This window comes from Janthinobacterium sp. UMAB-56 (assembly GCF_900095265.1).
GTDB lineage: Bacteria > Pseudomonadota > Gammaproteobacteria > Burkholderiales > Burkholderiaceae_D > Janthinobacterium.
In genome coordinates, this window is record NZ_LT607653.1 from 230,687 (window position 1) to 344,552 (window position 113,866).

The window sequence follows — 113,866 nt, forward strand, 5'->3', positions numbered from 1 at the left end:
GCGCACCAACGCGGCCCGCCATGACGCCGCGCGCCTCGAACGCGAACAGCGCGTGTGGGTGTGGTGGGACGGCGCCGATATCGTCGTGCTGACGAGCTGAGGCCCGCATGACATCCATTCTGCAATCGCTGCGTAAGCTTGTTACCTTGCGCTGGGCAAGGGGGAGCAATGCGGGCCGCAACGCCGTCATCGCCGTGCCTGCACTATTCCTCGCGGCCGCCTTCCTGCTGCCCTTCCTGATCGTGCTGCGCATCAGCCTATCCGACATGGACACGGCGGGCAGCCCCTTCGGCGGCCTGCTGTCGTATGTCGACGGCATCGTCGTGCTGAAGGTCAAAATCGCCAACTACCTGTTCATCGCGGCCGATGAACTGTATCTGCTCACCTATCTCAGCTCCCTGAAATATGCGGCCATCACCACCGCCATCTGCCTGTTTATCGGCTATCCCTTCGCCTACTTCATGGCGCGCGCCAGGCCATCCATCCGGCCCGTGCTGATGATGCTGGTGATGCTGCCGTTCTGGACCTCCTTCCTGCTGCGCGTGTATGCGTGGAAGGGCATCCTGGCCAACCACGGCTTGCTCAACGACCTGCTGATCGCGCTGGGCATCGTGCAAGAACCGCTGCACATGATGAACACTTCGTTTTCGCTGGTGGTCGGCATGGTGTACGCCTATCTGCCCTTCATGATTTTGCCCCTGTATGCGAATCTGGTGAAAATGGACATGCGCTTTCTGGAAGCGGCGGCCGACCTGGGCGCCACGCCTATGCAAGCGTTCTGGCGCATCACCGTGCCCCTGTCGAGGTCGGGCATCATCGCCGGCGCCATGCTGGTGTTCATTCCTTCCGTGGGCGAATACGTGATTCCCGAGTTGCTGGGCGGCCCGGAAACGTTGATGATCGGCCGTGTGCTGTGGGATGAATATTTCACCAATAACGACTGGGCCATGGCGTCGTCGGTGACGGTGCTGGTGGTCTTGCTGATCCTCGTGCCGATGGCGATTTTTAACAAGTACAAGACGGATCAAGGCGCGGAGAAACAGGCATGAACGGACGCACCTTTTTACAGCGCTGGTTTGGCCGCGGCTGGCTCTCGCTCGGTTATTTGTTCCTCTACCTGCCCATCATCGTGCTGATCGTCTTCTCGTTCAACAGCTCGCGCCAGGACATGGTGTGGAGCGGTTTTTCGCTGCGTTGGTATAGCGAGTTGATGAGCGATACGGAAATCATCTCGGGCTTCGGCCTGTCCTTGAAGATCGCCTTCCTGTCGGCCACCTCGTCCGTTATCCTCGGCACCTTCGCCGCCTTTGCCTTGAGCAGCTACCAGCGCTTCCGTGGCCGCACCGTGTTTTCCGCCATGGTCAGCGCGCCGCTCGTGATGCCGGAGGTGATCATCGGCCTGTCCCTGCTGCTGATGCTGGTGTCCATGCAAAAAGTCTTCGGCTTCCCCGAGCGGGGCGTGCTGACCATCTGGCTCGGCCACACCCTGCTGGGCATGGCGTATGCGGCCGTGGTGGTGCAATCGCGCCTGCAGGAAATGAGTAAATCGTTGGCTGAGGCGGCCATGGATCTGGGCTGCCGCGCACACCAGGTCTTCTTCCTCGTGACCTTGCCGAACATCACGCAGGCCCTGGCATCGAGCTGGCTGCTGACATTCACCCTGTCGCTGGACGACGTGGTGCTGTCGGCTTTCCTGTCCGGTCCCGGTTCGACGACGATGCCGCTGGTGATCTTTTCGCGCGCGCGCCTGGGACTCGATCCGCGCGTGAATGCGATTGCGGCGCTGACTATCCTGGTGGTGACGCTCGCCGTGATCGCGTATGCCGTGATGCTGGCGCGCGCCGACCGGAAACGCCGCAGGCAGTTGTCTGCGACCTATTCTTCAGACTAGGAGTAAGCTGGCGTTTTCACCTTGCAGGAGACGACCATGACGGAAAACACCAGCTGGCATGCACGGGCAGCAGCGCTCACGATCGATGGCCGCGCCTTCATCAACGGCGAGCGCGCCTGGGCCAGGTCCGGCCAGACCTTCGATAATCTGTCTCCCATCGATGGGCGCATGCTGGGGCAGGTAGCCCGCTGCGATGGCGCGGACGTGGATGCGGCCGTGCAGGCCGCCCGCGCCGCTTTTGAGGACCGCCGCTGGGCAGGGAAATCACCCGCGCAGCGCAAGCGCGTGCTGATCAAGTTCGCCGACCTGGTGCAACAGAATGGCCCCGAGCTGGCCTTGCTGGAAACCCTGGACATGGGTAAGCCGATCAAGTACAGCCAGAGCGTGGACGTGGGCGCCACGGCCAACTGCCTGCGCTGGTATGGCGAAGCGATCGACAAGGTCTACGACGAAATCGCACCGACTCCCGCCAACAGCCTGGCCCTGATCACGCGTGAACCGGTGGGTGTCGTTGCCGCCATCGTGCCGTGGAACTACCCGATGATCATGGCCGCCTGGAAGATCGCGCCGGCCCTTGCGGCCGGTAACAGCGTGATCTTGAAACCGTCCGAAAAGTCGCCGCTGACGGCGCTGCGTCTGGCCGACATCGCGCTGGAAGCGGGCGTGCCGGCCGGCGTGCTGAACGTGTTGCCAGGTTACGGCAACGAGGCCGGCGCCGCGCTGGCGCTGCACATGGATGTCGATTGCATCGGCTTTACGGGTTCCACGCGTACGGGCAAACTGATCGTGCAGATGGCGGGCCAGTCGAATTTGAAACGGGCCTGGACGGAACTGGGCGGCAAGTCCGCCAACATCGTTTGCGCCGATTGCCCTGACCTGGACAAGGCCGTGGCGGCCGCCATCGGTTCCATCTTTTTCAACCAGGGTGAAAGCTGCAACGCGCCTTCGCGTTTGTTCGTGGAAGCCTCGATCAAGGAAGAATTCCTGGCCAAGGCATTGGCCATGCTGCCCCGTTTCCAGCCAGGCGATCCGCTCGACGAAGCCACCGTCATGGGCGCCATCGTCGACGCCACACAGATGCAAACGGTGATGGGCTATATCGCGGCCGGCAAGAACGAAGGCGCGCAGTTGCTGGGCGGCGGCGAGGCCGTGCGCGCGGAGACGGGCGGTTACTACGTGCAGCCGACCATCTTCGGCGTGGACGCCGGCATGACGATCGCGCGCGAAGAGATCTTCGGGCCCGTGCTGTCCGTGCTGGGCTTTACGGATATCGCCGAGGCGGTGAAGCAGGCCAATGCCACGCCATACGGCTTGCAGGCAGCCGTGTGGACGTCCGACATCAGCAAGGCGATCCAGACGGCGCGCGCCCTGCGTGCGGGCACCGTGCACGTCAACCAGTACGACGGCGACGACATCACCGTGCCGTTCGGCGGTTACAAGCAGTCGGGCAATGGGCGCGACAAGTCGCTGCACGCGCTGGACAAGTACACGGAGCTGAAGACGACGTGGATACAGGTGGGATAATTTCTATAATGGTACTTAAAGGGGCTAATTAATGGTGTTGATGGCTTAAAATAGTTCTTTTAGGGGCCATTATATTTTCCATGGCGAGGTATTTGTGAGAATTTGGATCGTATAAGTGCTAATTTAAGGATAAATTGATCACAATTAGCTACTATAAGATCCAGTGGAGCCGCCATGCAGTGCCATTTTCAAATTTTTCATGATGATGCGTGGCACGATTGCGCATCGCTGACTTTGCTTGAGCCGGCAGGCGGCAATCCACGCACCGGTGCCCTGTTCGAGTATGACCTCGATTATGCTTTCTTCACGCTTGAGAGTGGACCTGTCTCGCTGCGTTTCCCTGTCACGGCAGAAATGCAGAAGCTGGCGCAATGGCCAGCCTTTCTCTTTGACCTGATTCCCCAGGGAAGCGGACGGACATATCTGCTTGGGCAGCTTCAACTGGCCGATGGTCCGGCTGCCGATTTTCCGCTGGCGTGTGCCGGTGCATTCAATCCCGTCGGGCGCGTGCGCATCGCCGAGGCCGTGCAGTACTACGCACGACATATGAATCGTCACGACAAGGGCAAGCCGCTGTCAGGCTTTTCACTGGATGAGATCATAGGTCGCGGCGATGCCTTCAATGAGCGCATGCTGAGGCATGGCATGCTGGCCGCCGGCAGCCTGGGGGTGCAAGGAGCGGCACCGAAATATCTGCTGACCACAGACCATGCTGGTCTCTGGCATGCCGACGGCGCCCTGGCGGACCAGTACGCGGCTGCCCATTTCATCGTCAAGCGTCCGCGCGGAAAGACCGCCAGCGACGCCAAGGTATTGAGAAATGAAGCCGCGTACATGACTGTGGCGCGCGCAGTGGGCTTGCGCACCGAAGGCCAACTGCGCTATCAGGACGATACCTTGTTCATTCCCCGTTTTGATCGCCGCATCCGGGATGGAAAAGTGCTGCGACTGCATCAGGAGAGCGCCGCTTCGCTGGCAGGTGTCGTTGGCTTTGATGCCACGCCCAGCCAGTTCGACCTATTGCAGGCGCTGCGCGCCGTCGTCAGCGACAAGACGGCGGAAACCATTGAATTTCTCAAACGCGACATCTTGAACCTGGCCATGCGCAATACCGACAATCACGCACGCAATACGGCGGTACAGCAAGTCGGTGCCGAGGTGCGCCTCACGCCGCTGTTCGATTTTGCGCCGATGTACCTGGACCCGGATGGCATTCCACGCGCGGTGCGCTGGTATCACCCCGATACCAGGAACGAGCTGCATGACTGGACGACGATACTGGCCACGATCGGCATGCCGGACGTGGAGCGCCAGCAGGTCCGTCTCGCGCTATACGGATTTGCCCAGCAACTGGCTGCGTTGGAGCAGCATATGCAGGAGGCAGGCGTGGATGATGACATCATTGCTTTCCTCCGGCCACATATCGCCGGGCAGATCGAACAGCTCAAGGCATTGGGAGAGCACTGACATGGCGCGTACAAAAAAGACCGTTGACAAGGAAGCGTTGCGGCAGCGCCGGGCGGTACTTTACGCAGCCATTGAAGCAGGCGCCGTCACGCTACAGCACGCCGTCAGGGAAATGCGCGCCATCTCGCGCCTGACGCAGGCCCAATTTGCGGAACACCGAGGGGTCAGCCTGAAAACCATCAAGGAGATCGAGAGCGGCAAAGGCAATCCGACCATCCAGACGCTGAACCGACTCGGGCAGTTCTTTGGACTGGAGGTGGCGTTTGTACGCACCGAAACGCTGCGCGAAAAAAAAGTCGCCCCGGTGAGTGCCGGGGCGATATCGCCTCAATAGGCTAGATCAGAAGATCAGAAGCAGTGTTCCAGCGCCGGGAAGCTGCCATCCTTGACGGCTTTCACATAGACGGTGACGGCGTCGTCGATGCTGGCAGCGCCTTCCATGAAGTTGCGCACGAAGCGCGCCTTGCGGCCTGGGAACACGCCCAGCATGTCGTGCATGACGAGCACCTGGCCCGAGCAGTCGGGACCGGCGCCGATGCCGATGGTGGGGATCGTCAGCATGTCGGTCACTTCCTTGCCCAGCTGCGATGGCATGGCTTCCATCAGCACGATGGCGGCGCCCGCGTTTTGCAGCACCAGCGCGTCGTTCTTCAGTTCCGCAGCGCTTTCCGTGCTCTTGCCCTGCACTTTATAGCCGCCCAGTTGGTGCACCGATTGCGGCGTCAGGCCGATGTGGGCGCAGATGGGGATGCCGCGCTCGGTGAGGAAGCGGACGGTCTCGGCCAGCCAGGCGCCGCCTTCGATCTTGACCATGTGCGCGCCCGCCTGCATCAGGATGACGGCGTTGGCGTAGGCTGTTTCAGGCGTGCCGTATGCGCCGAACGGCAGGTCGGACATGATCATGGCCGACTTGGCGCCGCGCGCCACGGACGCCGTGTGGTAAGCCAGTTCGGCCATGGTGACAGGCAGGGTGGAGTTGTGGCCATTGCAGACCATGCCGAGCGAATCGCCGATCAGCAGGATCTCCACGCCGCAGCGGTCCATCAGGGACGCGAAGCTGGCGTCATAGCAGGTCAGCATGGAGATCTTTTCACCGGCGGCGCGCAACGTGGCCAGGGTGTGGATGGTCACGGCCTTGTTGGCGACAGGCTTGGATGGCGCCGGCACCGGTGTGGTGGCCTTGTCTTTTGCGGCCAGATCTGTTCCTTGCAAATAAGCGGACATAGGTATTCTCTAGAGTGAAAGGAGGGTGATGCGATTGCGACGCCGCTAGTGTAGTACTTTATGCGGCGTGCTGCAGGAGCGGCATTGTAGAGGATGGGAGCACAACGGTTCAGAGCTGGCTGATGACCTGGTCAGCGACGCTTGCCAGGTAGCCTTGCGCCGGGCCGAGTCCCGGCACGACGATAGCCGGCGCCAGGGCCAGCAGCGGCACCAGCACGAAGGCGCGCTCGGTGATGCGCGGATGCGGCACCGTCAGCGTGGCGCTGGCGATGTGTTCGTCGCCGTACAGCAGCAAGTCCAGGTCCAGCGTGCGCGGGGCGTTGCGATAGGGCCGCTCGCGTCCGTGTGCCGCCTCGATGGCGTGCAGTGCCAGCAGCAGTTCCTCTGCCGGCAGGGTGGTCGTGATGCGCGCCACGGCGTTGATGTAGTCGTCACCGCTCGAAGCGATGGGCGCCGTGCGGTAGCTGGCCGATGCGTCGATCAGCGAGGCGCCGGGCAGGCGCGCCAGGCGCGCGATCGCATCTTGCACATTCGCGCGCGCATCGCCCAGGTTGGCGCCGATGCCGATGTAGGCGGTTACCGCTGGCAGTGCGTCCATTATTCGTCGCCGGTGCTGCCCGTGGTGTTGCCACCGCCCGTGCCGGTCTTGCTGCGCGTGCTGCGGCGTGGCGGACGCTTCTTCTTGGTTGCGCCCGGCGCGGCATTGGCGCTGACGAGCAGCGCTTCGCGCGTTTCCTCGTCGCCTTCATAGAACGCCGTCCACCATTCGCCGATGTCCATGTCGATCTCGCCCGAGGCGCAGCGCAGCAGCAGGAAGTCGTAGCCGGCGCGGAAGCGCAGGTGTTCCAGCAATTTGTACGGTGCCTTGCCAACCCGGCGCTCGAAGCGCGGCTGCATCGACCAGATGTCGCGCATGTCGGAACCGATCTTGCGTTGCAAGGCGAGTTTTTCCGTTTGCGAATCGAGCACGTCGTCGGCCGCCAGGTGCAGCGCGGGGATGGTCGATTCGCCGGCGGCGCGGTAGGCCGTCCATTTTTCCAGCACCTGGTGCCACAGCAGCGAGGCAAACAAAAAGCCTGGCGAGACGGTCTTGCCGGCGGCGATGCGCTGGTCCGTGGCATCCAGCGCCAGGGTGACGAATTTCGCGCCCAGCGGCTGTTCCAGCACCACGTCGAGCAGCGGCAGCAGGCCGTGATGCAAGCCTTCCTTGCGCAGCTGCTGCAAACAGGCCAGCGCGTGGCCGCTCATCAGCAGTTTCAGCATTTCGTCGAACACGCGCGGCGCCGGCACATTGTTGATCAGCGGCGCCATGATGGGAATCGGTGCGGCCGTGTGCGGCTCGATGGTGAATTTCAGCTTGGCGGCGAAGCGCACCACGCGCAGCATGCGCACGGGGTCTTCGCGGTAGCGCTCTTCCGGCTTGCCGATCATGCGCAGGGTCTGGGCGCGGATATCTTCCACGCCGCCATGGTAATCCAGCACTTCCTGCGTGGCCGGGTTGTAGTACATGGCGTTGATGGTGAAGTCGCGGCGCAGCGCATCTTCGTGCTGCAGACCGAAGGTGTTGTCGCGCAGGACGCGGCCATGTTCATCCTTGGGCGCTGAATCGGCGCCGGCGCCGCGGAAGGTCGTCACTTCCAGCAAATCCTGGCCGAACATCACGTGCACGATCTGGAAGCGCTTGCCGATGATGAAGGCGCGGCGGAACAATCGCTTGACCTGTTCCGGCGTGGCGTTGGTGGCGATGTCGAAGTCTTTCGGTTTGACGCCCAGCAGCAGGTCGCGCACGGCACCGCCGACGACGAAGGCTGCGAAGCCCGCTTCCTGCAGGCTGCTGGTGACGCGGATGGCATTCGACGACACCAGTTTCGGGTCGATTCCGTGTTGCGCAGAACCTAGCACGATGGGTGCCGTGGTGTCGCGCGCTGCCTCTTTTTTAACGCCGAGGATCTTGCGGATGAATTTTTTAATCATTGAATAAATGGAGTGATGGCCAGCCGTGGAGGGATGCGTGTGCGCTCAAAGCGGTGTTGGGATTGGTTGCGACCGGGTGGGTCACGACCGACAGCAGGGGAATGTCGTTGTGCGAATCGCTGTAAAAGTAGCTGCGCTCGAACTGCCCCAGTTCCTTGCCCAACTTTTCCAGCCAGGCATGGGTGTGGGTCAGTTTGCCCGCGCCCAGGGTCGGCGTGCCTACCAGCTTGCCCGTGACATTGCCTTCGTCGTCATATTCGGGCATGGCCGCCAGCAGATGCTCGACGCCCAGCGCATCGGCGATGGGCTTGGTGATGAAATGGTTGGTGGCCGTGACGATGGCCAGCAGGTCGCCCGCGTCCTGGTGCTGTTTCAGCAGTGCCACGACTTCCGGGCGGATCGCCGGCAAGACCACTTCGGCCATGAATTGCCGGTGCAGCGTTTCCAGGCGTTCGCGCGGGAATTGCGCCAGGGTGCCGAGGGAGAATTCCAGATATTCCACCGGATCGAGCGTGCCGGCCTGGTATTGCGCGAAAAATTCGTCGTTGCGGCGGGTGAATTCGGCGGCGTCCACGGCACCGATGCGTACCAGGAATTCGCCCCACTCGTGATCCGAGTCGATGGGCAGCAGGGTGTGGTCGAGGTCAAACAGGGCCAGATTCATCATTCTTTCGCTTCCGCCTGCAGCAACTCGCGCAACAATGGCAAGGTGATCGGGCGTTGGGTTTCAAGGGAGTAGAGGTCGAGAGAGTCCAGCATCGTCGACAGCGAACGCATGTCGCGCCGGAAATGGGACAGCAGATAGGGTAACACGCCCGGCGACAAGGTCAAACCGCGGGTGGTGGCAGCCTGGGTCAGGGCGGCGATTTTTTCATCGTCGGTCAAGCCGTGGATTTGATAGATCAGGCCCCAGCCCATGCGCGTGCGCAAGTCTTCGCGCACCGGCAGCACGGCCGGCGGCACGGCGCCGCTGCATACCATGAACGCCTTATTGGCGCGGATTTCATTGAACAGGGCAAAGGCATCGATCTGCGCCAGCGGCGACAGCTTTTCGCAGTCGTCGAGCAGGTACAAATCCACGTCAGGCGAATACACGAATTCGGACTCGATCGAGAACGGCGAAATATAGCGCGCGCGCTCGGTGCTGGCCAGGGCCTTGAGCAGATGGCTCTTGCCGGCGGCCAGTTCGCCCCACAGGTAGGCAAAATGTTCGCGCGAGGTGCGCGCGGCGAACTGGCGCATCAGCTGCGCCACTTCGGCATTTTGTCCCACCTCGAAGGTATCGAGGCTGTGCGCCTGGTCTGTGCCTAAATCGAGCACCAGTTGTTTCATGGCGTACGCCTTGTCCTGTTTTTCATTACTGCGTATGCGTCGTCGTCGCTGTTGTTAGTTTCATATTGTAGCCGTATCGGGTACCTTGTCATGCATTATAGAAGCTGCTGGAGAGGTAGTGGCGTCTTAGATGCTTAAAAGCGACCATCAGGATGGCAGAAGCGGGTAAAGCGAGCAAAACGCCGACGAAACCGAATAGTTGTCCGAAGGCCAGTAAGGCGAAGATCACGGCCAGCGGGTTCAGGCCGATGCGTTCGCCCACCAGGCGCGGCGTGAGGAAAAAGCCTTCGATGAGCTGGCCGCAGCCGTAGATGACGGCGACGGCGATCACGCCGCTCCAGTCGGCAAATTGCAGCAGGGCGGCGATCAGCGCCAGCATCAGCCCCAGGCCGAAGCCCAGGTAGGGGATGAACACCAGCAAGCCCGTGATGATGCCCACCGGCAATGCCACTTCAAAACCGGCGATGGCCAGCGTCGCCGAGTAATACGTGGCCAGCACCAGCATGACGAGCAACTGGCCGCGCAGGTATTGCGCCAGCAGGGTGTCGACTTCCTGCGCCATGCCCACCGTGCGGCCGACCCAGCGGCGCGGCACGGCGCCGGCGATGCGCGCCAGCATCGGGTGCCAGTCCAGCAACAGGTAGAACAGCACCACGGGAATCAGCACCACGGTGGCCAGCCAGCCCAGCACGGCTGTGCCGCCGATGCGCGCCGACGCCAGCACGGTGCTCCAGATTTCATCGCCACTGGTGGCCATCTGCTGGCTCAGCATGCGTTTGATGCCCGTGCCGTCGAGGCGCACGCGTATGCCCAGGTCGCGCAGTTTCGGCGCCAGGAAGTCGTTCGCCTTGTTCAGAAATTGCGGGATTTGCGCCTGCAGCAAGGGAATTTCCTTTTGCAATACCGGCACGACGATCAGCACCAGCGCTGTCATGGCGAGGAAAAACAACACTACGACGACCAGCACCGCCAGCGGACGGGGCACGTAAAAACGCCGGTAGTGCAGGCGTTGCAATCGGTCCACGCCGGGATTGAGCACGTAGGCGAGGATGGCGGCGGCCAGGAAGGGCGTCAGTATGGGCCCCAGGCTGACGAGCAGCAGCAAGAATGCCAGCCAGACCGCGATCCAAAATGCTGTTTGCTTCTGTTCGGCGGTGAGGGCGAATGGCATGTAGTTTGTGCTGTTGCGTTAAAAAAAGGCAGTTAATTACGAAACTGCGGGGCAGTTTGATAAAATAGCGTCTTGATCGACCGAATTCACCCGCTGGCGCCCTGCCGCACGATGTTGAAAAACATGTTCGCGCGCGTGCCGGCGGGTATCCGCCTTCTATTTTACCGCCTCCGCTGCCACCACACCATGAACCAGACTTCTAATGTTTCCCTTTCCTACCGTGACGCTGGCGTCGATATCGACGCAGGCGACGCTTTAGTCGAAGCAATCAAGCCGTTTGCCAAGCGCACCCTGCGCGAAGGCGTGATGGGCGGCCTGGGCGGTTTTGGCGCCATGTTTGAAATCAGCAAGAAGTACAAGGAACCGGTGCTGGTCTCGGGCACCGACGGCGTGGGCACGAAATTGCGCCTGGCGTTCGAACTGAACCGCCACGACACGGTCGGCATCGACCTGGTCGCCATGAGCGTCAACGACATCCTGGTGCAAGGTGCCGAGCCCCTGTTCTTCCTCGACTACTTCGCTTGCGGCAAGCTGGACGTGGCGATCGCCACCGACGTCATCAAGGGCATCGCCCAGGGTTGCGAGCAAGCGGGTTGCGCGCTGATCGGCGGCGAAACGGCGGAAATGCCGAGCATGTACCCGGCCGGCGAATACGACCTGGCAGGTTTTGCCGTCGGCGCCGTGGAAAAATCGAAAATCATCGACGGCAGCAAGATCGCCCCGGGCGACGTGGTGCTGGGCCTGGCCTCGTCGGGCGTGCACTCGAACGGTTACTCGCTGGTGCGCAAGATCATCGAAGTGGCCAAGCCTGACCTGGAAGGCGACTTCCACGGCCGCAAACTGGCCGACGTGCTGATGCAGCCGACGCGCATCTACGTCAAGCCGCTGCTGGCGCTGATGGATGCTATGGAAGTGAAGGGCATGGTGCACATCACCGGTGGCGGCCTGGTGGAAAATATTCCGCGCGTGCTGCAGCCTGGCCTGGTGGCCGAGCTGGACTCGAAGGCATGGACCATGCCACCGCTGTTCACGTGGCTGCAGCAGCACGGCGGCGTGGCTGACGCCGAAATGCACCGCGTCTTCAACTGCGGCATCGGCATGACCGTCATCGTCTCGCAGGAAAACGCGGACGCCGCCATCGCCCAATTGCAAGCGGCCGGCGAAAGCGTCTCGCGCATCGGCACCATCCGCGCGCGTAACGGTGACGAGCACCAGACCATCGTTATCTAAGTTTTAGCACGCACAGAAAAGGCAGGCACTCGCGAGAGGCCTGCCTTTTTTTATGTCCAGATATCTTACCTTGCATGCACCGGCTTCCTGCTGCCTTCCTGCTGCGAGCCGCCCTTGCCGATCATGGCCACGCTGACGGCCGAGACGAGGGAGGCGAACAGGATGTAGCCGACGATGTGCCATGGTTCGCCATTCCCCGTTTTCAACAGGTAGGTGGCGATGATGGGCGTCAGGCCGCTGGCGAAGATGCCGGAGAACTGGTAGACGAAGGAGATGCCCGTGTAGCGCACCTTGGCATCGAACAGGTCGCAGAACAGGGCCGCTTCCGGGCCATACACGGCCGAATACAGCACGCCCAGCGGGATGATCACGGAACACCACAGCAGCAGCGGATTGTCGGCGTGATTGAGCATGATCCAGAAGGCGGGTATCGATGACAAGCCGGTGATCAATGCACCCCAGAAAAACACCTTGCTGCGGCCGATGCGGTCCGACAGTCGGCCAAAGAAGGGGATGCAGAAGCACATCACGACAGCCGACGCCATCACGCCCATCAGCGCTTCCGTGCGGGCGATCTTGATGGTGTTGGTCAGATAAGTGATGGAAAACACGCCGAAGATATTGAAGAACACGCCGTCGATATAGCGCGCGCCCATGCCTTTTAATACATTGCCCGGATAGCGCTTCAACAGGTCGAAAAACGGGATCTGCGTTTCCGCATTCTTTTCCTTGACGGCCTGGAATTCCGGCGTTTCCATGACGTTCAGGCGTATCCACATGCCGATGAAGACGAGGGCTGCCGACAGGATGAAGGCGACGCGCCAGCCCCAGGACAGGAACTGCGCATCGCTCAAGCTGTACGACAGGATGGCCACCACGCCGGAGGCGAGGCACAGGCCGATGGCCAGGCCGATCTGCGGCAGGCTGGCATAGAAGCCGCGCTCCTTGGACGGCGCATATTCATACGCCATCAGCACGGCACCACCCCATTCGCCACCGAGGCCGATGCCCTGCAGCACGCGCAGGAACAGCAACAGGCCCGGCGCCCAGTAGCCGATGTGCTCATACGTCGGCAGCACGCCGATCAGGAAGGTAGAGATTCCCATGATCATCAGGGTCATCACCAGCATGCTCTTGCGGCCGATCTTGTCGCCGAAGTGGCCGAAGATCACGCCGCCGATGGGGCGCGACAAAAAGCCCACGGCGAAGGTGCCGTAGGCCAGCATGGTCGAGACGAGCGGATCGCCGCCCGGGAAATACAGTTTGCTGAATACGATGCCGGCCACGACGCCGTACAGGAAAAAATCATACCACTCGATGGTGGCGCCGATCACGCTGGCCATCACGACTCTCCGTAGCTCTTTGGCCTTTTTCGGGTTGTTGGGATTGTTGTCCATATCTAGTCTCCAATCGATATCGATTATGTGTGTTTTTTTGATGCTCGGCTTGTCGCCGAGTCATTGGGGGCGGGCCCGTCTGCCCGCCGTTGGCATCCTCCTTGCTGAGGTGAAATGGGGCGCGGACTAGGCGGCCTGTGGCAGGCGCAGGGCGTCTGCCAGGATCATGTCGGCCGCTTTTTCGGCGATCATGATGGTGGGCGCATTCGTATTGCCCGAGACGATTTCCGGCATGATCGATGCATCGACCACGCGCAGGTTCCGCATGCCGTGCACGCGCAGGCGCTCGTCGACGACGGCCATGGCGTCGTGGCCCATCTTGCAGGTGCCGCTGGGGTGGTAAATCGACTGGCTGAAACGGCGCGCCGCGTCCAGCAGTTCCGCGTCCGTCTCGAATTGGGGGCCGGGCACGAACTCGGAAATGATGTGCGGCGCCAGCGACGGGGCGGCGGCGATTTTGCGCGCCACGCGCAGGGCGGCAATTGCCGTCTGCTGGTCGCGCGGGTCGGACAGGTAGTTCGGGTAGATGCCCGGGTAGATGATGGGATCGGCCGACTTGATCGATACGTGACCACGGCTGTGCGGGCGCAGTTGGCACACGGACGATGTAAAGGCGGAAAACGGATGCGCGCCTTCGCCCGGCTTGTCGGCGCTCAGCGGTTGCATGTGAAACTGGATGTCGGGCCGCTCTATCTCGGGCGAAGACTTGGTAAACACCGTCACCTGGCTGGCTGCCAAGGTCAAGGGGCCGGAGCGGGAAAACACATATTGCATGCCTACCCACAGCTTGCCCCACAGGCTGTTGACTTCATCGTTCAGGGTTTTCAGCCGGGTCTTGAAGACCAGGCGGATTTGCAAATGGTCTTGCAGATTCTGTCCCACGCCGGGCAAGTCGTGCACCAGCGGCACGCCCACTTCCCCGAGCAGGGCGCGTGGCCCCACGCCCGAGCATTGCAGGATGTGCGGCGAGCCGATGGCGCCCGCGCATAAAATCACTTCGCCGCTGGCGCGCGCCTGGCGCAGCTGCCCATCCTGCCGGTACTCGACGCCGACGGCGCGCTTGCCTTCGAACAGCACGCGCATGATGTGCGCGCGCACTTCCACGTGCAGGTTGGCGCGCTTGCGGGCCGGTCGCAAAAAGGCTTTGGCTGTGCTCCAGCGCAAGCCCTTGCTGGCCGTCTGCTGGAAGTAGCCGACCCCTTCCTGCGTGGCGCCGTTGTAATCGGTATTGAAGGGGATGCCGCTTTCCGTGGCGCCGGCAATGAAGTGCTCCGCGATGGGGCGGCGCAGGCGCAGGTCCGACACTTTTAACGGGCCGCCCACGCCGTGGTAATCGCTGGCGCCGCGTTCCTGGTCTTCCGATTTCTTGAAATAGGGCAGCACCTCGGCATAGCTCCAGCCTGCATTGCCCAGCGCAGCCCAGCGGTCGTAGTCCTCCTTCTGGCCGCGCACATACAGCAAGCCGTTGAGCGAGCTGGAGCCGCCCAGCACCTTGCCGCGGGGCCATTGCAGCTGGCGCCCGGCGATACCGGCATCGGCCTCCGTGCGGTAGCACCAGTCCAGTTTGGGGTCGTGCATGGTCTTGAAATAGCCGACCGGCACGTGTATCCAGGGATTGTTGTCCCTGCCGCCCGCTTCCAGCAGCAATACCTGCTTATTGCTGTCGTGCGACAGGCGGTTGGCCAGCACGCAGCCGGCCGAACCGGCGCCGACGACGATGTAGTCGTAGTGTTTTTGCAACATTTCTCTTGTCTCCTGCGTTGCGGTATCGAGCCGCCTCGGCGGGCGTTTTTTGCGATACACTGGTCTTTATTGATTATTTATGGAACATCTGGTTCCATTTATAAAAGACATGCAGCACCGGGACAAGCGGAAACAGCCGCATACGCGAGAGGTGAAACAGAACATGCATGATGCGTTTCAAAAACGGCAGGCCGAGGCCGAAGAAGACAGCTCGGCGGGTGGCGTGGTGGCAGCCCATGCGGCGGCCAGCCATGGCGACGAGGCGCGTGGCTTGCGCGTGCTGCGCCTGATCGAGCACCTGGCCAGCGCCAGCCAGCCGCTGACCTTGTCGCAGCTGGCTGCGCGCATGCAGGTGCCCAAGGCCAGCATGATGCGCCTGCTCGATACCCTGGAGCAACATGGCTATGTGCTGCGCACGCCCGTGGGGCGGGCCTACGTGCCCGGTGCGGCGTCCACCAACCTGGCCTTGGCGACCCTGCGCAACAATGCCTTGATCCGCGTGAGCCGCAGCATCCTGGGCAGCCTGGTGGCAGCCACGGGCGAGACCTGCAATCTCGCCATTCCCGAGGGTAATGCGATCGTGTATGTGGACCGGGTGGAAACGCAGGAAGCGCTGCGCCTGCACCTGGTGCTGGGCACGCGTGCGCCTCTGCATTGCACGGCCAGTGGCAAGCTGTTTTTGGCGCACATGTCGTTGCTGGAGCGGCGCGCATTGCTGCTCACGCTGACCTTGCAGGCGCGCACGCCGAAAAGCATGATCGATTCCGTGCTGCTGGAACGCGAGATCGTGCGCATCGCCCGGCTGGGCATCGGTATCGACGATGAGGAATTCGTGCACGGTATGGTGGCCGTAGCCGTGCCCATCTGCGCGGCCGACGGACGCATCGTGGCGGCCGTGGCCTGTCACGCGCCCGTGGCGAGAAAGTCTGTGGAGCAACTGCTGCAGCACGTGCCGCAGCTCAAGGAGGCGGCCGTCAAGCTGCGGCCGCTGCTACTGGCGGAGTCCAGCTAGGGCTTGAGTACTTTCGCCACCTTGGCCGCCCGCAGGCGGAAGGCGTCTGGCATGCTAGATCCCAGCAGCGGGCGCAGATAGAGCCGGAAAGCATCGGTCACGTCCGTGCCGCTGGCGCTGATGAATTCGTCTTCCATGGTACGCGTCTTGCCCGCCACGTCGGACAGGGGCAGCAGCTCGTAGTCGACGGAATAGAAGCCCGTGCGCTTGATGGCCACAGAGCCGTCACGGTCGCCCCACATGGCAAACTGCACCGCCTTCTCGCCCACTTCGCGCGCTTCGCGTTGATCTACATCAGAGACGCAGCCGATGAAGGAGCGCTGCAGATAGCCGAAGGTATCGCCGCGCACGCGCTTGATGCCCAGCCTGGCCTTGATTTCGTCGCACAGCAGGTCGGCCAGCGCGCCCGTGCCTGATAATTGCACATTGCCGTGCGCGTCGCGCTCTACCTCATTTCCCAACTGCCTGGTCAGCAGGCTGGCGATCGGCTCGCCCGAGGCGTCGTGGATGCCTTCCGAGACGGCGATCACGCAGCGGCCATATTTGGCATACGTTGCCTTCACGTCGGCGAGGAATTGTTCCAGCACGAAGACGCGCTCGGGCACGTAGATCAGGTGCGGGCCATCGTCGGGGAACTTCTTGCCCAGCGCCGAGGCGGCCGTCAAGAAGCCGGCGTGGCGACCCATCACCACGCCCACGTAGACGCCGGGCAAGGCCGCGTTGTCGAGGTTGGCGCCGGCGAACGCTTGCGCGACGAAACGCGCTGCCGATGGAAAGCCGGGCGTGTGGTCGCTGCCGACCAGGTCGTTGTCGATGGTTTTCGGGATGTGGATGCAGCGCAGCGGATAGCCGGCCTTGTGCGCTTCTTCGCTGACGATGCGCACCGTGTCGGACGAGTCATTGCCGCCGATATAGAAGAAGTGCTCGATCTCGTGCGCGCGCAGCACTTCGAAGATTTGCTGGCAGTAGGCAATATCGGGCTTGTCGCGCGTGGAGCCGAGGGCCGACGATGGCGTGGCGGCCACCAGTTCCAGGTTATGGCTGGTTTCCTGCGTCAGATCAACAAACTCTTCATTGACGATGCCGCGCACGCCATGCAGCGCGCCATACACGCGCGTGACGTGCTGGAAGCGCCGCGATTCGAGCACCACGCCCACCAGCGACTGGTTGATGACGGCGGTGGGGCCGCCTCCCTGGGCAACAAGAATTTTTCCAGATGGCATGGGATTTCCTCGTAATGGAACGGCCCTCCAGCCTACTCCTTTTTTACCGGGGCACGATGTTTTCCGATAGTTCTGTCGTGGAATGACTGCATGTCACCCCAGTCCTGGATGCGCTGCTATTCGGGCGCCCGGATATGCTCGATCAACCCCGTGCTGCGGCGCCCTGGCGCCGGTGTCAGCCAGCTGACCAGCACGGCTGCTGCCAGACCGGCCGGCACGCCGAAGATGCCGGCGGAGATGGGTGCGATATGGAACCATTGACCGCTGGCATTGCCGCCCAGCATGGTGCTCGTGTGCAACATGTAATACAGGCACACGCCAAAGCCCGTCAGCATGCCGGCCAGCGCCCCTTGGTAATTGCCGCGTTGCCAGAAGACGCCCAGCACCAGCGGCGGGAACAGGGTCGAGGCGGCCAGTGAAAACGCCACGCCCACCAGCGACAGGATATCGGCCGGTTTTTGCGAGGCCGCATAGGCGGCGATGAAGGCCACGGCCAGCAGCAGCAACTTTGAAATCGTCACGCGCTTTTGCGTCGAGGCGCTGGGATCGACCACCTTGTAATAGATATCGTGCGACAGGGCGTTGGAAATGGCCAGCAGCAAGCCATCGGCCGTCGACAGGGCTGCGGCCAGGCCGCCGGCCGCCACCAGGCCGGAAATCACGTAGGGCAGGCCGGCGATCTCGGGCGTGGCCAGCACCAGCACGTCGGCGTCGATGGAAATTTCCGCCAGTTGCACGATGCCGTCGCGGTTGACGTCGACGATGCTGATCAGAGGGCTGAGCTTATCCACATTGGCCCAGTACGATACCCAGGTGGGCAGGTTCGCATATTGCGTGCCCACCAGCGCCGAGTAAATATCGTACTTGACCAGTACAGCCAGCGCAGGAATCGTGAGGTAGATCAACAAGATGAAGAACAGGGTCCAGAAGACGGAGACGCGCGTTTCGTGCACGGAGGGCGTGGTGTACGATCGCATGAGGATATGCGGCAGGGCGGCCGTGCCCAGCATCATGCAAAACACGAGGGCCAGAAAATTGTTACGCTTGATGTCGGACTGCTCTCGGTCGGCAGCGGGAAACGGTTGCGCGTGCGGAATGATCGGCTCGGCGCGTTTCTGGTTCTGTGCCTGCGCGGCCTGCCACAGCTCGCGTGCCTCGTCGGGACTTTTCGGATACGCAATCAGGGAGCGTTCCGCGTTGCGGATGTCGAACAGCGAGGCATTGCGTTGGCGCAAACTATCGAGCTGGCGCTGGGCTGCCAGATGGCCTTGTTCCCACGACGCGGGCAAGCCGGCGATGCGTGCCTCGTAGCTTTGCGCGCGTTGGCGGAAAATGGCGCGCACCTGGTTTTCTTTCGGATCCGTTTCCAGCACGTGTTCGCGCGCGCTCAGTTGCGGCAGCACCTTGCCGTAGGCGATCTGCGGCACGGGATTGTCCGCATGCTTGACCGACAGCCATATGGCGGGAATCAGAAAAGCAACCAGGATGATGATGTACTGCGCCACCTGGGTCCAGGTGATGGCGCGCATGCCGCCAAGAAAGGAGCAGACGAGGATGCTGGCCAGGCCGAGGAAGATGCCGACGGAAAAATCCACGCCCGTGAAGCGCGAGGCGATCAGGCCGACGGCGTAGATCTGCGCCACCACATAGGTAAACGATACGATGATGGTGGCGGCCACGGCCACCACGCGCACGCTGGCGCCCCGTTTGTCGGTGCCGCTGCCGTAGCGCGCGGCGAGGAAATCGGGAATCGTGTACTGGCTGAACTTGCGCAGGTAGGGCGCGATCAATAGTGCAACCAGGCAATAGCCGCCCGTCCAGCCCATGATGAAGGCCAGGCCGTCGAAGCCGTTCAGGTACAGGCCGCCGGCCAGGCTGATGAAGCTGGCGGCCGAGATCCAGTCGGCGGCCGTGGCCATGCCGTTGAACATGGCAGGTACCCGACGCCCTGCCACATAGTATTCCGTGACGTTCGAGGTGCGGCTGATGACGCCGATGGTGGCGTACAGCGTGATGGTGACGAGCATGAACAGGTAGCCGATCCACGCGCGCGGCATGCCTTCCTGTTCCAGCACCGACAGGGCCAGCAGGAAGGCGGCGAAACCGGCGGTAAACAGCAGGTAGTAGCGGCACAGGCGCGCAAAGAAGCTGCGCTGGCTACTCATACTTGCTCCTCGGCATGAAACGCCCGGTCGAGGCGGCGCATGCGCCAGGCATAGAAGGCGATGATGGCCAGGTAGACCAGCGAGGCGCCCTGGGCCGCCATATAAAAGGGCAGCGGCCAGCCGAACAGGTTCAGATGCAATAGCTCGCGCGCATAAAACACGGTCAGGAAGCCCGTCAGCAGCCAGATCAGCAGCAAGATGGCCGTCAGGCGCCGCGTCTTGTGCCAGTGCACATCGAGGCGCGCCTGCAGTTCGGGGCTGGGCGTGCGGGCCGGGCGCAGCGGCGCCGCAGGCAGGCTGGGCTTATCCATACGTGATGTCATCCTCTTCTGGCGCGTCCGGCAACAGCAGGGCGATGCTCAGGCGCAGCAGGGTGCCCGGCAGTTTCGGCGAGTGCGCGCGCGGATTGTTAAAAATATCGACTTCGGCGCCATGCTGCTGGGCAATTTCGCGCACGATGGCCAGGCCCAGGCCGCTACCATCGACGTTGCTGCCAAGAATGCGGTAAAAGCGTTCGAACACGTGCGTCCGCTCGGCTTGCGGTATGCCGGGGCCCGTATCTTCCACTTCCAGGATGGCCAGCTCCAGGGTGCTGCGCACGCGCACCGTGACGCTGCCGCCGGCCGGCGTGTAGCGCAGGGCATTGTCGATCAGATTACTCAGCAGTTCGCGCAGCATCATGGCATTGCCGGAAATCATGATCGAATACGCGGGCTGTTCGAAGCCCAGATCGATATGCTGGGCAAACGAAGCTTGCACCCAATCCTGCACCACGCCGCGCGCCAGTTCGCTCAGCTCGATCGGTTCGAACGCCGTGCCGGCCTGCGGCTGGTTTTCCGCGCGCGCCAGGGCCAGCAGCTGGTTGACCAGGCGCGTGGCCGCCTCCGAACTTTTCGCCAGTTGCAAGAGCGAGCGGTGAATTTCGTCGTGGTCGGTCTGGCGCAGGGCCAGCTCGGATTGCATGCGCATGCCGGCCAGCGGCGTTTTCATCTGGTGCGCGGCATCGGCGATGAAACGTTTCTGCATGTCGATCGACAGCGACAGGCGTGCCAGCATCTCGTTGAGCGAACCGACCAGTGGCGTGATTTCCTCGGGCACCTGGCCCGATTCGATGGGGCTCAAATCGTCGGGCGGCCGGGCGCGTATGCGCTCCTGCAATTGCGCCAGCGGCGACAGGCCGCGCGCCAGGGCAAACCAGACCAGGGCCAGGATCACGGGCAGGATGATGAACTGCGGCAAAATCACGCCCTTGATGATTTCATTGGCCAGCTGGGCGCGTTTTTCCAGCGTCTCGGCCACCTGCACCAGCGCGCGACTCTGCTCATCGTCATTGCCGGACGGAATGTCGAGATAGCTGAACGCCACGCGCACGGGAGTGCCGTGGATGGTGTCATTGCGAAACAGCACCATGCCGCTGCGGTATTTGTCGGGGTCCTGCGGCGGCGGCAAATCGCGATCGCCGTCGAGGTACTCGCCGCGTGGCCCCACCACCAGGTAATACAGTGTGTCGACATCGTCGCCGCGCAGGAAATCGCGTCCCTTGTTGCCGCTGTTCTTGTTCGGCGCGCGGCGCGGCATGGCGCCGTCGGCCTGTTTGACCTGCTGCGTGAGCATCGTCACGCTGTCTTCCAGCGCATGATCGAACGGCTGATTGGCGATGCCCTTGGCCACCAGATAGGTGATGGCGATGCTCATCGGCCACAGCAGCAGCAAGGGCGCCAGCATCCAGTCGAGGATTTCGCCGAACAGCGAATGCTCGATGGTGTCATCCTGCTCCGTGGTGGGCGGCTCGAACCAGTCGTCGTCGTCCGCCTCGTCCGCTGGCGCCTCGCGCGCCTTCACTTGCTGGCGGGTCCGCTGGCCGGGCTTGCCGACTCGCCCGCTTCGGCGTTCAGGCGCGCCGCTTCCGAGTATTTTTCCAGGCAATAGCCGAGGCCGCGCACGGTGGCGATGCGCACGCCGCCCACTTCGATCTTCTTGCGCAAGCGGTGGACATACACTTCGATGGCGTTGTTCGACACTTCTTCGCCCCATTCGCACAAGTGGTCGACCAGCTGCTCTTTCGAAACGAGGCGGCCGGTGCGGCCCAGGAGGATTTCCAACAAGCCCAGTTCGCGCGCCGACAGGTCGAGCATCTGGTCGTTGATGTAGGCGCTGCGCCCCACCTGGTCGTAGCTGAGGGGGCCGTGCTTGATGATGGTAGCGCCGCCGCCGGCGCCGCGCCGCGTCAGGGCGCGCACTCTTGCCTCCAGTTCCGACAGGGCGAACGGCTTGGCCATATAATCATCGGCACCGAGGTCGAGGCCATTCACGCGTTGTTCGATGGAATCGGCGGCCGTCAGGATCAGCACGGGCAGCAGCGAGGCGCGCGCGCGCAGGCGGCGCAGCACTTCCAGGCCGGACATCTTGGGCAGGCCCAGGTCGAGGATCAGCAGGTCGAATTCCTGTGTGGACAGGGCCGTGTCGGCTTCCTGGCCGGTCTTGACGTAGTCGATCGCATAACCGGACTGGCGCAGCGAGCGGGTCAGGCCATCGGCCAGCACGCTGTCATCTTCGGCAAGTAAAATACGCATGGTGCACTTCCTATGCTTGCGGCGGTAGAAGCTTGTATTGTGTTTCATTTTCCGCAAGGTGGATAGTTTTTGTGAAAATCCAGGCTTGTATTGATCTGTTTCAAAACAAATCCACGTTCCGCTTGCATTGATCACTGTTTTTTTATACAGTACTGTCTGTGTAAAGAATTTAACCCACTGGCGCTATCGCAGGCTGCACGATTCACGTGAATCCGCAACTGTAGAACGGCTGAAAGAACATATGGACGATAAAAAAGCTGTAGTACCCGCATCGGAAAAAGCCAAGGCGCTCGCCGCCGCACTGGCGCAGATCGAGAAGCAGTTTGGCAAAGGTTCGGTCATGCGCATGGATGCCAGCGCGGCGATCGAAGAAGTGCAAGTCGTGTCGACCGGTTCGCTCGGCCTCGATATCGCGCTGGGCGTGGGCGGCTTGCCGCGCGGCCGCGTGGTGGAAATCTACGGTCCGGAATCGTCAGGTAAAACCACCCTGACCCTGCAAACCATTGCTGAAATGCAAAAACTGGGCGGCACCTGCGCCTTTATCGATGCCGAGCACGCGCTCGATGTCGGCTACGCTCAAAAGCTGGGCGTGAACCTGCACGAATTGCTGATCTCGCAACCGGACACGGGCGAGCAGGCGCTGGAAATCTGCGACGCCCTCGTGCGTTCGGGCAGCGTCGACCTGGTCGTCATCGACTCCGTGGCCGCGTTGACGCCACGCGCCGAGATCGAAGGCGATATGGGCGATTCCCTGCCGGGTTTGCAAGCGCGTTTGATGTCGCAAGCCCTGCGCAAGCTGACCGGTTCCATCAACCGCACGAATACCCTGGTCATCTTCATCAACCAGATCCGCATGAAGATCGGCGTGATGTTCGGCAGCCCTGAAACGACTACCGGCGGCAATGCGCTGAAATTCTACGCCTCCGTGCGCCTGGACATCCGCCGCACCGGTTCGATCAAGTCCGGCGACGAAGTGATCGGCAACGAAACCAAGGTCAAGGTCGTCAAGAACAAGATCGCGCCACCATTCAAGGAAGCGCACTTCGACATCCTGTACGGCGCCGGCACCTCACGCGAAGGCGAAATCCTGGACCTGGGCTCGGATGCCAAGATCGTGGAAAAATCCGGTTCGTGGTACAGCTACAACGGCGAACGCATCGGCCAGGGCAAGGACAATGCCCGTGCCTTCCTGCAAGAGCGTCCGGCGCTGGCCCGCGAAATCGAAAACAAGGTGCGCGCTTCGCTGGGCGTGCGCGAACTGCCGCCGCTGGCTGCTGAAAAACCGGAAAAAGCCGATAAGGCCGCCGACAAGGCTGCCAAGGCGGAAGCCAAGGCTGCCGAGTAAGCTGCCATCAGCCATCATTCGCGCTTGCGGATGATGGCTGGCAAGGTGTGACCATGATCGCCGTCCCGCGCTGTTGCGCCGGGCGGCGATTGTGTTTGGGTGGTGTGATCGTGGAATGAAAGACAAGGTGGGTGTATGGCAGCAGTACAACTAAGCCTGAAGGGCAGGGCGCTACGTTTTTTGTCGATGCGCGAGCATAGCCGCATGGAATTGCGGCGCAAGCTGCAGCGGCATGCGCAGGAAGGTGACGACGTGGAAGCCTTGCTCGACAGCCTGGAGCAGGCCAACTGGCTGTCGCAGGAGCGCTTTTCCGAATCGCTGATCCACCGCCGCTCGGCCCGTTTCGGCAATAGCCGCATCATGGCGGAATTGCAAAGCCATGGCATAGGCGGTGAAGCGCTGCAGGAACTCAAGGCGGGCCTGGCCGAAGGCGAGACCGCGCGCGCCTGCGAAGTGTGGCGGCGCAAATTCGGTGAAGTGGCGCAGGATGCCGAACAGCGCAACAAGCAGGTGCGCTTCCTGATGCAGCGCGGCTTTTCGCAGCGCGCCGTGCAGGTGGCCTTGAAAGGCCTGGCGCCCGAAGACGAGTAATATTTTTTAACTTGACAGCAAGGATCAGTTATTCTGCGCAATTGCTGCTGCGCATGTTGCGTCCCAGCTTTTTTACCTGATATACGGGACACCTGATGAGCAATTGGCATGCTGGCTACACGGCGGAAACCGCATACACCTACGGCTATTACACGGAATTGAACCCCTTGCGCATACAGTTGTTGCTGCTGAGCTGGGGAATACAGCCGCCGAAGGTCAGCACCGCATGCGAACTCGGGTTTGGCCAGGGCGTGACCGTCAATATCCATGCCGCAGCGTCCTGCACACGCTGGTATGGCACCGATTTCAATCCTGCCCAGACCGCCTTTGCGCAGGAACTGGCCGAGGTCTCCGGCAATGGTGCCTTGCTGTCGGAGCAATCGTTTCAGGATTTTTGCGCCCGCACCGACCTGCCTGACTTCGATTTCATCGCCCTGCACGGTATCTGGAGCTGGATCTCGCCGGAAAACCAGGCGCATATCGCCGATTTCCTGGCGCGCAAGCTCAAGCCTGGTGGCGTGCTGTACATCAGTTACAACACGCAGGCGGGCTGGGCGGCGATGGCGCCGATCCGCGACCTGATGGAGCAGCACAGCCGCGTGCTGAGCGCGCCGGGGCAGGATTCCCTGACGCGCGTGGGCAGCGCGCTATCCTTCGTCAAGCGCATGATGGAGACCAAGCCGCGCTACCTGCTGGCCAATCCCGCCATCGCCCTGCGGCTGCAACAGCTTAGCGAGCAGGATCCGAATTACCTGTCCCACGAATACTTCAACCATTACTGGCAACCGGTATCGTTTTCGGCCATCAAGCCGGTGCTGGCAGCAGTCAAGCTCGAGTTTGCCGGTTCGGCCGCCTACCCCGATCATGTTGCCCCTCTCAATTTCTCGCCCGAACACATGGCTTTCCTGGCGCAGATTCCGGATGCCACTTTCCGCGAGAACACTGCCGATTTCCTGCTTAACCGGCAGTTTCGCCAGGATTACTGGGTCAAGGGCAGCCGCAAACTGACCGCCCATGAACAGGCTACCGCACTGCGCGCCGTACGCATCCTGCTGGTGGCGCCGGTCGAGCAGATCGCCATGAAGGTGACGGGTGCCTTGGGCGAGGCCGACCTGGATCCGGCCATGTATGGCCCCTTGCTGGAACTGCTCGGTGACTGCAAGCCCCATACCATAGCCGAACTGCAACAGGGTTTGCCCGCCAACCTGGCCGACCTGGGCAGCCTGCTGCAGATGCTGCTGGTGCTGGCACATAAAGCCTGCATATCGCCGGTGCAGGAGGACGCCGCGATCGCGCTGGCGCGGCCAGCCACGGCCAGGCTGAATCGGCATTTGCTGGAAAAGGCCCTGGGGCGTACCGACCTGGCCGCATTGGCCAGCCCGGTGACGGGCGGGGGCGTCGGTGTGTTGCATTTGCAACAGTTGTTTCTGCTGGCCAGGCTGGAAGGGCACCAGGAGGCCGACACCTGGGCGGCATTTGCCTGGCAGGCTTTACGCGCACTGCAGCAAACCATGGTGCGCAATGGCACAGTGCTGACGACGGAAGAGGACAACCTGGCCGAACTGGCCGTGCAGGCGGAAAGCTTCCGCGTCACCGTACTGCCCATCCTGCAGGCGCTGGGCGTGGCCGATTGATGCTGATGCCGAAGCACCTCGCCGCGTGGCATTGGCAGTGATTCTTATGATATCAATCATTCGTTTTGTGAATGACTTCATGAAAGCCACTGTTTTCTATTTATAAATTGAAATGTTTTTATCGAAGCAATGAAAAATTATGTTGCGGCGCAACCTGCGCCCAATGTGCTACACTTTTAGGGTTTTTGCGGCGCCGCAGGTGCGGTTGCTGTTCGTAGAAGCTGCGAACAGAGTGCTTTAGGCACATGGCTGCTTACTAAATTTTGGCCGCGCAAGCGGCATCGGTCTTATGCCCCTGTCAACTCCCGTATCCCGGCGCGCCCTCCGGCACTCCCGCGTTATCGACGTCCAAGCGTATATGCGCGACGACGGCCTGTGGGATATTGACGCCCGTATCACCGATATCAAAAGCTATGACGCGACCCTGGCCTCCGGCCCGCGTCCCGCCGGCACCCCTCTGCATGACCTCCATTTACGCATTACCGTCGATCGCGAACTGACCATTGTCGAGGCCGAAGCTGCCTCCGATGCCGTGCCCTATCCCGGTTTTTGCGATACCATCGGCCCCGCTTACAGGGCGCTGATCGGTTTGAATTTATTGAAGAATTTCCGCCGCGACTTGAAACAGCGCCTGGCGGGAATCGCCGGCTGTACCCATTTGACCGAACTGGCGCAAGTCTTGCCGACTGCGACGGTTCAGGCATTTGCCGGCGATGTCTGGTCGACCCGCGACGGCGAGAATGCTGATTTGCCGCATGAAAAGCCGTTTCAACTCGACAAATGCCACGCCCTGCGCACCGATGGCGGGGCGGTTGCACAGTATTACCCGCGCTGGGTAGCCAAGGCGTGACCCCGGCGCTGTTTTTCCTGTTTTTTTGCACCACTAACCGTATTTTTACACATCAGTATCAGAAGGGAAGCCAGCATGAAAATCCATGAGTATCAAGCCAAAGAAATCCTCCGGCAGCACGGAGTGACGGTACCACGCGGTATTCCGTGCATGTCCGTCGACGAAGCCGTCAAGGCTGCGGAAACCCTGGGCGGCCCGGTATGGGTCGTCAAGGCGCAGATTCACGCAGGTGGCCGCGGCAAGGGCGGCGGCGTGAAAGTGGCAAAATCGATCGAACAGGTCAAAGAATACGCTGACCAGATCATGGGCATGCAGCTGATCACGCACCAGACCAGCGCCGAAGGCCAGAAAGTCAATCGCCTGCTGGTAGAAGAAGGCGCCGACATCAAACAAGAACTGTACGTTTCGCTGGTCACCGACCGCGTTACCCAGAAAATCGTCCTGATGGCTTCGTCCGAAGGCGGCATGGACATCGAAGAAGTGGCCGAGAGCCACCCAGAGAAGATCCACCACGTCACCATCGATCCGGGCGTTGGCCTGACCGATGCCCAGGCAGACGACATCGCCGCCAAAATCGGCGTGCCTGCCGCTTCCATCGTCGACGCCCGCGTCAACCTGCAAGGCCTGTACAAAGCGTACTGGGAAACCGATTGCTCGCTGGCCGAGATCAATCCGCTGATCGTCACCGGCAGCGGCAAAGTCATCGCCCTGGACGCCAAGTTCAACTTTGACCCGAACGCCCTGTTCCGTCATCCGGAAATCGTCGCCCTGCGCGATCTGGACGAAGAAGATCCAGCTGAAATCGAAGCGTCGAAATTCGACCTGGCCTACATCTCGCTCGACGGCAACATCGGTTGCCTGGTGAATGGCGCCGGCCTGGCCATGGCCACCATGGACACCATCAAGCTGTTCGGCGGCGAGCCAGCCAACTTCCTGGACGTCGGCGGCGGCGCCACGGCAGAAAAAGTGACCGAAGCGTTCAAGATCATGCTGAAAAACCCAGGCCTGAAAGCTATCCTGGTGAACATTTTCGGCGGCATCATGCGTTGCGACGTGATCGCCGAAGGCGTCATCGCTGCGGTCAAGGCCGTCTCGCTGAACGTGCCACTGGTCGTGCGCATGAAGGGCACCAACGAAGACCTGGGCAAGAAGATGCTGGCCGATTCCGGTCTGCCTATCATCGCAGCCGACACCATGGAAGATGCAGCCAAGAGCGTCGTTGCCGCTGCTGCCGGTCAAGCTTAATTAAGGAATCAACATGTCCATTCTGATCAATAAAGATACCAAAGTCGTAACCCAAGGGATCACCGGCAAGACCGGCCAGTTCCACACCCGCGGTTGCCGCGACTACGCGAACGGCAAAGCTGCCTTCGTGGCAGGCGTGAACCCGAAGAAAGCCGGCGAAGACTTCGAAGGCATTCCCATTTTCGCTAACGTCACCGAAGCGAAAAAAGAAACCGGCGCCAACGTTTCCGTGATCTACGTGCCGCCAGCAGGCGCGGCAGCGGCGATCTGGGAAGCTGTCGAAGCTGAAATGGATCTGGCCATTTGCATTACCGAAGGCATTCCTGTGCGTGACATGATGGTCCTGAAAGACCGCATGGCTAAAGCCAACAGCAAAACCTTGCTGCTGGGCCCTAACTGCCCAGGCCTGATCACGCCAGACGAAATCAAGATCGGCATCATGCCAGGTCACATCCACAAGAAGGGCCGTATCGGCGTGGTTTCCCGTTCGGGCACCCTGACCTATGAAGCAGTAGGTCAGCTGACCGCACTGGGCCTGGGTCAATCGTCGGCAGTCGGCATCGGCGGCGATCCGATCAACGGTCTGAAGCACATCGACATCATGAAGATGTTCAACGACGATCCTGATACCGACGCGGTCATCATGATCGGCGAAATCGGTGGTCCGGACGAAGCCAACGCGGCTTATTGGATCAAAGACAACATGAAAAAACCGGTCGTTGGCTTCATCGCTGGCGTGACCGCTCCTCCAGGCAAGCGCATGGGCCACGCCGGCGCGCTGATCTCGGGCGGTGCCGATACGGCACAAGCCAAGCTGGAAATCATGGAAGCTTGCGGCATCACCGTGACCAAAAACCCGTCGGAAATGGCGCGTCTGCTGAAAGCCATGCTGTAATTTCAGCCCGGTTCACGCAGTACAAAAAAGGAGCTTCGGCTCCTTTTTTTTGTCCGCAACACAGGCCGATTCCCGCCCAGGGCCGACGGCGCTGGTCCGAAGCCGCCCAAATGTGTCGCTTTTCTTTCCACGTGTGCCGCCCTTGCCCCGGTGCGCCGCTGGCATGGTGCTTGCGTCGTAGATGGCGTGAGCAACGTCACCATGGGAGGATACGATGCGCGCACAAAGCGGATTTACCCTGATAGAACTGATGATCGTGGTGGCCATCGCCGGCATCCTGGCGGCCGTGGCCATTCCTCAATATGGCGACTATACGATGCGAGCCAAAGTCAGCAATGTGCTGGCGGCCGCTGCCCCGTTGAAAACGGCCGTGGCCCTGTGCGTGCAGGAAAACGGCGGGCTGGCGACCGCCTGCAGCACCCCCACCGAGGCCGGGTCCGGCGCCATTCCCGTGTTCAGCCCGACGCGTGAAGTGGCCGCCGCCAAGGTCGACAAGGGCGATATCGTGCTGACCCTGGCCGACGACCTGGGCAGCGGCATGGGCGGCCAGACGGTGAGCATGGAGCTGCAGCTCGGCACCAGCAGCCTGAACTGGTTCAATAGCACCAGCGTGACGAATCTGGCGGCCAGGGACGCCCTTACCAGGAACAATGTTCCCAAGGTGGTGGCGACGCAGTGAGCGGCGCCTGCCGCGCCCGTGTCAGACGATTTTTTGCCGGTCCGCGATCAGCGCTTCATAGGTGAGATTTTGCAGCAGGGTGTAGTGGGTCGGTTCCAGGTCGATGAATTGCACGCCATACGTATAGATTTCAGCGACGTCGGCGGCATTGCCGTTCGACGGCTTGCCCACGCTGACGTTCTGGATGCGCGCGCGCGTATTGACGCGCATCTGATGCTTGTTCGGCGGCACCAGCAGGGTAAAACTGAGCGCCACGCCTTCGTCATCGGGCGTGAGCATGCTGGGCGCCTCGATCAGCGCGCCCGAGACGCTGAGGTTGACGATGAACACGGGCACGGCCGCCACGTTGCTGTAGCTCAGCTGCGCTGGAATGTCCACTTTTACGCGCATGGCCGTGCGCAGGCTGGTGCCCTGGATGGCGTCGGGAAAGCTCAGGTGCACATAATTGAGCGGGCGGCCGAAGATGCGCAGCACGCTGCAGGAAAACGAACACACGGTAACGCCGGAAAACACGCGGATGGTCAGCTTGTCTCCCTCGTTGAGTACGATGGACGCGCCGTTTTCCATGGGAATCTTGACGATCATGTACTCGTCTTTCACATAGCCGATCAGGGTCGAGAAATGCTGGATGGGCTTGATGGTGCGGTGCGTGATGAACTGGATGCGTCCCCCCACTTGCAGATTCATGGCCTCGAATTCGAAGTCCTGGAGCTTGGTCTCGGCGGCGGGCTTGTTGCTTGTCATGCGATGCTCATCTGGATATTGTCGACTCGCAGTATGCATGATTTCTTGATGAAAAAGCATTTATATCAAAGAAATTCATATTCGCATCGACGGTGCCATGTGCATGGGCCATTGCGCAGTGCAGGCTTTACAATTGCATCCATATTGACGAATGTAAATCTTATGCCACGCAGCTACTTCTGGACCATGTTGTTTCTGATCCTGCATCAAATCGACGCTGCCTATTGGAAAGAGTGGGAGATGTTTGATGTGCCGGGCGGCGTGCAGGGTTTTCTGGTGTTTAATGGCGCGGCCATTGCACTGCTGCTGGTGGGCTACAAGCATGTGTTGCTGGCCAGCGCGCGGGCGCCCTTGTATGCGGCAGTTTGCGCGGCACTGGGCGTGGCCACGTTCCTGATACACGCCGGTTTCGCGCTGGCAGGGCAGGAACAATTCCACTTGCCCCTGTCCGTGGCCATCATCGCGCTATGCCTGTGCGGCGGCGTCTGGCTCTTGTACGATGTGCGCCGCATTCGGGGCGCGCTTGCGCGCCAGGCACAATAACTACACCTCGGCGTGCCAATCGCCGGACTTGCCGCCATGCTTTTCCAGTACGCGCACATTCGTCATGACCATGCCCCGGTCGACGGCCTTGCACATGTCGTAGATCGTCAACAAGCCGATTTGTACGGAAGTAAGCGCTTCCATTTCAACGCCCGTCTTGCCGGTGGTGTCGACCTGGGCGCGGCAGTGCACGCTATTGGCCGCTGCATCCACCTCAAAATCGACGGTGACGCGCGTGAGGGCCAGCGGGTGGCACAGGGGAATCAGGTCGCTGGTGCGCTTGGCGCCCATGATGGCGGCGATGCGGGCGATGCCCAGCACGTCGCCTTTCTTGGCGTTGCCCGACATAATCAATGCCAGGGTGGCGGGTTGCATGCGGATGGTGCCGGCGGCCACGGCGCTGCGGCGCGTGTCTTGCTTGCTGCCCACGTCCACCATATGGGCCTGGCCCGTGGCGTCGAAATGGCTCAGTTCCCCGGCGGGGGCTTGCTTGTCTGCTGTTGTCATGGCGTCAAAATAGGTGAGGAGTGGGGCGCGGCACGCGTGGGAATGGGCGCCGCTAACAAGGTATGATAGCACCCGTGAATTCAAAAACTCCCCTTCCGATCGTCCTTGAAAACGCCGCTGCGGCATGGCTGCGCAGCTCCCGGCGCGCGGCGCTGCTGGCCGCCCTCTGCCTCGCTGCGCCATATGTGCTGGCGCAAACCTATACGTCCGCGCCAGCGGCGCCGACCGCCAGCGTGGCGGCCAAGCCTGCCGCCAGCTGGACGCCCCTGGCCGTGCCGCCGGCGCCGAACCTGCCGAACCTCGGCGATACGTCGCGCGAAGACCTGTCGCCGGCGATGGAACGCAAGATTGGCGAGGAAATCATGCGCGGCATCCGCGGCGACCGCGACTACCTCGATGACGCCCCGCTGCTGGAATACCTGAATACCTTCGGCAACGCCCTCGTGGCGGCGCGCCCCAGCGTGCGCGGCGAAACGAATTACGACTATTTCTTCTTTGCCGTGCGCGATCCCCAGTTGAACGCGTTTGCCTTGCCCGGCGGCTTCATCGGCGTGCACTCGGCCCTGGTGCTGGCGGCGCAAACGGAGGCGGAACTGGCTTCCGTGCTGTCGCACGAGATCGGCCACGTGGCGCAGCGCCATATCGCACGCATGCTGGGCCAGCAGCGCCAGGATGCCCTGATGCCGCTGGCGGCCATGTTGCTGGCGGCGCTCGCTTCGCGCGCGGGCGGCGATGTGGCCATGGGCGTGTTTGCCGCCGGCCAGGGCCTGGCCATCCAGCGCCAGCTCAACTTCGGCCGCGACGCCGAACGCGAGGCCGACCGCATCGGTTTCCAGATCATGGGCGAGGCCGGTTTCGATACCACTGGCATGGTAGCCTTCTTCGGTCGCATGCAGGCCGCCAGCCGTTCGTACAGCGACCTGATGCCCGCCTACCTGCAGACCCACCCGCTGACCACCGAACGCATCGCCGACATCCAGGCGCGCATCCGCGAACAGCCCTACAAGCAGCGCGCGGACAGCCTGAGTTTCCACCTGGCCCGGGCGCGCGCCCGCGTGCTGCAGGATGACAGCGTGCAAGGCCTGTTGAATGCCAAGGCGGTCTTCAAGACGCAGCTGGAACAGCAAAGCCGTTTCCAGGTGACGGCCGCCCACTATGGCTTGTCCTTTGTCGCCGTCAAGCAGGGCAAGCCGGCGGAGGCCCAGGAGGAACTCGATGCGGCCAATGCCGCCCTGCACCAGCCGGCCGGGCCGAATGTGTTGACCTCGGGCGGCACGCAGGCCCCCAATTCCCTGCTGGCGGCGATGGGGCTGGAAGTGCTCTTGATGCCGGCGCAAAAGAAGGAAGTGGCGCAACAGGCTTTGAAGGCGGCCGATGCGGCGCGCCAGCAGTTTCCCCTCTCGCGCGGCATTGCCCACCAGTATGCGCAAGCGCTGATGGCGGCCGGCAAGCTGGAACAATCGACCTTGTATCTGCGCGAACAGGTGCAGCTCTACAAGGAAGAGCCGGAACTGTACGATTTACTGGCGAAAGCCTATGCGGACCAGGGCAAGATGACCTTGCAGCACATGGCGCTGGCCGAATCCTACGTGCTGCAGGGCGCCACCATGGCCGCGCTGGACCAGCTGACGATCGCCCGCAAGTCGACGGACGCGACTTTTTATGACCAGGCCGTGATCGATGCGCGCGAGCGCGAGCTACAGGAAAAACGCCGCGAACAGATCAAGGACCAGAAGGGCTAGTTTTTATTCGGCTCGTGGCGCGCGCTGGAAACCAAAGCGCTGCGCTACGTTGGCATAGGCCAGCGGCTGCACGGCAATCTCCTTGCCTTCATGCACTAACATCAAGTTGCCTTGAGGCTGTTCCAGCCAGGCCAGCAGGGCCTCGTCGCTCAATACCAGCCCGTCCAGGCGCAGCGCAGGCAGCACCTGGGCCATGTCGCGGTCGTCGACCTGTGCCACGATGTCGCCATGGCGCAAGATCAGCGCGCCGTTGTCGCACAGGTAAGCCTGCTCGATTTGTGTCAGCGGTGCGCCTGTCTGCAAGATAAATCCGTGCTGCGGATCACTGCGGGCGATATACGGTGTCGCTTCCAGATTCAAATAAACGCGCTGCGGGCCATTCTGGAAAAACCAGCAACCGCGTTCGTCATGGTCGTAATTGCGGTGGATAAAGTTCAACAGGGCCACATGGGCGATCTTGTCGCCGGGCAGTTGTTGCTGTTGCGCATGCTGGTCGCGCATGCGCCAGTGGCCGCGCGCGTCCAGGCCCAGCCAGCCGTAGCAGTGGGGTACGTTGGGCCATTTGGCCAGGGCCTGTTTGACGAGTTCATCCATGTGTAGCGTTTCCTGTGTGAGTGCGCGCAGCGTCAGCGTGACAGGTTTGCGGTGCGGCCGGCGCCGGGTTGCCGCTTTCAAAAAAATGCATCAGCCGTTGCGGCAGCCAGCGTGTGCTTCCCGGCAACTTGCCTGCGGCAAAGCCGACGTGGCCGCCGTGGCGCGGATATTCGAGCGCGACCTTGGGCGCGGCATGGCGCGGCAAGAAGCGCCCGGGCAGGAAAGGATCATTTTGCGCATTCAGCACCAGGGTCGGCACGGTGATGTCCTGCAAGACGTGCTTGGCGCTGGCGCGGTGCCAGTAATCGTCGGCGTCGCGGTAGCCGTGCAGGGGCGCCGTGACGACATTGTCGAAGGCGTGCAAGTCGCGCGCGGCCAACATGGCGTCGCGCGCAAACAGGCCGGGAAACTGTTCCAGCTTGGCCAGGCATTTCGGTTTGAGCGTGTTCAGGAACATGCGTGTGTAGAGCCGGTTGGCGCCGGAGGACAGGGCCTTGCCCCCTTGCGCCAGGTCCAGCGGCGCGGACACGGCCGCCGCCGCATCGATGAAATCGGCCTGGTGCTGCGACTGGCCCAGCCAGCACAGCAAGGCGTTGCCGCCCAGCGAGACGCCGGCCGCGTAAAATTTTCCCGTGGCGCGCGGACGCAATCGCTGCACGATCCAGTCCACTTCCTGCGCATCGCCCGAATGGTAAAAGCGCGGCGCCAGGTTGGCTTCGCCCGAGCAGCCGCGAAAATGCGGCACGGCGCCCGACCAGCCGCGCGCGGCCACTTCGCTCATCAGGGCGCGCGCGTAATGGCTGTTCGATGAGCCCTCCAGCCCGTGGAACAGTACCACGAAGGGCTGGCCTGGCTGGCCGTCGACCAGGTCGACGTCGACGAAGTCGCCATCGGGCGCTTGCCAGCGTTCGCGGCGGAAGGCCACGGCCGGCTTGGCGAGGCACACGGCCGGATAAATCGTCTGCGCGTGGCCGCCAGGCAGCCAGAGCGGGGCGGTATAGGGCACGTTGTATTTAGGAGGCAAAGACATCAGTGCAGGATCTGCGCCCCCGTGCTGTCGGCCGGCGCGCCACCGGGAGCGATGGAGGCGTGGTGCAGCACGATGCGCCAGCCGCGCGGCGTTTTCACATACACATTTGTGGCCAGCAGGTGCGCCGGGCCGCCTTCTTCCTGAGTGACGCCTTCGATCACCGTGTGCACCGAGCTCATCAAATTGTGTGTCTCATGCAACTGTGCCGGCACGATGTGCAGGCCGCCACCCGCCAGTATGCTTTCCCACGAGGCGCGGATGGCGGCATGGCCGATCAGGCGCGCGCCGCCCGGGTGGATGCAGACGATCTCTTCATCGTCGGCCCACAGCGCCATCAGCGCTTCGAGGTCGGCGCGGTGCAAGGCATCGTAGAACGCCGCTTCGACTTCCGCGGCGCTGCCATTGAGTTCTTTCAGACGTTTCATGACGACTCCGGCTTGAGCGGTACAGCTAGTGTGTAAATGAAAACGGCGCGCTGGGGGCGCGCCGCTGGGCAGTTTAATGATGGCCGGCGCTGGCGCCTTCCTTCAGGGTGTAGGCCGTGCCGCAGTAAGGGCACTTGGCGATACCGTCCTTGTTGAATTCCAGGAACACGCGCGGATGCGACGACCACAGCGGCATGGCCGGGTTAGGGCAGTGGGCTGGCAAGTCTTTACTGTCGAGTTCGACCGCTGGCTGGGTGGATTTTGTCATCTTGTCATGCTCCGTGAGGCTGTATGGAAGGGAGTCGGCTGCTGCCAAAACCACGATTTTAACGGATTCAGGCAGACAGCAAAAATCATGGCTAAAATGGCGGCTTGATCATCTGCGGCTGCGGCGCTTTTTTTTGTGGAAATTTGGCAGCTGCAGCGCCACACTGACTGGATTTGCCTTGCCGGTATTACCGTTGCGACCATGCGCTGCGCGCACCATTGTTGTGCAGTTACCACAGTGCGCCTGTCGGGGCGCCGCTTGAACGCGGTCCCGGCCGCCAGCGACGATGCCCTGCTGAAAGACGCCTGGCGCGCCGGCCTGAACCTGGGCGCGCCCACCCTGCTGGGCATCGCCGCCTGGGGTATGGTGGTGGGCGTGGCCATGGTGAAAAGCGGCCTGACGCTGGCGCAGGCAGGGGCCATGACCCTGTTCGTCTTTGCCGGCTCGGCCCAGCTCGCGTCCTTGCCCCTGCTGGCCGCGCACGCGCCCGTGTGGGTCATCTTTGCCACGGCCCTCGTCGTCAATTTGCGTTTTGTCATCTTTTCCGTGCTACTGGCCCCCCATTTCGCCAATTTGCCGTGGCGCCAGCGCTTTGCGCTCGGCTATGTGGCCGGCGACATCACGGTGGGCCTGTTCCTGCAGCGCTACCCCCATGAAACGCCGGACCCGGCCAAGCTGCCTTTCCTGAAAGGCTTGATCTACCCCAACTGGCTGGCCTGGCAAATCGGTTCCTTCATCGGTATCGTGCTGGGCGCCGTCGTGCCGGCCGAGTGGGGACTGGGTTTTGCCGGCACCCTGGCAATCCTGTGCGTGACGGTGCCGCTGATTCTCAGCCGCGCAGCCCTGTGCGGCGTGCTGGTGGCGGGCACGGTGGCCGTGCTGGCGTTCAGCCTGCCGTACAAGCTGGGCCTGCTCGTGGCCGTGCTGGTGGGCATGCTGAGCGCCATGGCCGTGGAAGAATGGACAGAAAAATGGAAAAAACGCCATGTTTGACGGCATAGACTGGGGCAGGTCCGACGTGTGGATCGCCATCGCCGTGCTGGTGGTGGCGACGGCTGCCACGCGCAGCACGTTCTGGCTGATCGGTCATCACATCAGCATTCCGCGCCGCGTGGGCGAGATGCTGCGCTATGCGCCGGCTTGCGCGCTGGCGGCCATCATCGCGCCCGACATGCTGATGAACGGGCAGCAAGTGCACTTGGATTTGTCTAATTTGAAACTCTTGTCGGGTATTGCCGCCACGCTCTTTTTTGTGATTCGCCGCAATATGCTGCAAACCATTGTGTTTGGCATGCTGGTTTTCACGGGATTGCGACTGTTGCATGTTTTTCAGTAAAGCAGGACAAATCGGGGATGTGGGCTGGTCATTGCGGTAAAATAGCGCACTTCCTTCCACTCGTCATCTGGATCGCCATGTCAGCTGTTCTCAACTTCATCCGTCTGCAAGATTTGATCGCCCAAAATGCACTGCAAGGCAAGCGCGTGTTTATCCGCGCCGACCTGAATGTCCCGCAAGATGACAGTGGCAAGATCACCGAAGATACGCGCATCCGCGCCTCGGTGCCGGCCATTCGCGCCGCCCTCGACGCTGGCGCCGCCGTCATGGTGACGTCGCACCTGGGCCGTCCGACGGAAGGCGAGTTCAAGCCTGCCGACAGTCTGGCGCCCGTGGCTGCCCGCTTGTCCGAGCTGCTGGGCCAGGAAGTTGCGCTGAAGCAAAACTGGGTCGATGGCGCAGGCCTGGAAAACCTGGCTGCCGGCCAGGTGGTCTTGCTGGAAAACGTGCGCGTGAACAAGGGCGAAAAGAAAAACAGCGATGAGCTGGCGCAAAAAATGGCGAAGTTGTGCGATATCTACGTCAATGACGCGTTCGGCACCGCCCACCGCGCCGAGGCGTCCACCTATGGCATCGCCAAGTTCGCGCCCGTCGCCTGCGCCGGCCCGCTGCTGGCCGCCGAACTCGATGCACTGGGGAAAGCTTTGCACGCGCCAGCCCGCCCGCTGCTGGCCATCGTTGCTGGTTCGAAAGTGTCGAGCAAGCTGACCATTTTGAAAGCCCTGTCCGACAAAGTCGATCATCTGATCGTCGGCGGCGGCATCGCCAACACCTTCATGAAGGCCGTCGGCTTGAACGTGGGCAAGTCGCTGGTGGAAGCGGAACTCGTCGAGGAAGCCAAGACCATCATCGACATCATGGCCAAGCGCGGCGCGCAAGTGCCGATTCCCGTCGATGTCGTGTGCGCCAAGGAGTTTTCGCCTACGGCAGTGGCGACCGTCAAGGACGTCGCTGACGTGGCTGATGACGACATGATCCTCGATATCGGCCCGAAAACGGCGGCCCTGCTGGCGCTGCAGATCGCTGCCGCCGGCACCATCGTGTGGAACGGCCCCGTGGGCGTGTTCGAATTCGACCAGTTCGGCAACGGCACCAAGACCCTGGCGCTGGCCATTGCCGAGTCGAAAGCATTTTCCATCGCCGGCGGTGGCGATACCCTGGCGGCGATTGCCAAATACGACATTACCGATAAAATCAGCTATATCTCGACGGGCGGCGGCGCTTTCCTGGAGTTCCTGGAAGGCAAGACCTTGCCCGCCGTGGAAATTCTCATGCAGCGCGCTGCTTAATTCAGCAGCAGTCAGCCTTTCCGTAGCAAGCGCAGCCTGACCGCTGCGCTTTTACCTTGCCGGGCGGCGCAACCGCCAGGTCTTGCTCAGCTAGCGTCTTGTTGGCGCACAAGGACTCCTATGCCACGTGGTACAAAAATCGTAGCAACAATCGGCCCGGCCTCCACCGACTTCGATATCCTGCTGAAGATGATACGCGCCGGTGTCGACGTGGTGCGTTTGAATTTTTCCCACGGCAAGGCGCAAGACCATATCGACCGCGCCGCGCTGGTGCGCCAGGCAGCGACCGAGTGCGGCCGCGAAGTGGCCATCATGGCTGACATGCAGGGCCCGAAGATTCGCGTCGGCAAGTTTGAAAATAGCCGTATCGAGTTGCAAGCGGGCGAACGTTTCATCCTCGACGCCAAGTGGGGAGAAAACGGCGAACTGGGCAACCAGGAACGGGTCGGCCTCGATTACAAAGCCCTGCCGCGCGACTTGCACAAGGGCGACGTGCTGCTGCTGAACGACGGCCTCATCGTGCTGATCGTCGAGCGCATCGACGGTAGCGAAATCCACACCACCGTCAAGATAGGCGGCGAGTTGTCGAACAACAAGGGCATCAACCGCCAGGGCGGCGGCCTGTCCGCGCCGGCCTTGACGGCCAAGGATATGGAAGATATCAAGACGGCCATGAGTTTCCAGGCCGACTATCTGGCCATTTCCTTCCCAAAATGCGCGACCGACATGGAAATGGCGCGCCAGCTGGCCAATATCGCCGGTGAACCGTACCAGCACAAGCCGATGCTGATCGCCAAGATCGAGCGCGCCGAAGCGATCCCTGCCTTGCAGGAAATTTTGGATGCTTCCGACGGCATCATGGTGGCGCGTGGCGACCTGGCTGTCGAGGTGGGCAATGCGGCCGTGCCGGCCTTGCAGAAACGCATGATCAAGATGGCGCGCGCGTCGAATAAACTGGCGATCACGGCCACGCAGATGATGGAATCGATGATCGTCAATGCCGTGCCGACCCGCGCCGAAGTGTCCGACGTGGCCAATGCCGTGCTCGATGGCACGGATGCCGTCATGACCTCGGCCGAGACAGCCTCGGGCAAGTACCCGATCGAGACGGTGGAAATGATGGCCGCCATCTGCGTCGAAGCGGAACAGTCCGAATACAACAAGCTCGATGCCGATTTCCTCAACGTCACCTTTACCCGCATCGACCAGTCGATCGCATATGGCGCCCTGTTCACGGCCCACCATTTGCGCGTGAAAGCCATCGTGGCGCTGACGGAATCCGGTTCCACCGCCTTGTGGATGAGCCGCCACAACATCGACACGCCGATCTACGCGCTTACGCCCAGTGTGACGACCTTGCGCAAAGCCGCGCTGTACCGCAATGTACGGGCGTATCATTTGATGCAGAACGCCCCCAGCGCGCAAGTGCTGAAGCAGGCGGAAGAGCTGCTTGTGGCGCAGGGCATCGTCAAGAAGGGCGACATGATCGTCGTCACCTGGGGCGAGCCGATGGGCCAGGTGGGTGGTACCAACGCCCTGAAAATTGTGACAGTCGGCCAATTCGAGTAAGTTCTGGTTTAGTTGGAATAATTCAGGCGCCGCCGCAGTAGTTAGTCGCGAAGCGCCGCAACGGTTTCTATTGTTATCTGGAGTATTACCATGTCTCTCGTATCCATGCGTCAACTGCTGGACCATGCCGCCGAAAACGGTTATGGCATTCCTGCTTTCAACGTCAATAACCTGGAGCAAGTGCAAGCCATCATGGCTGCCGCCGATGCGCTCAACAGCCCGGTGATCATGCAAGCGTCCGCTGGCGCGCGCAAGTACGCCGGTGAAGCCTTCCTGCGCCACCTGATCGACGCCGCCGTCGAAGCGTATCCGCACATTCCCGTTGTCATGCACCAGGATCACGGCCAGTCGCCGGCCGTCTGCATGGCCGCCATCCGCTCGGGCTTCACGTCCGTCATGATGGACGGTTCGCTGGAAGCGGACGGCAAGTCGGTCGCTTCCTACGAATACAACGTCGAAGTATCGCGTGAAGTGGTGAAATTCTCGCACGCCATCGGCGTGACGGTGGAAGCGGAACTGGGTGTGCTCGGTTCGCTGGAAACCATGAAGGGCGACAAGGAAGACGGCCATGGCGCCGACGGCACCATGACGCGGGAACAGTTGCTGACGGACGTGGCGCAAGCTGCCGATTTCGTCCAGCGCACCCAGTGCGACGCCCTGGCCATCGCCATCGGCACTTCGCACGGCGCGTATAAATTCACGCGCAAGCCAACGGGCGACATCCTGGCCATCGACCGCATCAAGGAAATCCACGCACGCATCCCGAATACCCACCTGGTGATGCACGGTTCCTCGTCGGTGCCGCAGGAATTGCTGGCCATCATCCGCGAATTTGGCGGCGACATGAAGGAAACCTATGGCGTGCCAGTCGAGGAAATCCAGGAAGGCATCCGTCACGGCGTGCGCAAGATCAACATCGACACCGACATCCGCCTGGCGATGACGGCCGCGATCCGCAAATACCTGTTTGAAAACCCGTCGAAATTCGACCCGCGCGACTACCTGAAGCCTGCCCGTCTTGCCGCCGAGCAAATCGTGCGCGCGCGCATGCAAGCCTTCGGCTGCGAAGGCCAGGCCTCGAAAATCAAGGTCGTCACGATGGAAAAAATGGCCGAGCGCTACAAGGCCGGCGAGCTGTCGCAAATTGTGAAGTAAAATTCTGTCTGGAACGGGCAGGAGGCATGCGCAGACAGCGTATCCTTGTGCCCGATTTTCTCGACCGGCAGGCGCCCCCTGCCTGCCGGTTTCGTTTCATCCAACTATTCCCCCCGCTATGAACAGCCTCTATCAGACTTCCATCCACTCCCTGCCATTGCTGGGCCACGGCAAGGTCCGCGACAACTACGCCGTTGGCGACGACAAGATCCTGATCGTCACCACGGACCGCCTGTCGGCCTTCGATGTCGTCATGAACGAGCCTATCCCCGGCAAGGGCAAGGTACTCAACCAGATGAGCGACTTCTGGTTCGAGAAACTGGGCCATATCGTGCCGAACCACCTGACCGGCGTGGCGCCGGAATCCGTGGTGGCGCCCGAGGAAGTGGCGCAAGTGCAGGGTCGCGCCGTAGTGGCCAAGCGCTTGAAACCCATCATGGTAGAGGCAGTCGTGCGCGGCTACATCATCGGTTCGGGCTGGAAAGATTACCAGGACACGGGCAGCATCTGCGGCATCAAGCTGCCAGCCGGCCTGCAACAGGCAGAAAAATTGCCGGAACCGATCTTCACCCCGGCGGCCAAGGCCGAACTGGGCGAGCATGACGAAAACATCAGCTTTGCTGAAATGGAAGAGCGTATCGGCGCCGAACTGGCCGCCAAGATGCGTGACGTAGCCATTGCCCTGTACCAGACGGCCGCCGAATACGCGGCCACGCGCGGCATCATCATCGCCGACACCAAGTTCGAATTCGGCCTGGACGACAATGGCGTCATGCACCTGATGGATGAAGTGCTGACGGCCGATTCATCGCGCTTCTGGCCCGCCGACTCCTACCAGCCTGGCATCTCGCCGCCGTCTTTCGACAAGCAATTCGTGCGCGACTACCTTGAAACCTTGACCTGGGGCAAGACCGCGCCAGCGCCAGCGCTGCCGGCCGACGTCATCGAAAAAACCCAGGCCAAGTATTTCGAAGCCATCGAGCGCCTGACGGGCGAGAAGCTGAAGGCATAAGATGGCAGAGCAAAACAAACCCTTGGTTGGCGTCATTATGGGGTCGTCCTCGGACTGGGACGTGATGCAGAATGCAGTCGCCATCCTGAAACAGTTTGGCGTCCCGTACGAAGCACAAGTCATTTCCGCGCACCGCATGCCCGACGAGATGTATGCATACGCGAAAAGCGCGCGCGCGCGCGGCTTGCGCGCCATCATCGCCGGCGCCGGTGGCGCGGCCCACCTGCCTGGCATGGTGGCGGCGATGACCATCGTGCCGGTGCTGGGCGTGCCCGTGCCATCCAAGTATTTGCGCGGCGAAGATTCCATGCTGTCCATCCTGCAAATGCCCAAAGGCGTGCCGGTGGCCACCTTCGCCATCGGTGAAGCGGGCGCGGCGAATGCGGCACTGACGGCGGTGGCGCTGCTTGCCGCCAACGACGACGCCCTGGCCGACCAGCTGGAAGCCTTCCGTGCCACGCAAACGGCCGCCGCCAAGGCCATGGTCTTGCCTGAATAATGTGTTTGAAAAATAATGAATAGTAAATCGACTTCCCCATTGCTGCCCGCCGCCCATCCACAGGCGTGGCTGGGCGTAATGGGTGGCGGCCAGCTCGGCCGCATGTTTGCCCAGGCGGCACAGAGCATGGGCTATCAGGTCGCCGTGCTGGAACCGTCCGACGCCTGTCCTGCGGGGCAGGTGGCGCAACGCCTGGTGAATGCCGGCTACAGCGACACGGCCGGCCTCGACGCCCTGGCGGCGCAATGCCTGGCCGTCACCACGGAATTTGAGAACGTGCCGGCCGACAGCCTGTCGCGTCTGGCCAAACGCGTGTTCGTGGCCCCCAACGCGCACGGCGTGTCGGTGGCGCAAGATCGCATCGCGGAAAAGCGTTTCTTTGTTGACAGCGCGGACAAGTCGGGCGTGCTGCCGGCGCCGCACATGGTCATCGCCACGCAGGCTGACATCGACAGCATAGGCGACGACTTGCTGCCAGGTATCTTGAAAACGGTGCGCATGGGCTATGACGGCAAGGGCCAGTTCCGCGTGCGCACGCGCGACGAGGTGCGTGCCGCCTTCGCGGAAATGGGCGAGGTAACTTGCCTGTTGGAAAAAATGCTGCCGCTGGCGTATGAAGTGTCGGTACTCACGGCGCGCGGCGTGGACGGCGAATCGGTCGTGTATCCGATCGCCGAAAACGTACACCGCGACGGCGTGCTGTTTACCACCACCGTACCGGGCCCGAACGTGTCGGACGCCTGTGCCGCCAAGGCGCAGCGGGCGGCGCAAGCCATGGTTGCTGAACTGGCTTATGTCGGCGTGCTGTGCATCGAATTTTTCGTGCTGACCGACGGTAGCCTGGTGGTCAATGAAATGGCGCCGCGCCCCCACAACAGCGGCCACTACACGATGGATGCCTGCGTCACCAGCCAGTTCGCGCAGCAGGTGCGGGCCATGGCGCGGCTGCCGCTGGGCGAAGTGCGCCAGCATTCGCCGGCCGTGATGCTCAACATCCTGGGCGACGCCTGGTTTGCCGACGACAGCGATGCTGCCTGCGAACCGGCCTGGGACCGCATCCTGGCGCTGCCGGGGGCCTGTTTGCATCTGTATGGCAAGGATGACCCGCGCCGCGGCCGCAAGATGGGCCACCTGACCTTCATCGCGGCCACCTTGCAAGAGGCGCAGCAGCGTTTGCGCGACGCTTGCCTGATCCTGGGAATCGCGCCGTGAGCGTGCCCGCACAAGACCTGGACCAGGCCGCCATCGCGGCGGCCGCCGCCGTGCTGGAAGGGGGCGGTCTGGTCGCTTTTCCGACGGAAACCGTGTATGGCCTGGGTGCCGATGCGGAAAACCCGGCCGCCGTGGCGCGCATCTATGAAGCCAAGGGCCGGCCATCGGACCACCCCGTGATCGTGCACGTGGCGCCCGGCGCCGACTTGGCGCACTGGTCGGATGACATTCCCGCCGAGGCACAGCAACTGGTGGCTGCCTTCTGGCCCGGTCCGCTGACCCTGATCGTCAAGCGCGCCGCGCATATTCCCGACGCCGTCTCCGGCGGCCAGGATACGGTGGGCTTGCGCTGCCCGTCGCATCCGGTGGCTATCGCATTGCTAGGCACTTTCAAGGGCGGCAAGGGTGGCCTGGCGGCGCCGTCGGCGAACAAATTCGGCAATGTCAGCCCCACCACGGCACAGCATGTGCGCGATGAATTCGCGGCCGAACTGGCTGGCGGCTTGGTGGGCGCGGTACTCGATGGCGGGCAGAGCGACGTGGGCATCGAGTCGACCATCGTCGACCTGTCGCGCCTGGCGACGCACGGTCCCGTGCTGTTGCGTCCCGGCCATATCAGCAGCGAGCAGATCGCCGCCGTCATTGGCCGCGCACCGGCCGTGGCCGATGCGGCTGCGCCGCGTGCCTCGGGCACCCTGGAATCACATTACGCGCCACACACGCCTGTTGCGATGCAGCACAGCGATGACGTGAGCGCCACCTTGAACCGCCTGCTCAATGACGGGCGCCGCGTGGCCCTGATCCACTACTCGGATCTGCCGCCGGCCAGCGCCAGCGTGCGCCTGGCCGCGACCCCGGAAAACTACGCGCATGCGCTGTATGCCTCGCTGCGCACGATGGATCAGGTTGGCGCCGAACTGATACTCGTCGAAGCACCACCCACCGGCCCCGAGTGGCTGGGCGTGAATGATCGCTTGCGGCGTGCCGCTTTCGGTTCCAGTGGCATCTTGCAGCAGTTTCTGTCCGCATCATGAAAAGCCCCGCAAGGGGCTTTTTCTTGATGCAGCGCAATAGAGATGCTTGCCACGAAACATCTTAAATCCTCCATAATTCATCCGATCGCCCGCTCGAGACAGGGCGCTGTCGGTGTTGTTATTTCGTTGATTTTTAAAACATATTTTCTATACAAGCCTACAGAACGATGGCATATTAGTTGGGTAGCGAATAGCACGCCCGTTCGTTTAGAAACCAGAAAAAAAGACCGAGGAGACAAAATGCATCAAACAAAATTCGCGCTGGCCGTGCTGGCTGCGGCTGTCCTGGCAGGTTGCGGCGGCGCCAGTGGCGGTGATCAAGCCTTGAAAGTCAAATACACGGCGCAAGTGTCGTTCGGCGACAGCCTGTCCGATGTCGGTTCGTATGCCGTGGGCACGGTGCTGGCAAAAGGTGGCGGCAAGTTCACCATCAATGGTGACAATACCAAGATCAATCCTGAACTGACGGGCAAGAACTGGACCGAGCATCTGGCCGCGCAATTCGGCCTGGCCGCGCCATGCGCCGCCGAGACTGGCCTGGAAGGCAATGCCTTGAAGGGCTTGGCCGTGCCGCGCGTCAAGCATGCCGGCTGCTACGGCTATGCCATGGGCGGCTCGCGTGTGACCAATCCGGTTGGCCCGAACAACAAGTTGACCGGCAGCGAGCTGGGCGCCCTGACCGTACCCGTGGTGACGCAGATCGCGAACCACCTGGCCGTGTCCGGCGGCAAGTTCAGCGGCACGGAAGCCGTGTTCGTGATGGCGGGCGGTAACGACGTGCTGTACCAGCTGGGCGTATTGCAGGCCGGTGCGACGGCTGCTGGCCAGGCGGCTGGCGCGACCGCTGGCGCGCAGGCTTTTGTCACCAACCTGGCGACGGCACTGGCCGCTGGCGCTACCGTTCCCGCCACGGCGGTGCAGGCCATCGCTGCGGCCATCATCGCGGAAAATGCACGTCCCGGCCACACGGACGCGTCCGTGGTGACTGCTGCTGCCACTGCCGCTTTCATGGCGGGCAATAGGGACGCGCCGACACTGGCCGCCGCAGCGGCGGCCAAGGCCAAGGCCGACGCCACTGTCACTGGCAATGCCGCCGGCGCCAAGGCCGGTGCCGATTACGCTGCGGCGAATGGCCCAGCGCTGGTTACGGCGATGGGACAGGCCGGCAAGGAGCTGGTGGTGCTGGTGAAGGAGCAGATCATCGCCAAGGGCGCCAACTACGTGATAGTCAACAACCTGCCGGATGTGGCCGGTACGCCATCGGGCCTGGGCAAGGACGCCAATACCAAGGCGCTCATCAATGCCATGGTCAGTGCCTTCAATGGCGAACTGAGCGGCGGCCTGAGCGGCAATGCGAAGGTCTTGCTGGTCGACGTGTTTGCCGTCAGCCATGACCAGGGCGTCAATCCTGGCCCGTATGGCTTGACCAACGTCAGCGAGACGGCGTGCGACTTGAGCGCGCCAGGCAATATCCTGGGTAGCTCGCTGGTGTGCAATGGCACGAACCTGAAAGCGGGCGACGTCAGCCATTATTCGTATGCCGACGATGTGCATCCTACGCCGTTCAACAACCTGTTGCTGGCCCGTTATGTGGCCAAGGACATGGTCGTGCGGGGCTGGCTGTAAGGGGGCCGCGCCAGCTGCGTCTGCGGGACGTGGCTGGCGTCGATAGTGACAAGACTCGATAGCGGAACACTCCGCACATAATGATCAGGAGACAAGATGAAGAATCGTTTGAATACCGCTGTACGCGTGCTGGCCGCCGCTGCCGCAATGGCCATGGCGACGGGCGCTTCGGCGCAAAGCGCAGGCACCTGGATGGCCAAGGTCGGCATCAACAAGATCACGCCGCACGTTGACAGTGGCGATATTTCCGCACCGGCCTTGCCGGGCACGAAGGCAGATGTCAAGGCGGATACCAAACCCATCCTGACCTTTGCCTACATGATCACGGACAATATTTCCGCTGAAATGATCCTGGGCGTGCCGTACAAGCATGACCTGATCGGCGACGGTGCCATCAAGGGTACAGGCAAGCTGGGCACGGCGGAAGCCTTGCCGCCGACTGCCTTCATCCAGTACCGTTTCTTCCAGCCTAACGCGATGATCCGTCCCTACGTGGGCGCTGGCTTGACGTATGCCTATTTCCAGAAGGAAACCGGCTCGGGTCAGATGACGGCCTTGCTGGATCCGGGTGGAAAACCAGTGACTTACCGCATGGACAACAAGCTGACAGGCAGCCTGGTGGTCGGCAGCACCGTGGCCTTCAACGAGCGCTGGTTTGCTGACGTGGCCGTGGTCAAGACCTACCTGAAAACCAGGGCGAAATTCTCGACGGGGCAGACGCAGGACATCAAGCTCGACCCGCTTGCCGTGAGTATCAGCATCGGGTACAACTTTACCCTGTAAAACAAAAAATCCGCCTCGGCGGATTTTTTTTGTCCCGCTCAGGCAGGCGGTGTATTGAACTTTCCATTGTGGAAGATCAAGGGCGGCTGCGCGGCAAACGCGCATTGCTCCACTTCGCCCACGAAAATGACGTGGTCGCCTTCCGGATAGCGGCTGCGGTTATGGCATTCGAACCAGGCCGACGCGCCTTTCAGGATGGGCTGGCCCGTGCGCGACAGTTCGTAGTCGACGTCGTCGAAAGGATTCGGCGTGCGGCGTGCAAAGCGCTGCGCCAGGTCCGCCTGGTCGGCGCCCAGCACATTGATGACGTAATGCGAGTTGCCGCTGAAGATGGGCATGCTGTTCGCCACGGAACCGAGGCTCCACAGCACCAGCGGTGGCGATAGCGAGACGGAATTGAAGGAACTGGCCGTCAAGCCACGGAAACTGCCGTCGGCCAGGCGCGTGGTAATGACCGTGACGCCGGTGGCAAACTGCGACAATGCCTGACGGAAATGTGTCGTATCGAATTCTTGCGCTGGCGCGCGGGGAGAGCGTGTGTTCATGGGTGACCTGTCTATTTGCTGACATTATGCCAAAAATCGGCCGCGCCAGCGCAATCGTGGCCGGCAGGCCTGTCGCTGCGGCGTGGCACGCGCCGTTTCAGGCGGCGTTGCAGGCCATGGCGCTTCGCGTGACAGTGCTGAAATGATCCGTCGCAGGAGCGTTGCGGGAGGGCATCATGCAGCAGCAGACGGACGTGGCGGTACTGGGCGGTGGCTGTTTCTGGCGCCACGCTGCCAGGTACGCGGAGGTGCGCGGCGTGATGCGCGTCGCATCGAGCTACACGCGCGCCGGCCTTGTCTCCTGCGCATACATGTAGTTGCGCGACCAGGGCAGGCTGGAGGAGCGTCGGCCTGCCTTGACGCACACGATCTGGTATAGGCTGATCAGGTCTTGCTCGAAGGCATAGGCGCAGCCGGCCAGGTAGACGTGCCAGATGCGAAAGCGCCGTTCGCCCGCCAGCGGACGAATTTGTTCGGCATGGGCTTCGAAATTTTCCGTCCACAGGGCGCAGGTGCGCGCATAGTGGCGGCGCAGGTTTTCCACGTCCAGCACTTCCAGCCCCCCCTGCTGCATGGTCTTGAGCACATTGCCAATGTGCGCCAGTTCGCCATGGGGAAACACATATTTTTCGATGAATTCGCCGCCGCCATACGGCGTTTCGCCATTCTCCGGGTCCGTGGAGGTAATGCCGTGGTTCATCGCCATGCCGTCCGGCGCCAGCAGCTTGTTGATGATGCTGAAATAGTCGCGTAAATGCTTGAGGCCAACGTGCTCGAACATGCCCACGCTGGTAATGCGGTCGAACTGACCGGCCACGTCGCGGTAGTCTTGCAGGCGAATCTCGATCAGGTGGGCGAGGCCGGCCGCCGCCACGCGCTCGCGCGCCAGCGCATACTGGTTTTCTGACAGCGTCACGCCCACGCAGCGGGCACCATATTGCTGTGCGGCGCGGATGACCAGCGCGCCCCAGCCGCAGCCGATGTCGAGCAAGGTCTGGCCCGGCTGCAGCTGGATTTTCTTCAGGATATGGTCGATCTTCTTGACTTGCGCCTGCTCCAGCGTTTCATCGCCGTGTTCAAAATAGGCGCAGGAATACACCAGCGCGGGGTCGAGAAACTGTTCATAAAACGCGTTCGACACATCGTAATGGTAGCGGATGGCCTCGGCATCCTTGCTCTTGTCGTGCGTAAAGCTGCGCACGATGCGGGCCAGCTTGCCTTCCGGTTTTAAGGTGTTGCGCGCCAGCGCATTGCAGACGGAAATCATGTCCTGGGCTGTGCCCCTGACTTCGATATTGCCTTCCACATAAGCCGAGCCCAGGTTGGCCAGCGAAGGATTGAGCAGATAGCGGGCCGAGGCGATGGTCGGCAGGCGGATGGTGACGCGTGGCGCTTCGCTGGACAGGTCGACATGCTGGCCGTTCCACAGTTCTATGCGTAGCGGCAAGGCGGTCTTGCTGCGGATGCTGGCGATCCAGGACGTGAGTTGGTTTTGTACGAACAAAATGGCCTCCAATGAAGCGGCCCCTGCTGGGGCCGCAAATTGAGAAACAATGTTAGTTAGTAACTTCTGAACTCATAGCCTACTCTTATATTGACCAGCTTGCTTTACACGCGTGTTGACGTTGCGCTTAAGGTTGCAAGCGCTGCATGTTCCATTGCCCGTCAGCATCACGCGTAAACACGATGCGGTCGTGGAAGCGCGAACGGCGCCCCTGCCAGAATTCGATGCGTTCCGGCTGCAAACGGTAGCCGCCCCAGTGTGCCGGGCGGGGCGGCGGGGCGTCGCCGATGGCGGCGGAAACGGCCGCGTAATTGTTTTCCAGCGCGGCACGGTCGGCGATGGGGGCGCTTTGCTGCGAAGCAATCGCCGACAAGCGGCTTTGCAGTGGCCGCACATTGAAATACTCGTCGCTTTCGGCCGCCGTGGTTTTCACCACCGTGCCTTCGATGCGCACTTGCCGCTCCAGCTCACCCCAGAAGAACAGCAGGGCGGCATGCGGATTGTGCTCGAGCTGCTGGCCCTTGTCGCTCTGATAATTCGTGTACCAGGTAAAGCCGCGCTCGTCGAACTGCTTGATCAGCACGATGCGCGAGCTGGGTTTGCCGTCGTGACTGACGGTCGCCAGGCTCATGGCGTTCGGCTCCATCACCTGGGCCTTGACGGCCTCGGCAAACCATTTCTGGAACTGAGCGATGGGATCGGCAAGCACATCCGTCTCGCTCAGGCTCGATTGCACGTAATCGGTGCGCATGGCCGCCAGCACGGCGGCCGCGTCCGGCTGGGCGGCGGCGGGCGCCTCCGGCGCGATGCCGCGGCGGCGCTGCATGGCCGTGCCCAACTGTTCCATCTGCTGCGCGCTGAACAGGCGCTTGGCCATGGGCGCCAGCTGGCCCTCTTCCTTGTTCATGTGGGCCTGGTAGGCGGCAACATAGTCGCGCACGCCATGGGCCGACAATTGCGTGCCCGTGCCGGCCGCGATGGCGTCCAGTTCCGGGCGCAGGGTCAGCCAGGCCTGGTCCATGCGCTGGTGGTCGGCGAGGATCTCCGGCACCAGGGTCACCAGCACGGCCGCATCGGCGCCCGTGGCCGTCGCTTGCAGCATGGGCATCAAGTCCTGCTCTTCATCGTCATGGTGCAGATGGGCGGCTTTATTGAAATATTGCAACACCGCCCTGGCCGCCTGCTGCGCGTCCGCCGTGTTGCCGTGTTGCACCAGGTGGGCCAGCAGGTTTTGCAGGGTCGTCAGTTGCTTGCGGATCTTGTCGTGGCAATGTTTGAGCACGGCGATGGGCTGGTCAAAGCCGGGAACGGAGTCGAACAGGGGAGAGGTCATGGCGAGTTCTCGTGGTGGGCGGTGTGGGGGCGCGGCGACGGTTTGGCTTGTCGCTGTGTCAATTCGGCTATTTTAGAATATCTGCCAGCGCAGTGTCCGTTAAAATGGCGCCATGCATACCTCCACCAATGAACTAATTTCCATGGACTTGACCGAGATCGATTTTGAGCGGCGTTTCGGCGGCATTGCCCGCCTGTACGGCGCCCCCGCGCTGGCGCGCTTCCGCGCCGCGCACGTGTGTGTGATCGGCGTGGGCGGAGTCGGTTCCTGGATCGTCGAAGCGCTGGCGCGCAGCGCCATCGGCCGCCTGACCTTGATCGACCTCGACAATGTTGCCGAATCGAACATCAATCGCCAGATCCAGGCCATGAGCGACACCATCGGCAAGGCCAAGATCACGGCCCTGGCCGAACGCATTGAACTGATCAACCCGTTTTGCCAGGTCACGCAGATCGAAGATTTCATTAGTCCTGAGAATCTGGAACAGTTGCTGGGCGGGCGCGATTTTGATTACCTGGTCGACGCCATCGACAATGCCAAGGCCAAGGCGGCCGTGATCGCGTATTGCCGCGCGCGCAATGTCCCCATGCTGACCATCGGCAGCGCGGGCGGGCAAACGGACCCGACCCTGATCGCCGTGCGCGACCTGTCGAAAACGGAGCAGGAACCGCTGCTCAAGCGCGTACGCAAGCTGCTGCGCACCGAATATGGTTTTCCCCGTGGCGTGAAAAACAAATTCAATGTCGACGCGGTGTTTTCCATGGAACCCTTGAGCACGCCTGAAAGCGCGGAAGCGTGCGCCATCGATGGCACGCCCGCCGGCGTCACGGGCTTGAATTGCGCCGGCTTCGGTTCCAGCGTGGTGGTGACGGCCAGCTTCGGCATGGTGGCGGCCGCGCATGCGCTGAAAAGCTTGCGCCAGGACAAATTGGCCGCTGTGGCGGACGCCGCCTAAGTCAGTTTTCGGCTGGCCAGGATGCGGTAGTCGCCGCTGCGCTTGATCGATTCCACCAGCACCAGTTCGTCCGCCTGCCAGGCGACGGGCGCGAAGTCCTGCTTTGCTGGCGGCGCCTGGCGCGCCAGGGTCACGTGCGGCGTAAAGCGGTCGTGTTCGAAGCGGGGCGCCAGCCCCTGTTGCGCCAGGCCGTGCATGCAGGCCGCGCGCAAGTCCAGCAAGGCGGGCGAGGGCTGCGCCAGTGCGGCCCAGGCGAGCGCCAGCTTGGGAAAGTGGCTGGCGTGATCGAACACCAGTGGCATGGCGCGCGCCGGCAGTTGCGCCAGGATGTCGAGCAGGGCCGGCAGCTCGCTGGCAGGGCGCTGGCCCAGGAAGGCCAGGGTCAGGTGCAGTTTGTCCGCGCGCACGGGCTTGCCTTGCAAGCGCGCCTGCCAGGCGGCCAGGGCCGCGCGCGTGGCCGCGTCGGGCCACAGGGCGTAAAACAGGCGGGGGCAAGGTGCATCGGGCGACAAGTTTTTCCTATCGTTGCGGCGGTTTGCTATTATTGGCCTTCCCTGCCGGTTGGCTGGCGCAGGGATCTCACCGAAACTCACTGAAAGAATACATCATGACGCGTAGCTCCGTTTTGTTTGCCCTGATCTGCTCCGTCGCCGCGTCGCTGGCGCAGGCACAGGCGCCAGCGCCCGTTCCCGCCTCCGCCGTCTCGCTGAGCCCCGGTCCTGTCGCCGATAAATTGATCCTGATCGACAACAAGGTCGGCACGGGCAAGGAAGCGTCCGTCGGCAGCAACGTCACCGTGCACTACACGGGCTGGCTGTATCGCCCCCTGGCGAAAGATTCGCGCGGCAAGAAGTTCGACAGCTCCGTGGGCCGTGGCCCGTTTGACTTCCCGCTCGGCAAGGGTATGGTCATCAAGGGTTGGGACCAGGGCGTGGCCGGCATGAAAGTGGGCGGCAAGCGCACCCTGATCATTCCAGGCGAACTGGCCTACGGCCCGCGCGGCGCCGGCAATGGCGACATTCCACCGAACTCGGCACTGATCTTCGACGTGGAATTACTGGACGTTAAGTAATTGTTCAGTTTCGGCAGCGCACCACGTGCGCTGCCGTGAAAAAGCGGTAGACTGGGATTTTCTGATATAGCTGTGGAGACTCCCATGAACATCGCCAACGACGTCACCGAACTGATCGGCAACACGCCCCTGGTGCGCATCAACCGCATCGCTGCCGACTGCAATGCCACCATCCTGGCCAAACTCGAATTCTATAATCCCGCGCATAGCGTCAAGGACCGCATCGGCCTGTCCATGATCGTCGCCGCCGAAGCCGCAGGCAAGATCCATCCCGATACCGTCATCGTCGAACCCACCAGCGGCAATACGGGCATCGCGCTGGCCATGGTGTGCGCCGCGCGCGGCTACCGCTGCACCCTGGTCATGCCCGACACCATGAGCCGCGAGCGGCGCATCCTGCTGCGCGCCTACGGCGCCGAGCTGGTGCTCACGCCCGGCAGCGAAGGCATGCTCGGTGCCATCCGCAAGGCCGAGGAGCTGGTGGCGGCCGACCCGCGCTACCTGATGCTGCAGCAATTCAACAATCCCGCCAATCCCGCCATCCATCGCGCCACGACGGCCGAGGAAATCTGGCGCGATACGGATGGACAGGTCGACATCGTCGTCGCCGGCGTGGGCACGGGCGGCACGATTACCGGTATCGGCGAAGTGCTGAAGGAACGCAAGCCTGGCCTGCAAGTGATTGCCGTGGAACCGGAAGCGTCGCCGATGCTGTCGAAAGGCACCAAGGGGCCGCACCCGATCCAGGGCATCGGCGCCGGTTTCGTGCCGCAGATCCTCAACACGGCCATCTACGACGAAATCATCTGCGTGAAGAATGACGACGCGTTTGCCACGGCGCGCCTGGCCGCCAGCGACGAAGGCCTGTTGGTCGGCATCTCGTCGGGTGCCGCCCTGTGGGCCGCGCTGCAAGTGGCGCGCCGCCCGGAAAACGCGGGCAAGACCATCGTCACCATCATCCCGTCGTTTGGCGAACGCTACCTGAGCACGGCTTTGTACGCGGGCCTGGGCGACTGAGAGCCTATCCCAGTAGATACATCCCCTGCTGGCGCCCCTCAGAAGCGGGGACTGGCCGTCATGCATGACTTGCCTCGTCGTCGCGTGGCTCGCCACGCGTCCTCCTCATGCCTTGTCCGCGCTCCTGATGAACTGCCAGCAGAAGACGCTCCCTACTGGGACAGGCTCTGAGCGTCGACCCGTCCGGCGGGGCTGCGAAGGTGTCCCCGCTTGACCGGTGCAGCGCAAGGGTGGCGGATTAACTTGCCATGACGAAATATGCGCCAGGCAGGCACGGCAGGCGCAGTACAATATCGGACGGGCCGCAATGGTTCGGCCCGTATTGTGCCTTTGAATGGAAATATGTTCCTGGTAAAACCTGAACGCCGCCGCCTGCTGCAGGTAGGCGCAACCGTGGCTGTCATCGCGCTGGGCCTGGCCTCGCGCGCCTATCCCCAATTTCTTCCCGCCGCGCTTGGCAAGTATCCGGGCGACGCCCTGTGGGCCATGATGATCGTCTTTGCGTTGGGCATCATCGCCACGCGCATGCGCACGTGGCAACTGGCCCTGTGGTCTTTGCTGTTTTGCTTTGCCGTGGAATTTGGCCAGTTGTACCAGGCGCCCTGGATCGTCGGACTGCGCGCGCACCCGCTGGGGCACCTGGTACTGGGTTCCACCTTTGGCTGGGTCGACCTGATCGCCTATACGGCGGGCGTGGCGATCGCGGCGCTGGTCGATAAAGCGGCGCTGCTCAAGCGCCGCTAGCCTCTACTTGAGCTTACCCTCGGCGTCGCGCAGTTCCACGGGCGCCAGTTTCAGCTTGAACAATTGCGGGGCGATCTTCGCCTTGTCGCCCACGCCGATGACGATCAGCTTTTCCGGCTGCAGGTATTTTTTCGCCACCTGCTGCACCTGCTTGTCCGTCACGCCGGCAAAGCGCTGTGGCAAGGTCGTGTAATAGTCGAGGCCAAGGCCGTAGATATACGCGTTCGCCATGCTGGCGCTGATGCTGGCATTCGTCTCGAACTGGCCCGGCAGCGACAGCACTTGCGAATTGCGCGCATTCGCCAATTCCTGGCCGCTCAGTGGCTGGGCGATCATGGCGCGGATTTCCCTGAAGGTTTCCGCTACGGCCGCACCCGTCACATCGGTGCGCACGCTGGCGGCAATCGAGAAGGGGCCAGGCTGATTGCGGTACTGGAACTGCGAGCGCACGCCATAGGTGTAGCCCTTCTCTTCGCGCAAATTGGTGTTCAGGCGGCTGGTAAACAAGCCGCCCAGCGCCGCGTTCATCACTTGCAGCGGCGCATAGTCGGGCGTTGTGCGCGGCACGGCGATGGTCGACAGGCGCACAGCCGTTTGCGGCGCGCCCGGTTTGTCGACCAGGATCAGCCTGGCTTTCGTCGTGACCGGCGCCGCTGTCACGGACGGCGCCACCGCGCCGGCCTTCCAGCTGCCGAACTTCGCTTCGGCCAGCGCCTTCAATTCCGTCTCGCCGATATCGCCCGAAACGATCAGCGCCGCATTGTTTGGCAGGTAATGCTGCTGCCAGAACGCCTGCAGGTCGGCGCGGCTGGCCGCTTTCAACGCCGCTTCCGTGCCCAGCTGGATGGTGCCATACGGATGCTGCGGGCCATACAGGGCCGCCGCTTCCACCCGCGCGGCCACCGCGCCCGCGTTTTCGCGCTGCTGTGCCAGCTGTCCGATGCGGCTGGCACGCTGGCGCTCCACTTCGGAGGCGGGGAATTGCGGATGCAGCACCACGTCGGCCAGCACGTCGAGCGCTTGCGGGAAGGTGGCCTTGAGCGACGTGAGCTGGACAAACGAGGCATCCGTGCCGGAGCCGGTGCTCAGCAGGGCGCCCAGTTGCGCCACGTCGTCGGCGATCTGTGGCGCCGTGCGCGTGGTGGTGCCTTCCTGCAGCAATTGCGCCGTAAAGCTCGACAAGCCCGGCTGCGCCGTCGGATTGGCGCCCGAACCGCTTTTGATGACCAGCTGGCTGGACACGAGTGGCACGGCCCCGTTGTAGTGGTGGATCACGGTCAAACCGTTCGCCAGGGTAAACGATTTTCCTTGCGGAAGGACGATCTGCGGTGCGGGTCCGGCCTTCGGCACGGCACTGCGCCACGGCTCGTCCGCATTGATGGCCGTGCCTGGCGCCGGCTTGACCTTGCCAGGTGCCGGCGTCGGCACTTCCGCGCCCAGGTCCGGCTTGCCCGGCACGCCGTAGACGACGACGCGCGCCTGGTTTTTCAGGTAGGTGTCCACGGCGCGCTGCACGCCGGCCGCCGTCACCTGGCGGTAGCGTTCGATATCCTTGGCCAGGTAGCCTGGGTCGCCCAGATACTGGTTGTATTCGTTGAGCAAGTTGGCTACGCCGTGCCCGCCCATTTTTTCCACCTGGCTCAGCATGTTGGTCTCGATGCTGTTGCGCGCCCGTTCCAGTTCCTGCTCGGTAGGGCCGCTGGCGCGCAATTGCTCCAGCTCCGCCTGCAAGGCTTGCTCGATTTCCTCCGGCTGGTGGCCCGGGCGAGCCGTCGCGTCGATGGTGAAGACGGAGGTGAGGGCGTTGGAACCCTGGCTGGCGCCCACGTCCTGGGCGATCTGCTTGTCGTACACCAGGGACTTGTACAGGCGGCTGGACTTGCCGCCGGCCAGGATGTGCGCCGCCATCGACAATTCAGCGTCATCCTTGGTGTAGGCGGACGGCGTCAGCCAGGCCATGAAGACGCGCGGCAGCTCGACCCGGTCTTGCACCACGATGCGGCGTTCCTGCGTGATGGGCGGCGTCACGACATCGGGTTTCGGCACGGCCGGACCGCTCTTGAAGCTGCCGAAGTATTTGTTGACCAGTGCCTTGGTCTTCGCCTTGTCGATATCGCCGGCGATCACCAGGCTGGCGTTGTTGGGACCATAGTATTTGCTAAAAAATTCCTTGATGTCGGCCAGTTTCGCGTTCTGGATGTCCGCATGTGAACCGATGACGCTGGCGTAATACGGGTGGCTCTTCGGAAATAGCTGGTGGTACAGGGCTTCCTGCACGATGCCGTATGGCGCGTTTTCCACGCTTTGGCGGCGTTCGTTGCGCACCACGTCCTGCTGGTTCGTCAGCGCCGTCTGGTCGAGTACGTCCAGCAGGTAGCCCATGCGGTCGGAATGGGTCCACAGGGCCAGTTCCAGCTGGTTCGACGGCACCGTGTCGAAATAGTTGGTGCGGTCGAAATCCGTGCTGCCGTTCGAATCGGTGGCGCCCGCCCCTTCCAGCAACTGGTCGGCCATGCCGCGCGGCACGTGCTTGGTGGCGGCAAACATCATGTGCTCGAACAGGTGGGCAAAGCCCGTCAGCCCCGGCGCTTCATTCGCGGGCCCCACGTGATACCAGATATTGACGGCCGTGACGGGCAATTTATGGTCTTCCACGAGAATCACGTCGAGGCCGTTCGGCAAGGTGTATTTTTCGTAGGCGATATTGGGCACCGCCGTGGCGCCCGTCGCGGCGGCAGCATCGGCGGCGTGGGCCAGACTCAAGGGGGCGCCGTACAGCGACAGCAGCAGGGCGGGAATGGCCAGCAGTTTGATTGGTTTCATGCATGCTTCCAGGGGTAGGTGGGGAAGACGCTGCGGCTCGCTCGTGGCTGGCGCAGCGCGATGGTGCTACAGTTTAAACAGCAGGGCCGCGCCGCCCAGCACCAGCAGCGCGCAGGCGAGCGAGACGATGGCGGCCGCGCCCAGCAAGCGCCATTCGCGCGGCGTAAAGCCGGCCGGCCCGGTCGGCGACGGCGCGGACAAGGTGGTTTCCGGTACCGGCTGGGGCATGGCCGACGCCGGCACTGCGGGCAAGCCGCCCGCCGCGCGCGCCTGCGCCGCGAGTGCCTGCGTGGCGGCGTCCAGCAAGGCCAGCTGGCGCTCGACGGTTTCCGCCAGCACCGCTTCGTTCAGCGCCACCAGGGCGAATATAGGATCGTTGACGTCGACCTTGATGCCCGTCTTGTCGAACACGTGCGTGCGCAGTTTGTGCTGGTCCATCTACCATTGCACCTTGTCGAGTTGTTCGAAGATGTCGCGGTAGACGACCTTGATACGCTGCTTTTCCATGATGTTGAACTTGTCGTTCTGCAACACTTCCTGCATCGTCAGGCGCGCCGTGTTCATTTTCTTGACGTCCGCGCCGAAGGTGTCGGGATTGCGCTGGCTCAAGGTGATGCTGCCTTTCACGCGTGCGCGGTTGTCGGCATACGACTGCGATTCGACAAACTGCTTGCCGGACGCCGATTGCAACAGGCCGAAATGTTCGTTTTGCCACAGCACCAGCGGCACTTTCGTCGATTGCGCCGTCGCCACAAAGCCCGTGGCCGTGTCGTGCAGGGTGTCGCCGCCGCCGACGATGGTGTGGATATACACCTTGCGCCCCGATTCTTCCAGCAGCGAAAAACAGTCGTTTTCCAGCAGGTAGCCCATCAGCGGCGAAAAGGTGTTCGCACCATTGTCGATCACGCAGTTGCCGTCTGTGTCGAGGATGTCGATCATCAGCGCGTCAAAGCGTTTCGGGTCGATGTTGCGCGCATCCGTCATCACTGGCACATGCTTGACCTGCATCGCCTTGTAGCGCGAAAAAGTGGCGTTTTCCTGATCGGTGTCATAGCAGCGCAAAGGCGTGTCGTCCTTGCCGCCTAACCATTGGGCCAGCAGGGTCGAGACGAGGGTCTTGCCGATGCCGCCCTTGCCCTGCAGGATGAAATGTACCGTGTTTTGCATTGCGACTACTCCAAGTTGTTGCGTCAGTGACAATCAAAGATCCGTGACAGCGGCGCGGGCGCCCGGCCAGGCCACGACTGGCATTTTTACCACAATCCTTTGCAAATATGCCATGCGGAACAGCGAATCTGGTTATGATGTTAATCAGGATACCATTGATACAGAGCAAGTTTTGTGTGAAAAATCCACCCCAGAGTGTGAATGAGGACGCAGTGCCGATCTCCAGTCTCGATAAAGCCGACATAGACCGCCTGAATCAGCAAGCCCTGTCTTGCCTGGTCGGTAACCGCCGCCAGGCACGCCGGCTGGCGCAGATGGCGCTGGCGGCGGCGCAACGACAACAGTATGCGCGCGGCGGCGCGTATGCGGAACTTAATCATTGCTGGCTGGCGTATTACGCGGGCGAGGCCGAGCCTTCGTGCGAGCGCCTGGGCGCGTATTTCCAGCTCAGCGGCGACCTGGAAGGGGGCATGGAAGTGGCCGCCCTGCAGGGCGCGTATGCGAGCCGGCGCGGCGATTTTGCCGATGCCGAGCAGCATTTCCTGCAGGCGCGCAGCCAGGCCGCGCAGATCCCCGATTCCCTGCACAAGTTCATGTTGTACGCGCGCCTGGGCGTCGATGCCCTGAACCGTGGCGATACGCAGGACGGCCCGCGCAATTTCCTGCTGGCGCTCGACATCGCCGAACGTTTTGGCAGCCCTGCGCACCGGGTCAACAGCCTGTCGAACCTGGCCTCGTCGCAGCATGACCTGGGCAATGATGACGACGCCATTCCCCTGCTGGTCGAGGCGCTCGAGATCATCGGCACGCAAAAGCTCAAATACCAGCAAACCATCGTCTCGGCCAACCTGGCCATGTGCCTGCTGGCCACGGGCAAGCCAGCCGAGGCGCTGGCGCTGGTCGAGCCGTTTTACGAATGGCCGGAAGAAGACCTGGCCGTGCGCGCCTTCTTGTTCTGCATTGCCGCCCACGCGGCCATCCTGCTGCAGCAGCCCGAGAGCGCCCTGCAACTTCTGTTGCGGGCGGAGGACTATGCGCGCCGCGGCCAGGACCTGGAAGAACAGATGCATGCGTGGCTGGTGCGCGGCAAGCTGGACTTGCATGCGGGCCAGACGGCGCAGGCGCTGGCTTCCCTGACGCAGGCGCACAGCCTGCTGAGCTGGACGCGCAATCCGTTTCACCAGCAGCAGATCTTGCGCGGACTGGCCGAGATCAATGCCCAGCTGGGCGAATGGCAGGCCGCGTATGGCTTTTTGCAGCAATACCAGGCCGCGTTCGAGGCCAGCAGCAAGTCGGCACGCGCCTCGCGTAGCCTGATGCGTCACCTGGAAAAGGAAATGCACAGCCTGAAGGCCGAGCGCGACAAGGCGCTGGAGCTGCAGGCGGCGCGCGAATCGGAAAACGTCAAGCTTGAACATCTGAACCGCGAACTGGCGCACCAGATCCTGCATGTCAATTCCTTGCAGGACAGCCTGAAGGAACAGGCCATGCGCGACCACCTGACGGGCCTGTACAACCGCCGCCATTTTGAAACTTGCCTCAATGCCATCCTGCACGAAGCCGATGCGGATGCGCCCGTGGCCATCGCCATCATCGACCTGGATTTCTTCAAACGCGTCAACGACACTTACGGGCATAATTTTGGCGATGAAGTGCTGATCCAGTTCGCGCGCCTGGTGGAAGGCCAACTGCGCGGCAGCGACATGGTGTGCCGCTATGGCGGTGAGGAATTCTGTCTGCTGTTGCGCGAAGCCGACAGCGTCATCGCGGCGCACAAGATCGACGACATTGCCACGCGCTACCGTCAGTTGCTGATCCAGCAGGCGCCGCACAGCCTGTCAGGCTGCACCTTCTCGGCTGGCATCGCCGAATATCCGCGCCACGGCGCCGGCCGCCACGAATTGCTGATGCGCGCCGACAGCGCCCTGTACGCGGCCAAGCAGGCGGGCCGCGACCGCGCCTGCATCGCCGACGCTACTGGATAAAACGCAGCAGTTCCCGCAGGGCGTGCGCCACGGCCTGCTCGCGCACGGCCTGGCGGTCGCCCGCAAACACCCGCCGCTGCGTCTGGACGCGCCCGCCCATGGCCCAGCCGAAGCAGACGGTGCCGACGGGCTTGCCGGGCACGCCGCCCGTGGGTCCGGCAATGCCCGTGGTCGAGACGGCCACCTGGGCCTCGCTGTGGGCCAGGCTGCCTTGCGCCATGGCGGCGGCCACTTCTTCGCTGACGGCGCCGTGTGTAACGATCAGCTCGGCGGGCACGCCCAGCATGCCGGTCTTGGCTCCGTTGGAATAGGTGACGAAGCCGCGTTCGAACCAGGCGCTCGAGCCTGAGATATCCGTGACGGCCTGCGCCACGCCGCCGCCCGTGCACGATTCGGCCGTGGCCAGCAGCAGGCCCTTCGTCTGCAAGGCCAGGCCGACGGCGGTGGAGAGTGGGGTGAGTTCTTTGCTCATGGATGACTCCTGCATGCGGTGAAAATGGTGGCAAGACTGTAGCATGGCCAACGGTAAAAGAAACTTTCCCCGGTCACAGCGAAAATGCGTACACTCTTTTATGCATTTGCTACCATTCCGGGCCGGCAGGCGGGTTGCCGCTGCGCCACCCTGGTGCGCATCGCCCGAACAGGCACGCGGCATGGTGCCGCGCCTTCGTATGCATTATCTTTACTCGGTTGTCATGGTAATTCTGAACTGGACCTGGTGGCATCATCCTGGCCCGCTGCGCCGCCCTGTGCGCGGCCGCCGCCGCTCCCTTCGCTGGGGCTGGCTATTGCTGTTCCTGGGCGTGCTGTGCGTCGATACGCGGGCGCAGGTGCCGGGGGAGCTGGAACGTCAGGTCAAGGCCGCGTATCTGTACAAATTTGCCGGCTATGTCGAATGGCCAGACGGCAGCTTCGCCCGGCCCGATTCTCCGCTGGTGATCGGCGTGGCGGGCGCCGATGCGCTGGCCGAGCAGCTCGAACAGAGCGTTGCCGGGCACAGCGTCAATGGCCGCGCCGTGCAGGTGAAAAAAGTGCGCCGCGGCGAAGCGCTGGCCGGGCTGCACGTGCTGTACCTGGGCGCGCTGGAGAAAACGGCGCTGCAAGAGATGCTGGCCGCCAGCCGTGGCCTGGCGTTGTTGACGGTATCTGATTCGGATGAGATCTACGCGATGGGCAGCATGATCAATTTTGTGATGGCCGAGGACAAGGTGCGCTTCGACGTGGCCCTGAAACCGGTGGCGCAGGCGCATATCCGCATCAGTGCGCGCATGTTGCTGGCCGCCTATCGCGTGCAGACGGGGGGCGCCTAGATGATCAGATTGCGCTCCATCCGCCACAAACTGATGTCGGTGGTCTTGCTGACCACCCTGGTGGCGCTCGTCATTTCTCTGGGCACCATCGTCGCCTACGACTTGCGCGCCTACCACCGTAACCTGGTGGCCGATATCAGTACCCAGGCCGAGTTGCTGGGACACATGAGTTCCGCCGCTTTGGCCTTCGACGACGAGCGCCTGGCGCTGGAAAACCTCAACCTGATGCGCATCCGCCCGCGCGTGTCGGCCGGCGCCCTGTACAAGGCCGACGGCAGCCTGTTTGCCAGCTACCGCGCGAATGAACATGTGGGCGAGCTGCCGGCGAAGGTGGGCAAGGAAGGCGCAAGCATCCAGGGCAGCTCGGTGGAACTGTTCAAGCCCATCGTCGACAATGGCGAACTGCTGGGCACAGTGTATTTGCGCGCCGATTATGAGCTGGCTGGCCGCACGGCCGATTACCTGGCCATCGCGCTGGGCGTGACGGTGCTGGCGCTGCTGGTGGCCTTGCTGCTGTTGCGCCGTCTCGACTTCGTCATCACGCAGCCCATTCTCGATATCGCCGACGTGGCGCGTGAAGTGATCGAGACGGGCGACTACTCGCGCCGCGCGCGCAAGCTCAGCGTTGACGAAGTGGCGCAGCTGGTCGATTCCTTCAACAAGATGCTGGCCGAGATCGAGCAGCGCACGCATGCGCTGGAGCGTTCGAACGGCGAGCTGGCGCGCGAAGGCGAGCAGCGCACCCAGGCGCAGCAGGAAGTCATGCGCCTGAACCAGGAACTGGAAGTGCGCGTGCACGAGCGTACCATGCAGCTGGAAATGACGAACGGCGAACTGGCCATGGCAATGGAAGAGGCGCGCAGCGCCAACTATGCCAAGTCGGCCTTCCTGTCGTCGATGAGCCATGAATTGCGCACGCCGCTCAACGCCATTCTCGGCTTCGCGCAAATCCTCAGTTCCGACCGCCTGCCGTCGACCCTGGAGCAAAAGAAGGAGTTCGCCGGCCATATCCTGAAATCGGGGCGCCATTTGCTGACCTTGATCAATGAAATCCTCGACCTGGCCAAGGTGGAATCGGGCACGGTCAGCCTGTCGCTGGAACCGGTGGGCCTGGACGCCATCTTGCAGGAATGCCGCGACATGATCGCGCCGCTGGCCAGCCAGCGCGGCATCGGCATGGACTTCCCCGATACCTGCCCGCTGAACGTGCTGGCCGACCGCACGCGCCTCAAGCAGATCTTGTTGAACCTGCTGTCGAATGCGCTCAAGTACAACTGCGAGCGGGGACACGTGGCCATCGCTTGCGTCCAGCAGGCGGGTGGCAGGGTACGCATCAGCGTGCGCGACACGGGCGTGGGCCTCAACGGCGAACAGGTGGCGCTGCTGTTCCAGCCCTTCAACCGGCTGGGGCAGGAGGGTGGCACGGAAGAGGGCAGCGGCATCGGCCTGGTGGTCACCAAGCGCCTGGTGGAGCTGATGGATGGCAGCATCGGCGTCTCCAGCGCGCCCGGTGAAGGCAGCACCTTCTGGATCGAGCTGCGCGTGGTCGATGCCTTGCCCGCGCCGGCCCCCCCTGCCTTGCCGCGGCCGGACCTGGCCGGGGCGCTGCTTGAGCACAGCGCCCCCGTGACCTTGCTGTACGTGGAAGACAATCCCGCCAACCTGACCCTGGTCGAGGAAATCGTGCGCTACTGTCCGCAATTGCAGTTGCTGACGGCAACGGATGGCCGCCTGGGCGTGGCAATGGCGCGCACGCATTTGCCGCAGCTGATACTGATGGACATCAACCTGCCGAACGTGAATGGCACGGAGGCCCTGAAAATGCTGCGCGCCGATCCGCGCACGGCGCACATCCCCGTCATCGCCCTGACAGCCAACGCCATGCCAGGCGACGTGGAGCGCAGCATGGCGCTGGGCTTTTACCGCTATCTGACCAAGCCGATCAACCTCGACGAATTTACCGAAGCGATCAACAGCACCCTGGCCTATGTAGCGCAGCAGCGCCGGCAGAAGGGAACAGGCGCACCATGAGCAGCCAGGCCGATATCTATGCGGCGAAAATTCTCATCGTCGACGACCAGGACGTCAATTTGCGCCTGCTCGAGCATTTGCTGGTCAGCGGCGGCTACACGGCCACCAGCAGTACCCTCGACGCGCGCGCCGTGGCCGGCCTGCACCAGCGCCACCAATTCGACTTGATCATCCTCGACCTGGTGATGCCCGGCATGAGCGGCTTCGACGTGATGGAGGCCCTGCGCCCGCTGGAACTGGAAGGCTATCTGCCCGTGCTGGTGATCGCGGCCGACCCGGATGCCAAGCTGGCGGCGCTGGAAGCGGGCGCGCGCGACTTCATCAGCAAGCCCTTCGACGCGCTCGAGGTGCTCACGCGCATCCGCAACATGCTCGAAGTGCGCCTGCTGCACCGCGCCGCGCGCCACTACAACACGCTGCTCGAACGCACGGTGGGCCAGCGCACGGCCGAACTGCAGCGCTTTCGCGGCGCCATGGACGCCACCACCGACGCCATCTTTCTCGTTGACGTGCTGGGTATGACCCTGGTCGACGTCAACGACGGCGCTTGCCGCCTGCTTGGCTACGCGCGCGGCGAACTGCTGGCGCTGGCGCCCGGCACCTTGCTGCCATCGCCGCCAGCCCCGCCGCTGGCCGCGCTGTCGGGTGGTCCGTCCCACCTGGCCGCGGATGTGACGGAATGCGAACTGGTGCGGCGCGACCAGGCAGTGGTCCCCGTGGAACTGGGCTGGCACTGGTATGTGCAAGCACCCGTGGCGGGCGGGCAGGCCACGGAGGGGCTGCTGCTGATCGCCGTGGCGCGCGACATCAGCGAGCGCCGCCAGGCGCAGGAGCGCCTGAAGCACCTGGCCCACTACGATGGCTTGACGGGACTGCCGAACCGCAGCCTGTTCTACCAGACCCTGGCCCAGGCCGTCGAACTGGCGCAGGAAAAAAGCTGGCGCATCGTGGTGCTGTTCATCGCGCTGGACCGTTTTAAAAGCATCAACGACACCCTGGGTGCGGCGCTGGGCGATGAATTGCTGCGCCAGTTCAGCAACCGCCTGGTCGAATGCGTGCGCCTGCGCGACACGGTAGGGCGCCTGGGCAACGACGAATTCGCGCTCATACTCACCATGAGCCGCAACCAGCAGGAAGCCGTGGCGGTGGCCAACCAGGTGCGCGAAGCCTTGCGCGCGCCGTTCGACTTGCGCGGCCACGCGGCCACCCTGACGGCCAGCATCGGCATCGCCATGTATCCGGACGATGCCACCGACCCGGAAACGCTCATTAAATACGCGAATACGGCCATGGGCGGCGCCAAGCTGGCGGGCCGCGACGGCTACCGCTTTTTCACGGCCGGCATGAACGTGCAGGTGCTGGCGCGCCTGGACCTGGAGCTGGCGCTGCGCCATGCGCTCGAACACGAGCAATTCATCCTGTATTACCAGCCCAAGGTGGATTTGCGCACGGGCCGCATCAGCGGCGTGGAAGCGCTGCTGCGCTGGCGCCGTCCCGGCTATGGCCTGGTGGCGCCGGCCGAATTCGTGCCGGTGCTGGAAGACACGGGCCTGATCGTGCGCGTGGGCGCCTGGGCGATCGAGGCCGTCTGCCGGCAGATCGCCGAGTGGCGCGACAGCGAAGTGGGGCCGGTGCACGTGGCCGTGAATGTGTCGAGCCGCCAGTTTGCCGAAGGCGACCTGGAGGGCGAGGTGACGCGCGCGCTGGCGCAGCATGGCGTGGCGCCGGAATTGCTGGAACTGGAATTGACGGAAACGGCGCTGATGTCGAATGCCGAGCGCACCATCGTCGTGCTGGGCAAGCTGAAAAAAATTGGCGTGAAGGTGGCCATCGACGATTTCGGCACCGGTTACTCCAGCCTCGCCTACCTGCAGCGCTTCCCCATCGACAAGCTGAAGATCGACATCGCCTTCGTGCGCAACATCACCAGCAACCCGAATGACGCGGCTATCGCGCTGGCCATCGTCAGCATGGCGCACAGCCTGAAATTGAGCGTGGTGGCCGAGGGCGTGGAATCGCGCCCGCAGCTCGAATACCTGCGGCGCAACCGCTGCGATGAAATCCAGGGCTTTTATTTCAGCCGCGCCCTGCCGGCGCTGGAGCTGGGGCAGATGATCGTCGCCGGTGCCGGCCTGCCGCCCGGCCACGACCCGGCCGCGCAGCCGGCGCAGACCCTGCTCATCGTTGACGACGACGTCAATGTGCTGTCGTCCCTGCACCGATTGTTCCGTCCAGAGGGCTACCACATCCTCACGGCCAGCACGCCGGCCGAAGGCTTCGAGATGCTGGCGCTGCACCGGGTGCACGTCATCGTCTGCGACCAGCGCATGCCCAGCATGAGCGGCACGGAATTCTTGAGCAAAGTAAAAGAGCTGTACCCGGAAACCATCCGCATCATCCTGTCCGGCTACACGGGCCTCGAAGCCGTGCTCGACTCGATCAACCGGGGCGCCATCTACCGTTTTTATACGAAACCGTGGGATGACACCCAGTTGCGCGACAACATCCGCCTGGCCTTCCAGCATTACTGGATGGTGAACCAGCCAGGGCTGGCGCGCGTGGCGGTGCGGTAGACCTTATTCGCTGAAGTGGTCGAAAGAACTCAAGGCCAAATCCAGCGGCTGCCCCTGTGAGTCGACCAGCCGCAAGCCTGATTGCGCCTCGATGCTACCCACGCGCGTGACGGGCGTGCCGCAGCTTGCCGCCAGCGCGGCGATGGCCTCGCGCGCGGAAGCGGGCGCCGTGAAGCACAGTTCATAGTCGTCGCCGCCGGCGGCCGTGTAGCGGCGGCGCAGGGCCATAGCTTGTTGCGCCAGCACGGGGCCGGCCGGCAGGGCGTCGACATCGAGCGTGGCGCCCACCCGCGACGCTTTCAATATATGACCGAGGTCTCCCACCAGGCCATCCGAGATGTCGATAGCCGCATGCGCCAGGCCCGTTTCGGCCAGGGCGCAGCCCAGCGCCACGCGTGGCGTGGGCGTGTGCATGCGCGGGGCGGCAGTCAGCAGGTCGGCTGGCGCCAGCTCCTGTTCCATGCGGTAGCCGGCCAGCGCCAGGCGCGCATCGCCCAGCGTGCCGCTGACCCAGATATCGTCACCCGCCACGGCCGCGCTGCGGCGCAAGGCCTGGCCCGGTGCCAGTTCGCCAAACACGGTGATGCAGATATTTAGCGGGCCCTTGGTGGTGTCGCCGCCGATCAATTCGCAGCCGAATGCATCGGCCAGCGCAAACAGGCCTTCGGCAAAGCCGGCCAGCCAGCCACGTTCGGCTTGCGGCAGCGCCAGCGCCAGGGTAAAGGCCACGGGGCGCGCGCCCATGGCCGCCAGGTCGGACAGGTTCACGGCCAGGCTCTTGTGCCCCAGCATGCGGGCGTCGGCGCCGGCAAAGAAGTGCCGCTCTTCGACCAGCATGTCCGAGGAAATGGCGATCTGCTTGCCGGCACTAGGCGTAAGCAGCGCGCAATCGTCGCCGATGCCCAGGGTGGCGCGGCCGGGGCGCTGGCGCACGAAATATTGTTTGATCAGGTCGAATTCGGAAAGCGCGTCGTGAGGGGCCATGGCGTAGTCTGTGCGTTGAGTGATGGTGTGGCCCGGCTATTATAGGCTGGCCTACAATACAGGCCTTTGCCACTGCCGAGCACCTTACTATGCCCATCCTCGATATTCACGTCCTGTTGCAATCCTGGCTGGACCATGGCTGGCTGCGCGACCCGCAAGCCGTCGGCCTGGCCACCTTCGAAGCACAGGAGCTGTTGGCGCACGGCTTCGATGCCGTCAGCGACGTCGACCAGCTGTGCCTGTACGAGGACGAGCGCCTGTTCCGCCGTGCCGGCCGGCCCGTGCATGTATTGTTCAAGGCGTTTCTGCAGCGCGGCCAGCTGGTCGCGAATGGCCTGGGCCTCGGTGATCGGGTGCACCTGGCCGGCTTCCTGCGCGCGGCGCGGCAGCCTTTGCCGGCGTTTCGCGTGCTGCTGGAGCAGGGGGGCCGCAGCGGCGCCCTGCTGTTCGATAATGGCCTGGTGCTGCAGTTTTCCGCCAACTTGTGGGGCAAGCCCCGTCATTACTATCTGACCCTGGTCGAGGGGAACGTGGCCGACGCCCATGTTCCAGGCCGCCGCGACAGTGATATCGACTTGCGCGCGGCCAGCGCGCGCCATGTCCAGGCCCTGTATGACAGCCGTGACACTGCCGAACTGCAGCGCCTGGCCCGGCGCGGCAATGCGGCGCTGCGCGAGCTGGCGCACTTGCTCGCTTAAGCTTTTTTCGCCTGCGCCATGCCGTGCAGCAGCTTGGCCAGCAACTGGTCGAGCTGGCGCTGCTCGTCCGCGTTCAAGGGCGACAGCATAGCGCGCTCGTTCTCCACGTGCAGCAGCACCAGCTGTTCAATCAATGCCAGGCCCCGGGACGTCAGGGCCACCAGCACGCCGCGCCGGTCCGTCGGATGCTTCTGGCGTTCGATCAGGCCGGCCGCTTCCAGCCGGTCGATGCGGTTGGTCATGCCGCCGGAGGACAGCATGGCCGCCTCGTACAGGGCCGTCGGTGTCAGCGCATACGGCGCGCCCGAGCGGCGCAGGGTCGCCAGCACGTCGAATTCGCCAGGCTGCAAACCGTGCTCGGCAAACAGCGGGTTGAGCCAGTCGCGCGCCATCAGTTGTGCCACCGTGCCCAGCTGGCCCACCAGCTGCATGGCAGCGGTATCCATCTGCGGCAGCTCGCGCTGCCATTGTGCTGCGGCAAATTGCGCGCGTGTATGTTCTTGCGGGGTAGTTGTCATGGGTATGCATTTATCTCGACATCAAGATATATTTCTATCTCTATGTTAAGATACTTTTCATCGAGTTATTTATATGGCGCATTAAACCATGTGCCTCCCTGCGAGGCAAGGACTACTATCCCATGCCATCCGAACGCCCCGTCTCTGCACCGCCTCCCTCGTCCGCCTTGTTGGTGGCCGCCATCATCCTGCTGGGACTTAACCTGCGGCCTATCCTGGCCGCCATCGGCCCTTTGCTCGACAGCATCCAGGCCAGCACGGGCATCAGCAATGCCGACGCGGGCTTGCTGACCACAGTGCCCGTGTTCGCCATGGGCGTGTGCGCGCTGGCGGGCGCGCAACTGCAGCGTCGGCTGGGCGTGGCGCGCGGCATCTCGCTGGGCATCGCCATCATTGCTGTCGCCTGCGCGCTGCGCTGGCCTCTGCATGGCAGCGGCGGCCTGATCGCCACGGCGGCCCTGGGCGGCCTGGGCATTGCGCTGGTGCAAGCCTTGCTGCCAGCCTTCATCAAGCGCCATTTTCCCGCGCGGGCGGGCCAGTTGATGGGGTTTTATACGACGGGCATCATGGGCGGCGCGGCCATTGCCGCCGCCTCCGCCTCGCCGCTGGCGCAAAGCTGGGGCTGGAACGCGCTGCTGGCCCTTTGGGCGCTGCCCGCCGTGGCTGCCGCGCTGCTGTGGCACCGTGCTGCCGCTACACGCGTGGAGGTGGCCAGCGGCGCGGGCGCCAGCCTGCCCGTGGGCAGTGGCCGCGCCTGGCTGTTGATGGTGTTTTTCGGCATCGGTACGGGCGCCTACACGCTGGTGCTGGCCTGGCTGCCGCCGTTTTACACGGAGCTGGGCTGGAGTGCGGCCGACAGCGGCTTGCTGCTCGGTGGCCTGACCCTGGTGGAAGTGCTGGCCGGATTGGTGATTTCCAGCATCATCCATCGCTTTCCCGACCGCCGCATCCTGCTGCTGTCCGTCTTGTTGTCCGTACTTGCCGGCCTGGCTTGCCTGATCGTGGCGCCAGCGCAACTGGCGCTGCCGGCCGTGATATTGCTGGGTTGCGGCATCGGCTCCCTGTTTCCCCTGTCGCTGATCGTCAGCATGGACCATGTGCGTGACCCGGCCGGTGCCGGCGCGCTGCTGGGCTTTGTGCAGGGCGGCGGCTACATCATCGCCAGCAGCATGCCGTTTATTGCCGGGCTGATTCGCCAGCATTCAGCCAGCCTGGCGCAGGCGTGGATGGTGATGGCGGGCGGCGTCGTGGTGTTATTGCTGATCGCCGTGCGCTTCGCGCCGGGCGCGCGGCTGGCGTCGCCTGCGGGGAAAATCGCGTAGGCTGTCGGCTTGTGCTTGAGAGAAAGATGCCACCATGGCTGACCATATCGCCGCGCCGCCCGCCCTGCTGCCCGCCAACCGCCGCATCGTGCTGTCCGGCGAGGATGCGCTGCGCATCCTGCAAGAGATCGAATTGCTGCTGCAGTCGCTGCAGCACATCGGCCGCCATTATTATCCCGATGGCGCCGATGACGGCGCCGATGCCCTGCGCCGCGCACGGTATTGTGCCGAGACGACGCGCTTCATCGACGAGCAGCAAGCCACGACGCGCCTGGCGCTGATGCGCAGCATCCTGTCGGCGCCGTTCGACGCCACTCTCGGTGCGGACGAGATGGACGATATCGAGCGTGCCGTCGCCGCGCTGCCGCTGTGGCGCGCCCCTGGCGCTCCATCGTAAAAACTAATTGAAATCTAAAATTTGATAGTTTTTGCTGTTGCGGACGTTTGTGCCGCCGGACGGCCTTACAATGCTAGGTTATGCGTTTTCGTGATATCAGACTGTGGCTAGCGGAAAATACCTAGCTAATTGAAAGAATTGGTCTGATAAAATCCGGAACACCCGATCGACCAAACAGGAAGGCAGCACAGCATGGATTCGTCATCTGATAAAAAAGAAGAATTGCGTCAACAATTGCGCTTGGCCGCACTCGAGTATCACGAGTGCCCGCGCCCCGGCAAAATCAGCGTGACGCCGACCAAACAACTGACCAATCAGCGCGACCTGGCACTGGCCTACTCGCCAGGCGTGGCGGCACCGTGCGAAGAAATCGTCATCGATCCGGCGAATGCCTATAAATACACGGCGCGCGGCAACCTGGTGGCCGTCATCACCAACGGCACGGCCGTGCTGGGACTGGGCAATATCGGCCCGCTCGCCGCCAAGCCGGTGATGGAAGGCAAGGGCGTGCTGTTCAAGAAATTCGCCGGCATCGACGTCTTCGACATCGAAATCAACGAGATGGACCCCGATAAACTGGTCGACATCATCGCCTCGCTGGAACCGACCTTCGGCGGCGTGAATCTGGAAGACATCAAGGCGCCCGAATGCTTCTACATCGAGCGCCAGTTGCGCGACCGCATGAAGATTCCCGTCTTCCATGACGACCAGCACGGTACCGCCATCATCGTCGGCGCGGCCATCCTGAACGGCCTGAAAGCCGTCGGCAAAAAGATCGAAGACTGCAAGCTGGTCGTCTCGGGCGCGGGCGCCGCTGCACTGGCCTGCCTGGACCTGATCGTCGACCTGGGCTTCCCCTTGAAAAACATCTACGTCACCGACCTGGCCGGCGTGGTCTACAAGGGTCGCACGGAACTGATGGACCCGGACAAGGAACGCTTCGCGCAAGACACGCCGCTGCGCACCCTGGCCGAGATCATCCCGGACGCCGACATCTTCCTCGGCGTTTCCGCCGGCGGCGTGCTGAAACAAGACATGGTTCGCAAGATGGCGCCGAACCCCTTGATCCTGGCGCTGGCCAACCCGAATCCGGAAATCCTGCCGGAAGAAGTCAAGGCCGTGCGCAGCGACGCCATCATCGCCACGGGCCGCTCGGACTATCCGAACCAGGTCAACAACGTGCTGTGCTTCCCTTACATCTTCCGCGGCGCCCTCGATTGCGGCGCGACGACGATCACGCGCGAGATGGAAATCGCCGTCGTGCACGCGATCGCCGACCTGGCGCATGCCGAGCAGTCGGACATCGTCGCCACCACGTACGGCATCAGCAACCTGTCGTTCGGCCCTGAATACCTGATCCCGATGCCCTTCGATCCGCGTTTGCTGATCAAGATCGCGCCAGCGGTCGCCAAGGCGGCCGAGGATTCCGGCGTCGCTACGCGTCCGATCAAGGACTTGCAAGCGTACGCGGACAGCCTGCAGCAATTCGTCTACCGCAGCGGTACCTTCATGAAGCCGCTGTTCCTGATGGCCAAGTCCACGCCGGCCGAACTCAAACGCATCGTCTACGCCGAAGGCGAAGAAGAGCGCGTGCTGCGCGCCGTGCAAGTGGTGGTCGATGAGAAACTGGCGCGTCCCATTTTGGTGGGCCGTCCGCCCGTGCTCGAAGCGCGCATCCAGAAGTTTGGCCTGCGCCTCAAGCAGGGCGTCGATTTCGACGTCATCAACCCGGACTTCGACGAGCGCTATCGCGACTACTGGAATACGTATTACGCCATGACCAGCCGCAAAGGCGTCACCGAGGAATACGCTAAACTGGAAATGCGCCGCCGCCACACCCTGATCGGTTCGATGATGATCCACAAGGGCGACGCCGACGGCATGATCTGCGGCACCTTCGGCACCACCCAGCTGCACCTGAAATACATCGACCAGGTGCTGGGCAAGCGCGCCGGCAGCAATGTCTACGCGGCCATGAACGTCTTGATCATGCCGGAACGCCAGTTGGTGATGGTCGATACGCATGTCAATGAAAACCCGGATGCCGGGCAATTGGCCGAGATCACCATCATGGCCGCCGAAGAGATGAGCCGTTTCGGCCTGTCGCCGCGCGCGGCCCTGCTGTCGCACTCGAACTTCGGTTCCAGCGACAGCGCCTCGGCGCAAAAGATGCGCGCCGCGCTGGCCATCATCAAGGAACGCGCGCCGGACCTGGAAATCGACGGCGAAATGCATGGCGATACGGCCCTCGACAGCAAGCTGCGTCAAAAAATCATGCCAAACTCGGCACTGAAGCATGATGCCAATCTGCTGGTCATGCCCAATATCGAGTCGGCCAACATCGCCTACAACCTGGTCAAGACAGCCGCCGGCAACGGCATCGCCGTGGGACCAATCCTGCTTGGTTGCGCCAAGCCCGTGCACATCCTGACGCCATCGGCCACCGTGCGCCGCATCGTCAACATGACGGCGCTGTGCGTGGTCGACGCGGTTGCCCAGCGTAAAGCCTGAGCCTGAGCCTTAGCCTAGCGCTTAGCCTAACCCTTAGCTGCTCATGAAAAGCCACCCCATCCGCAAGGAGGGGTGGCTTTTTTACATGGGAGGTACGGGCTGGGCCGTGGCGAGCGTATGGCGGCGCAGGTAATAGTAGCGGTACACCATGATCTCGCCCCATACCAGCAGCAGCGCCAGCAGCGCGAACAGGCCCAGCGTCATCTTGAGCGAATTGAAATAGATGCTGGACTGCCGTTTGATGGCATCGATGAAGATCATCGGCACTGACTTGTCGAGTTTGCTGAAGTCGGCCTGGCGCGCCACATCCGTGCTCAAGCGCACGGCCAGGTCGGTGCCCAGCCTGGCCAGGTCGCCCGTCGCCTGGCCACGGAAGTCGGCGCCCTTGAGCGCTTCGCCGAGCACGCTGGCCCTGGCGATCAGTTGTTCCTGCAGCACTTGCGTCAGTAGCAGGCTGCCGCGATGCAAAATGAATTCATTGATCCAGCGCGCCTTGCTGCGTTCCCAGTAAGTGCTGGATGTGGGGCGGTAATACATGCTTTGCACGAATGGCTCGATCAGGCTGCGCATGCTGACCGGCTGGCCCGGGGCGATCAGCTTGACTTGCTGCTCCAGGTAGACGCGCAGCGCCGGCATCTGCGCTTCGACCACCGGCTGCAGGTCGCGCTCGAGGGCGTGGTTGACCACGCGGTGCACGCTGTGCACGGCGCCAAAGCCGCCAGCGAGGAGCGGCAGCGCGAGCAGTATCAACACATAGCTGAGCTTGGCGGCCACATGCCAGGCGCTTGGACGGCGCACCAGCAGGCATTTTCTGGCCAGCTGGTAGCAGATGACGAGCGCCAGCACAAAGCCGATTACGCCATACAGCAGCATCCACGGCAGGACGGTCCACAGCAGATCGCTGCCGAACGGCGCCAGGGCGCTGCCCCAATTGAGCAGTTGTTGCGTCATGTACATTGCCTTGATGTGAGTAGTCAGGCAATTATAGCGATTCAAGCAATACACATGGCGCGCGTCGCTTGCATGCTGCCATCCCAGGCTGGCACGACGATGCGCTAGTCAGGATGGCAACAAGGCTGGAAGGGCAACACGGGCAAGTCCAGCATTGCGGTGTTTGCCGGGAATGTTCTTATGCTGGGTTTGATGTGGGTCAAAAAAACATGCAGCATAGACTTCCGCAAGCTCAGCGCCAGGAAATTGCAAGTTGTTTGATGTGCATCAAAATGTCTGGCCCCCTACCAGCGATAATGGCATTGAACTCCTTGCCCTTCCAGTGGTCTGCAATGGCGCCGGCGCCATCTGTCCGGTACTGCTTTGTGTGACGCAACAACGCTGGCCGTGGCAGGAGTTCACTTAATTGTAGGGCTGCAAATCCAGCCAGACCGCATACGCCAGGCGCTTGCCATTCCACAGTCCGCCACCGCGGATGACGGCGTAGCACGAGGTCAGCTGGCCCACCAGGTCCTGGCGGCCCAGGTTGCGGCGCAGGCGCAGGGCGTCGTTGTGCGACAGGTAGCCGACCAGCTGGCCTTCGATGAAGACGGCGATGGCCTTGTCCTGGAAGGGATTGGCATCGTCGCAAACGAGCAGGGCCAGGCATTTTTCTTCCGCATTGCCGGGACCGTGCTCACCGGCCAGTTTGACGATGGCGCCTTGGTACATAGCTTCGTTTTCCACTTCCGAGGCGAAGCGTCCCGCATCGCTCCAGTGATGCGCGGGTGCGCCCGCAGGAATCGCCGGCACGTACTGGCGCACCGAGACGAGCGGTTTGTGCAGCGCTTGCACGGGCGTGCGGCCGCTGAAGACGTAGTACAGCAGGGCGATGACGATCACGATGGCAAGCAGGTAAAGCATGGTATCTCTCTGATTTCTTGGTGGGATGAGCCGCGGGCACGCTGCGCGGCGTTGCCGCTACTATAGCAAGTTCGCCGCCTGGTTTCGGGAAAATCTGGCCATCAGATGGCGCCGCCGGCGCAGCGCCAGCGGGTCCTTCAGCACGAGGGGGGCGGCGCCCGTCAGTCCCGAATAATACTGGCCGTGCTGGCGCAGGACGATGGCATAGTCGCGCGGCGCGTGGCCGTGCGCCAGCATGCGCGCATCGCAATCGACTTCGATGGCAAAGCGCAGCCGGTGCAACTGCCACCACAGGGGCAGATTCCACGGCATGAGCACGATCAAGGCGTAGGCCAGGGCCAGCAGTTGCGGGTCGCGCGCGGCCAGCCGGCATTGTGCGTGCGCCAGCAGCAGAGCCTGTTGCCGGGGCAGTATCAGTCGCAGCCAGACGGGCATCACGATGCGGGGCCGCAGCAGTCCCGCCACGCAGGGGCCGATGCCGCCGCTCAGGAAGACAGCAGTGCCCAGCAACGATATTTTCTGCCAGCGGCGCTGGTGCGACAGCAGCCAGACGCTGCGCAGCGCCAACAGCAGCAGCATGCCGCTTGATAGGACAAACCAGCCCAGTTTCAGCTGCGCCTGTTCCGCCGGCATGGCCGCCAGCACGCCGGGCAGCCACGCCAGCGGCACGATGACGGACGTGGCGATGGCCGCCAGCCACAGCCAGCGCGTCGTGCGCCCGCGCCGCTGCAGCGTGCGCTCGGCGCGCCAGGCGGCAGCGCTCAGCAGCAGCGCCAGCGCCATGGTGCAGAGCAGCCAGGCCGGCATCGGGCGCCTAGCGCTTCAGCGCCATGCCGACCGAGGCGGGGGCCGTGTGCTTGAAGCCGAATTGCGCGTACAGATCTTGCGCCTGGCCATCGGCGATCAGGCTGACATAGGCGCTTTCCGGCACTTCCGTCTCGATGAATTGCATGATCTCACGCATGATGCGCTTGCCCAGGCCTTTGCCCTGATGGGCCGGCAGCACGGCGATATCGACCACCTGGAAGAAACAGCCGCCATCGCCGATGACCCTGCCCATGCCCACCACCTCGTCGCCGTGCAGGATTTGCACGGCAAACAGGGAGTTCGGCAAGCCCTTGGCCGCCGCATCCGTGGTTTTCGCGCTCAGGCCGGCGGCAATGCGCAGCTGCCGGTAGGTGGCGCTGGCGGGAATGGCCAGGCGGGTGGCGTAGGGCGATGTTGCGGTCAAGACGGTCTCCTGTAGAAATAGTTTGGAGTGGTCATTATAGGCGGCGATGGGCTTGCGGGGCGGCACGCTTTATTCGCCGCGCCCTATGTCGTCCGTACGGCTTTTGCGCTATGGTGGCGGTATCCACATATTTGTTGAAAGCCCGCCATGTCCGCAGGATTTACCGCCACCGAGTTGTCCGTCATCAATGAAGACGACGCCCTGATCACCACCCTCGCCGCGCCAGCTGGCAAAGGCGAGCCCGTCTACCTGATGCTGCAGCGCGCCGAGGAATACGACGAGCAGGACGTGTCCATGGGCATGGACGAGCCCTACATCGAATACGGCGGCCAGGAGTTCGCCTGGTATGGCCACATGCACGCCGTGATCCTGCATCCGAACCGTTTGTCCGTGCAGATGGATGCCGAGGCTGCCATGCAGATGGATGACGATGGCCAGATCGACGTGCGCTTTAATTTGACGCCCGAGCGCTACGCCCAGTTGCAGCAGGCGCTGCGCACCACGTTTGAAGGTTGCGATTACTATCGCGAGGAACGCTGATCTGCGCGGACGGCACCGGTCATGGTGCCGTGTATGCGCGATCGCCGGTACTGATTGGGGGAGGGGACGATGACGCTGCTGTAAGGCGACACAAGACAACAAAAAACCCGCGCCTCCTATGGGAAGGGCGGGTTCTGATACTTCTTAATACGGTAAAACATGATCTTTTGGTGCCGGGAGCCGGAATCGAACCGGCACGCTGTTTCCAGCGCGGGATTTTGAGTCCCGTGCGTCTACCTATTCCGCCATCCCGGCAACGCGAGACGCATTATCACTGATTTGTCACAATCTGGCAAGTTTTATGCTTTACGTGTGTTTTGCACCAGCATTGAGCCTCCTTGTGGACGCCAATTCCAGCGCAAGAAGCGGAGTGCCGCGCCCGACCAGCCAGCCTATCGTATCCCTTCACTACTTGGAGGGATATCCCATGCAACAACTGGAAAACAAGGTCGCCATCATCACAGGCGCCAGCTCGGGCATTGGCCATGCGGCAGCACGGCTGTTTGCCCGCCATGGCGCGCGCCTGGTGCTGGTGGCGCGGCGGCAGAAGGAACTTGATGCGCTGGTGGCGCAGCTGGCGGACGGCGGCGCGCAAGCCGTGGCCTGCGCCGGCGATGTGGGCGACGCGGCGTGCGCGCGAGGGGCCTTGGCGCTGGCGCTGCAACGCTTTGGCGGCCTCGATATCGCCTTTAATAATGCGGGCACCCTGGGACCCATGGGGCCTACGCCGGAGCTCGCCCTGGAAGACTGGCGAGCGGCGCTCGATACCAATCTCACCAGTGCCTTCCTGGCGGCCAAGTACCAGCTGCCTGCCATGGCGGCGCGCGGCAGCGGTTCGCTGATCTTCACGTCCACGTTTGTCGGCCACACGCTGGGCATGTCCGGCATGGCCGCGTATGCGGCCAGCAAGGCGGGCGTGATCGGCTTGACGAAGGCCCTGGCTGCCGAGTATGGCGCTGCAGGCATCCGCGTGAATGCCTTGCTGCCGGGAGGAACCGATACGCAGTTGGGGCGCGCGGTGGCCTCCACGCCCGAGGCACTGGCCTTCGTGGCGGGCTTGCATGCCTTGAAGCGCCTGGCCACGCCGGACGAGATCGCCCGCTCGGCGCTGTACCTGGCTTCCGATGCCTCCAGCTTCACCACCGGCACGGCGCTGCTGGCCGATGGCGGCGTGTCCATCGTGCGCGCCTGAGGGATACGTCATGCGGCGGCGGAAACGCCGACGGCCCGGGGATGAGCCGGGCCGTCGGTGCTGTGCTGCTACATCAAGCTCAGTTGTGAACCGAGGCCAGCTGGCGCGCGATGATGTCGTGGTTGAGCCAGACGACGGGCGCTTGCGGCTCCGACATGGCGTGGAACATCAGCGGGCCCGTGCCTTCCAGTACCAGCGAGCTCAGGTGGTCGGTGATCAGTTCCTTGCGATCCTTGTGCAGCTTGGTGATGTCGTCCGAGGTACCGATCATGACCTCGGCCAGCTCCGGCGTGTTATCCATCGGCCAGGCGGCAAAGTTGCGGAACTGCACGCTGGTGGCGTCGCCATTGTAGGCGGCGATACGGTCGAGCAAGTCTTGCAGCGAGACGCCGTCTTCCAGCAAGCCCTGGCAGATTTTCCATTGCTCTTCTGCCCAGGCGCCGCCGCCTTCTTTTTTCAGCGCGTCGAGCAGGGGGAATAGCGACAGTTCCACGCCGACGAAAATGTCGGACGAATTGGTGCGGATTTCCGGGCAATTGAAAACGGTGGCCTTGATGCCTTGTTCCCACGCGGCCTTGGCCACGTTTTCCAGGCGCATCTTGGCCAGGCCTTGCGTGTAGTTGCTATACGTTTGCCACTGGTATTTGCCGTCGATCAAGATCTCGGTGCCGTGGTAGCCGTAGGCGCTGTAGCGCACCTGGCCGCCCGCTTGCTCGATGCGGGCACGGATGGCGGCGCTGCCATCGATCAGATGCTGCAGGGTATTGGCGGTGACTTCGTCGAAGTTCATCAGGATCAATTTACCCAGGTCGCTGTCGAGCAGGGCGCGCGAAGACATGAAGCGTTCGCCGCGGCCCTTGTAGATGCGGTTGGCAATCGCCAGGAAGACTTTGACCTTCGGAATACCGCCAGCCATGGTGTGGGCGAAATACACATTGCTGCCGTCAGGAATCAGGCTGTCCAGCTCGGTCATCGCTTTTGCCACGGAAGCGCTGAAGCGGGCGATGCCGGCTTCGCGGCAGCGTTCGATCTGCGCCCAGTCCAACTTATCTTCCTGCCAGCTTTTCAGGGTCAGGTCGGCCAGCAGGGCCGTCGGGGTCGGCTCGCCGGCCGGCGCGTCGAGGTCGAAACCGGCCATCAGCGGCACATTGATGATGCGCCCGCCCAGGTTGGCTTCGGCTTCCGCCAGCTCTTCCGCGTTGAGGGGGCGCAGCGCCATGTTTTCATCGCGGCGGCCGACCGTCATGCCGACGATATTCATGCCCGCCTTGCGCGCTTCGTCCAGCAAGCCATTCACATAGCCGCGGCCGAACAGCTCGCCGAACAGCACAAAGGTGTCGCCCTTGCGGAAGATATTTTTTTGCGGGATGTCTCTTAAGGACGTGATCTCGGTCATGGTGTCAATTCATTCAAAAAATAGCAGGGGAGGCGCATACCGCACAGCCTGCTGGTTCAACATAGTGATAAATTATGCGCCCTTTCAGTGGCGACAATCTTCTTGCGAACGATTCTCGTCTGGAGCGGCATCTTCTTCTGCGGTGGAGCTCTTATTCTTTCGCCATGGCGTATTTTACGCTGCCGCCGCGCACAGCGCCCGTGGACTGGGCTAGATAAGCCCGGCAGGCGCCGATATTACCTCAGCTTGGCCGCCCAGGTAAGCAGAATTGATATAAAACAATTCTAAAAAAGATCCTGCTGGCCCGACACGAGGCGCGAAAAATCGTCGCCCAGAAACGGCAGTATGGCGTCGGCCACCGGCTGCAGCTGGCGCGTCAGGTAGTGGTGGTAGTCGATGGGCGAGCGCTGCGTTTCCAGCGGTTCCGGCCCCGCCACCGTGATCACATAGCTGATCCAGCCGCCGTTCTGGTATTGCAGCGGCCGCCCTTGCGCCAGGTTGTAGGCGTCGGCCGTGCGCGCCGCGCGTACGTGGGGCGGCACGTTGCGCTGGTAGTCGTCGAGCGGGCGGCGCAAGCGCTTGCGGTAGACCAATAAGGCATCGAATTCGCCACGCACCGTGCGTGCCACGTAGTCGCGCACATAGTCCTGGTAGGCGGCGCGCTGGAAGATGCGCAGGTACAAGGCTTGCTGGAATTGCTGCGCCAGCGGCGTCCAGTCGCTGCGCACGGTTTCCAGGCCCTTGTAGACCATCTGTTCACTGCCGTCGGGCTTGCCCACCAGGCCCGCATAGCGTTTCTTGCTGCCTTCTTCCGAGCCGCGGATGGTGGGCATCAGGAAACGCCGGTAATGCGTCTCGAATTCCAGCTCCAGCGCATTGTCCAGGCCGAATTCCTCGCGCAAATGCCGCTCCCACCAGGCATTCACGTGCGCCACCAGGGTACGGCCGATCTTGCCCGCCGCTTCGTCGCTATGCGCCGTTTTCAGCCACACGAAGGTGGAGTCCGTGTCGCCATAGATGACTTGATAGCCCTGCTCGGTGATCAGCTCGCGCGTGCGGTGCATGATGTCATGGCCGCGCAGGGTGATCGACGAAGCCAGGCGCGGATCGAAAAAGCGGCAGCCGCTGGAACCGAGCACACCGTAAAACGCGTTCATGATGATCTTTAACGCTTGCGACAGCGGCGCATTGCGTTCGCGCTTGGCCGTCTCGCGGCCCTGCCACACCTGTTCCACGATAGCGGGCAGGCAATGTTTGACGCGCGAAAACTGCGCCCCCCAGTAGCCGGGCACGGTATCGGCTTCGTCGCCGCTGGTGCCGACCACCAGGCCCACGGGGTCGATCAGGAAGGTGCGGATGATGGACGGGTACAGGCTTTTGTAGTCGAGCACCAGCACGGAGTCGTACAGGCCCGACTGCGAATCCATGACGAAGCCACCCGGACTGTTTTCGCCGGACACATCGCCCAGGTTGGGCGCCACATACCCCTGCCGGTGCATCAGCGGCAAGTACAGATGCTCGAAGGCGGCCACGGAGCCACCGCTGCGGTCGGCCGCCAGGCCCGTCACGCTGGCCCGTTCCAGCAAAAAGGTCAGCAACTCGGTCTTGGCGAAGATGCGCGTGACCAGTTCGCAATCCTTGAGGTTGTAGCGCGCCAGCGCCGGCTTATCTTCGCGGAAACGCCGGTCGATCTCGGCCATGCGCTGGTAGGGATTGTCGATGGACTTGCCTTCGCCCAACAGCGTTTGCGCCACGTTTTCCAGGCTGAACGAGGAAAAATTCCACGTCGCCGACTTCAAGGCTTCGATGCCGTCGATGATCAAACGGCCCGCTGCGGCGGCAAAATAGTGTTCCTGTTTGCCGCCATGTTCGCGCCATTCCATCACGGCGCCACCGCGTCCCAGTTTCAGGGGCACCTGATAGCGCTCGGCGTGCTCGCGCAGCACGCGCAAGTCGAATTGCACCAGGTTCCAGCCGATGATGGCGTCCGGATCGTGGCGCTCCATCCACGCGTTCAGGCGTTCCAGGATGTGCGCGCGGCTGTCGCAGTAGTCGAGCTCGAAGTCCAGGGCGTCATCCGCTCCGTTTGGCGGCCCCAGCATGTACACCTGGCGCTGGCCGCAGCCTTCCAGTGCCAGCGAATACAGTTCGCCGTACGCCGTCGTCTCGATATCGAGCGACACCAGTTTCAAGGCAGGGCGGTAAGCGGGCGCCGGCCTCAGCTGCACTTCCTGCGGTGTTTCTGCGCTGAATGACACCGGCGCCGTAATGAAGCGCTCCATCAGGTAGCGCTCGGGCGGGCGGATGTCGGCTTCGTACACGTCGACGCCTTGGGCGCGCAGTTGCTTCTCCAGTTTCAGCAAATGCCGGTATTGCTTGCAGTACAAGCCCAGCACGGGGCGATGATGAAAATCGGACAGCGACAGGGGCCGCAGCTCCGCGTGGCGCTCGCCGCGCAGCAACCGTTCGGCCTGCTCGCGCTGCTCCATGGGAAGAAAGGCGACCGCCGTCTGCACGGGCAGGCGCACGTGGCGGGGGCCGGTGTCCGTTGCCAGCCAGAAATCGACTTCCGTGCCGGCGCTGGTATCGCGCCAGTGGCGGGTCAGGATAAAGCCCTGTTCGAGCGGGTGCTGCGTATTGCCTGTCATGAATGGTCGAATCGTGAGTGTCTGGTGTGCTGGCCTGCACATTACAGCAAGCCGACGCAGGGCGGGGGCGGTTGCGGCTATAATTTTCTGCACCGAAGACGATAACAAGAGCGCGTCGCGCCGTACACCCTGGAGACAGCATGCAAGCAATGAGTTATGTACATGGCGCCCACGAGACGCCATTGATCGGCGAAACCATAGGCGCTTACCTGGACGGCATCGCCGCCCGCTACGGCCAGCACGATGCCCTGATCGTGGCGCACCAGAACGTGCGCTGGACGTACGCCGAATTCCAGCGGCGCGTGCACCGCCTGGCGGCCGGCTTGCTGAAGCTGGGCTTGCAGCCGGGCGACCGGGTCGGCATCTGGTCGCAAAATTGTGCCGAATGGGTGCTGACCCAGTTTGCCACGGCGAAAGCCGGCTTGATCATGGTCAATATCAATCCTGCCTACCGCCGTTCGGAACTCGAATATGTGCTCGACAAGGTGCAGTGCAGCGCGCTGATCCTGTCGCCCAGCTTCAAGTCCAGCGACTACCTGGCCATCGTGCAGGACGTGGTGCCGGAAATCGCCCGTTCGCGCGCGGGCGCCCTGCAGTCGCCGCGCTTGCCGCAATTGCGCCACGTCATCCGCCTGGGGGCGGCCGCCACGCCCGGCATGCATAACTTCGATGCCTTGATGGACGGCATCCTGGAAGCCGACCTGGCGCAGCTGGAAGAAGTGAGCGCCACCTTGCAGTTTGACGATGCCGTCAACATCCAGTTCACGTCCGGCACCACGGGCGCGCCGAAGGGCGCCACCCTGACGCACCACAATATCCTGAATAACGGCTTTTTCATTGGCGAAGCCATGCGCCTGACGCAGCAGGACCGCTTGTGCATTCCCGTGCCTCTGTACCACTGCTTCGGCATGGTGCTGGGCAACCTGGCTTGCGTCACGCACGGCGCGGCCATGGTGTTTCCCGGCGAAGGCTTCGACCCGAAGGCCGTGCTGGAAACCGTGCAAGCCGAGCGCTGCACGGGGCTGCACGGCGTGCCGACCATGTTCATCGCCATCCTCGACCATCCTGATTTCAAACAATACGATCTGTCGAACTTGCGCACCGGCATCATGGCCGGCTCGCCATGCCCGATGGAAGTCATGACGCGCGTCATCGAATTGATGCATATGGCGGAAATTACCATTGCGTATGGCATGACGGAAACGTCGCCCGTCAGCTTCCAGACGGCGATCGAAGATCCGAGCGAAATGCGCGTGTCTTCGATAGGCCGCGTCCATCCGCACCTGGAAGTGAAAATTATCGATGCGGAAGGGCGCATCGTGCCGCGCGGCGAAAAGGGCGAATTGCTCACGCGCGGCTATTCCGTGATGCAGGGTTACTGGGGCGACCCTGAAAAAACAGCCGAGGCCATCGACACGGCCCGCTGGATGCACACGGGCGACCTGGCCGTGATCGACGCCAACGGCTTTTGCAGCATCGTCGGCCGCTCGAAAGACATGGTCATCCGTGGCGGTGAAAACATCTACCCGCGCGAAGTCGAGGAATTCCTGTACCGCCATCCGAGCGTGCTCGACGTGCAATGCGTGGGCGTGCCGGATGCCAAGTATGGCGAAGAGTTGTGCGCTTGCATTATTTTGCGTCCGGGCACGCAGGCTACCAGCGACGACATCCGCGCCTTTTGCGATGGCCAGATCGCCTATTACAAGATTCCCCGCTATGTGCGTTTCGTCGAGGAATTTCCGATGACGGTGACAGGCAAGATCCAGAAATACTTGCTGCGCAAACAGGTGGCGACTGACCTGGGGCTGGGCACGGATTAAGTCTTGTGCTGGCGCATAAAAAAACACCGGGACGCTCGCGCGACCCGGTGTTTTTTTATTGATTCAGCGTAAAGCTCAGGCCACCGCGGCTTGTGGTGCGCGCGCTGGCGTGCGGCGACGCACGAAGGCCAGCAAGCCCAGGCCGGCCAGCAGCATGGCGTAGGTGCCTGGTTCCGGCACGGCCGATACGCTCACCGTGTTGAAGCCGGCACCGTTCATTGCGACATGGCCATAATTGATCGAGCTGACCGAATTGGCGATCAGGGTGCCATTCATGTCGCCCGAACCCGAGAAAGCGCTGTTCGGCGCCAGGATGCTGCCGTTGATGCCGACGTTGTTCAGGCTGGTGGTGGTGGCGTTGGCGAAGTTGAACAGCGTGCGGTTGGCGAAGCTGGCGAAATTGTCGAAGCCGCCGCTCATGGTGATGTTGGTGGCCGTGCCGTTGATGATGATGCTGGCTGTGCTTTTCAGCGAGGCCAGGTCCAACGTCAGGTTATGCAGGTTCGACGCATCGATATTGAAAATATTGACATCGGCGTTGATATTGCCTACCAGGGTCATATTGCCGTACTGGGAAATCACGGTACCGTTCGACTGCAGCTTGGCTACATCGCCCGACAGGGTCGTCAATTGTTGCTTGGCGCCCGCGAAGTCCAGGGTGGAGGCGTTGCCTTTGCTGATGTTGCCAGTTTGGAACCATTGCGGTGCCGTCAGCGTGGCGTTGGCGTTGCTGACGCCGTACACGGCCGAACCGCTGAGCGTACCCCAGCCCGTGTTGAGGTTGCCGCCAGCAACGACCGAATTGACGGCGCTGCCTGGCTTTTTGTTCGTGCCAACGTTGTAGTTGTCCAGGTAGATATTGCCGCCAGCGGCAATGCTGCCACCGACGCTGGTGAAGCCGGTGGCGCCGCTGCTGCCGATGTTGCCGAAGATGAAGGCCGAGTAGCCGTTGGCAACGCCGAGGTCAATCACGGTCGCCTGGGCCGAGGCGCTGAAGGAGAAGGCGAACAGGGCGGCGCTGATGAGCGGCAAGCTGCGGGTGCTAAATAATTTCATGGACATTCTCATAGTGAATTGGGGGACGAATCAGGCGGGAAAGCAAGACACCGCCATCGCGCAAGCCGTCATTATAATCTAAAAAGCAATTCTAGTTCTATTTAGGTAATTAAATATATTTTAAGGCAACACTTTTCCTATCGCCGGTGATTGCCTGGCGGACATCAAAAAACCGGGGCTGGCCCGGTTTCGCATGTGCTACCTGACGCGCTGGTACAGGCGGAAACGTTCCACGTCATCCGTGGGGCGGCGCCCTTCCCACAGCTTGATCCAGTCCGCCCCGTGGTGCTCGGGCAGGCGTTCCTTGCTGTCGGGAACCTTGATGCTGTCTTGCAACAAGAATACATCGCATTGCTGCTGCCCCACATTGGCAAACGGCAGGTGGCCGAAGTAGGCGAACGAGGCGCGCTGGGCGGCGCCGACGTTGCTGTTGATGCATTTGCTGCCAGGCGGCAAGTTAACCGAAATCTGGTGCGCCACGCTGGCGTAGCTCTTGCTGTAGTTCAGCGGCGGCAGGAACAGGGTCATGATCAGCACCCATATCAGGATCAGGCCGCCGGACGACAGCACCACGGCGCGCCACAGCACGGCCGGCTGGCGCGAGATGCGCCAGTGCACCAGCGCCACCCAGCCCGCGCTGGCGCAGGCGGCCACGAAAAAGGCCAGCAAGTCCAGCTCCGGCTTGAAGCCTGGCAAGAGTTTCAGGGCGTTATGCGACAGTTTTGGCGGCCAACCGGTCAGGATGGCGAACCAGAACAGCCACAGCGCGAGGGCGCAGATGGTCAGCACCATCACGGAGAACCAGTCGATGGCGTTGATGGCACCGCGTTTCATGGTCAGCAAGCCAAACGCTGCCATCACGGCCAGCGGCGGCAGCAGCGGCAGCAGCTGGCTCGGGTCGGGATCGGGATGGCACAGGCCGAGGATGGCCAGCATGACAACAAAGGTCAGCGGTACGACGATGTGCAGCACGTGGTGCTGACGGCGCCAGGCGTACACGGCCCAGGCGGCGAACGGCCACGCGGGCCAGAAGAACCAGATGCCGACACGCAAGAAATACTGCACGCTTTTCAGGCTCGGGGCGCTGAACTGGCGGCAATTCCATTCCATCCAGGCTTGCAGCGGCGAGTGGCCATACGGTTGCAGCCATTCGCCCGGCAGTAGCCAGACCAGGGTCAGCGCGGTGCCGATCAGGATGGCCAGCGCCAGGTGGCGCACGCTGCGCAGCAGCGGCAGGCGCAGGAACACGGTACACAGCAGCATGGCGATACTCAGCGCCGCCGGCGTGATCCAGCCGCGCGTGAGGGTCAGGCCGCCCAGTGCCAGGCCCAGCAGGGCCGCATTGCGCACGGACGGGCCTTCCACATAGCGCACGGCGCGGTACAGCAGGTAAGCCATCAGCGAGACATACAGGGCCTCGGCGGTAATGTCGTGGCTGTGTTGCAGCAGGCCCAGGCAACCGAGGTAGATGAGCACGGCGGCATCGGCCAGGGTACGGCCGAAATCGTCCGGCTCGGGCTGGCCACCGAAGGCCAGGCGCAGCGGCTGGGCATCGTTGCGGCGCCCCAGGTTGAAGGCGGTGTACCAGACGGACAGGGTGCTGACGACGAAGATGCCGATGGTCGACATGCGCGCGCCAAAGACGTCGCCGTCGATCCAGCCGAACAGCTTGATGAAAATGGCGCCCAGCCAGAAGGTCAGCGGGCCTTCATCTGGCACCGACAGGCCGGCCACGTTGGGCCATAACCAATCGTTCAGGCCGCCATGCGCCATGGTCCACATGATGCCGAAACTGGCGGCATCATCGTTCTTCCACGGTTCGCGGCCGATCAGGCCAGGCAGGATGTACAGCAGGCCGAGCGCAAACAAGGCCCATCGTGGCAGCGCGAGTGTGGCAGCGGCGGGAAGGCGGACTGGCTTCATCGATAATCGGTATCAGAATAGTGGCAAGACGCGACGAATGGCGTCGGGTATGCGCGAGTATAAAGTAAAGCGGCCAAAGACAAAAAAGGCAGCCGTGGCTGCCTTTTCTCTGGTAGCCGAAGCTGCCCTTTTTTGCCGCAAAGCGGCAAAAATTAGCCTGCTGCGACTGCGGTTTTCGAACCAACCGAACCGAACTTCTGACGGAACTTCTCGACGCGACCAGCGGTATCGACGATTTTGTGCTTGCCCGTGAAGAATGGGTGCGATTCAGCCGAAACCTCGATCTTCACCAGTGGGTATTCTTTACCGTCGTGGGTGATTTTTTCGCGGGTTTGGATGGTCGAGCGGGTAACGAATTTGAAATCGCACGACAGGTCGTGGAAAACAACTTCGCGGTATTCTGGATGGGTATCGACTTTCATGGTCTTCTCTCTAGTTTGGTAGCCAAACAGCACTTCGTCGGTCGTCCTGCTTCTTGACCCGATTGCCGATCACTTGCCAGGGTTTAAAATAATGCAACCGTCGATTATATAGCGCTTTCACGCAGACGGCAATAAAAAAGCCGCTCAATGAGCGGCTTTCGCGGGATGATCAACGGAGGGCTGGGGTCAGACCCGACGGGTCTGACCCCTAAAATCAGCCGCCGCGTCTCATCATATCGAAAAACTCTGCGTTGTTCTTCGTCGCTTTCATCTTGTCCAGAATGAACTCCATCGCCTCGATCTCGTCCATCGAGTACAGCAACTTGCGCAGGATCCAGATTTTTTGCAGCTCGTTCGGCTTGATCAGCAGTTCTTCGCGGCGCGTACCCGATTTGTTCAGGTTGATGGCCGGATAGACGCGTTTCTCGGCCAAACGGCGTTCCAGATGCACTTCCATGTTACCCGTACCCTTGAATTCTTCAAAGATCACGTCATCCATGCGCGAACCCGTTTCGATCAGCGCCGTGGCGATGATGGTCAGCGAGCCGCCTTCTTCGATATTGCGCGCGGCGCCGAAGAAGCGTTTTGGACGTTGCAGCGCGTTTGCATCGACACCACCGGTCAGGACCTTGCCCGAGGCAGGGATGACGGTGTTGTAGGCACGCGCCAGGCGGGTGATCGAGTCGAGCAGGATCACCACGTCTTTTTTCATTTCGACCAGGCGCTTGGCTTTTTCCAGCACCATCTCGGCCACTTGCACGTGGCGCGTTGCCGGCTCGTCGAAGGTCGAGGCGACGACTTCGCCGCGCACGGAGCGTTGCATTTCGGTAACTTCTTCCGGACGTTCGTCGATCAGCAGCACGATCAGGGTGATGTCCGGATGATTTGCGGTGATCGCATGCGCGATGTGCTGCAGGATCACGGATTTACCGGATTTCGGCGATGCCACCAGCAAGCCGCGCTGGCCTTTGCCGATCGGGGCGATCAGGTCGATGATGCGGCCGGTGATGTTTTCCTGGCCATTCATTTCACGTTCCAGGCGCAGCGGCTCGTTCGGGTGCAGCGGCGTCAGGTTTTCAAACAGGATGCGGTGTTTCGACATCTCCGGCGATTCGCCGTTGACCTTGTCGACTTTGACCAGTGCGAAATAGCGTTCGCCATCTTTCGGGGTCCGTACCTCGCCTTCGATCGAATCGCCGGTGTGCAGATTGAAGCGGCGGATTTGCGAAGGGGAGATGTAAATGTCGTCGGTGGACGCCATGTAGCTGGCGTCAGGCGAGCGCAGGAAGCCGAAGCCGTCAGGCAGCACTTCCAGGGCGCCGTCGCCAAAAATCTGTTCGCCGGACTTGGCGCGTTTTTTCAGGATAGCGAACATCAGCTCCTGTTTGCGCAAGCGGGCTGCGTTGTCAATGTCAAGACCGATCGCCATCTCAAGCAGGGCGGATACGTGTAAGGCCTTTAGTTCGGATAAATGCATATGTGTTGAGTGTCCCGAGACGGGATGTAAAGGTAGGGGAGGGGACTGCGTGGCGTTGATTAATTATTGGGGAAGGCTGTGCACGAATCAGGGCAAAGCCGCTTCCCGGTCGTTCCAGTCAGGCGGCGCTGCGGGCGCAGCGCTGCCCATCATACATTAAATATTGCTGTCGACGAAAGCGGTCAACTGGCCCTTGGCCATGGCGCCCACTTTTTGAGCAGCTGCAACACCATCCTTGAACAGGATCAGGGTCGGGATGCCGCGGATGCCGAACTTGGCAGGCACTGCCTGGTTGGCGTCCACGTCCATCTTGGCGATCTGGATGCGGCCGGCGTATTCCTTGGCCACTTCTTCCAGGATCGGGGCGATGGCCTTGCAGGGACCGCACCATTCTGCCCAGAAGTCGACCAGTACTGGCAACTCGGATTTCAGGACGTCTGCTTCAAAAGATGCATCGCTAATGTGTTTGATATTTTCGCTCATATTTTCCTCAAATGAGGGTGGGGTCAATAATGCCTGGAATTAACCATACGCTGGTTCGCCATCCATGCTTCCTGGAATGCATTTAGAAGATGGGGACAATGGGCACGAATTCAATGTTCTTGGAAGGTGCGACCAGAGGTATGCAGGCGGGGATGGCTGAAATAATAACCCATTTTTTCAAAGCGTGGCGATTATTGCAGAAAAACTTGAGGCATAGCGCCGGTATATCGCCTGCGCGCGCGCCGGCAGGGCGGCAAAGCCGCATGCCTGCTGGCCTGCAGCGCCATGCCCAGCCTCCCAACCCTGCTCCGCGCTCAGGCTTGCACGCCGGCCTGACGCGCCGTGTGCTGCAATTGCAAGTTCACCATGAGCTGCAATTCCGCGCTTTCCATCGGCTTGCGGAAAGTGCCTAATATATGCAGGCCATTGGCCACGGCCAGGCGTTCGGCGGCCAGGCGCACGGCCGAATGCAAGCCTGACAGCAAGACCACGCCGCCGCGGAAGCCATTGTCGGCCGCCATGCGCAGGAATTCGATGCCGTCGATGTCGGGCATGGACAGATCGCAGATCAGCAGGTCGGGCTGGTGCTGTTTCAGGGTGGCCAGCGCCTGTTCGCTGTGCGATTCGCAGCGGATGTCGAACGGACCCATTTGTTCGAGCATGTCGCTGAGCACGTCGAGCATGAAAACGTCGTCGTCCAGCAGCAGCACGCGCAACGGCGTCAGGCCTGCTTCATTGTCTTCCCCGCTCGCTTGGTTTGATACAGTATTCATCGTCCTGTCTTTCTGTTTATATGCTGCATCGTTATCGATGCCGGTACCTTGCCTCAAAGAAATTTGGCGGTAGCTAATCGTCATTGGCAAAGCTGGTGTTATTCATGATTTGTTCGGTAATCTGTTCCAGCAGGGGCCACAGGCGCGTGACGATGCACCGTGCCCGCTCTGCCTCGTCGGCCGGCGCGCCCGGCGCCAGGGTTTCCAGGTTGTGGCACAGCTCGGCCAGCCCCAGGGCGCCCACGGTGCGCGCCGATGACTTGATGCGGTGCCCCAGTTCGCGCACCTGGTGCACGTCGCCGCGCGCCAGGGCCGCATCGATGTCGCCAAAGCCATCCTGCGTGGTCTGCAGGAACTTGAAGGCGAACTTGCGCACTTTTTCCGGGTTGTAGCCCAGCAACTTGGCCAGGATGGACAGGTCGATCACCTGCGGGTCGCCTGCCAGGGTGGTCTTGAAGGCGGGCGCGGCGCGGCTGCGCGCCGGTGGCGGCGGCGTTTCGTGCGCCGGCAGCCAGCTGGCGATGGTCTGGTACATCATGGCCGGCTGGATGGGCTTGGAAATGAAATCATCCATGCCCGCTTCCAGGCAGCGCACGCGGTCTTCGCTGGTGGCCGTGGCCGTCATGGCCAGCACGCGCAGGTGTGCCAGTTGCGGGTCGGCGCGGATGTGGCGCGTCGCTTGCAAGCCATCCATCAGCGGCATCTGCACGTCCATCAGCACGCAGTCGAACTGGGTCTGGCGCAGCAGGTCGAGCGCCTCTTCGCCATTGTTTGCCAGACAGACGGAGGCGCCCGCTTCCTCCAGCAATTCCAGCGCCACTTGCTGGTTGAAGGTGTTGTCTTCCACCAGCAGGATGCGCGCATGCTTGAGCGTGCGCAGCACCAGCGCCGCGTCGGCGCTGGCGCGCATGGCGGCTGCCGTCTGCACCATGCTGTCGAGCATGGCCGGCGCGGCCTGGTCGGAAATGCCCAGGTTGGCTGTAAACCAGAAGGTGCTGCCGGCGCCGGGACGGCTGTCGACGCCCACGTCGCCGCCCATCAGCTGCGCCAGTTGCTTGCAGATGGCCAGGCCCAGGCCCGTGCCGCCATATTCGCGCGTGGTGGAGGTATCTGCTTGCTGGAAGGACTGGAACAGCTTGCTCATTTCGTCCTGCGACAGGCCGATGCCGTGGTCGCACACTTCAAAGCGCACCAGGCAGTGTTTCGCGTCCGCTACCACCTTGCGCACTTTCACGGTAATGCTGCCCTGTTCGCTGAACTTGATGGCGTTATTGGCGTAGTTGATCAGCACCTGCCCCAGGCGCAGCGGGTCGCCGACGAGCACGGCCGGCAATTGCGGGTCGATCTCGAACAGCAGTTCCAGGTTCTTGCCGGCGGCGCGCGGCGCCACCACCGTCATCAGGGTTTGCACGACATGGTCGAAACTGAAGTTGACGCGCTCGATTTCCAGCTTGCCCGCCTCGATTTTCGAGATATCGAGGATATCGTCGATGATGCCCAGCAAATGTTCCCCGGCGAAGCGGATTTTTTCCAGGTAGTCGCGCTGGCGCGGTTCCAGATCCGTCTTCAGGGCAAGATAGGCCATGCCGATCACGCCATTCATCGGCGTGCGGATTTCATGGCTCATGTTGGCCAGGAATTGTCCCTTCGCCAGGCTGGCTTCTTCGGCCACCTGCTTGGCCTGGTCCAGCTGCTCCGTGCGCTGCGCCACGCGCTCTTCCAGATGTTCATTCAGTTCGCGCAAGGCGCTTTCGCTGCGCTTGTGATACGTGATGTCCGTCAGGCTGGCCACCACCATCCCCACCTTGCCGTACTCATCGCGGATGGCCTCGGTATTCACGGAGAGCCACGACAGGCTGCCGTCGGGCTGCTGCACGCCCATCAGCACGTCGCGCATGGCGACACCCGTCGACAGGGTGATGTGCACGGGATGGCTGCGCTGGTCGAAGGCGGAACCGTCTTCGCGGATGGCTTGCCACAGGCTGCGGTTGGCCTGACTGGCCGGACTGGCCGCCAGCATGCGTTCGGCGGCAGCATTGCTTTCCAGGATGTGGCCGTGGCTGTCCTGCACCACCAGGCCGTTCGTCACGGCGCCAAACACGGACGCCATGCGCTGGCTCGAGTTCGACAGGGCGATCGACGCCTGGCGCCGTTCCGTGATGTCGGTGATCATCGCCAGGGTGCCGCCCGGCTCGCCATTGTCCGACTGGATGCTGGTACTCGACAGCAAGCCCCACAGGCTGGACTGATCCTTGCGGAAGAAACGGAAATCGACCTGGTCCGGCTGGCTGGCCTGGCTGCCGTGGCTGGCCAGGCGGCGCTGCATCAGCAACTGGCTGTCGCGGTCCATGAAGTCGAGCAGGGGACGGCCCAGCATTTCCTGCACCGTGTAACCGAGCATGTGTGCCATCTTCGGGTTGACGAATGTGGTCTTGCCATTTGCATCCGTCATCCAGATGCCTTCGGCGGCCGTCTGCACGATCAGGCGGTAGCGTTCCGAACTGGCGTGCAGCGCTTCCTCGGCGCGTTGCCGCTGCGTCATGTCGCGCAGCGAGACGATGGAATACACTTGCCCTGCCATGTGCAGCGGCGACAGGCTGACCTTGGCAGGGAAATGCGTGCCGTCGCGGCGGCGCGCCATCATCACCCGGCCTGGCAGGCTGTGCCGCGCTTGCGGGTCGCCCACGGCTTGGCTGGTCGTGCTTTCCGGTACCAATTGCTCCAGCGACATGCCCGTTAATTCGGCCAGCGGATAGCCGAAGCAGCGCGCGCCGATCTGGTTGGCGTAATGCACCTTGCCCTCGACGTCGGCCACCAGCATGGCTTCGGGCGCCGCTTCCAGCATCGAACGCATGCGCGCTTGTTCGTCCTGCTTGCGCTCGCTGATATCGCAGACGATGCCGCTGGCCTGCGTGGCGGCGCCATCCGAGGCGCGCGACAGCACGGCGCCGCGCGCCAGCAGCCAGCGCCAGTGGCCATCGCTGTGCCGCAAACGGAATTCGCAATTGAAGGTGCCGGGAGCCTGGCCGTCCAGATGCTGGCGAAACGCTAGACTCAGGCGTGCGCGGTCGTCGCGGTGGACTTCGGCCAGCCAGTCGTCCAGTGCATGTTCGAGCCGGGCATTTTTGTCGCCCAACACGTCCTGGTACTGGGGCGCGAACTGCAGCCGGTCGGTCTGGCGCCGCCAGGTCCAGCCGGCCATGGCGGCACCGCGCAAGGCTTGCACGGCATCCTGTTCGGCCTGGGCATGGGCGGGCAGTAGCCGGCGGCGCAACTGTTGCCGCAGCCGCCAGGTTTGCCAGCAAGCCACTCCCGCCAGGGCGGTGGCGCTGGCGGCAGCATACGGCCACAGCAGTGCCGGCGCCATGCCGTGCGCCGCCTGCACCGGCAGCGAAAGCGCCATGCCTGCCGCCAGCATCGTACCGGCGAGCCGGCGCAGCGCAGGGCGCCGTCGGCGTGATGCGCTGAAACTCGTGTGGCGGCAATACGACAAATGCATCCCTTTCTGGGGCATGATTGGACCGGGCTGGCAGTGCATGATGGGCGCTCAAATAAACGCCGATGGTAGTTTCTGGCGGCAACTATAGCATCGAATATTTAGTCGGAGTATTTAAGTTCTGAAACAGCCAAAACGGGGTTTTTTTTGCCCCGGAATGGCTGTTTTTTCCGTGATTTGGTGAGAATTAGTGAGAAAGTTGAGGTGAAATCGTGCTATGGAATCAGCAGTCCGCGGAACAATCGATCTCAGCTAAAACTACCGGCGAACTGATAGCGGTGCCCGGGATGCCACATGGTGGCGATCGAGGCGATCTTGCCGCCGGAGCGCGTCTGGCGGCGCAGCACCAGGCAAGCCTGTTTCGTGTCGATGGCCAGCATTTCGGCGATATCGCGCGGCGCCGACAGCGCTTCGATGCTGTAGGTGGCGCCTTGCAGGGGCGCGGCGGCCATCAGGTATTCGTTCGGCGTGATGCTGGAAAAATCCTGCGTCATATAGTCGGGCGCGCATTCGGGATTGACCCAGCGGTCTTCCACCTGGATCGGCACGCCGTTTTCAAAATGCACGATCAGCGAATGAAACAGCGGGTGTTCCGGCGGCAGGCCGAATTGCTTGGCCAGCAAGTCGGACGCCTTGGTGCGTTCCAGCAATTGCAAGCTGCTGCGGTGGATATGTCCGCGCGCCCGCACTTCATCGGCGATACTCTTGATTTCCAACAAGGTCGCCTGGTATTTTTGCTGCGCCACATAGGTGCCGGAACCCTGGCGCCGCGTCAGCACTTGCTCGCTGGTCAGTTCGCGCACGGCGCGGTTGACGGTCATGCGCGAGACGCCGAATTGCTTCACCAGCGCTTGCTCGGAGGGAATCACGTCGCCTTCCTTCCAGCGTCCGGCGGCGATGCCGGCTAGCAAAAAATCCTTGATGCGCTGGAAAATGGGCGTATTTTCTTGGGTATTGTGGTCGTCCAATGCGGTTTCTCCGGGGCACGGGCAGGGCGCGCCGCCGGCTGGAGGCGCGATGGCCGATTTTAGCACCGAGCGCGATGCCTGCCGCCAGCCTTTTTTGAATTCAAAAGCAAGCGCCGGAGTGTGGCACGCATAGGCGCTGGCTATGCTGGCGACTTATTATTGACCTGCACGGAGTTCGCCATGGAACACGCTTATCTGACTGACGATGAACGCTGGGATGCGCTGCAGCGGCGCGCGCCTGACGCCGACGGCGTCTTTTATTATTCGGTGCGCACGACGGGTGTGTATTGCCGGCCTTCCTGCGCCGCGCGCCCCGCCTTGCGCCGCAACGTGGCGTTCCACGCCAGTTGCGAACAGGCGGAGGCGGCCGGTTTTCGTCCCTGCCTGCGCTGCAAACCCAACTTGCCGCCACTGGCCCAGCGCCAGGCGGCCATCGTGGCCGATATCTGCCGTTTGATCGATGCCAGCGACGAGTTGCCAGACCTGGACAGCCTGGCACAAGCGGCTGGCATGAGCCGCTTTCACTTTCACCGCATCTTCAAGACGCACACGGGCATCACGCCGAAAGCCTATGCGGCGGCGCGGCGCGGCGAGCGCCTGAAGGCTGGCTTGCTGGGCGCGGCGAACGTCACGGAAACGCTATATGCGGCCGGTTTCAACTCCAGCGGCCGCCTGTATGCGGCCACGCCGGGCTTGCTGGGCATGACGCCGGGCGCCTTCCGCGCCGGCGGCAGCGGCGCCGTGATCCGCTTTGCCATCGGGGCCTGCTCGCTGGGCGCCATCCTCGTGGCCAGCACGGACAAGGGCATTTGTGCCATTCTGATCGATGACGACCCGGAAGTGCTGTTGCGCGACTTGCAGGACCGCTTTCCCCGTGCCGAACTGCGCGGTGCCGAGTCCGAGTACGAGCAAACGGTGGCGCAAGTTGTCGGCCTGGTCGAGGCGCCGGGCCTGGGCCTGGACTTGCCGCTCGACGTGCGCGGCACGGTGTTCCAGCAGCGCGTGTGGCAAGCCTTGCGCGACATTCCCGCCGGCAGCACGGTCAGCTATGCCGAGCTGGCGCGGCGCATCGGCGTCCCGCAAGGCGCGCGCGCCGTGGCGGGCGCCTGCGCGGCGAATGCGCTGGCCGTCGCCATCCCCTGCCATCGCGTGGTGCGCAACGATGGCGCGCTGTCCGGCTACCGCTGGGGCGTGGATCGCAAACAGGCGCTGCTCGAGCGCGAGGGCGAACGGTGAGGGCGCTGGACTGGCAGCAGATCGAGGCTGAGCTGAATCAGTATGGTTGCGCCGTCGTGCCTGGCTTGCTCGATGCTGGCGCCTGCGCGGCGCTGGCGGCGCAGTATGACGACGCGTCGCGCTTTCGCAGCAAGGTGGTGATGCAGCGCCACGGCTTTGGACAGGGCGAGTACCAGTATTGGGCGCATCCGCTACCCGAGCCGGTGGCGGCTTTGCGCGCGGAACTGTATCCGCCGTTGGCGCTCATCGCCAACCGCTGGCACGCCGCCATGGGCCTGGACAGCCGCTTTCCCGTGGCGCATGCGGATTTTCTTGCACGCTGCCATGCGGCCGGTCAGACCCGGCCCACGCCTTTGCTGCTGCGCTATCGCGAAGGCGATTACAACTGCCTGCACCAGGACCTGTATGGCGAACACGTGTTTCCGCTGCAACTGGCCGTGTTGCTGTCGCGCCCGCACGAGGATTTCACTGGCGGCGAGTTCGTGCTGACGGAGCAGCGCCCGCGCATGCAGTCGCGCGCCGAAGTCGTCCCTCTGGCCCAGGGCGATGCCCTTATCTTTCCCGTCGCGCAGCGACCCGTCAATGGCACGCGCGGCAGCTACCGCGTGAACATGCGCCATGGCGTGTCGCGCCTGCGCACGGGCTTGCGCCACACCCTGGGCATCATTTTTCATGATGCGAGCTGAAGAGTAATCGTGACGCTTGAGTTTCCCGGATTACATGGCATGATGGCGGCTCCTAGTCATTCTTTCATTTCTGCCATGTCCGTGTTGCTCCGCCTGCTGTGCCTCTTAAGCATTTTCCTGTTGCCCGCAGCCCATGCGGACGAGGGCGTGTCCGCGCTCGTTGCGCAGGCCGCTTCCGTCGTGGCGCCGTCACAAGCCGCTGCGGCCAGGACGGCGCCGCTGATGTTTGCCAACCGCAAGGTCGTCGTTTTCCGCGCCGCGCTGGCTGGCTATCTGCCCGATGAACGGGCCGTTGGCGCACAGCGCCGCCTGGAAAGCGTGCTGGCAAAGAATGGCCCCTTGCAGACGAGCACGCGCATGATTCCCGAAGGCACGCAAGTGCTGCTCGATGGCGTGCAACTGTTTGTCGTCGTGCCTGGCGACGTCAATCAACTGGCGGGCGACACGACGGAAAGCGTGGCGAAAACGGCAGCCGTCGAGCTGAGCAAGGCTGTGTTTGACTATCGCGAGCAGAGCAGCTGGCGCTACCTGGCGATCGCCGCCGCCGTGTGTGCTGCCGCCACCCTGTTGTTCTGGCTGGTGTGGATGGGCCTGACACGCTTTTACCGCTGGGCCAAGCGCCGCAGCGGCATCCTGCTGGCCTCGCGCCTGCGCGATGTGCGCCTGAAGAATGTGCGCGTGCTCGATGCCGAGCATTACATCGCCTTCGCTTATCAACTACTGAGCGCCGTGCTGTGGGGCTTGCGCCTGATGGCCACGTATCTGTGGGCCGCCTTCGTGCTGGGCCGCCTGCCCTACACGCGTTCCTGGGGTGAGAGCCTGAGCGGCTACCTGTTCGACGTGGCGGCCGACGTCTTTCACGCCATCATCGGCGCCTTGCCGGGCCTGGTGCTGGTGTGCGTCATCTTTGCCATCGCGCGCCTGATCGCCGCCACGGCCGCCTCGCTGTTCAAGCGCGTGGAAAGCGGAGAGCTGCAAATCGGCTGGCTCGACAAGGACACGGCCCTGCCCACGCGCCGCATCGCCAGCGTGGTGATCTGGCTGTTCGCGCTGGCCATGGCGTATCCGTATCTGCCCGGCTCGCACACGGCCGCCTTCCAGGGGCTGTCCGTGCTGGTCGGTTTGATGGTGTCGATCGGCGCGTCGAGCATCGTGAGCCAGGGTGCCAGCGGCCTGATCCTCATGTACACGCGCGCCCTGCGCAAGGGCGAATATGTGCGCGTGGGCGACTGCGAAGGCACGGTGGCCGATGTGGGCATGTTCGAGACGCGTTTGCGTACGGGCCTGGGCGAGGAAGTGGCGTTGCCGAACGCCTGGGTAATGTCGCAAACGACGAAAAACTATTCGCGCGCCCAGCCCGGCGGCGGCTTCGTGCTCGACACCACCGTCACCATCGGCTATGCCACGCCGTGGCGGCAGGTGCATGCCATGCTGGAACTGGCCGCGTCGCGCACGCCGGAGTTGGCTTCCGCGCCTAAACCGTATGTGATGCAGCAGTCCCTGCAAGATTATTATGTGCAATACCGCCTCGTCGCCTACGCCAGTGCCGAAGTCCCGCGCCAGCGCGCCGAAGTGCTGAACCGCTTGCACCAGAACATCCTCGACGTTTTCAACGAATTCGACGTGCAAATTACTTCGCCGCATTACATCGATGAGCCGAAAGAATCGCACGTGGTGCCGCCGGAGGAATGGTTCAGGGCGCCGGCGCAGCGGGGGGAGGAAGATAAATAGCGCCGGACTATGCGGGTTGAACGGGCAGATTGGAAACGATCAATGCCCCGGGCATTGGTGTGCCATTGCGTGCTTCTTCCTTTTTTGTAATTGAAAAGCACGGCACTCCTTTTGAAGCTGTGACGACAGCGTATGCCATACGTGAAAAGGCTGATCCGTCAGGGGATGTCGAACATAAGCTCATGATCGATATTATTGGCAGGAAGATTTTTTGGATTTTTAAAGAAATCACTCCGATACTCCGACTCAGGAAAAACCATCTCCCCATCCGGCGTCATGGCCACGTTCTTCGGCTGCAAGCCAAACCATGGATACGGCACCCAAGCACCTTGACCTTGCTGTAGTCGATCGCATCCTGGAACAGCATCCACGCCAGTATTGACTGGGCACAAGGCCTGCGCGCTTTGACCATTTTGCCAATTTCTATACACTCGTCTTTTCGCTCGTTTACTTACATTAACAGACCTGGAGATGGAAATGCCGACCCTGCGCCGCACCCTGCTTGTTCTCGCCTGTCTGGGCACCTTGGCCCACGCCCACGCCGATACCGTCATTGAGAATGCGAATGGCTATACGCTGGAAGCAAACGGCAAGTTACTGCGTTTCACGGCGCTGGCGTTTGACGACGCGGGCAAGCTGCTCGCCGTCGGCAGCGCCGCGCAAGTGAAACGCAGGGCGGCCAAGGGCGCCACCTATGTCGACGTGCAGGGGAAAACCGTGCTGCCGGGCCTGATCGACGCGCATGGCCATGTGTTCGGCCTGGGCACGATTGCCAGCGGCGTGATGCTCTACGGTTCCGTGTCGCTGCCGGCCGCCGTGCAGGCAGTGGGCGACTTCGCGCGTGCGCATCCGGAACGCAGCTGGGTCGTCGGCAATGGCTGGAACCAGGAAATCTGGAAGCTGGGGCGCTTTCCCACGGCCGCAGAACTTGATGCTGCCGAAAGCGCGCGGCCCGTGTGGCTGCGCCGCGTCGATGGCCACGCAGGCTGGGCCAATAGCCGCGCGCTGGCGCTGGCCGGCATCACGCGCGCCACACAGGATCCGGCCGGCGGCAAGATAGTGCGCGACGCCGATGGCAATGCCACCGGTGTGCTGGTCGACAGCGCCATGGACTTGATGGATGCCGTGCTGCCCAAGCCCGGCGATGTGGAAAACCGCGCCGCCCTCGATGGCGCGCTGTCGCAGCTGTCGCAAGTGGGCTTGACCAGCGTGCACGATGCGGGCATCGGCCAGATGCAAGACCGGCTGTTCCGCGATTATGCGGACCACGGCAAGCTGACGGTGCGCGTGTACGGCATGATTGCCGACACCACGGAAGACTTCGACGCGCTGGCGAAAAACGGTCCGTTGAACAGCTACGCGCGCGACATGTACGCCTTGCGCGCCGTCAAACTGCTGTCCGACGGCGCCCTGGGCAGCCGTGGCGCGGCCCTGCTGGCGCCCTACAGCGACGATCCGACTACCCGCGGCCTGCTGTTCTACCAGGACGACGCCATGCGCGCGAAGATGGAAAAAGCCATGCGCGCCGGCTACCAGGTGAATGTGCACGCCATCGGCGACGCAGGCAACCATCAAATCCTCGATGGCTATGCAGCCTTGATCGCGCAATACCGCAGCGCGGGCCTGCGACACCGCATGGAGCACGCGCAGGTGGTGCAATTGAGCGACATCCCCCGCTTCAAGGCGCTTGGCATCGTGCCGTCGATGCAGCCCACGCACGCCACCTCGGACCAGAACATGGCGGAGCAGCGCGTGGGCCACGAGCGCATCAAGGGCGCGTATGCGTGGCGCACCTTCCTCAAGCAAGGTTCGCGCATCGCCTGCGGCTCCGACTTCCCCATCGAGTCGCCGAACCCTTTCGAGGGCATCCACGCGGCCGTCACGCGGCAGAACAGCGAGGGCTTTCCGGCTGGTGGCTGGTATCCGCAGCAAGCCATGACGGTCACCGAAGCGCTGCGCTGCTTCACGCTAGACGCGGCCTGGGCGGCGCACCAGGAAAAGGTCATCGGCACGCTGGAAGCGGGTAAATGGGCGGACTTCATCATCGTCGACCAGGACCTTTTCAAGGTGGCACCGGCGGCCATCGGCAAGACGCAGGTGCTGCAGACATGGGTGGCGGGCAAGCGCGTGTTCGAGAAAAAATAGGCGCCGGACGGCTGCAAAAACCTGTTGACTTGGTTGTATAGACAACCTATGCTGGGAGCACCAGAGCGGGCCAGGTACTGGGCCAAGTACGCCCGCTCGCACCCTAAGAGGAGACAGCATGAACAGCACAATGGACACCGATCCACGCTTTGATGCCAGCCGCACCATCCGCGCCCCGCGCGGCACGGTCATGGCTTGCAAGAGTTGGCAGGCCGAGGCGGCCTACCGCATGTTGCAAAACAATCTGGACCCGGAAGTGGCGGAAAATCCGCAGCATCTGGTCGTCTATGGCGGCATTGGCCGGGCCGCACGCAACTGGGCCTGTTTCGACCAGATCCTCGCCTCGCTGCGCGAACTGGAAGATGACCAGACCTTGCTGATCCAGTCCGGCAAGCCGGTGGGCGTGTTCCAGACCCACGCGGACGCGCCGCGCGTGCTGATCGCAAACTCCAATCTGGTGCCGAAGTGGGCCAACTGGGAACACTTCAACGAACTCGATCGCCAGGGCCTGTTCATGTACGGCCAGATGACGGCCGGCAGCTGGATCTATATCGGCACGCAGGGCATCGTGCAAGGCACGTATGAAACCTTCGCCGAGGCGGGCCGCCAGCATTTCGGCGGCGACTGGGGCGGGCGCTGGATTCTGACGGCGGGCCTGGGCGGCATGGGCGGCGCGCAGCCGCTGGCCGCCACCATGGCCGGTGCCGTCTCGCTCAATATCGAATGCCAGCAAAGCAGCATCGATTTCCGCCTGCGCACGCGCTATCTGGACAAGCAGGCGGCCAGCCTGGACGAAGCCCTGGAACTGGTCAAGTACCACACGCAGCGCAAGGAAGCCATTTCCATCGGCTTGCTGGGCAACGCGGCCGAAGTTCTGCCGGAACTGGTGCGCCGCGCGAAAGAGGGCGGCCTGCTGCCGGACCTCGTAACGGACCAGACCTCCGCGCATGACTTGGTCAACGGCTATCTGCCGCGCGGCTGGAGCGTATCGGACTGGAAGGCGGCGCAGCAGGACCCGCAGCGCCACGCGCGCCTGACGGTGGCCGCCGCCGATTCCTGCGCCGCCCACGTGCAAGCCATGCTCGATTTCCACGCCATGGGCGTGCACACCGTCGATTACGGCAACAACATTCGCCAGGTGGCGTTCGACCAGGGCGTGCAGAATGCCTTCGATTTCCCCGGCTTCGTGCCCGCCTACATCCGCCCGCAGTTTTGCGAAGGCCGTGGGCCGTTCCGCTGGGTGGCCCTGTCGGGCGACCCGGAAGACATCTATAAAACGGATGCGAAGATCAAGCAGCTGTTCCCGCACCATACGCAGGTACACCACTGGCTGGACATGGCGCGCGAGCGCATCGCCTTCCAGGGACTGCCGGCGCGCATCTGCTGGCTGGGACTGGGCGAGCGCCACATCGCCGGCCTGGCCTTCAACGAGATGGTGCGCACGGGGGAGCTGAAGGCGCCCATCGTCATCGGCCGCGACCACCTCGATACGGGTTCCGTCGCCAGCCCGAACCGCGAGACGGAAAGCATGAAGGATGGCACGGACGCCGTCTCGGACTGGCCGCTGCTGAACGCCATGCTGAACACGGCCGGCGGCGCCACCTGGGTCTCGCTGCACCATGGCGGCGGCGTGGGAATGGGGTATTCTCAGCATGCGGGCATGGTCATCGTGGCTGACGGCACGGACAGTGCGGCGAAACGCCTGGCGCGCGTGCTGGTCAATGACAGCGGTTCCGGCGTGATGCGCCATGCCGATGCCGGCTACGAAACAGCGGCCGCCTGCGCCAAGCGCAACGGCCTGATTCTTCCCATGCTTCCTTGAAACCTAGACTCGAATGACTATGACACAGCACGCCAAAAGTTGGACCCTGAAACCGGGCGCGATGACCCTGGCCGATCTGCGCGCCGTCTGGGCCGCACCCGCCAAACTGATTCTCGCCGCCGAGGCGTATCCCGTCATCGATGCCTCGGCCGCCGCCGTGCAAGCCATCGTCGCCAAGGGCGATGCGGCCTACGGCATCAACACGGGCTTCGGCCTGCTCGCCAAGACGCGCATCCCCGATGAAAAGCTGGAGCAATTGCAGCGCAACCTGATTCTGTCGCATTCCGTCGGCACGGGCGAATTGCTGTCGGACGCCGTCGTGCGCCTGATCATGCTGATGAAGATCGGCAGCCTGGCGCGCGGCTTTTCCGGCGTGCGCCCGCTGATCGTTGACACCCTGATCGCCCTGTACAACGCGGGCATCATGCCGGCCATCCCCGCCAAGGGTTCCGTGGGCGCCTCGGGCGACCTGGCGCCGCTGTCGCACATGACCCTGGCCATGCTGGGCGTGGGCGACGTGCGCGTCAACGGCGAATTGATGGCGGCACCGGAGGCGCTGGCGCAGGCGGGTATCGCGCCCGTGGTGCTGGCGGCAAAAGAAGGCCTGGCCCTGATCAACGGCACGCAAGTGTCGAACGCGCTGGCGCTGCACGGCCTGTTCATGGCCGAACGCCTGCTGGAAGCGGCCATGGTCACGGGCGCGCTGTCGCTCGATGCAGCCAAGGGCAGCGATGCGCCATTCGACGCGCGCGTGCACGCCGTGCGCGGACAGCCGGGGCAAATCCTGGCCGCGCAGATGTACCGTCAACTGGTGGCCAACAGCGCGATTCGCGCCTCGCACCTGGAAGGCGACGAGCGCGTGCAAGACCCGTATAGCCTGCGCTGCCAGCCGCAAGTCATGGGCGCCTGCCTCGATCTGATCGGCAATGTGGGCCGCACCCTGCTGATCGAAGCCAATGCCGTCACCGACAATCCGCTGATCTTCCAGGATGGCCCCAACGGGCAGGCGGAAATCGTCTCGGGCGGCAATTTCCATGCCGAGCCGGTGGCGTTTGCGGCCGACACGCTGGCGCTGGCGATCGCCGAAATCGGCGCGCTGGCCGAGCGCCGCATCGCGCTGCTGATCGACGCCACGCTGTCCGGCCTGCCGCCCTTCCTCGTGCGCGATCCAGGCGTCAATTCCGGCTTCATGATCGCCCACGTGACGGCGGCGGCGCTGGCGTCGGAAAACAAGTCGCTCGCGCATCCGGCCAGCGTCGACAGCCTGCCGACTTCCGCCAACCAGGAAGACCATGTGAGCATGGCTACGTTCGCCGGGCGGCGCCTGGACGACATGGCGCACAACACGGCCGTCATCGTCGGCATCGAGTTGCTGGCCGCCGCGCAGGGCATCGATTTCCACCGTCCGCTGAAAACCTCGCCGCACCTCGAGCATGTGCACCACCAGCTGCGTCAGAAAGTGCCGTTCTTCGACGCCGACCGCTTCTTCGCGCCCGATATCGAGGCGGCCAAGCAGATGGTCTTGCATGGTGAGTTGAGCAGCACGTGCAAGAATTTGTTCGCCCCGCTGTACGCCTGAGCGGGCGCAAGGAGACAAGCATGGATTTCCGCTTCAACGAAGGCAGCATTGCGCTGCTGGTGTCGATGCCCCACGTGGGCACCGACATACCCGACGATATCGCCGCGCGCATGACGCCGCAAGCCTTGCAGAAGGCCGACACGGACTGGCATTTGCGCGAGCTGTATGGCTTTTTGCACGAGATGAATGCGTCCGTGCTGTCGGCGCGCTGGTCGCGCTACGCCATCGACTTGAACCGGCCGCAGGAAGATACGAATCTGTATCCGGGCCAGGATACGACGGGCTTGCTGCCCAACGATACTTTTCACCGCGAGCCGCTGTACCTGCCTGGCCGCGAACCCGATGCGCAAGACGTGCAGCAGCGCTTGCAGCGTTACTGGGCGCCGTACCACCGGCAGCTGCGCGCGGAGCTGGAGCGGCTGCTGCGCGTGCATGGCACGGTGGTGCTGTGGGATGCCCATTCCATCGCCTCGCGCGTGCCGCGTTTTTTTGAGGGCAAGCTGCCAGACCTGAACTTCGGCACGGCCGATGGCGCCAGCTGCGATAGCGGCCTGACGTCCGCCGTGGTCGATATCGCCCGCGCGCAGGAGCAATTCACCGTGGCCTTGAATGGCCGCTTCAAGGGCGGCCATATCACGCGCCATTACGGCCAGCCGGCAGGGCGCGTGCATGCGATCCAGCTGGAGATGTGCCAGTGCCTGTACATGGATGAAGCGATGCCGTTCGGTTACCGGCCCGACCTGGCGGCCAAGGTGCAGCCGCTGTTGCGCCAGATGATGGAAGCGGCCGTGGCATGGGTGGCGCGTTGAGTACGACCCTGTTTGCGCGCCATGCCCTGCTGCCGCAGGGCTGGCGTCGCGACGTGCTGCTGGAATGGGATGCGGCCGGCGATTTGACGGTGGTGACGGAAAACACCGCACCGTCTGCCGGCGCTGAAGTGGCGCAATATGTCTTGCCCGGCATGGTCAACCTGCATTCGCATGCCTTCCAGCGTGCGCTGGGCGGCATGACGGAAGTCGCCGGTGACGAGGTGAATCATGCACCGGACAGCTTCTGGACCTGGCGCGAATTGATGTACCGTTTCGCGCGCCACATCACGCCGGAACAGATGCAAACCATCGCCGCGCAATTGTTTGTGGAATGCCTGCGCCATGGCTATACGGCAGTCTGCGAATTCCACTACCTGCAGCGCGATATGGCCGGTGCGCCGTATGCGCGCGCCGCCGAAACGGCGGAAAGGGTGCTGGCCGCAGCGCGCATCAGCGGCATTGGCGTCACCATGCTGCCCGTGCTGTATAGCCATGCAGGCTTTGGCGAACTGCCGTTGAAAGCGGAGCAGGCGCGTTTTCGCACCAGTGCGGACGATGTCTTGCGCATCGTCGAGGCGCTGGCGCCGCAGCGCGGCGGGCAGGTGGAATTGGGCTTTGCGCCGCACTCGCTGCGCGCCGCCGGCGTGGCGCAGATCCGGGAGGTAGCGCAGGCGCTGCCTGCGGGCTGCCCCATCCACATCCATATCGCCGAGCAGGAGGGCGAAGTGCGCCAGTGTCTCGATGCCAGTGGCCGGCGCCCGGTGCAGTACTTGTACGATCAGATCGACGTCGACGCGCGCTGGTGCCTCGTGCATGCCACGCATGTGCAGCCAGACGAGGTGGCGCTGATGGCCGCCAGCGGCGCCGTGGCGGGGCTGTGCCCGACGACGGAAGCGAACCTGGGCGACGGCCTGTTTCCGCTGGCAGACTTCATTGCCGCCGGCGGACGTTTCGGCGTCGGCAGCGACAGCCATGTATCGCAGTCGCCCGTCGAGGAATTGCGCTGGCTCGAATACGGCCAGCGCTTGCAGCGCCAGCAGCGCAATGTGGTTGCCACGCCCGATGAACGCCATGTGGGCGACTATCTGTGGCAGGCGGCCTTGCGCGGCGGGACGCAGGCGGCCGGGCGCAAGCTGGGCGCGCTGGCGCCGGGCTGTCGCGCCGATTTGCTGGTGCTCGACGAGGCGCATGTGAACCTGTGCGGCGTGGCCATCGCCGATGTGCTGGGCAGTTTGATCTTTTGCGGCAACGACAACCTGGTGCGCGATGTGCTGTGCGGCGGCCAGTGGCAGGTGCGCGGCGGGCGCCACGTGGCGCAGGATGCCATCGCGGACGCCTACAAGCGCACCCTGGCGCAACTGAGGGCGCTCTGATGGCGACCTTCATCCCGCATGAATGCCTGCGCGCCGCGCCGTGGAAGAATGGCGGCGGCAGCACGACGGAAATCGCCATTTCCCCAGCTGGCGCCAGCCTGATTGAATTCGACTGGCGTATCAGCCTGGCGACGATCACCGCCAGTGGGCCGTTTTCCAGCTTTCCCGGCATCGACCGCAGCTTGATGCTGGTCGATGGCGACGGCTTGCAGCTGACGTTTGAGGGCACGCGCAAGGTGAACTTGAGCGCGGCGCAACCGATGCTGTGGTTTCCCGGCGAAGCGGCCGTGGAGGCGCAGGTCAAGGGGACGACGACGGATTTTAACGTGATGACGCGGCGCGACTGCTGCCGCCACCAGCTGGAAAAAATCACGGCGCCGGGCCGGCTGGCGCGCCGCAGCACGGCCACCTTGCTGTTCATTGCCGGTGAAGGCCACGTGCTGGCGCGCGCAAGCGACCAGCAGTTCGCGCTGGCCCGCTATGACGCGCTGCTGCTGGACGCCGACGATGCGCAGGAATGGCGGTTCGATGCCTTGCAACGTACGGCCGTGTTGTGCGTCGACCTGTTTACCTAGGAAGGGAAAGCGATGCAAGACTGGGATATGGTTATCCACAACGTCCACCTGGCCACGATGGAACACGGTTATGGCGAGCTGCTGGACGCGGCCATCGCCGTCAAGGATGGCCGCATCGCCTGGTATGGTCCCGGTGACGAGCTGCCGGCCAGCGGCGCGGTGCTGCTCGATGGCCAGGGCTGCTGGCTCACGCCCGGCCTGATCGACTGCCATACGCACATCGTCCACGCGGGCAACCGCAGCGACGAATTCGAGGCGCGCCTGAATGGCGCCAGCTATGAAGACATCAGCCGTGCCGGCGGCGGCATCATGTCCACCGTGCGCGCCACGCGCGCGGCCAGCGACGACGAATTGCTGCGGCAAAGCCTGCCCCGCGTGCTGGCGCTGCTGGCCGAGGGCGTGACCACGCTGGAAATCAAGTCCGGCTACGGTCTTGATACGGATAGCGAAGCGAAGATGTTGCGCGTGGCGCGCAGGATAGGGCAACAGCTACCGCTGTCCGTGCGTACCACCTTCCTCGGCGCGCACGCGCTGCCGCCAGAGTATGCGGGCCAGCCCGACTTGTATATCGACCTGCTGTGCGCGCAGATGCTGCCCAGGCTCGCCAGCGAAGGCCTGGTCGACGCCGTCGACGCGTTCTGCGAGCGCATCGGCTTTACGCCGGCGCAAACGCAGCGGGTATTCGAGGCGGCGCAGGCGCTGGGCTTGCCCGTCAAATTGCATGCGGAACAGCTGTCCGACTTGGGTGGTGCGGCGCTGGTGGCGCGCTACGGCGGCCTGTCGGCCGATCACCTGGAATTCCTGTCGGAAGAGGGCATCGCCGCCATGGCGGAACGTGGCACGGTGGCCGTGCTGCTGCCGGGCGCATATTACTTTTTGCGCGAAATACAGCAACCTCCTGTCGCCGCATTGCGCGCGGCCGGCGTGCCGATGGCCGTGTCGACCGATTGCAATCCTGGCACCTCGCCCATGACGTCCTTGCTGCTGGCGATGAACATGGCGTGTACCCTGTGGCGTTTGACGCCGCAGGAAGCGCTGGCCGGTGCTACGTGCCATGCGGCGCGCGCGCTGGGCTTGCAGGATCAGACGGGCAGCCTGGTGGTGGGCAAGCGCGCCGATTTCGCCCTGTGGCGCATCGCGCGCCCGGCCGACCTGTCGTACGCGCTGGGCCTGAACCCGTGCGCGGGCGTGGTGCATGGCGGTGTCTGGCGCGCGCCGGTGGTAAGCTTGCCGGATTGATCATCCGCCCTGGAGCGCCGCGTGCATGTAGTCTACCTGCTGTTATTGCTTGTTTTTGCCGCCGCGCCCGCGCACGCCCTGGACGGCGGCACCTTGAAGGTGGGCTCGAAGCGTTTCACGGAATCGTATATTCTTGGCGAAATCGTCAAACAGAGCGCCGCGCCACACGTGCAAACGGAGCACCGCCAGGGGCTGGGCAATACGGCCATCGTGGTCGCCGCGCTGCAGGCAGGCAGCATCGACGTGTATGCCGAATACATGGGCACCATCGCCAGCGAAATCCTCAAGCACGATACAGCCATCGACCTGGCGCAGATGCGGCGCGAACTGGCGGCGCTGGGCCTGGGCGTGGCCGTGCCGCTGGGCTTTAACAATACCTATGCGCTGGCCGTGCGCGGTGATGAAACAGCCATCGCCAACCTGGCGCAGCTGGCCCGACACCCTGCCCTGAAATTCGGCCTGTCGCATGAATTCATCGGCCGTGTCGATGGCTGGCCGGGCCTGGCCGCGCGCTATGGCTTGCCGCAGCGCCCGCGCGGGCTCGATCACGGCATCGCCTATGAAGCGCTGGCACAACGCCAGGTGGACGTGATCGACATCTATTCGACGGACGCGAAGATACGCCAGTATGGCTTGCGCGTGCTGGCCGATACGCAGCAGTATTTTCCCCGCTACGACGCCATGCTCTTGTACCGGCTCGACGTGCCGCAGCGTTTTCCCACCGCCTGGCTGGCTTTGCTGCGACTGCAGGGACGCATCAGCGAAAGCGACATGATTGCCATGAATGCGGCCGTGGAAATCGACGGCAAGAGCTTTGCCGGCGTGGCGCGGCAATGGCTGGCGTCTGGCATGCAGGCCGATAAGCCAGCCGCCGCGCGCAGCAATCTGCTCGATAAAATCATCGGCGACGACTTGTGGACCCTGACGCGCCAGCACCTGACGCTGGTGCTGCTGTCGGTTGCGCTGGCGTGTCTGATCGGCATTCCGCTGGGCGTGCTGGCGGCGTTTTCGGTGCCATTGCGGCAAACGGTGCTCGCTTTCGTCGGCGTGCTGCAGACGGTGCCTTCGCTGGCCCTGCTGGCGATATTGATCCCCGTGCTGGGCATGATCGGATTGGTGCCGGCACTCGTGGCGCTCTTCGTGTACGCCTTGCTGCCCATCGTGCGCAACACGTGCACGGGTATCTTGCAGGTGCCGCAAGGCTTGCGCATGGCGGCCCTCGCGCTGGGCATGCGCCGGCGTGACCGCTTGCTGCACGTGGACTTGCCGCTGGCCTTGCCGGTCATGCTGGCGGGCGTGAAAACGGCGGCCGTGATGAGCGTGGGCACGGCCACCATCGCCGCCTTCATCGGCGCGGGAGGGTACGGCGAACGCATCACCATCGGCCTGGCGCTGAATGACAACGACATGCTGCTGGCCGGCGCTATCCCTGCAGCCGTGCTGGCCTTGCTGACGCAAGGCTTGTTCGAGCTGGTGGAGCGCTGGGCCGTGGCCGGCCGGCAGCGCTGAAGCCAACACGGTTACAGCGAGTGCAGTTTGGAGCGCACCGAGACGACAGCCTGGTGCAGGATGCGTTCAGCATGGAAGTCGTTTTCGCGCTGTTCGGCGATGGCTTGCAAGTCGCGCGCATAGCGTTCCAGGCGGGAGCGCAGGTAGGCGCGGTAGATTTTCATGACGAGCGGTTTGGCAGAGACATGCATGATGTGGCTCCCAGGTGCGTAATGATGCGTTCATTTTGTGTGAGCGGAATACCGCCACTTTGCGCCATATCAAACGCCATGACCCTGTCAAATTGCTGCGTTTGACATCGCGCAATGCCATCCAGGCCGAAGATGCCACACTGAATCTTCCCTGCTCGCCTGGTCTTCATCAGCTTCGGGCGCTGATTTCCACAAGCATACTCAAGGAGCGTCGCATGGTCATTTTTGCCGTGGTTGCTGGCTGCACCGCTTGCCTCACAGTGTACCAAATCTATAAAAAATCGCAGGGTGGCAGTGGGCTTGCGCAACAACATATCGGCTTGCACGGTACATTGATTGAACCAAGGAAATAATCAGTGGCATCCGGGCGACACTTGCTTAGCGGATTTAAGTGAAATGTAAGGCCCGGTAAGCAAATGTAAAGGTCGGCGCGGTGACAAGTCGTAGCGTTTATATTGATAACCGTTGATTGCATTCTCCCCCTCCCACTTGACAATGGGTTCACCCCGCGGTGCCGCTAGCCCGTGGGGATTTTTTTTGGGCAATCGGTTTATGCGGGCTTTGGTGTGCCCGCCGACAATTGCGTCAAGGCATCGCCTGTGACCCTGCAGATGCGCCAGTCCGGCATCACGTCCGCGCCCATGCCCTTGTAGAAGTTGATCGCGTTTTCATTCCAGTCCAGCACCGACCATTCGAAGCGGCCGCAGTCGCGTTCGACGGCCAGTTGCGCCAGCGCCACCAGCATCTGCTTGCCATAGCCCTTGCCGCGCACCGATTGCTTCACATACAGGTCTTCCAGGTACAGACCCTTGCGGCACAGGAAGGTGGAAAAATTATGGAAGAACAGGGCGAACGTCACCACTTCGCCATGTTCCTCGCCGACCAGCGCTTCGCAAGCGGGATGGGCGCCGAACAGGCTGTCGTGCAGCATGGATTGCCTGGCGATCATCATGTGTTCGAGTTTTTCAAACACGGCCAGTTCATGGATCATGCCAAAGATGGCTGCCACGTCGGTTTCCTGGGCGGCGCGGATGGCGAGGGAAGAAGATGTGTTCATGTTGCCTTTGCTGATGGAGTGGTGGAAAGGGATGCGATGCTACTCGTCTTGCGCGCGCCCGACGTCAGGGCCCAGGCCACGCTGGACAGGCACAGCACCATGCCCAGCCATTCGACGGGGGCGGGCCGGTAATGTTCGAACTGCACCGACAGCAGCACGGAAATGACGGGCGTGACGACGCCGATATACACGGTTTTTTGCGTGCCGATGCGGGCGATTAAGGTGAAATAGGCGCTGAAGGCGATCACCGAGCCGAAGATGGCCAGGTATACCAATCCCATCCAGTAACTGGGGCGCGTCGACAATTGCCAGGACTGTCCCGTGGCGACGGCCCAGATGGCCACCATCAAGGTGCCCCACAGCATGGTCCAGGCCATGGTCAGCATCACGTTGCCGGACTGTTCGCGCACTTTCATGACCAGGGCATTGCCTGCCGTGCTGGACACGGTGGCCACCAGGGCCAGCATGAATCCGAGCAGGAAGTGGGCATTGCGGCCATTGCCGCCGCCCAGAATATCGTGCAACGCCGCGCCGATGGACTGGTAAAACAGCAGTACGATGCCGCAGATGGCGACAAACGCCGCGCAGCACGTGCTCCAGGTGATGGGCGTGCCGAAGGCGATGCGGTTGAGCAAGGGCGTCCAGAACACCATCAGCGCGAACAGCACGCTGACGAGGGCCGAGACGAGGTACTGTTCCGAACTGTAGGTGCACACGTAGCTGAGGGCAAAGGACGCCAGGCCCTGCAGCAGCATCCATTTTTGCGCGCGCCAGGGCAGGCGCAAGGTGTCGCCGCGCACGGCGCACCAGGCAAACAGGGTGGCGGACGCGAGGCCGAAGCGGTAGACCACGGAAACGGCGGGGGCGACATCGCCCAGCTGCAAGGTGATGGCCCAGAAGGTGGAGCCCCAGATGAGGCAGGCAATGATGAACAGGAGAGGAGAGGACATCGCGCAAGTATACGGGCATCGCGCAGGGATGGCGAGCGCGGTCGAGCATGCTCATGTGTTGCCAAGAGACATACGGCATTGAGCCAGCGCAGTGCTTCTGGAAAATATTAAATTTATGAAAATATTTACATTAACATCAGGTCAGTATTTTCTGAATTGCAGCTTTGAAAGGGGACCGCCATGCCAACCTCACTGCAGATCAAAGTATGGAGCGTGCTTGTGTATGTCGTTGTGACGACTGTGATTGCCATCTGGCTGCACCCGCCTGCCTTGCTCGCTGCCGGCGCCTTCGGCTGAGCGCATGCGCCGGCAAGCAGATCAGTGTGTGACGCGGGTCTTGCGGCCGTCCGACAGCAGGCGCACGCGCTCGCCCGGGCGGAACAGTTCATCCGCGTCTTGCACGATGGCGCGCATGTCGCCATTGTCCAGGCGCACGGTGATTTCCAGGCCGGCCTTGTTCGATGCATTCGCTTCGATACTCTTGCCCGCCATGCCGCCGGCGACGGCGCCGAGGATGCTGGCAGCGATGGCGCCCTTGCCGCCACCGACTGTCGAGCCGGCCACGCCGCCCAGCGCCGCGCCAGCCAGCACGCCCGTGCCCGTTTCACCCTTGTCGATGGTCACCTGGCGCACGGATTCAACCGTGCCCATGCGAACCGATTGTTCATTCTGCGCCTGGCGCGCGTTGTAGACATTCGCCGAGTTCGGTTGTACGGCGCAGCCGGCCAGGGTGGCCAGCAATGCCACTGCAATCATTGGTGCTTTCATGTGGACTCCCTTGGACAAAAGTTAGTTGCCGATTGCGTCGACCGGCAGATGATGACTTATCATAAGGACACTTGCGGCAGATACCTAGTTGCGAATAGTAAAAATCTGTTACCGGCCCTGCGTCACCACGTGATCGCTTGCCGCTCAATACGCCAACCGCAAGCGCCGGTACAAAAATCCCAGCACGAACAGCGGCCCGACCAGTAAAAAGCGCACATCGTCGAGGAACGACGGTTTCTTGCCTTCGATCTGGTGGCCGATGAACTGGCCTATCCAGGCCAGCACGAACAGCGCCAGCGACACGGGCAGGATGGTCAGTGCCGGCATGAGCAGCAGCAGGCCCAGCATGGTGGCCAGCATCGCCAGCATGCCCGCCGCAAACGGGCGCGACAGCTTGTAATAATAGTATAAGGCCAGAATACTGCCGAGCAGCGCCACGCTGGGGTGTACGCTCCACAGCAGTCCCAGCAGGCTGAAAACGATCAGCGGCACGCACACGATGTGCACCCATTCATTGACATGGTTGCGGTGGCTTTCGCCATACCGGGCCAGCAGGGTGTCGATGGTGCGCATGGGCGGTCTCTTGTGTTGGGACGGGTGTCCGGGAATTCTACACCGTCGCGTGGCCGGGTAAAATGGGCTTTCGTTTTCCCTTCAGGACCGCTCAGTTGAATAGCCCAGCCTTCTTGCCCGACATTGCCGCCGAGCCGCGCAAACGCTGTTTCGACCCTGTCGTCGACGCCGGCACGCGCTTGTTGATACTGGGCAGCCTGCCTGGCGAAAAATCGCTGGCGCACAGCCAATACTATGCGCATCCGCAAAACAAGTTCTGGATGCTGCTGGGCGAGGTGCTGGGTGTGGAGTTGAAGAGCCTGCCCTATGTAGAGCGCCTGGCAACCTTGCTGGCGCACGGCGTGGGCTTGTGGGATGTGGTGGCGCAGGCGCAGCGCATGGGTAGCCTGGACAGCAATATCCGCGCCCGCGACGACAATGACCTCGTGGCCCTTGCCGCCAGCCTGCCGCAGCTGCAGACGATCGCCTTCAACGGCGGCACGGCCGCGAAGCTGGGCATCAAGGTGCTGGGCGAACACGCGCAGCGCTACCGCATCGTCAGCTTGCCCTCGAGCAGCCCCGCTTACACGCTGGCGTATGGCGCCAAGTTGCTGCAATGGGAAACATTAGTGCCGTTTTGATGCTGGGTGCCCGCCCGCGCCAGCTGCTTACGCCGGCGCGTACGGCTGCGCTTCCAGCGGCTGTCCCTTGGCATCGAATTTCAGCGCCACGGACAAACTGGTCACGCCGATGGTCGCCAGCGCATCGCAGATGTCGTCGACTTCGTCCTGCAGGTCGGCGGCCAGGTCCAGCGGCTTGTCGGCGCTGTGCAGCAGTTCGCCGCCCGCCGTGCTGACGTTGACGCGCAGCAGCATTTCGCCATGCTCATCGGCCGGACCGACGACCACCGAGACGTCGCCCGCGTCCACCTTGTTTTCCGCCAATGCATGGTTGATGCCCGACATCATCTGCAGCATCGCATACTCGCTCATGCCTTGTTCCTTGCCGCCGTGGAATAGATCCTGGTAGAGGAAGCTCACTTCCAGGGCGCTGCCGGCAGGCGCCAGGCAGCGTTTCACCAGCCCGCCGACTTCCGTCGTCCACTGCTGATAACGGGCCAGGCGCGCATCGAACCAGGCGTCGAGCGCCGCTTCATCCTTGGGTTCTGCATAGAAAGGGTCGTCCACGCGCTTGAGGGCAAAGCCCAGCAGGAAGCGCAGTTCGACGGCCGTGTCCTGCGGGCCGAAGGCCGTCTCGCTCCAGCCGACGATGCTGCTTTCCAGGCCCGGCGTGGCGACGATTTTCTTGTCTGTCATCGATGAGTACGCATCGCGCACCATCTCGTGCAGGTGGCTATAGGTGATGCGGTCGATTTCATCGAGGTCGTAGGCGTGGCTCATCAAAACCACCTTGGCCTTGGCGCTTTCCAGTTGAGACTGTTGAAAACTCTTCACCAGTGCTTCGAAAGCGTCCTGGTCCTGGAAGCTGTCCGCTTCCTTCAGGCCACCCGTGTTTTGCACCAGCAGGGGCACGACGAAGGCGTTGATTTCCATGGCCGGGGCATTCTCGCGGCGGATCACGGAAATCGAGGCCGCTTCCTCGATATGGCTGCGCAAATACTGGTAGGCGCCCACGTCTTCGTACTTGGCGCGCTCGATGGCGTCGTACAGGATTTCATCCTTCTTTTGATTCAAGGCCTTGCGGATCAGGCGGCCGAACTCGACGGCTTGCTCGGCCAGCACCGTGCCCTGCGATTCGCTGTCTTCCTGCTCCGCCAGGTTCAGGGCCATCGTGCACAGCATGCGCGTGACGGCTTCATCCTTGTCTTCAGGCGTGTTGGCGGATTTACGGGGAACAGGGCGCTTATTTTTGGGCATGGCGATCAACAGGTTAAGAAAGACGGGTCAGGCAAACGGAAACAGGCGCCAAGGCTTTGCCTGGCGCCGGACAGATCATACAGGCGGACGCGGCCGCCTGATACCTCAATGGTCGGTATCGAACATCTCGTGCAACTCGTCGAGCAGGTCGGCCGCTTCTTCCTGCGACAGGCCGAGATGCTGGCAAGCAAGTTCGCCGCCTTTGTCCCACTCCAGCGAGGTACTGTTGCCATGGTAGCGCTGAATGCCTTTTTCGGCCAGCAGCGACAGGGCGACGAGCGAGCGGATGGCGTCGTCCGTGGACGGGTCGGCCAATACTGTGTAGTCGTGGTGGTGCAGGATCGCCCAGGAAACATCGGAAGACAAGCCCCAGTTGCGCGCCAGCAAGCAACCGATGGCCGCGTGGTTGGTCTGGTGGCGCGCGTCTTCCAGGCTGGTGAAGCAATTGTGCGCATCATTGGCCGCC

The 113,866-nt window shown here is 62.7% G+C and carries 108 protein-coding genes and 1 tRNA gene (2 of these 109 cut by a window edge); 58 read left to right on the forward strand and 51 right to left on the reverse strand.

The genetic code is table 11. The annotated features are described in order from the left end of the window. The 6 genes from K0F85_RS06960 to K0F85_RS06985 all read left to right on the forward strand — a co-directional run. Positions 1–100 carry the 3' end of an ABC transporter ATP-binding protein gene (locus K0F85_RS06960; RefSeq protein WP_219115278.1) on the forward strand. It extends 1,049 nt beyond the left edge of the window, so only the last 100 of its 1,149 coding nucleotides appear in the window; the start codon falls outside the window, past its left edge; the stop codon is at positions 98–100. 7 nt (positions 101–107) lie between these two features. Beyond that, positions 108–1,049, forward strand: coding sequence for an ABC transporter permease subunit (locus K0F85_RS06965; RefSeq protein ID WP_219115280.1), 942 nt, complete (start codon positions 108–110; stop codon positions 1,047–1,049). Beyond that, the gene (locus K0F85_RS06970) at positions 1,046–1,891 is read left to right on the forward strand and encodes an ABC transporter permease (protein WP_219115282.1); all 846 of its coding nucleotides are present in this window, start codon (positions 1,046–1,048) and stop codon (positions 1,889–1,891) included. The genes K0F85_RS06965 and K0F85_RS06970 overlap by 4 nt, the downstream gene beginning before the upstream one ends. A gap of 36 nt (positions 1,892–1,927) precedes the next feature. Then, positions 1,928–3,415, forward strand: a complete 1,488-nt coding sequence (locus tag K0F85_RS06975; protein WP_219115283.1) for an aldehyde dehydrogenase — start codon at positions 1,928–1,930, stop codon at positions 3,413–3,415. A gap of 174 nt (positions 3,416–3,589) precedes the next feature. Continuing rightward, positions 3,590–4,882: a type II toxin-antitoxin system HipA family toxin gene (locus K0F85_RS06980; protein ID WP_219115285.1), complete on the forward strand. Its 1,293-nt coding sequence runs from the start codon at positions 3,590–3,592 to the stop codon at positions 4,880–4,882. 1 nt (position 4,883) lies between these two features. Continuing rightward, the gene (locus K0F85_RS06985; RefSeq protein WP_219115287.1) at positions 4,884–5,216 is read left to right on the forward strand and encodes a helix-turn-helix transcriptional regulator; all 333 of its coding nucleotides are present in this window, start codon (positions 4,884–4,886) and stop codon (positions 5,214–5,216) included. Between the two features lie 14 nt (positions 5,217–5,230). On the opposite strand, the gene panB is transcribed toward K0F85_RS06985, so the two are convergent. The 6 genes from panB to K0F85_RS07015 all read right to left on the reverse strand — a co-directional run bounded on the left by panB (position 5,231) and on the right by K0F85_RS07015 (position 10,583). Next, positions 5,231–6,106 carry a 3-methyl-2-oxobutanoate hydroxymethyltransferase gene (gene panB / locus K0F85_RS06990; protein WP_219115288.1) on the reverse strand — a complete coding sequence of 292 codons (876 nt, stop codon included), beginning with the start codon at positions 6,104–6,106 and terminating at the stop codon, positions 5,231–5,233. A gap of 109 nt (positions 6,107–6,215) precedes the next feature. Then, positions 6,216–6,704, reverse strand: coding sequence for a 2-amino-4-hydroxy-6-hydroxymethyldihydropteridine diphosphokinase (gene folK, locus K0F85_RS06995; RefSeq protein ID WP_219115289.1), 489 nt, complete (start codon positions 6,702–6,704; stop codon positions 6,216–6,218). Further along, complete coding sequence (gene pcnB / locus K0F85_RS07000; RefSeq protein ID WP_219115290.1) at positions 6,704–8,080, reverse strand: polynucleotide adenylyltransferase PcnB; 1,377 nt, start codon at positions 8,078–8,080, stop codon at positions 6,704–6,706. The genes folK and pcnB overlap by 1 nt, the downstream gene beginning before the upstream one ends. Further along, positions 8,073–8,744, reverse strand: a complete 672-nt coding sequence (locus tag K0F85_RS07005; protein WP_219115605.1) for an HAD family phosphatase — start codon at positions 8,742–8,744, stop codon at positions 8,073–8,075. Before K0F85_RS07005 ends, pcnB begins: the two co-directional genes overlap by 8 nt. Beyond that, the gene (hda, locus tag K0F85_RS07010) at positions 8,744–9,412 is read right to left on the reverse strand and encodes a DnaA regulatory inactivator Hda (protein WP_058048421.1); all 669 of its coding nucleotides are present in this window, start codon (positions 9,410–9,412) and stop codon (positions 8,744–8,746) included. Before hda ends, K0F85_RS07005 begins: the two co-directional genes overlap by 1 nt. Positions 9,413–9,500: 88 nt before the next feature. Beyond that, positions 9,501–10,583, reverse strand: coding sequence for an AI-2E family transporter (locus K0F85_RS07015; RefSeq protein WP_219115291.1), 1,083 nt, complete (start codon positions 10,581–10,583; stop codon positions 9,501–9,503). 186 nt (positions 10,584–10,769) lie between these two features. Here K0F85_RS07015 and purM point away from each other — a divergent pair, with 186 nt between their 5' ends. Next, complete coding sequence (gene purM, locus K0F85_RS07020; protein ID WP_219115294.1) at positions 10,770–11,813, forward strand: phosphoribosylformylglycinamidine cyclo-ligase; 1,044 nt, start codon at positions 10,770–10,772, stop codon at positions 11,811–11,813. Between the two features lie 65 nt (positions 11,814–11,878). Here the strand turns inward: purM and K0F85_RS07025 are convergent, their stop codons facing one another. After that, a complete protein-coding gene (locus K0F85_RS07025) occupies positions 11,879–13,210 on the reverse strand; it encodes an MFS transporter (protein WP_219115295.1) in 1,332 nt (443 codons plus the stop codon). A gap of 126 nt (positions 13,211–13,336) precedes the next feature. Further along, positions 13,337–14,953, reverse strand: a complete 1,617-nt coding sequence (locus K0F85_RS07030) for a GMC family oxidoreductase (RefSeq protein WP_219115297.1) — start codon at positions 14,951–14,953, stop codon at positions 13,337–13,339. Between the two features lie 163 nt (positions 14,954–15,116). On the opposite strand from K0F85_RS07030, the gene K0F85_RS07035 reads away from it, so the two are divergent. Further along, a complete protein-coding gene (locus tag K0F85_RS07035) occupies positions 15,117–15,965 on the forward strand; it encodes an IclR family transcriptional regulator (protein WP_219115299.1) in 849 nt (282 codons plus the stop codon). On the opposite strand, the gene K0F85_RS07040 is transcribed toward K0F85_RS07035, so the two are convergent. The 5 genes from K0F85_RS07040 to K0F85_RS07060 form a co-directional block, all read right to left on the reverse strand. Beyond that, complete coding sequence (locus K0F85_RS07040; RefSeq protein ID WP_219115301.1) at positions 15,962–17,188, reverse strand: 6-phosphofructokinase; 1,227 nt, start codon at positions 17,186–17,188, stop codon at positions 15,962–15,964. The two genes, K0F85_RS07035 and K0F85_RS07040, sit on opposite strands and share 4 nt — an antisense overlap. Before the next feature lie 116 nt (positions 17,189–17,304). Further along, positions 17,305–19,353, reverse strand: a complete 2,049-nt coding sequence (locus K0F85_RS07045; protein WP_219115303.1) for a sodium:solute symporter family protein — start codon at positions 19,351–19,353, stop codon at positions 17,305–17,307. Next, entirely contained in the window at positions 19,350–19,664 is a 315-nt protein-coding gene (locus K0F85_RS07050) for a DUF4212 domain-containing protein (RefSeq protein WP_257572586.1), read from the reverse strand. Before K0F85_RS07050 ends, K0F85_RS07045 begins: the two co-directional genes overlap by 4 nt. Then, on the reverse strand, positions 19,657–21,195 hold the full coding sequence (locus K0F85_RS07055; protein WP_257572587.1) for a sensor histidine kinase: 1,539 nt from the start codon (positions 21,193–21,195) through the stop codon (positions 19,657–19,659). The genes K0F85_RS07050 and K0F85_RS07055 overlap by 8 nt, the downstream gene beginning before the upstream one ends. Next, entirely contained in the window at positions 21,192–21,926 is a 735-nt protein-coding gene (locus K0F85_RS07060) for a response regulator transcription factor (RefSeq protein ID WP_034746066.1), read from the reverse strand. The genes K0F85_RS07055 and K0F85_RS07060 overlap by 4 nt, the downstream gene beginning before the upstream one ends. Positions 21,927–22,167: 241 nt before the next feature. Between K0F85_RS07060 and recA the strand changes: the two genes are divergently transcribed. The 7 genes from recA to K0F85_RS07095 all read left to right on the forward strand — a co-directional run bounded on the left by recA (position 22,168) and on the right by K0F85_RS07095 (position 29,165). Further along, complete coding sequence (gene recA, locus K0F85_RS07065; protein ID WP_099376371.1) at positions 22,168–23,271, forward strand: recombinase RecA; 1,104 nt, start codon at positions 22,168–22,170, stop codon at positions 23,269–23,271. 135 nt (positions 23,272–23,406) lie between these two features. After that, positions 23,407–23,862, forward strand: coding sequence for a recombination regulator RecX (gene recX / locus K0F85_RS07070; RefSeq protein ID WP_219115305.1), 456 nt, complete (start codon positions 23,407–23,409; stop codon positions 23,860–23,862). A 95-nt stretch (positions 23,863–23,957) separates the two neighbouring features. Then, positions 23,958–25,496 (forward strand): class I SAM-dependent methyltransferase, encoded by a 1,539-nt coding sequence (locus K0F85_RS07075; protein ID WP_219115307.1) that lies wholly within the window; start codon positions 23,958–23,960, stop codon positions 25,494–25,496. A gap of 289 nt (positions 25,497–25,785) precedes the next feature. Beyond that, the gene (locus K0F85_RS07080) at positions 25,786–26,346 is read left to right on the forward strand and encodes a DUF2889 domain-containing protein (RefSeq protein ID WP_219115308.1); all 561 of its coding nucleotides are present in this window, start codon (positions 25,786–25,788) and stop codon (positions 26,344–26,346) included. A gap of 75 nt (positions 26,347–26,421) precedes the next feature. Continuing rightward, entirely contained in the window at positions 26,422–27,591 is a 1,170-nt protein-coding gene (gene sucC, locus K0F85_RS07085; protein WP_219115310.1) for an ADP-forming succinate--CoA ligase subunit beta, read from the forward strand. A gap of 13 nt (positions 27,592–27,604) precedes the next feature. Then, positions 27,605–28,486, forward strand: coding sequence for a succinate--CoA ligase subunit alpha (gene sucD, locus K0F85_RS07090; protein WP_131373432.1), 882 nt, complete (start codon positions 27,605–27,607; stop codon positions 28,484–28,486). A 214-nt stretch (positions 28,487–28,700) separates the two neighbouring features. After that, positions 28,701–29,165, forward strand: coding sequence for a pilin (locus K0F85_RS07095; protein WP_219115311.1), 465 nt, complete (start codon positions 28,701–28,703; stop codon positions 29,163–29,165). 21 nt (positions 29,166–29,186) lie between these two features. Here K0F85_RS07095 and K0F85_RS07100 read toward each other — a convergent pair whose 3' ends face one another. Continuing rightward, positions 29,187–29,909, reverse strand: coding sequence for a flagellar brake protein (locus K0F85_RS07100; protein WP_219115313.1), 723 nt, complete (start codon positions 29,907–29,909; stop codon positions 29,187–29,189). Positions 29,910–30,071: 162 nt separating this feature from the next. On the opposite strand from K0F85_RS07100, the gene K0F85_RS07105 reads away from it, so the two are divergent. Next, positions 30,072–30,452, forward strand: a complete 381-nt coding sequence (locus K0F85_RS07105; protein ID WP_219115315.1) for a DUF6713 family protein — start codon at positions 30,072–30,074, stop codon at positions 30,450–30,452. On the opposite strand, the gene moaC is transcribed toward K0F85_RS07105, so the two are convergent. Continuing rightward, positions 30,453–30,959, reverse strand: coding sequence for a cyclic pyranopterin monophosphate synthase MoaC (gene moaC / locus K0F85_RS07110; RefSeq protein ID WP_219115317.1), 507 nt, complete (start codon positions 30,957–30,959; stop codon positions 30,453–30,455). A 152-nt stretch (positions 30,960–31,111) separates the two neighbouring features. Between moaC and K0F85_RS07115 the strand changes: the two genes are divergently transcribed. Next, entirely contained in the window at positions 31,112–32,701 is a 1,590-nt protein-coding gene (locus tag K0F85_RS07115) for a M48 family metalloprotease (protein ID WP_219115608.1), read from the forward strand. A gap of 3 nt (positions 32,702–32,704) precedes the next feature. On the opposite strand, the gene K0F85_RS07120 is transcribed toward K0F85_RS07115, so the two are convergent. The 4 genes from K0F85_RS07120 to K0F85_RS07135 all read right to left on the reverse strand — a co-directional run bounded on the left by K0F85_RS07120 (position 32,705) and on the right by K0F85_RS07135 (position 35,018). After that, positions 32,705–33,295 (reverse strand): DUF2946 family protein, encoded by a 591-nt coding sequence (locus K0F85_RS07120; RefSeq protein WP_219115318.1) that lies wholly within the window; start codon positions 33,293–33,295, stop codon positions 32,705–32,707. Then, a complete protein-coding gene (locus K0F85_RS07125) occupies positions 33,288–34,325 on the reverse strand; it encodes a YheT family hydrolase (RefSeq protein ID WP_374198644.1) in 1,038 nt (345 codons plus the stop codon). Before K0F85_RS07125 ends, K0F85_RS07120 begins: the two co-directional genes overlap by 8 nt. Continuing rightward, positions 34,325–34,750, reverse strand: coding sequence for a nuclear transport factor 2 family protein (locus K0F85_RS07130; protein WP_219115320.1), 426 nt, complete (start codon positions 34,748–34,750; stop codon positions 34,325–34,327). The genes K0F85_RS07125 and K0F85_RS07130 overlap by 1 nt, the downstream gene beginning before the upstream one ends. 73 nt (positions 34,751–34,823) lie before the next feature. After that, positions 34,824–35,018, reverse strand: coding sequence for a zinc-finger domain-containing protein (locus tag K0F85_RS07135; protein ID WP_219115321.1), 195 nt, complete (start codon positions 35,016–35,018; stop codon positions 34,824–34,826). Positions 35,019–35,276: 258 nt separating this feature from the next. On the opposite strand from K0F85_RS07135, the gene K0F85_RS07140 reads away from it, so the two are divergent. The 11 genes from K0F85_RS07140 to K0F85_RS07190 all read left to right on the forward strand — a co-directional run bounded on the left by K0F85_RS07140 (position 35,277) and on the right by K0F85_RS07190 (position 46,533). Then, a complete protein-coding gene (locus K0F85_RS07140; RefSeq protein WP_219115323.1) occupies positions 35,277–36,011 on the forward strand; it encodes an AzlC family ABC transporter permease in 735 nt (244 codons plus the stop codon). Then, on the forward strand, positions 36,004–36,354 hold the full coding sequence (locus tag K0F85_RS07145; protein WP_219115324.1) for an AzlD domain-containing protein: 351 nt from the start codon (positions 36,004–36,006) through the stop codon (positions 36,352–36,354). Before K0F85_RS07140 ends, K0F85_RS07145 begins: the two co-directional genes overlap by 8 nt. A 77-nt stretch (positions 36,355–36,431) precedes the next feature. After that, a complete protein-coding gene (locus tag K0F85_RS07150) occupies positions 36,432–37,643 on the forward strand; it encodes a phosphoglycerate kinase (RefSeq protein ID WP_219115325.1) in 1,212 nt (403 codons plus the stop codon). Positions 37,644–37,763: 120 nt separating this feature from the next. Then, positions 37,764–39,212, forward strand: a complete 1,449-nt coding sequence (gene pyk, locus K0F85_RS07155; RefSeq protein ID WP_219115326.1) for a pyruvate kinase — start codon at positions 37,764–37,766, stop codon at positions 39,210–39,212. A 90-nt stretch (positions 39,213–39,302) separates the two neighbouring features. Then, positions 39,303–40,367, forward strand: coding sequence for a class II fructose-bisphosphate aldolase (fba, locus tag K0F85_RS07160; RefSeq protein WP_102121243.1), 1,065 nt, complete (start codon positions 39,303–39,305; stop codon positions 40,365–40,367). Between the two features lie 118 nt (positions 40,368–40,485). Continuing rightward, a complete protein-coding gene (locus K0F85_RS07165; protein WP_219115327.1) occupies positions 40,486–41,379 on the forward strand; it encodes a phosphoribosylaminoimidazolesuccinocarboxamide synthase in 894 nt (297 codons plus the stop codon). Position 41,380: 1 nt separating this feature from the next. Further along, a complete protein-coding gene (gene purE, locus K0F85_RS07170) occupies positions 41,381–41,878 on the forward strand; it encodes a 5-(carboxyamino)imidazole ribonucleotide mutase (RefSeq protein WP_219115328.1) in 498 nt (165 codons plus the stop codon). Between the two features lie 15 nt (positions 41,879–41,893). After that, positions 41,894–43,090, forward strand: a complete 1,197-nt coding sequence (locus tag K0F85_RS07175) for a 5-(carboxyamino)imidazole ribonucleotide synthase (protein WP_219115329.1) — start codon at positions 41,894–41,896, stop codon at positions 43,088–43,090. Then, positions 43,087–44,124: an L-threonylcarbamoyladenylate synthase gene (locus K0F85_RS07180; RefSeq protein WP_374198645.1), complete on the forward strand. Its 1,038-nt coding sequence runs from the start codon at positions 43,087–43,089 to the stop codon at positions 44,122–44,124. Before K0F85_RS07175 ends, K0F85_RS07180 begins: the two co-directional genes overlap by 4 nt. A gap of 240 nt (positions 44,125–44,364) precedes the next feature. Continuing rightward, a complete protein-coding gene (locus K0F85_RS07185) occupies positions 44,365–45,750 on the forward strand; it encodes an SGNH/GDSL hydrolase family protein (RefSeq protein ID WP_219115330.1) in 1,386 nt (461 codons plus the stop codon). A 96-nt stretch (positions 45,751–45,846) separates the two neighbouring features. After that, the gene (locus tag K0F85_RS07190) at positions 45,847–46,533 is read left to right on the forward strand and encodes an OmpW family protein (protein ID WP_219115331.1); all 687 of its coding nucleotides are present in this window, start codon (positions 45,847–45,849) and stop codon (positions 46,531–46,533) included. A 38-nt stretch (positions 46,534–46,571) separates the two neighbouring features. Here K0F85_RS07190 and K0F85_RS07195 read toward each other — a convergent pair whose 3' ends face one another. After that, positions 46,572–47,078, reverse strand: coding sequence for a flavin reductase family protein (locus tag K0F85_RS07195; protein ID WP_219115333.1), 507 nt, complete (start codon positions 47,076–47,078; stop codon positions 46,572–46,574). Positions 47,079–47,254: 176 nt separating this feature from the next. On the opposite strand from K0F85_RS07195, the gene K0F85_RS07200 reads away from it, so the two are divergent. Beyond that, on the forward strand, positions 47,255–47,395 hold the full coding sequence (locus tag K0F85_RS07200; protein WP_219115335.1) for a peptide-methionine (S)-S-oxide reductase: 141 nt from the start codon (positions 47,255–47,257) through the stop codon (positions 47,393–47,395). Here K0F85_RS07200 and K0F85_RS07205 read toward each other — a convergent pair. After that, entirely contained in the window at positions 47,356–48,582 is a 1,227-nt protein-coding gene (locus K0F85_RS07205) for a cyclopropane-fatty-acyl-phospholipid synthase family protein (RefSeq protein ID WP_219115336.1), read from the reverse strand. The genes K0F85_RS07200 and K0F85_RS07205 overlap by 40 nt on opposite strands. Before the next feature lie 127 nt (positions 48,583–48,709). Further along, the gene (gene pdxH, locus K0F85_RS07210) at positions 48,710–49,915 is read right to left on the reverse strand and encodes a pyridoxamine 5'-phosphate oxidase (RefSeq protein ID WP_219115338.1); all 1,206 of its coding nucleotides are present in this window, start codon (positions 49,913–49,915) and stop codon (positions 48,710–48,712) included. Positions 49,916–50,027: 112 nt separating this feature from the next. On the opposite strand from pdxH, the gene K0F85_RS07215 reads away from it, so the two are divergent. Next, on the forward strand, positions 50,028–50,870 hold the full coding sequence (locus K0F85_RS07215; RefSeq protein ID WP_257572588.1) for a tRNA threonylcarbamoyladenosine dehydratase: 843 nt from the start codon (positions 50,028–50,030) through the stop codon (positions 50,868–50,870). Here the strand turns inward: K0F85_RS07215 and thpR are convergent. Then, on the reverse strand, positions 50,867–51,382 hold the full coding sequence (gene thpR / locus K0F85_RS07220; protein WP_219115339.1) for an RNA 2',3'-cyclic phosphodiesterase: 516 nt from the start codon (positions 51,380–51,382) through the stop codon (positions 50,867–50,869). The genes K0F85_RS07215 and thpR overlap by 4 nt on opposite strands. Before the next feature lie 95 nt (positions 51,383–51,477). Between thpR and K0F85_RS07225 the strand changes: the two genes are divergently transcribed. The 3 genes from K0F85_RS07225 to K0F85_RS07235 all read left to right on the forward strand — a co-directional run bounded on the left by K0F85_RS07225 (position 51,478) and on the right by K0F85_RS07235 (position 53,703). Then, positions 51,478–51,942, forward strand: coding sequence for an FKBP-type peptidyl-prolyl cis-trans isomerase (locus K0F85_RS07225; protein ID WP_034746152.1), 465 nt, complete (start codon positions 51,478–51,480; stop codon positions 51,940–51,942). 84 nt (positions 51,943–52,026) lie between these two features. Then, entirely contained in the window at positions 52,027–52,959 is a 933-nt protein-coding gene (gene cysK, locus K0F85_RS07230) for a cysteine synthase A (RefSeq protein WP_219115340.1), read from the forward strand. Positions 52,960–53,301: 342 nt separating this feature from the next. Further along, a complete protein-coding gene (locus K0F85_RS07235; protein WP_219115342.1) occupies positions 53,302–53,703 on the forward strand; it encodes a DUF2809 domain-containing protein in 402 nt (133 codons plus the stop codon). Positions 53,704–53,706: 3 nt separating this feature from the next. On the opposite strand, the gene K0F85_RS07240 is transcribed toward K0F85_RS07235, so the two are convergent. The 3 genes from K0F85_RS07240 to K0F85_RS07250 all read right to left on the reverse strand — a co-directional run bounded on the left by K0F85_RS07240 (position 53,707) and on the right by K0F85_RS07250 (position 57,693). After that, the gene (locus K0F85_RS07240; protein WP_219115344.1) at positions 53,707–56,526 is read right to left on the reverse strand and encodes a pitrilysin family protein; all 2,820 of its coding nucleotides are present in this window, start codon (positions 56,524–56,526) and stop codon (positions 53,707–53,709) included. 66 nt (positions 56,527–56,592) lie between these two features. Further along, on the reverse strand, positions 56,593–56,964 hold the full coding sequence (locus K0F85_RS07245) for a hypothetical protein (RefSeq protein WP_219115346.1): 372 nt from the start codon (positions 56,962–56,964) through the stop codon (positions 56,593–56,595). Continuing rightward, entirely contained in the window at positions 56,965–57,693 is a 729-nt protein-coding gene (locus K0F85_RS07250) for a hypothetical protein (RefSeq protein WP_219115348.1), read from the reverse strand. A 212-nt stretch (positions 57,694–57,905) separates the two neighbouring features. On the opposite strand from K0F85_RS07250, the gene K0F85_RS07255 reads away from it, so the two are divergent. Further along, complete coding sequence (locus K0F85_RS07255) at positions 57,906–59,678, forward strand: GGDEF domain-containing protein (protein WP_257572589.1); 1,773 nt, start codon at positions 57,906–57,908, stop codon at positions 59,676–59,678. On the opposite strand, the gene K0F85_RS07260 is transcribed toward K0F85_RS07255, so the two are convergent. Beyond that, entirely contained in the window at positions 59,668–60,150 is a 483-nt protein-coding gene (locus K0F85_RS07260; protein ID WP_219115350.1) for a CinA family protein, read from the reverse strand. The genes K0F85_RS07255 and K0F85_RS07260 overlap by 11 nt on opposite strands. A 223-nt stretch (positions 60,151–60,373) precedes the next feature. On the opposite strand from K0F85_RS07260, the gene K0F85_RS07265 reads away from it, so the two are divergent. Genes K0F85_RS07265 through K0F85_RS07275 form a run of 3 tightly spaced genes read left to right on the forward strand, consistent with a single transcriptional unit; the run spans position 60,374 to position 65,592 of the window. Beyond that, entirely contained in the window at positions 60,374–60,988 is a 615-nt protein-coding gene (locus K0F85_RS07265; protein WP_219115351.1) for a YfiR family protein, read from the forward strand. Next, positions 60,989–63,019, forward strand: coding sequence for an ATP-binding protein (locus K0F85_RS07270; RefSeq protein ID WP_219115353.1), 2,031 nt, complete (start codon positions 60,989–60,991; stop codon positions 63,017–63,019). It abuts the gene before it with no gap. Then, positions 63,016–65,592 (forward strand): EAL domain-containing protein, encoded by a 2,577-nt coding sequence (locus tag K0F85_RS07275; RefSeq protein ID WP_219115354.1) that lies wholly within the window; start codon positions 63,016–63,018, stop codon positions 65,590–65,592. The genes K0F85_RS07270 and K0F85_RS07275 overlap by 4 nt, the downstream gene beginning before the upstream one ends. Positions 65,593–65,595: 3 nt before the next feature. On the opposite strand, the gene thiL is transcribed toward K0F85_RS07275, so the two are convergent. Beyond that, positions 65,596–66,576: a thiamine-phosphate kinase gene (thiL, locus tag K0F85_RS07280; RefSeq protein WP_219115356.1), complete on the reverse strand. Its 981-nt coding sequence runs from the start codon at positions 66,574–66,576 to the stop codon at positions 65,596–65,598. A gap of 89 nt (positions 66,577–66,665) precedes the next feature. Between thiL and K0F85_RS07285 the strand changes: the two genes are divergently transcribed. Next, positions 66,666–67,274 carry a hypothetical protein gene (locus K0F85_RS07285; protein ID WP_219115358.1) on the forward strand — a complete coding sequence of 203 codons (609 nt, stop codon included), beginning with the start codon at positions 66,666–66,668 and terminating at the stop codon, positions 67,272–67,274. On the opposite strand, the gene K0F85_RS07290 is transcribed toward K0F85_RS07285, so the two are convergent. After that, a complete protein-coding gene (locus K0F85_RS07290) occupies positions 67,271–67,792 on the reverse strand; it encodes a MarR family winged helix-turn-helix transcriptional regulator (protein ID WP_219115360.1) in 522 nt (173 codons plus the stop codon). The two genes, K0F85_RS07285 and K0F85_RS07290, sit on opposite strands and share 4 nt — an antisense overlap. Before the next feature lie 122 nt (positions 67,793–67,914). On the opposite strand from K0F85_RS07290, the gene K0F85_RS07295 reads away from it, so the two are divergent. From K0F85_RS07295 to K0F85_RS07305, 3 genes are all read left to right on the forward strand, one after another. Further along, on the forward strand, positions 67,915–69,114 hold the full coding sequence (locus tag K0F85_RS07295) for an MFS transporter (RefSeq protein ID WP_219115362.1): 1,200 nt from the start codon (positions 67,915–67,917) through the stop codon (positions 69,112–69,114). A 34-nt stretch (positions 69,115–69,148) separates the two neighbouring features. Continuing rightward, positions 69,149–69,511 carry a hypothetical protein gene (locus tag K0F85_RS07300; protein ID WP_219115363.1) on the forward strand — a complete coding sequence of 121 codons (363 nt, stop codon included), beginning with the start codon at positions 69,149–69,151 and terminating at the stop codon, positions 69,509–69,511. A 192-nt stretch (positions 69,512–69,703) separates the two neighbouring features. Next, on the forward strand, positions 69,704–72,022 hold the full coding sequence (locus K0F85_RS07305) for an NADP-dependent malic enzyme (RefSeq protein WP_257572591.1): 2,319 nt from the start codon (positions 69,704–69,706) through the stop codon (positions 72,020–72,022). Between the two features lie 81 nt (positions 72,023–72,103). On the opposite strand, the gene K0F85_RS07310 is transcribed toward K0F85_RS07305, so the two are convergent. From K0F85_RS07310 to K0F85_RS07325, 4 genes are all read right to left on the reverse strand, one after another. Further along, positions 72,104–72,973: a hypothetical protein gene (locus K0F85_RS07310; protein ID WP_219115365.1), complete on the reverse strand. Its 870-nt coding sequence runs from the start codon at positions 72,971–72,973 to the stop codon at positions 72,104–72,106. Between the two features lie 402 nt (positions 72,974–73,375). After that, positions 73,376–73,876, reverse strand: coding sequence for a hypothetical protein (locus K0F85_RS07315; protein ID WP_219115366.1), 501 nt, complete (start codon positions 73,874–73,876; stop codon positions 73,376–73,378). Between the two features lie 60 nt (positions 73,877–73,936). Then, entirely contained in the window at positions 73,937–74,683 is a 747-nt protein-coding gene (locus tag K0F85_RS07320; protein WP_219115368.1) for a M56 family metallopeptidase, read from the reverse strand. 7 nt (positions 74,684–74,690) lie between these two features. Further along, on the reverse strand, positions 74,691–75,107 hold the full coding sequence (locus tag K0F85_RS07325) for a GNAT family N-acetyltransferase (RefSeq protein ID WP_257572592.1): 417 nt from the start codon (positions 75,105–75,107) through the stop codon (positions 74,691–74,693). Positions 75,108–75,254: 147 nt separating this feature from the next. Here K0F85_RS07325 and K0F85_RS07330 point away from each other — a divergent pair, with 147 nt between their 5' ends. Next, positions 75,255–75,647, forward strand: coding sequence for an Imm10 family immunity protein (locus tag K0F85_RS07330; RefSeq protein ID WP_219115370.1), 393 nt, complete (start codon positions 75,255–75,257; stop codon positions 75,645–75,647). Positions 75,648–75,815: 168 nt separating this feature from the next. On the opposite strand, the gene K0F85_RS07335 is transcribed toward K0F85_RS07330, so the two are convergent. Then, positions 75,816–75,902: transfer RNA gene (locus tag K0F85_RS07335), tRNA-Leu, on the reverse strand. Between the two features lie 172 nt (positions 75,903–76,074). Between K0F85_RS07335 and K0F85_RS07340 the strand changes: the two genes are divergently transcribed. Further along, a complete protein-coding gene (locus tag K0F85_RS07340) occupies positions 76,075–76,839 on the forward strand; it encodes an SDR family oxidoreductase (RefSeq protein ID WP_219115371.1) in 765 nt (254 codons plus the stop codon). A gap of 79 nt (positions 76,840–76,918) precedes the next feature. On the opposite strand, the gene K0F85_RS07345 is transcribed toward K0F85_RS07340, so the two are convergent. Both K0F85_RS07345 and K0F85_RS07350 read right to left on the reverse strand, forming a co-directional pair. Next, positions 76,919–78,235 (reverse strand): hypothetical protein, encoded by a 1,317-nt coding sequence (locus K0F85_RS07345; protein WP_219115373.1) that lies wholly within the window; start codon positions 78,233–78,235, stop codon positions 76,919–76,921. A gap of 284 nt (positions 78,236–78,519) precedes the next feature. After that, the gene (locus K0F85_RS07350; protein WP_219115374.1) at positions 78,520–80,883 is read right to left on the reverse strand and encodes a DNA polymerase II; all 2,364 of its coding nucleotides are present in this window, start codon (positions 80,881–80,883) and stop codon (positions 78,520–78,522) included. Between the two features lie 140 nt (positions 80,884–81,023). On the opposite strand from K0F85_RS07350, the gene K0F85_RS07355 reads away from it, so the two are divergent. Then, complete coding sequence (locus K0F85_RS07355) at positions 81,024–82,703, forward strand: AMP-binding protein (protein ID WP_219115375.1); 1,680 nt, start codon at positions 81,024–81,026, stop codon at positions 82,701–82,703. Positions 82,704–82,778: 75 nt separating this feature from the next. Here the strand turns inward: K0F85_RS07355 and K0F85_RS07360 are convergent, their stop codons facing one another. The 8 genes from K0F85_RS07360 to hutC form a co-directional block, all read right to left on the reverse strand. Then, complete coding sequence (locus K0F85_RS07360) at positions 82,779–83,759, reverse strand: choice-of-anchor A family protein (RefSeq protein ID WP_257572593.1); 981 nt, start codon at positions 83,757–83,759, stop codon at positions 82,779–82,781. A gap of 198 nt (positions 83,760–83,957) precedes the next feature. Next, positions 83,958–85,682: a glycosyltransferase family 39 protein gene (locus K0F85_RS07365; protein ID WP_219115378.1), complete on the reverse strand. Its 1,725-nt coding sequence runs from the start codon at positions 85,680–85,682 to the stop codon at positions 83,958–83,960. A 152-nt stretch (positions 85,683–85,834) separates the two neighbouring features. Continuing rightward, positions 85,835–86,104 carry a type B 50S ribosomal protein L31 gene (locus K0F85_RS07370; RefSeq protein WP_034746247.1) on the reverse strand — a complete coding sequence of 90 codons (270 nt, stop codon included), beginning with the start codon at positions 86,102–86,104 and terminating at the stop codon, positions 85,835–85,837. Between the two features lie 214 nt (positions 86,105–86,318). Beyond that, entirely contained in the window at positions 86,319–87,581 is a 1,263-nt protein-coding gene (gene rho / locus K0F85_RS07375) for a transcription termination factor Rho (protein ID WP_034746249.1), read from the reverse strand. A 156-nt stretch (positions 87,582–87,737) separates the two neighbouring features. Further along, positions 87,738–88,064: a thioredoxin TrxA gene (gene trxA, locus K0F85_RS07380; protein ID WP_034780502.1), complete on the reverse strand. Its 327-nt coding sequence runs from the start codon at positions 88,062–88,064 to the stop codon at positions 87,738–87,740. Positions 88,065–88,378: 314 nt separating this feature from the next. Continuing rightward, positions 88,379–88,837: a response regulator gene (locus K0F85_RS07385; RefSeq protein ID WP_219115380.1), complete on the reverse strand. Its 459-nt coding sequence runs from the start codon at positions 88,835–88,837 to the stop codon at positions 88,379–88,381. 73 nt (positions 88,838–88,910) lie between these two features. Continuing rightward, positions 88,911–92,240: a PAS domain-containing hybrid sensor histidine kinase/response regulator gene (locus K0F85_RS07390; protein WP_219115382.1), complete on the reverse strand. Its 3,330-nt coding sequence runs from the start codon at positions 92,238–92,240 to the stop codon at positions 88,911–88,913. Between the two features lie 341 nt (positions 92,241–92,581). Continuing rightward, positions 92,582–93,301, reverse strand: a complete 720-nt coding sequence (hutC, locus tag K0F85_RS07395) for a histidine utilization repressor (protein ID WP_152282888.1) — start codon at positions 93,299–93,301, stop codon at positions 92,582–92,584. A gap of 180 nt (positions 93,302–93,481) precedes the next feature. On the opposite strand from hutC, the gene ada reads away from it, so the two are divergent. The 12 genes from ada to K0F85_RS07455 all read left to right on the forward strand — a co-directional run bounded on the left by ada (position 93,482) and on the right by K0F85_RS07455 (position 108,005). Next, entirely contained in the window at positions 93,482–94,537 is a 1,056-nt protein-coding gene (gene ada, locus K0F85_RS07400; RefSeq protein WP_219115383.1) for a bifunctional DNA-binding transcriptional regulator/O6-methylguanine-DNA methyltransferase Ada, read from the forward strand. Further along, positions 94,534–95,223, forward strand: a complete 690-nt coding sequence (locus tag K0F85_RS07405; protein WP_219115385.1) for a 2OG-Fe(II) oxygenase — start codon at positions 94,534–94,536, stop codon at positions 95,221–95,223. The genes ada and K0F85_RS07405 overlap by 4 nt, the downstream gene beginning before the upstream one ends. 75 nt (positions 95,224–95,298) lie before the next feature. Continuing rightward, positions 95,299–96,954 carry a mechanosensitive ion channel family protein gene (locus K0F85_RS07410; RefSeq protein WP_219115387.1) on the forward strand — a complete coding sequence of 552 codons (1,656 nt, stop codon included), beginning with the start codon at positions 95,299–95,301 and terminating at the stop codon, positions 96,952–96,954. Between the two features lie 29 nt (positions 96,955–96,983). Beyond that, on the forward strand, positions 96,984–97,298 hold the full coding sequence (locus K0F85_RS07415) for a hypothetical protein (protein ID WP_219115389.1): 315 nt from the start codon (positions 96,984–96,986) through the stop codon (positions 97,296–97,298). Between the two features lie 133 nt (positions 97,299–97,431). Continuing rightward, positions 97,432–99,099 (forward strand): amidohydrolase, encoded by a 1,668-nt coding sequence (locus tag K0F85_RS07420; protein WP_219115390.1) that lies wholly within the window; start codon positions 97,432–97,434, stop codon positions 99,097–99,099. A 118-nt stretch (positions 99,100–99,217) separates the two neighbouring features. After that, complete coding sequence (gene hutU, locus K0F85_RS07425; RefSeq protein ID WP_219115392.1) at positions 99,218–100,921, forward strand: urocanate hydratase; 1,704 nt, start codon at positions 99,218–99,220, stop codon at positions 100,919–100,921. A 19-nt stretch (positions 100,922–100,940) separates the two neighbouring features. Then, positions 100,941–102,500, forward strand: coding sequence for a histidine ammonia-lyase (gene hutH, locus K0F85_RS07430; RefSeq protein WP_219115394.1), 1,560 nt, complete (start codon positions 100,941–100,943; stop codon positions 102,498–102,500). Between the two features lie 20 nt (positions 102,501–102,520). After that, on the forward strand, positions 102,521–103,309 hold the full coding sequence (hutG, locus tag K0F85_RS07435) for an N-formylglutamate deformylase (RefSeq protein WP_219115396.1): 789 nt from the start codon (positions 102,521–102,523) through the stop codon (positions 103,307–103,309). After that, the gene (locus K0F85_RS07440; protein WP_219115398.1) at positions 103,294–104,682 is read left to right on the forward strand and encodes a formimidoylglutamate deiminase; all 1,389 of its coding nucleotides are present in this window, start codon (positions 103,294–103,296) and stop codon (positions 104,680–104,682) included. Before hutG ends, K0F85_RS07440 begins: the two co-directional genes overlap by 16 nt. Further along, positions 104,682–105,257, forward strand: a complete 576-nt coding sequence (locus K0F85_RS07445) for a HutD family protein (protein ID WP_219115400.1) — start codon at positions 104,682–104,684, stop codon at positions 105,255–105,257. The genes K0F85_RS07440 and K0F85_RS07445 overlap by 1 nt, the downstream gene beginning before the upstream one ends. 12 nt (positions 105,258–105,269) lie before the next feature. Next, entirely contained in the window at positions 105,270–106,496 is a 1,227-nt protein-coding gene (gene hutI / locus K0F85_RS07450; protein WP_219115402.1) for an imidazolonepropionase, read from the forward strand. A gap of 21 nt (positions 106,497–106,517) precedes the next feature. Continuing rightward, a complete protein-coding gene (locus K0F85_RS07455; protein ID WP_374198647.1) occupies positions 106,518–108,005 on the forward strand; it encodes a glycine betaine ABC transporter substrate-binding protein in 1,488 nt (495 codons plus the stop codon). A gap of 11 nt (positions 108,006–108,016) precedes the next feature. On the opposite strand, the gene K0F85_RS07460 is transcribed toward K0F85_RS07455, so the two are convergent. Further along, positions 108,017–108,196 carry a hypothetical protein gene (locus tag K0F85_RS07460; RefSeq protein ID WP_219115404.1) on the reverse strand — a complete coding sequence of 60 codons (180 nt, stop codon included), beginning with the start codon at positions 108,194–108,196 and terminating at the stop codon, positions 108,017–108,019. 14 nt (positions 108,197–108,210) lie between these two features. Here K0F85_RS07460 and K0F85_RS07465 point away from each other — a divergent pair, with 14 nt between their 5' ends. Then, positions 108,211–108,549 (forward strand): hypothetical protein, encoded by a 339-nt coding sequence (locus tag K0F85_RS07465; protein WP_219115406.1) that lies wholly within the window; start codon positions 108,211–108,213, stop codon positions 108,547–108,549. Between the two features lie 197 nt (positions 108,550–108,746). Here the strand turns inward: K0F85_RS07465 and K0F85_RS07470 are convergent, their stop codons facing one another. From K0F85_RS07470 to K0F85_RS07485, 4 genes are all read right to left on the reverse strand, one after another. Further along, positions 108,747–109,253 (reverse strand): GNAT family N-acetyltransferase, encoded by a 507-nt coding sequence (locus K0F85_RS07470; RefSeq protein ID WP_219115408.1) that lies wholly within the window; start codon positions 109,251–109,253, stop codon positions 108,747–108,749. Further along, positions 109,250–110,203, reverse strand: coding sequence for a DMT family transporter (locus tag K0F85_RS07475; protein WP_219115409.1), 954 nt, complete (start codon positions 110,201–110,203; stop codon positions 109,250–109,252). Before K0F85_RS07475 ends, K0F85_RS07470 begins: the two co-directional genes overlap by 4 nt. A gap of 318 nt (positions 110,204–110,521) precedes the next feature. Next, positions 110,522–110,971, reverse strand: a complete 450-nt coding sequence (locus K0F85_RS07480; RefSeq protein WP_219115411.1) for a glycine zipper 2TM domain-containing protein — start codon at positions 110,969–110,971, stop codon at positions 110,522–110,524. Positions 110,972–111,115: 144 nt separating this feature from the next. Further along, positions 111,116–111,544, reverse strand: a complete 429-nt coding sequence (locus K0F85_RS07485; RefSeq protein WP_219115413.1) for a DUF962 domain-containing protein — start codon at positions 111,542–111,544, stop codon at positions 111,116–111,118. A gap of 95 nt (positions 111,545–111,639) precedes the next feature. Between K0F85_RS07485 and K0F85_RS07490 the strand changes: the two genes are divergently transcribed. Further along, positions 111,640–112,164, forward strand: a complete 525-nt coding sequence (locus K0F85_RS07490; RefSeq protein WP_257572594.1) for a DNA-deoxyinosine glycosylase — start codon at positions 111,640–111,642, stop codon at positions 112,162–112,164. Between the two features lie 27 nt (positions 112,165–112,191). On the opposite strand, the gene K0F85_RS07495 is transcribed toward K0F85_RS07490, so the two are convergent. Further along, complete coding sequence (locus K0F85_RS07495; protein ID WP_257572595.1) at positions 112,192–113,400, reverse strand: hypothetical protein; 1,209 nt, start codon at positions 113,398–113,400, stop codon at positions 112,192–112,194. A gap of 105 nt (positions 113,401–113,505) precedes the next feature. Then, positions 113,506–113,866, reverse strand: the final stretch of a protein-coding gene (locus tag K0F85_RS07500; protein ID WP_219115415.1) for an HDOD domain-containing protein. It continues 506 nt past the right edge of the window; the window shows 361 of its 867 coding nt (coding positions 507–867); its start codon lies beyond the right edge, outside the window — the gene reads right to left on this strand; its stop codon occupies positions 113,506–113,508.

Coding starts and splice junctions, on each gene's coding strand:
- K0F85_RS06965 (WP_219115280.1), top strand. CDS start 108: ATGACATCCATTCTGCAATCGCTGCGTAAGCTTGTTACCTTGCGCTGG.
- K0F85_RS06970 (WP_219115282.1), top strand. CDS start 1,046: ATGAACGGACGCACCTTTTTACAGCGCTGGTTTGGCCGCGGCTGGCTC.
- K0F85_RS06975 (WP_219115283.1), top strand. CDS start 1,928: ATGACGGAAAACACCAGCTGGCATGCACGGGCAGCAGCGCTCACGATC.
- K0F85_RS06980 (WP_219115285.1), top strand. CDS start 3,590: ATGCAGTGCCATTTTCAAATTTTTCATGATGATGCGTGGCACGATTGC.
- K0F85_RS06985 (WP_219115287.1), top strand. CDS start 4,884: ATGGCGCGTACAAAAAAGACCGTTGACAAGGAAGCGTTGCGGCAGCGC.
- panB (WP_219115288.1), bottom strand. CDS start 6,106: ATGTCCGCTTATTTGCAAGGAACAGATCTGGCCGCAAAAGACAAGGCC.
- folK (WP_219115289.1), bottom strand. CDS start 6,704: ATGGACGCACTGCCAGCGGTAACCGCCTACATCGGCATCGGCGCCAAC.
- pcnB (WP_219115290.1), bottom strand. CDS start 8,080: ATGATTAAAAAATTCATCCGCAAGATCCTCGGCGTTAAAAAAGAGGCA.
- K0F85_RS07005 (WP_219115605.1), bottom strand. CDS start 8,744: ATGAATCTGGCCCTGTTTGACCTCGACCACACCCTGCTGCCCATCGAC.
- hda (WP_058048421.1), bottom strand. CDS start 9,412: ATGAAACAACTGGTGCTCGATTTAGGCACAGACCAGGCGCACAGCCTC.
- K0F85_RS07015 (WP_219115291.1), bottom strand. CDS start 10,583: ATGCCATTCGCCCTCACCGCCGAACAGAAGCAAACAGCATTTTGGATC.
- purM (WP_219115294.1), top strand. CDS start 10,770: ATGAACCAGACTTCTAATGTTTCCCTTTCCTACCGTGACGCTGGCGTC.
- K0F85_RS07025 (WP_219115295.1), bottom strand. CDS start 13,210: ATGGACAACAATCCCAACAACCCGAAAAAGGCCAAAGAGCTACGGAGA.
- K0F85_RS07030 (WP_219115297.1), bottom strand. CDS start 14,953: ATGTTGCAAAAACACTACGACTACATCGTCGTCGGCGCCGGTTCGGCC.
- K0F85_RS07035 (WP_219115299.1), top strand. CDS start 15,117: ATGCATGATGCGTTTCAAAAACGGCAGGCCGAGGCCGAAGAAGACAGC.
- K0F85_RS07040 (WP_219115301.1), bottom strand. CDS start 17,188: ATGCCATCTGGAAAAATTCTTGTTGCCCAGGGAGGCGGCCCCACCGCC.
- K0F85_RS07045 (WP_219115303.1), bottom strand. CDS start 19,353: ATGAGTAGCCAGCGCAGCTTCTTTGCGCGCCTGTGCCGCTACTACCTG.
- K0F85_RS07050 (WP_257572586.1), bottom strand. CDS start 19,664: ATGGATAAGCCCAGCCTGCCTGCGGCGCCGCTGCGCCCGGCCCGCACG.
- K0F85_RS07060 (WP_034746066.1), bottom strand. CDS start 21,926: ATGCGTATTTTACTTGCCGAAGATGACAGCGTGCTGGCCGATGGCCTG.
- recA (WP_099376371.1), top strand. CDS start 22,168: ATGGACGATAAAAAAGCTGTAGTACCCGCATCGGAAAAAGCCAAGGCG.
- recX (WP_219115305.1), top strand. CDS start 23,407: ATGGCAGCAGTACAACTAAGCCTGAAGGGCAGGGCGCTACGTTTTTTG.
- K0F85_RS07075 (WP_219115307.1), top strand. CDS start 23,958: ATGAGCAATTGGCATGCTGGCTACACGGCGGAAACCGCATACACCTAC.
- K0F85_RS07080 (WP_219115308.1), top strand. CDS start 25,786: ATGCCCCTGTCAACTCCCGTATCCCGGCGCGCCCTCCGGCACTCCCGC.
- sucC (WP_219115310.1), top strand. CDS start 26,422: ATGAAAATCCATGAGTATCAAGCCAAAGAAATCCTCCGGCAGCACGGA.
- sucD (WP_131373432.1), top strand. CDS start 27,605: ATGTCCATTCTGATCAATAAAGATACCAAAGTCGTAACCCAAGGGATC.
- K0F85_RS07095 (WP_219115311.1), top strand. CDS start 28,701: ATGCGCGCACAAAGCGGATTTACCCTGATAGAACTGATGATCGTGGTG.
- K0F85_RS07100 (WP_219115313.1), bottom strand. CDS start 29,909: ATGACAAGCAACAAGCCCGCCGCCGAGACCAAGCTCCAGGACTTCGAA.
- K0F85_RS07105 (WP_219115315.1), top strand. CDS start 30,072: ATGCCACGCAGCTACTTCTGGACCATGTTGTTTCTGATCCTGCATCAA.
- moaC (WP_219115317.1), bottom strand. CDS start 30,959: ATGACAACAGCAGACAAGCAAGCCCCCGCCGGGGAACTGAGCCATTTC.
- K0F85_RS07120 (WP_219115318.1), bottom strand. CDS start 33,295: ATGGATGAACTCGTCAAACAGGCCCTGGCCAAATGGCCCAACGTACCC.
- K0F85_RS07125 (WP_374198644.1), bottom strand. CDS start 34,325: ATGTCTTTGCCTCCTAAATACAACGTGCCCTATACCGCCCCGCTCTGG.
- K0F85_RS07130 (WP_219115320.1), bottom strand. CDS start 34,750: ATGAAACGTCTGAAAGAACTCAATGGCAGCGCCGCGGAAGTCGAAGCG.
- K0F85_RS07135 (WP_219115321.1), bottom strand. CDS start 35,018: ATGACAAAATCCACCCAGCCAGCGGTCGAACTCGACAGTAAAGACTTG.
- K0F85_RS07145 (WP_219115324.1), top strand. CDS start 36,004: ATGTTTGACGGCATAGACTGGGGCAGGTCCGACGTGTGGATCGCCATC.
- K0F85_RS07150 (WP_219115325.1), top strand. CDS start 36,432: ATGTCAGCTGTTCTCAACTTCATCCGTCTGCAAGATTTGATCGCCCAA.
- pyk (WP_219115326.1), top strand. CDS start 37,764: ATGCCACGTGGTACAAAAATCGTAGCAACAATCGGCCCGGCCTCCACC.
- fba (WP_102121243.1), top strand. CDS start 39,303: ATGTCTCTCGTATCCATGCGTCAACTGCTGGACCATGCCGCCGAAAAC.
- K0F85_RS07165 (WP_219115327.1), top strand. CDS start 40,486: ATGAACAGCCTCTATCAGACTTCCATCCACTCCCTGCCATTGCTGGGC.
- purE (WP_219115328.1), top strand. CDS start 41,381: ATGGCAGAGCAAAACAAACCCTTGGTTGGCGTCATTATGGGGTCGTCC.
- K0F85_RS07175 (WP_219115329.1), top strand. CDS start 41,894: ATGAATAGTAAATCGACTTCCCCATTGCTGCCCGCCGCCCATCCACAG.
- K0F85_RS07185 (WP_219115330.1), top strand. CDS start 44,365: ATGCATCAAACAAAATTCGCGCTGGCCGTGCTGGCTGCGGCTGTCCTG.
- K0F85_RS07190 (WP_219115331.1), top strand. CDS start 45,847: ATGAAGAATCGTTTGAATACCGCTGTACGCGTGCTGGCCGCCGCTGCC.
- K0F85_RS07195 (WP_219115333.1), bottom strand. CDS start 47,078: ATGAACACACGCTCTCCCCGCGCGCCAGCGCAAGAATTCGATACGACA.
- K0F85_RS07200 (WP_219115335.1), top strand. CDS start 47,255: ATGCAGCAGCAGACGGACGTGGCGGTACTGGGCGGTGGCTGTTTCTGG.
- pdxH (WP_219115338.1), bottom strand. CDS start 49,915: ATGACCTCTCCCCTGTTCGACTCCGTTCCCGGCTTTGACCAGCCCATC.
- K0F85_RS07215 (WP_257572588.1), top strand. CDS start 50,028: ATGCATACCTCCACCAATGAACTAATTTCCATGGACTTGACCGAGATC.
- K0F85_RS07225 (WP_034746152.1), top strand. CDS start 51,478: ATGACGCGTAGCTCCGTTTTGTTTGCCCTGATCTGCTCCGTCGCCGCG.
- cysK (WP_219115340.1), top strand. CDS start 52,027: ATGAACATCGCCAACGACGTCACCGAACTGATCGGCAACACGCCCCTG.
- K0F85_RS07235 (WP_219115342.1), top strand. CDS start 53,302: ATGTTCCTGGTAAAACCTGAACGCCGCCGCCTGCTGCAGGTAGGCGCA.
- K0F85_RS07240 (WP_219115344.1), bottom strand. CDS start 56,526: ATGAAACCAATCAAACTGCTGGCCATTCCCGCCCTGCTGCTGTCGCTG.
- K0F85_RS07245 (WP_219115346.1), bottom strand. CDS start 56,964: ATGGACCAGCACAAACTGCGCACGCACGTGTTCGACAAGACGGGCATC.
- K0F85_RS07250 (WP_219115348.1), bottom strand. CDS start 57,693: ATGCAAAACACGGTACATTTCATCCTGCAGGGCAAGGGCGGCATCGGC.
- K0F85_RS07260 (WP_219115350.1), bottom strand. CDS start 60,150: ATGAGCAAAGAACTCACCCCACTCTCCACCGCCGTCGGCCTGGCCTTG.
- K0F85_RS07265 (WP_219115351.1), top strand. CDS start 60,374: ATGGTAATTCTGAACTGGACCTGGTGGCATCATCCTGGCCCGCTGCGC.
- K0F85_RS07270 (WP_219115353.1), top strand. CDS start 60,989: ATGATCAGATTGCGCTCCATCCGCCACAAACTGATGTCGGTGGTCTTG.
- K0F85_RS07275 (WP_219115354.1), top strand. CDS start 63,016: ATGAGCAGCCAGGCCGATATCTATGCGGCGAAAATTCTCATCGTCGAC.
- thiL (WP_219115356.1), bottom strand. CDS start 66,576: ATGGCCCCTCACGACGCGCTTTCCGAATTCGACCTGATCAAACAATAT.
- K0F85_RS07285 (WP_219115358.1), top strand. CDS start 66,666: ATGCCCATCCTCGATATTCACGTCCTGTTGCAATCCTGGCTGGACCAT.
- K0F85_RS07290 (WP_219115360.1), bottom strand. CDS start 67,792: ATGACAACTACCCCGCAAGAACATACACGCGCGCAATTTGCCGCAGCA.
- K0F85_RS07295 (WP_219115362.1), top strand. CDS start 67,915: ATGCCATCCGAACGCCCCGTCTCTGCACCGCCTCCCTCGTCCGCCTTG.
- K0F85_RS07300 (WP_219115363.1), top strand. CDS start 69,149: ATGGCTGACCATATCGCCGCGCCGCCCGCCCTGCTGCCCGCCAACCGC.
- K0F85_RS07305 (WP_257572591.1), top strand. CDS start 69,704: ATGGATTCGTCATCTGATAAAAAAGAAGAATTGCGTCAACAATTGCGC.
- K0F85_RS07310 (WP_219115365.1), bottom strand. CDS start 72,973: ATGACGCAACAACTGCTCAATTGGGGCAGCGCCCTGGCGCCGTTCGGC.
- K0F85_RS07315 (WP_219115366.1), bottom strand. CDS start 73,876: ATGCTTTACCTGCTTGCCATCGTGATCGTCATCGCCCTGCTGTACTAC.
- K0F85_RS07320 (WP_219115368.1), bottom strand. CDS start 74,683: ATGCCGGCCTGGCTGCTCTGCACCATGGCGCTGGCGCTGCTGCTGAGC.
- K0F85_RS07330 (WP_219115370.1), top strand. CDS start 75,255: ATGTCCGCAGGATTTACCGCCACCGAGTTGTCCGTCATCAATGAAGAC.
- K0F85_RS07340 (WP_219115371.1), top strand. CDS start 76,075: ATGCAACAACTGGAAAACAAGGTCGCCATCATCACAGGCGCCAGCTCG.
- K0F85_RS07345 (WP_219115373.1), bottom strand. CDS start 78,235: ATGACCGAGATCACGTCCTTAAGAGACATCCCGCAAAAAAATATCTTC.
- K0F85_RS07350 (WP_219115374.1), bottom strand. CDS start 80,883: ATGACAGGCAATACGCAGCACCCGCTCGAACAGGGCTTTATCCTGACC.
- K0F85_RS07355 (WP_219115375.1), top strand. CDS start 81,024: ATGCAAGCAATGAGTTATGTACATGGCGCCCACGAGACGCCATTGATC.
- K0F85_RS07360 (WP_257572593.1), bottom strand. CDS start 83,759: ATGAAATTATTTAGCACCCGCAGCTTGCCGCTCATCAGCGCCGCCCTG.
- K0F85_RS07365 (WP_219115378.1), bottom strand. CDS start 85,682: ATGAAGCCAGTCCGCCTTCCCGCCGCTGCCACACTCGCGCTGCCACGA.
- K0F85_RS07370 (WP_034746247.1), bottom strand. CDS start 86,104: ATGAAAGTCGATACCCATCCAGAATACCGCGAAGTTGTTTTCCACGAC.
- rho (WP_034746249.1), bottom strand. CDS start 87,581: ATGCATTTATCCGAACTAAAGGCCTTACACGTATCCGCCCTGCTTGAG.
- trxA (WP_034780502.1), bottom strand. CDS start 88,064: ATGAGCGAAAATATCAAACACATTAGCGATGCATCTTTTGAAGCAGAC.
- K0F85_RS07385 (WP_219115380.1), bottom strand. CDS start 88,837: ATGAATACTGTATCAAACCAAGCGAGCGGGGAAGACAATGAAGCAGGC.
- K0F85_RS07390 (WP_219115382.1), bottom strand. CDS start 92,240: ATGGCGCTTTCGCTGCCGGTGCAGGCGGCGCACGGCATGGCGCCGGCA.
- ada (WP_219115383.1), top strand. CDS start 93,482: ATGGAACACGCTTATCTGACTGACGATGAACGCTGGGATGCGCTGCAG.
- K0F85_RS07410 (WP_219115387.1), top strand. CDS start 95,299: ATGTCCGTGTTGCTCCGCCTGCTGTGCCTCTTAAGCATTTTCCTGTTG.
- K0F85_RS07420 (WP_219115390.1), top strand. CDS start 97,432: ATGCCGACCCTGCGCCGCACCCTGCTTGTTCTCGCCTGTCTGGGCACC.
- hutU (WP_219115392.1), top strand. CDS start 99,218: ATGAACAGCACAATGGACACCGATCCACGCTTTGATGCCAGCCGCACC.
- hutH (WP_219115394.1), top strand. CDS start 100,941: ATGACACAGCACGCCAAAAGTTGGACCCTGAAACCGGGCGCGATGACC.
- hutG (WP_219115396.1), top strand. CDS start 102,521: ATGGATTTCCGCTTCAACGAAGGCAGCATTGCGCTGCTGGTGTCGATG.
- K0F85_RS07440 (WP_219115398.1), top strand. CDS start 103,294: ATGGGTGGCGCGTTGAGTACGACCCTGTTTGCGCGCCATGCCCTGCTG.
- K0F85_RS07445 (WP_219115400.1), top strand. CDS start 104,682: ATGGCGACCTTCATCCCGCATGAATGCCTGCGCGCCGCGCCGTGGAAG.
- hutI (WP_219115402.1), top strand. CDS start 105,270: ATGCAAGACTGGGATATGGTTATCCACAACGTCCACCTGGCCACGATG.
- K0F85_RS07460 (WP_219115404.1), bottom strand. CDS start 108,196: ATGCATGTCTCTGCCAAACCGCTCGTCATGAAAATCTACCGCGCCTAC.
- K0F85_RS07470 (WP_219115408.1), bottom strand. CDS start 109,253: ATGAACACATCTTCTTCCCTCGCCATCCGCGCCGCCCAGGAAACCGAC.
- K0F85_RS07475 (WP_219115409.1), bottom strand. CDS start 110,203: ATGTCCTCTCCTCTCCTGTTCATCATTGCCTGCCTCATCTGGGGCTCC.
- K0F85_RS07480 (WP_219115411.1), bottom strand. CDS start 110,971: ATGAAAGCACCAATGATTGCAGTGGCATTGCTGGCCACCCTGGCCGGC.
- K0F85_RS07485 (WP_219115413.1), bottom strand. CDS start 111,544: ATGCGCACCATCGACACCCTGCTGGCCCGGTATGGCGAAAGCCACCGC.
- K0F85_RS07495 (WP_257572595.1), bottom strand. CDS start 113,400: ATGCCCAAAAATAAGCGCCCTGTTCCCCGTAAATCCGCCAACACGCCT.